80 protein-coding genes and 2 tRNA genes are annotated in these 80,798 nt (G+C 68.2%); 49 read left to right on the top strand and 33 right to left on the bottom strand.

The genetic code is table 11. The annotated features are described in order from the left end of the window. From CKO31_RS11370 to CKO31_RS11385, 4 genes are all read left to right on the top strand, one after another. A partial coding sequence (locus CKO31_RS11370; protein ID WP_207147997.1) for a hypothetical protein occupies window positions 1-498 on the top strand: 498 nt, incomplete at its 5' end. Between the two features lie 132 nt (window positions 499-630). Beyond that, on the top strand, window positions 631-1,764 hold the full coding sequence (locus CKO31_RS27505) for a sensor domain-containing diguanylate cyclase (RefSeq protein WP_200237264.1): 1,134 nt from the start codon (window positions 631-633) through the stop codon (window positions 1,762-1,764). After that, window positions 1,724-3,109, top strand: coding sequence for a glycine betaine ABC transporter substrate-binding protein (locus CKO31_RS11380; RefSeq protein ID WP_274607738.1), 1,386 nt, complete (start codon window positions 1,724-1,726; stop codon window positions 3,107-3,109). Before CKO31_RS27505 ends, CKO31_RS11380 begins: the two co-directional genes overlap by 41 nt. A gap of 326 nt (window positions 3,110-3,435) precedes the next feature. After that, window positions 3,436-6,225 carry a mechanosensitive ion channel domain-containing protein gene (locus CKO31_RS11385; protein WP_200237268.1) on the top strand — a complete coding sequence of 930 codons (2,790 nt, stop codon included), beginning with the start codon at window positions 3,436-3,438 and terminating at the stop codon, window positions 6,223-6,225. A gap of 27 nt (window positions 6,226-6,252) precedes the next feature. On the opposite strand, the gene CKO31_RS11390 is transcribed toward CKO31_RS11385, so the two are convergent. After that, the gene (locus CKO31_RS11390; RefSeq protein ID WP_200237271.1) at window positions 6,253-7,296 is read right to left on the bottom strand and encodes a DUF481 domain-containing protein; all 1,044 of its coding nucleotides are present in this window, start codon (window positions 7,294-7,296) and stop codon (window positions 6,253-6,255) included. Window positions 7,297-7,508: 212 nt separating this feature from the next. Between CKO31_RS11390 and CKO31_RS11395 the strand changes: the two genes are divergently transcribed. Both CKO31_RS11395 and CKO31_RS11400 read left to right on the top strand, forming a co-directional pair. After that, a complete protein-coding gene (locus CKO31_RS11395; protein ID WP_200237273.1) occupies window positions 7,509-7,751 on the top strand; it encodes an antitoxin in 243 nt (80 codons plus the stop codon). A 5-nt stretch (window positions 7,752-7,756) separates the two neighbouring features. Next, a complete protein-coding gene (locus tag CKO31_RS11400) occupies window positions 7,757-8,191 on the top strand; it encodes a type II toxin-antitoxin system VapC family toxin (protein ID WP_322789128.1) in 435 nt (144 codons plus the stop codon). Window positions 8,192-8,672: 481 nt separating this feature from the next. Here the strand turns inward: CKO31_RS11400 and CKO31_RS11405 are convergent, their stop codons facing one another. Continuing rightward, window positions 8,673-9,167: an anthrone oxygenase family protein gene (locus CKO31_RS11405; RefSeq protein ID WP_200237277.1), complete on the bottom strand. Its 495-nt coding sequence runs from the start codon at window positions 9,165-9,167 to the stop codon at window positions 8,673-8,675. A gap of 91 nt (window positions 9,168-9,258) precedes the next feature. Next, the gene (locus CKO31_RS11410) at window positions 9,259-10,113 is read right to left on the bottom strand and encodes an NmrA family NAD(P)-binding protein (protein ID WP_200237279.1); all 855 of its coding nucleotides are present in this window, start codon (window positions 10,111-10,113) and stop codon (window positions 9,259-9,261) included. Between the two features lie 136 nt (window positions 10,114-10,249). On the opposite strand from CKO31_RS11410, the gene CKO31_RS11415 reads away from it, so the two are divergent. The 8 genes from CKO31_RS11415 (at window position 10,250) to CKO31_RS11450 (ending at window position 15,526) form a co-directional block, all read left to right on the top strand. Continuing rightward, window positions 10,250-11,269, top strand: a complete 1,020-nt coding sequence (locus CKO31_RS11415) for an AraC family transcriptional regulator (RefSeq protein WP_200237281.1) — start codon at window positions 10,250-10,252, stop codon at window positions 11,267-11,269. 362 nt (window positions 11,270-11,631) lie between these two features. Further along, window positions 11,632-11,958: a JAB domain-containing protein gene (locus tag CKO31_RS11420; protein ID WP_200237283.1), complete on the top strand. Its 327-nt coding sequence runs from the start codon at window positions 11,632-11,634 to the stop codon at window positions 11,956-11,958. A gap of 25 nt (window positions 11,959-11,983) precedes the next feature. Beyond that, window positions 11,984-12,745 carry an ATP-dependent nuclease gene (locus CKO31_RS27510; protein WP_200237285.1) on the top strand — a complete coding sequence of 254 codons (762 nt, stop codon included), beginning with the start codon at window positions 11,984-11,986 and terminating at the stop codon, window positions 12,743-12,745. Between the two features lie 113 nt (window positions 12,746-12,858). Next, entirely contained in the window at window positions 12,859-13,203 is a 345-nt protein-coding gene (locus CKO31_RS11430; RefSeq protein WP_200237287.1) for a UPF0175 family protein, read from the top strand. Next, the gene (locus CKO31_RS11435; RefSeq protein ID WP_200237289.1) at window positions 13,185-13,673 is read left to right on the top strand and encodes a PIN domain-containing protein; all 489 of its coding nucleotides are present in this window, start codon (window positions 13,185-13,187) and stop codon (window positions 13,671-13,673) included. The genes CKO31_RS11430 and CKO31_RS11435 overlap by 19 nt, the downstream gene beginning before the upstream one ends. Before the next feature lie 103 nt (window positions 13,674-13,776). After that, complete coding sequence (locus CKO31_RS11440) at window positions 13,777-14,145, top strand: hypothetical protein (RefSeq protein WP_200237291.1); 369 nt, start codon at window positions 13,777-13,779, stop codon at window positions 14,143-14,145. Between the two features lie 311 nt (window positions 14,146-14,456). Next, the gene (locus CKO31_RS11445; RefSeq protein ID WP_200237293.1) at window positions 14,457-14,858 is read left to right on the top strand and encodes an H-NS histone family protein; all 402 of its coding nucleotides are present in this window, start codon (window positions 14,457-14,459) and stop codon (window positions 14,856-14,858) included. 50 nt (window positions 14,859-14,908) lie between these two features. After that, window positions 14,909-15,526, top strand: coding sequence for a phosphoribosyltransferase (locus CKO31_RS11450; protein WP_200237295.1), 618 nt, complete (start codon window positions 14,909-14,911; stop codon window positions 15,524-15,526). Between the two features lie 210 nt (window positions 15,527-15,736). On the opposite strand, the gene CKO31_RS11455 is transcribed toward CKO31_RS11450, so the two are convergent. Continuing rightward, entirely contained in the window at window positions 15,737-16,117 is a 381-nt protein-coding gene (locus CKO31_RS11455) for a hypothetical protein (protein ID WP_200237297.1), read from the bottom strand. 46 nt (window positions 16,118-16,163) lie between these two features. Next, entirely contained in the window at window positions 16,164-16,415 is a 252-nt protein-coding gene (locus CKO31_RS11460; protein ID WP_200237300.1) for a hypothetical protein, read from the bottom strand. A gap of 172 nt (window positions 16,416-16,587) precedes the next feature. On the opposite strand from CKO31_RS11460, the gene CKO31_RS27650 reads away from it, so the two are divergent. Further along, complete coding sequence (locus CKO31_RS27650; RefSeq protein ID WP_200237302.1) at window positions 16,588-17,094, top strand: DNA methyltransferase; 507 nt, start codon at window positions 16,588-16,590, stop codon at window positions 17,092-17,094. A gap of 16 nt (window positions 17,095-17,110) precedes the next feature. Here CKO31_RS27650 and CKO31_RS11470 read toward each other — a convergent pair whose 3' ends face one another. The 3 genes from CKO31_RS11470 to queC form a co-directional block, all read right to left on the bottom strand. Continuing rightward, window positions 17,111-17,437 carry a hypothetical protein gene (locus tag CKO31_RS11470; RefSeq protein WP_200237305.1) on the bottom strand — a complete coding sequence of 109 codons (327 nt, stop codon included), beginning with the start codon at window positions 17,435-17,437 and terminating at the stop codon, window positions 17,111-17,113. A 70-nt stretch (window positions 17,438-17,507) separates the two neighbouring features. Further along, window positions 17,508-17,583: transfer RNA gene (locus CKO31_RS11475), tRNA-Lys, on the bottom strand. A 142-nt stretch (window positions 17,584-17,725) separates the two neighbouring features. After that, complete coding sequence (gene queC / locus CKO31_RS11480) at window positions 17,726-18,409, bottom strand: 7-cyano-7-deazaguanine synthase QueC (RefSeq protein WP_200237307.1); 684 nt, start codon at window positions 18,407-18,409, stop codon at window positions 17,726-17,728. A 608-nt stretch (window positions 18,410-19,017) separates the two neighbouring features. On the opposite strand from queC, the gene CKO31_RS11485 reads away from it, so the two are divergent. Together CKO31_RS11485 and CKO31_RS11490 are read left to right on the top strand one after the other, a co-directional pair. Next, entirely contained in the window at window positions 19,018-20,331 is a 1,314-nt protein-coding gene (locus CKO31_RS11485; RefSeq protein WP_200237310.1) for a GGDEF domain-containing protein, read from the top strand. 208 nt (window positions 20,332-20,539) lie between these two features. Continuing rightward, the gene (locus CKO31_RS11490) at window positions 20,540-21,403 is read left to right on the top strand and encodes a hypothetical protein (protein WP_200237313.1); all 864 of its coding nucleotides are present in this window, start codon (window positions 20,540-20,542) and stop codon (window positions 21,401-21,403) included. Between the two features lie 246 nt (window positions 21,404-21,649). Here CKO31_RS11490 and CKO31_RS11495 read toward each other — a convergent pair whose 3' ends face one another. Further along, window positions 21,650-22,663: a class 1 fructose-bisphosphatase gene (locus CKO31_RS11495; protein WP_200237316.1), complete on the bottom strand. Its 1,014-nt coding sequence runs from the start codon at window positions 22,661-22,663 to the stop codon at window positions 21,650-21,652. Window positions 22,664-22,936: 273 nt separating this feature from the next. On the opposite strand from CKO31_RS11495, the gene CKO31_RS11500 reads away from it, so the two are divergent. Next, entirely contained in the window at window positions 22,937-24,943 is a 2,007-nt protein-coding gene (locus CKO31_RS11500) for an acetoacetate--CoA ligase (protein WP_200237318.1), read from the top strand. 186 nt (window positions 24,944-25,129) lie between these two features. On the opposite strand, the gene rlmB is transcribed toward CKO31_RS11500, so the two are convergent. Together rlmB and rnr are read right to left on the bottom strand one after the other, a co-directional pair. Then, a complete protein-coding gene (gene rlmB, locus CKO31_RS11505) occupies window positions 25,130-25,897 on the bottom strand; it encodes a 23S rRNA (guanosine(2251)-2'-O)-methyltransferase RlmB (RefSeq protein ID WP_322789129.1) in 768 nt (255 codons plus the stop codon). A 298-nt stretch (window positions 25,898-26,195) separates the two neighbouring features. Then, entirely contained in the window at window positions 26,196-28,472 is a 2,277-nt protein-coding gene (gene rnr / locus CKO31_RS11510) for a ribonuclease R (RefSeq protein WP_200237323.1), read from the bottom strand. A gap of 116 nt (window positions 28,473-28,588) precedes the next feature. Between rnr and CKO31_RS11515 the strand changes: the two genes are divergently transcribed. Further along, window positions 28,589-28,675, top strand: a tRNA-Leu gene (locus tag CKO31_RS11515). A gap of 117 nt (window positions 28,676-28,792) precedes the next feature. Here CKO31_RS11515 and CKO31_RS11520 read toward each other — a convergent pair. The 9 genes from CKO31_RS11520 to CKO31_RS11560 all read right to left on the bottom strand — a co-directional run bounded on the left by CKO31_RS11520 (window position 28,793) and on the right by CKO31_RS11560 (window position 40,028). Beyond that, the gene (locus CKO31_RS11520) at window positions 28,793-29,020 is read right to left on the bottom strand and encodes a hypothetical protein (RefSeq protein ID WP_200237325.1); all 228 of its coding nucleotides are present in this window, start codon (window positions 29,018-29,020) and stop codon (window positions 28,793-28,795) included. A 92-nt stretch (window positions 29,021-29,112) separates the two neighbouring features. After that, window positions 29,113-30,060: a bile acid:sodium symporter family protein gene (locus tag CKO31_RS11525; RefSeq protein ID WP_200237328.1), complete on the bottom strand. Its 948-nt coding sequence runs from the start codon at window positions 30,058-30,060 to the stop codon at window positions 29,113-29,115. Window positions 30,061-30,113: 53 nt separating this feature from the next. After that, window positions 30,114-30,386: a hypothetical protein gene (locus CKO31_RS11530; protein WP_200237330.1), complete on the bottom strand. Its 273-nt coding sequence runs from the start codon at window positions 30,384-30,386 to the stop codon at window positions 30,114-30,116. Between the two features lie 137 nt (window positions 30,387-30,523). After that, window positions 30,524-32,800, bottom strand: coding sequence for a L,D-transpeptidase scaffold domain-containing protein (locus tag CKO31_RS11535; RefSeq protein WP_200237333.1), 2,277 nt, complete (start codon window positions 32,798-32,800; stop codon window positions 30,524-30,526). A gap of 342 nt (window positions 32,801-33,142) precedes the next feature. Beyond that, window positions 33,143-34,636 carry a SpoVR family protein gene (locus CKO31_RS11540; protein ID WP_200237336.1) on the bottom strand — a complete coding sequence of 498 codons (1,494 nt, stop codon included), beginning with the start codon at window positions 34,634-34,636 and terminating at the stop codon, window positions 33,143-33,145. Between the two features lie 118 nt (window positions 34,637-34,754). Then, on the bottom strand, window positions 34,755-36,026 hold the full coding sequence (locus CKO31_RS11545) for a YeaH/YhbH family protein (RefSeq protein WP_200237338.1): 1,272 nt from the start codon (window positions 36,024-36,026) through the stop codon (window positions 34,755-34,757). 142 nt (window positions 36,027-36,168) lie between these two features. Continuing rightward, on the bottom strand, window positions 36,169-38,091 hold the full coding sequence (locus tag CKO31_RS11550) for a PrkA family serine protein kinase (protein ID WP_200237340.1): 1,923 nt from the start codon (window positions 38,089-38,091) through the stop codon (window positions 36,169-36,171). Between the two features lie 286 nt (window positions 38,092-38,377). Then, window positions 38,378-39,739, bottom strand: a complete 1,362-nt coding sequence (locus CKO31_RS11555) for an APC family permease (protein ID WP_200237342.1) — start codon at window positions 39,737-39,739, stop codon at window positions 38,378-38,380. Window positions 39,740-39,776: 37 nt separating this feature from the next. Further along, entirely contained in the window at window positions 39,777-40,028 is a 252-nt protein-coding gene (locus tag CKO31_RS11560; RefSeq protein ID WP_200237345.1) for a hypothetical protein, read from the bottom strand. Window positions 40,029-40,327: 299 nt separating this feature from the next. Here CKO31_RS11560 and CKO31_RS11565 point away from each other — a divergent pair, with 299 nt between their 5' ends. Continuing rightward, the gene (locus tag CKO31_RS11565; protein ID WP_200237347.1) at window positions 40,328-40,783 is read left to right on the top strand and encodes a molybdenum cofactor biosynthesis protein MoaE; all 456 of its coding nucleotides are present in this window, start codon (window positions 40,328-40,330) and stop codon (window positions 40,781-40,783) included. Window positions 40,784-40,849: 66 nt separating this feature from the next. On the opposite strand, the gene msrQ is transcribed toward CKO31_RS11565, so the two are convergent. The 5 genes from msrQ to galE all read right to left on the bottom strand — a co-directional run bounded on the left by msrQ (window position 40,850) and on the right by galE (window position 46,475). Continuing rightward, window positions 40,850-41,455, bottom strand: a complete 606-nt coding sequence (msrQ, locus tag CKO31_RS11570) for a protein-methionine-sulfoxide reductase heme-binding subunit MsrQ (protein ID WP_322789130.1) — start codon at window positions 41,453-41,455, stop codon at window positions 40,850-40,852. A 606-nt stretch (window positions 41,456-42,061) separates the two neighbouring features. Continuing rightward, window positions 42,062-43,024, bottom strand: a complete 963-nt coding sequence (msrP, locus tag CKO31_RS11575; protein WP_200237352.1) for a protein-methionine-sulfoxide reductase catalytic subunit MsrP — start codon at window positions 43,022-43,024, stop codon at window positions 42,062-42,064. 156 nt (window positions 43,025-43,180) lie between these two features. Then, window positions 43,181-44,284 carry a glycosyltransferase family 4 protein gene (locus CKO31_RS11580; RefSeq protein WP_306341730.1) on the bottom strand — a complete coding sequence of 368 codons (1,104 nt, stop codon included), beginning with the start codon at window positions 44,282-44,284 and terminating at the stop codon, window positions 43,181-43,183. After that, a complete protein-coding gene (locus CKO31_RS11585; protein ID WP_200237357.1) occupies window positions 44,281-45,468 on the bottom strand; it encodes a glycosyltransferase in 1,188 nt (395 codons plus the stop codon). Before CKO31_RS11585 ends, CKO31_RS11580 begins: the two co-directional genes overlap by 4 nt. After that, window positions 45,465-46,475 carry a UDP-glucose 4-epimerase GalE gene (gene galE / locus CKO31_RS11590; protein WP_200237360.1) on the bottom strand — a complete coding sequence of 337 codons (1,011 nt, stop codon included), beginning with the start codon at window positions 46,473-46,475 and terminating at the stop codon, window positions 45,465-45,467. The genes CKO31_RS11585 and galE overlap by 4 nt, the downstream gene beginning before the upstream one ends. 238 nt (window positions 46,476-46,713) lie before the next feature. Between galE and CKO31_RS11595 the strand changes: the two genes are divergently transcribed. The 3 genes from CKO31_RS11595 to CKO31_RS11605 are packed head-to-tail and all read left to right on the top strand — an operon-like array spanning window position 46,714 to window position 48,489. Further along, the gene (locus CKO31_RS11595) at window positions 46,714-47,967 is read left to right on the top strand and encodes a potassium/proton antiporter (protein ID WP_242475308.1); all 1,254 of its coding nucleotides are present in this window, start codon (window positions 46,714-46,716) and stop codon (window positions 47,965-47,967) included. A gap of 35 nt (window positions 47,968-48,002) precedes the next feature. Then, window positions 48,003-48,239, top strand: a complete 237-nt coding sequence (locus CKO31_RS11600; RefSeq protein ID WP_200237363.1) for a BrnT family toxin — start codon at window positions 48,003-48,005, stop codon at window positions 48,237-48,239. Continuing rightward, window positions 48,229-48,489, top strand: a complete 261-nt coding sequence (locus tag CKO31_RS11605; protein ID WP_200237365.1) for a BrnA antitoxin family protein — start codon at window positions 48,229-48,231, stop codon at window positions 48,487-48,489. The genes CKO31_RS11600 and CKO31_RS11605 overlap by 11 nt, the downstream gene beginning before the upstream one ends. A gap of 69 nt (window positions 48,490-48,558) precedes the next feature. Here CKO31_RS11605 and CKO31_RS11610 read toward each other — a convergent pair whose 3' ends face one another. Continuing rightward, window positions 48,559-48,930 (bottom strand): hypothetical protein, encoded by a 372-nt coding sequence (locus CKO31_RS11610; protein ID WP_200237368.1) that lies wholly within the window; start codon window positions 48,928-48,930, stop codon window positions 48,559-48,561. Between the two features lie 435 nt (window positions 48,931-49,365). Between CKO31_RS11610 and CKO31_RS11615 the strand changes: the two genes are divergently transcribed. From CKO31_RS11615 to CKO31_RS11675, 13 genes are all read left to right on the top strand, one after another. After that, a complete protein-coding gene (locus tag CKO31_RS11615) occupies window positions 49,366-49,617 on the top strand; it encodes a ribbon-helix-helix protein, CopG family (protein ID WP_200237371.1) in 252 nt (83 codons plus the stop codon). Between the two features lie 298 nt (window positions 49,618-49,915). Further along, window positions 49,916-50,335 carry a sensor histidine kinase gene (locus CKO31_RS11620; RefSeq protein ID WP_200237374.1) on the top strand — a complete coding sequence of 140 codons (420 nt, stop codon included), beginning with the start codon at window positions 49,916-49,918 and terminating at the stop codon, window positions 50,333-50,335. Further along, on the top strand, window positions 50,332-51,069 hold the full coding sequence (locus CKO31_RS11625; RefSeq protein ID WP_200237376.1) for a response regulator: 738 nt from the start codon (window positions 50,332-50,334) through the stop codon (window positions 51,067-51,069). Before CKO31_RS11620 ends, CKO31_RS11625 begins: the two co-directional genes overlap by 4 nt. Window positions 51,070-51,121: 52 nt before the next feature. After that, window positions 51,122-51,685: a nucleotidyltransferase gene (locus tag CKO31_RS11630; protein ID WP_200237379.1), complete on the top strand. Its 564-nt coding sequence runs from the start codon at window positions 51,122-51,124 to the stop codon at window positions 51,683-51,685. Further along, complete coding sequence (locus CKO31_RS11635) at window positions 51,663-51,869, top strand: hypothetical protein (protein ID WP_200237382.1); 207 nt, start codon at window positions 51,663-51,665, stop codon at window positions 51,867-51,869. Before CKO31_RS11630 ends, CKO31_RS11635 begins: the two co-directional genes overlap by 23 nt. A 51-nt stretch (window positions 51,870-51,920) precedes the next feature. Then, window positions 51,921-52,676, top strand: a complete 756-nt coding sequence (locus tag CKO31_RS11640; protein WP_200237385.1) for a hypothetical protein — start codon at window positions 51,921-51,923, stop codon at window positions 52,674-52,676. Between the two features lie 346 nt (window positions 52,677-53,022). Then, window positions 53,023-53,622, top strand: a complete 600-nt coding sequence (locus CKO31_RS11645; RefSeq protein WP_200237388.1) for an HD domain-containing protein — start codon at window positions 53,023-53,025, stop codon at window positions 53,620-53,622. A gap of 192 nt (window positions 53,623-53,814) precedes the next feature. After that, window positions 53,815-54,159, top strand: coding sequence for a helix-turn-helix domain-containing protein (locus CKO31_RS11650; protein WP_200237389.1), 345 nt, complete (start codon window positions 53,815-53,817; stop codon window positions 54,157-54,159). 90 nt (window positions 54,160-54,249) lie between these two features. After that, complete coding sequence (locus tag CKO31_RS11655) at window positions 54,250-54,819, top strand: LemA family protein (protein WP_200237391.1); 570 nt, start codon at window positions 54,250-54,252, stop codon at window positions 54,817-54,819. Between the two features lie 36 nt (window positions 54,820-54,855). Beyond that, a complete protein-coding gene (locus CKO31_RS11660; protein WP_200237393.1) occupies window positions 54,856-55,788 on the top strand; it encodes a hypothetical protein in 933 nt (310 codons plus the stop codon). A gap of 56 nt (window positions 55,789-55,844) precedes the next feature. After that, on the top strand, window positions 55,845-56,774 hold the full coding sequence (locus CKO31_RS11665) for a restriction endonuclease (protein WP_200237395.1): 930 nt from the start codon (window positions 55,845-55,847) through the stop codon (window positions 56,772-56,774). 162 nt (window positions 56,775-56,936) lie between these two features. Next, the gene (locus tag CKO31_RS11670) at window positions 56,937-57,422 is read left to right on the top strand and encodes a (2Fe-2S)-binding protein (protein ID WP_200237398.1); all 486 of its coding nucleotides are present in this window, start codon (window positions 56,937-56,939) and stop codon (window positions 57,420-57,422) included. Next, the gene (locus CKO31_RS11675) at window positions 57,419-59,770 is read left to right on the top strand and encodes a xanthine dehydrogenase family protein molybdopterin-binding subunit (RefSeq protein WP_200237400.1); all 2,352 of its coding nucleotides are present in this window, start codon (window positions 57,419-57,421) and stop codon (window positions 59,768-59,770) included. Before CKO31_RS11670 ends, CKO31_RS11675 begins: the two co-directional genes overlap by 4 nt. 90 nt (window positions 59,771-59,860) lie before the next feature. Here CKO31_RS11675 and CKO31_RS11680 read toward each other — a convergent pair whose 3' ends face one another. Next, window positions 59,861-60,673 carry an RNA methyltransferase gene (locus CKO31_RS11680; protein ID WP_242475309.1) on the bottom strand — a complete coding sequence of 271 codons (813 nt, stop codon included), beginning with the start codon at window positions 60,671-60,673 and terminating at the stop codon, window positions 59,861-59,863. A gap of 164 nt (window positions 60,674-60,837) precedes the next feature. Next, window positions 60,838-61,065: a hypothetical protein gene (locus CKO31_RS11685; protein WP_200237403.1), complete on the bottom strand. Its 228-nt coding sequence runs from the start codon at window positions 61,063-61,065 to the stop codon at window positions 60,838-60,840. Between the two features lie 184 nt (window positions 61,066-61,249). Here CKO31_RS11685 and CKO31_RS11690 point away from each other — a divergent pair, with 184 nt between their 5' ends. From CKO31_RS11690 to CKO31_RS11715, 6 genes are all read left to right on the top strand, one after another. Then, entirely contained in the window at window positions 61,250-62,068 is an 819-nt protein-coding gene (locus tag CKO31_RS11690; protein WP_200237405.1) for an inositol monophosphatase family protein, read from the top strand. Window positions 62,069-62,079: 11 nt separating this feature from the next. Beyond that, a complete protein-coding gene (locus CKO31_RS11695; protein WP_242475310.1) occupies window positions 62,080-63,903 on the top strand; it encodes a 2-oxoacid:acceptor oxidoreductase subunit alpha in 1,824 nt (607 codons plus the stop codon). Continuing rightward, window positions 63,900-64,787, top strand: coding sequence for a thiamine pyrophosphate-dependent enzyme (locus CKO31_RS11700; RefSeq protein ID WP_200237408.1), 888 nt, complete (start codon window positions 63,900-63,902; stop codon window positions 64,785-64,787). The genes CKO31_RS11695 and CKO31_RS11700 overlap by 4 nt, the downstream gene beginning before the upstream one ends. Next, the gene (locus CKO31_RS11705) at window positions 64,784-65,320 is read left to right on the top strand and encodes a ferritin-like domain-containing protein (RefSeq protein WP_200237411.1); all 537 of its coding nucleotides are present in this window, start codon (window positions 64,784-64,786) and stop codon (window positions 65,318-65,320) included. The genes CKO31_RS11700 and CKO31_RS11705 overlap by 4 nt, the downstream gene beginning before the upstream one ends. Window positions 65,321-65,528: 208 nt before the next feature. Then, window positions 65,529-66,164 carry a ParA family partition ATPase gene (parA, locus tag CKO31_RS11710; protein ID WP_200237414.1) on the top strand — a complete coding sequence of 212 codons (636 nt, stop codon included), beginning with the start codon at window positions 65,529-65,531 and terminating at the stop codon, window positions 66,162-66,164. Beyond that, a complete protein-coding gene (locus CKO31_RS11715) occupies window positions 66,157-66,558 on the top strand; it encodes a hypothetical protein (RefSeq protein ID WP_200237416.1) in 402 nt (133 codons plus the stop codon). Before parA ends, CKO31_RS11715 begins: the two co-directional genes overlap by 8 nt. Before the next feature lie 8 nt (window positions 66,559-66,566). On the opposite strand, the gene CKO31_RS11720 is transcribed toward CKO31_RS11715, so the two are convergent. Both CKO31_RS11720 and CKO31_RS11725 read right to left on the bottom strand, forming a co-directional pair. Next, complete coding sequence (locus CKO31_RS11720; protein ID WP_200237419.1) at window positions 66,567-67,730, bottom strand: alpha-hydroxy acid oxidase; 1,164 nt, start codon at window positions 67,728-67,730, stop codon at window positions 66,567-66,569. A 43-nt stretch (window positions 67,731-67,773) separates the two neighbouring features. Then, on the bottom strand, window positions 67,774-69,618 hold the full coding sequence (locus tag CKO31_RS11725; protein WP_200237421.1) for an asparagine synthetase B family protein: 1,845 nt from the start codon (window positions 69,616-69,618) through the stop codon (window positions 67,774-67,776). Between the two features lie 431 nt (window positions 69,619-70,049). Here CKO31_RS11725 and CKO31_RS11730 point away from each other — a divergent pair, with 431 nt between their 5' ends. The 4 genes from CKO31_RS11730 (at window position 70,050) to CKO31_RS11745 (ending at window position 73,266) form a co-directional block, all read left to right on the top strand. Beyond that, entirely contained in the window at window positions 70,050-70,631 is a 582-nt protein-coding gene (locus CKO31_RS11730; RefSeq protein ID WP_200237424.1) for a Tll0287-like domain-containing protein, read from the top strand. A 96-nt stretch (window positions 70,632-70,727) separates the two neighbouring features. Beyond that, window positions 70,728-71,306, top strand: coding sequence for a hypothetical protein (locus CKO31_RS11735; protein ID WP_200237426.1), 579 nt, complete (start codon window positions 70,728-70,730; stop codon window positions 71,304-71,306). 146 nt (window positions 71,307-71,452) lie between these two features. After that, complete coding sequence (locus tag CKO31_RS11740; RefSeq protein WP_200237429.1) at window positions 71,453-72,688, top strand: protoporphyrinogen/coproporphyrinogen oxidase; 1,236 nt, start codon at window positions 71,453-71,455, stop codon at window positions 72,686-72,688. 38 nt (window positions 72,689-72,726) lie between these two features. Next, a complete protein-coding gene (locus CKO31_RS11745) occupies window positions 72,727-73,266 on the top strand; it encodes a 2OG-Fe(II) oxygenase family protein (protein WP_200237432.1) in 540 nt (179 codons plus the stop codon). 150 nt (window positions 73,267-73,416) lie between these two features. On the opposite strand, the gene CKO31_RS11750 is transcribed toward CKO31_RS11745, so the two are convergent. Further along, window positions 73,417-73,827: a hypothetical protein gene (locus CKO31_RS11750; protein WP_200237434.1), complete on the bottom strand. Its 411-nt coding sequence runs from the start codon at window positions 73,825-73,827 to the stop codon at window positions 73,417-73,419. Between the two features lie 269 nt (window positions 73,828-74,096). Between CKO31_RS11750 and CKO31_RS11755 the strand changes: the two genes are divergently transcribed. Beyond that, window positions 74,097-74,753, top strand: coding sequence for an ankyrin repeat domain-containing protein (locus CKO31_RS11755; protein ID WP_200237437.1), 657 nt, complete (start codon window positions 74,097-74,099; stop codon window positions 74,751-74,753). Between the two features lie 801 nt (window positions 74,754-75,554). Here the strand turns inward: CKO31_RS11755 and CKO31_RS11760 are convergent. Continuing rightward, entirely contained in the window at window positions 75,555-76,085 is a 531-nt protein-coding gene (locus CKO31_RS11760; protein ID WP_200237440.1) for an REP-associated tyrosine transposase, read from the bottom strand. Between the two features lie 399 nt (window positions 76,086-76,484). On the opposite strand from CKO31_RS11760, the gene CKO31_RS11765 reads away from it, so the two are divergent. After that, a complete protein-coding gene (locus tag CKO31_RS11765) occupies window positions 76,485-78,320 on the top strand; it encodes a cation:proton antiporter (protein WP_200237443.1) in 1,836 nt (611 codons plus the stop codon). Between the two features lie 339 nt (window positions 78,321-78,659). Here the strand turns inward: CKO31_RS11765 and CKO31_RS11770 are convergent, their stop codons facing one another. Further along, a complete protein-coding gene (locus CKO31_RS11770; RefSeq protein ID WP_200237446.1) occupies window positions 78,660-79,547 on the bottom strand; it encodes a CPBP family intramembrane glutamic endopeptidase in 888 nt (295 codons plus the stop codon). A 297-nt stretch (window positions 79,548-79,844) separates the two neighbouring features. Here CKO31_RS11770 and CKO31_RS11775 point away from each other — a divergent pair, with 297 nt between their 5' ends. Then, on the top strand, window positions 79,845-80,750 hold the full coding sequence (locus tag CKO31_RS11775) for a TOBE domain-containing protein (protein ID WP_200237449.1): 906 nt from the start codon (window positions 79,845-79,847) through the stop codon (window positions 80,748-80,750). The last annotated feature ends 48 nt before the right edge of the window (window positions 80,751-80,798 follow it).

Consider the following 80,798-nt stretch of genomic DNA (forward strand, 5'->3'; position numbering starts at 1 on the left):
GACGCCTTCGATTGGGTGTTGGCGTATCGGGAGATCCTGCCGGAGTGGGCGCAGACCATCGCCGTGTCCAAGACCGTGCAGACGGTGCTGAAAACCCAAGGCCTCTCGCGCGCAGCACCGGCGCAGGCTCGGGCGGAACTCGCCGCGCTGGAACCGCTCGCGGCCCCGGTGGCCGACTTCAGCACGCGCCTGCTGGAGCAGGTCGAGCAGGAAGCGGCCAAGCTGCCCGCAGGCGCCACCTGGCTGGCCTCCTCGGACATCATCGAATCCGTCTTCGGCCACTACAAGACCTTCACCGCCCGTGGCCCGCTCAAGGAGGTCGGTCGACTGGTGCTGCTGATCCCGGCCTTCCTCTCGGACTTGAGCGCTGCGACCATCCACGATGCGATGACCTCGGTGCGCGGCATCGACGTCGAGCAGTGGGTCGAGAACAACATCGGGCTTTCCATGCTCGCGCGACGGCGGCGGGCCTTCAGGCCTGACACGAAAACTGCATGAACGGATTGGGCGTCAGACACGGTAAAGTGAACAACCTACCCCGAGGCCCATGCCGATCTGAGCCAACGGCTCGAGCAACGCTACAAGACCTTTCCCCATGCCATTATCTATGGCGCCTTCGATCGCGCGTGCGTGGTCACACATGGCAACGCCAGGCTCGGTTTCGACGCCAGCGAGCGCGAATACTGTCAGCGGCTGCAGGCCGATCCCGAGCTCGATAGCCTGGTGACGCGTGGCTTTCGCGCCAATGTCGGCCCGGTGAATGTGACCCATGCACGCGCCCTACGGGATGAAGACGGGCGCTTTCTCGGCATGGTCGCCATTGCCCTGGATCTCGAGTTCTTCAGTCAATGGTTGGCCCGCGTGGGCACGGGTCGCGTCGATTCCCTGGCGATCGAGGACGACCAACAGATGCTGCTGGCGCGCTACCCGCCGTTCCCGCAGGCGATCGGGCAACTGTTCGACGACCCAAACATGAATGACTTCTTCGCCTCCGACGAACGGTTTCGGGTCCACCCCCCCGCGCGCTCTCCGCTGGACCAGAAACACCGCTACTGGGGCACACGGAAGGTCGAGGGGACCCCCTATACGATCATCCTCGGCATCGATCGCGCCAACTGGTTGGCGGACTGGTATCGTCTGGCCTGGCTGGCGGTGTCGGGCTGGACCCTGATCATGGTGCTGGGGTTTATTGCGCTGCGTAACTACCTGCGTTTGCTCGAAGGGCGCAGCGCGTTGCAGCAGCAGGCGCGCACGGACCCCTTGACCGGGATCGCCAACCGTTCCTACTTCACCGCGCTGGCGGAACGCGAGATCGCCCGGGCGCAGCGCACTCAGGGCTGGATCGCGTTGCTGTTGCTCGATGTCGATCGCTTCAAGACCATCAATGATACCCATGGTCACCATGTCGGCGATCGCGCCCTCAAGACCTTTGCCGCCTGCTGCAGCCGTGTCACCCGCGCAGAGGACGTCGTTGGCCGCTGGGGCGGTGATGAGTTCGTCGTGCTTATCAGCCAAGATCAAACAGCGGCGCTTGGCCTCGCCGAACGCCTGCTGAAGGAGATCCGGACGGCCAAGGTCCTCAACGATCAGGGCGAGCCTCTGAGCCTGAATGCCAGTATTGGACTCGCCTGCTCGCGCGCCGATCACTCCCTGGACTTGGAGGCCTTGCTGCATCAGGCCGATCTGGCCATGCTGAAGATGAAGCGAAGCGGGCGCGGACGGATTGGAACCCCGCCAGCATCAGGCGCCGACCCGGCCGATTAAACTGCCACACGAGCAACCCGTCGCCGAGATGGTCGCGGAGATGACCGAGCCCCGGGGCATTCCAGTCATGCGCCGCATCGGCCTTGGCTCGACCCGGCTGACGCTCGAAGCGCTCAAGCGCGGCGAGATCGATCTCTACCCCGAATACACGGGCACTGGGTCGGCGATGCTCGAACTTGCGCCAACCCCCGACGCAGAGAGCGCCATGCCCCTGGTGCGCGAGCGGTTTGCGCCCTTGGGGCTGTCTTGGAGTGACGCGCTCGGTTTTGACAACGGCTATGGATTGGCGATGCTGCGCGAGCGCGCGGATCTACTCGACATCTCCTCCTACTCCGACCTCGCGCAGCACTCAGCTCGCCTTCGGCTTGGCGTCGACAACGAGTTCCGCCCCCGCCCCATTGATGGGTTACAGCCCTTGCTGCGACGCTACGGTATGACCTTTGCCGAGATCGCAGAGGTGCCTGTTGTCGATCGCGGCGAGCTTTTCGAGCAGGTGCTCGACGGTCGCATCGATGTCGTGCTGGTCCATGAGACCGATGGCCAGATCGATGCGTTCGACCTGCTGTTGCTCGACGATGATCTCGGCTTCTTCCCGACCTATGATGCCGCGCTGCTCTATCGCGATGCAGCCACCACTGCCCATCCCGCCTTGAGCGGCGTGCTCGATCAGCTCGCCGGCGCGCTGAGCATCGAGCAGATACGCGCTCTGAGCCGACGCGTCAGCCTGCGCGGTGAAGACCCGCGCCAAGTCGCGCTCGACGAGCTGGTCCGCTTCGCGCTGATAGATGGCGAGGCCACCGAGCCCAAGCGCCAAGCCTTGGAGCTCGCTGTGTCGCTCTCGGCCAACGCCGATGGTGAGGCGAGCAAGGTGCTGCGCGCGCTGCGGCGTTCATTTCCGGCCCGCAACGTGCAACTGCTGCGCTCACCCGATCCGCTCGGCGCCGTCGAGCAGGGCAGCGCGCATCTGGCGCTGGTCAGCGCACCGGCCTTTTTCGCGCCCGGCGGGGTCGATCCGGAAACCGGCCCGCCACCACTGCGGCCGGGCGTCGAAGCCGTCGCCTTGGTCGGAACCAGCTATCTACAAGCCTTCGCCCTTGACGCCGAGATCAGCCGGCTCGAACAAGCCTCGTTCATCGCGACCGGCCCAGAGGGCTCAAGCGGCTATCGCGCCGCGCAATCCATTATCGACGGCCTCGGGCTCTCCTCCGAGTTGTTGCCAGTGGAGGGCGATACGCCTGACGCCTTGGCCGAGGCACTGGTCGAGAGCGCGGCTGACGCCACTATCCTGATGCAGCCATCGGCATTTCTACCGCGCTCGCCCTGCTTGAGCGTAGCTTACCGCTGATCGCGATTGACAACTGGAGCCAAGGCAACAACCGCATCGTGTTTCCCTACCTGCAGCCGGCGCGATTAACCCCCGCAGATTACGCGCCCTTCTTCTCCGGTATCGTCGATGACGGGTTGGCGACATCCAGGTTCCCCGCGCCGAGCGAGACGTTGGTGACGCAACTGCTGATTGCCGGACCCGCACCGATAGGCACCACGGGTGTCGGCAACCAAGGCCCTGGCGCGACCTTCATCCCTAAATTGAGCAGTTGACACCATCGATCCTTGCGAGAACGGCATCGAAGCACCCGTCGAACCCAGACTGTAACCAAAGGATCGACCGTTATGCGATTTCCTATCATTTCTGTTCGCTTCTTGTCTTTGCTTCTGTTCCTGTCCTTCTTCATTTCCCTCTCCCTATCGGCTTCCGCGCAATCGAACACCGACACGGCCGCGTCCGACGCCGACCCCATCGAAGGCACGGCGAGCACCGAAGGACCGCAGGCGACACCGGAAGCGATGCGGCCGGAGCAGGACGCAGACCGCTTGACCTTCGACCCGGCGGACATCGGGCTGCCCGCCCTGCCCCGCCCGATGATGTCGGCCGAGGACTTCAGCCAGACGGTGACATTGATCGACAGCCGACTGGCCGACCTGGAGGCGGAGGCGGAGCGGGCCGATGCCGCGGACGACGGCCCAAGGGAGGGACTGGCCGACGGCCTGGATGAAGACCCGGATGCGGAACGGGCCGGCGCGGATGCGGGAAAGGCCCCGGCGGACGAGGCCGCGCGCACCGGGCGCATCGAACGACTGCGCTCGCTGCGGGCCACCGTGCAGCGTCGCGCACTGCTGAAGCAGCGCCTGGGCAGGCTCGAGGACGACCTGGCCGAACACCGCGAACAGCTCACCGCCATCGAGCAGAACGACGACGACGCGGACTCCGCGAAGGGCCTCGGCATCGAGCCACCCTACACCGTCTCCCAGCTCGACCGGCAACAGGCCGAACTGGGCCTGACGGAGGCCGCCGAGGCGGTGGCCGAGACCCGGCTGGAGACGGCCACACGGCGTCTGAGCGCGAGCGAGAAGGCACTTGCGGCGGCCGTCCGCGCAAGGCGCGCGGCCCGTGATCGCCTCACCGCCGCCAGCGATGAGGGGCGCCCCGAGGCCGAGCGCGAGGCGCTGGCACAGTCCCTGGAGCTCGCCAGACTGCAAGAGTTGCTCGCACGTCAACAAGCGGCCGCCGCCGAGGACGCGCTGACCCTGGCGCGCCAGGAGGACCGGCTCTCAGAGGCCCGGCAGGAGCTGTTGCAAGCCCGTGTGGAGTTCCTGGAATCGCGTGCCCAGCTGTCGCCGGAGATGCTCGAGCAGCGCTTGGAGGAGCTCGATGACGCCGAGCGGCGCATGCGCGATCAGATCGACACCCTGCTCGGCCAGGCCGGCGAGACCGAATCCGCCCTCTTCCAGGCCCAGCGCCGTCTGGCCGACGCGCGGCAGAACAGGGCTGACGACGCGGGCCCAGAGACCGGCCCAGAGACGGATAGGGCCGCGCTGGCGGAATGGGTGGCCGCTCGCCAGAGCGAGCTCGACGCCATCAACTCCGCGGTGGACTCACTGACCGTGGCCATCGCGGACATCGACCAGATGCGACGGCGCTGGCAGCAGCGCTTCGAACTGATGCAGTCGCCCGACACCGAGCATGCGGCCGAGCAGCTACGCGAGATCATCAACGCGGCGACGACGGCGCGTGCCGGCAAGGACGAGATCGAGGGCCGCCTCAACGCACTGCGCACCATGCAGCTGACCCAGGCGCGACGACTGCGCGAACCCGACCTCGGCCAAGACCTGCGCGAGGCCCTGGAGGCACGCACCGCGGCCCAGGAGCTCGCGGAACGCCATGGGCGTGAGCTGCTGGAGACCCGGGACGCGCTGATCGCCCTGCTGGTCAGCATGCGGCATCAACTCCAGCAGCACGTGGACAACGAGCCGCTCAGCCTGCAGCTGCTCGAGGCCCAGGAGGCCCTGGTCGATTGGTGGGACGCCGAGCTGATCGTCATCAACGACCAGAGCATCACCGCCGGCGAGCTGGTGACCGCGCTGGCCATGTTCGCCCTCGTGCTCATCGTGGTGCCGTTGATCCGGCTCGGCGCGGGCCGCGCCTTGCGGCGACGCAGGGTAAAGGACCGCAACACGCAGGCGGGCGATCTGCGCCTGGTGCTGTCGGCCATCGCCGGCAACACCAGCCAGCTCTTCGTGCTGATCGCGGCCTTCTACGTGGCCATGGTCTTCTCCGGGCTGGCGAGCCCGACAGTGCGCAGTTGGCTCTGGACGGCGCTGGTCATCGCCTTCTATGCCCAACTCGGGCTCTGGGCCAACGCCGCCATGGTCGACTACTTCAACCGTCGGCGCACCCGCCAGGAGATGCGCGACCCCTCGACGGTGACCGGCTATGGCGTGCTGATGTTCTTCATCCGCATCGGCATCTGGATCAGCGTGCTGGTCTCTTTGCTGACCTACTTCGAGTATCCGGTCGCCGGGCTCATCGGCGCCCTCGGCGTCGGCAGCTTGGCCGTGGCCTTTGCGGTGCAGAACATCCTCGGCGACGTCTTCAGCTCCATGGCCATCATCCTCGACAAGCCGTTCCGGGTCGGGGATTTCATCAAGGCCGGCGACACCCTCGGCACGATCGAGCTGATCGGGGTCAAGACCACCCGCATCCGCAGCCTGTCCGGTGAGCAGGTGGTGATCTCCAACAGCGACCTGCTCAACAGCCGTGTCCACAACTTCAAGCACTTCTCGGAGCGCCGAATCACCTTCGGCATCCGCGTCGTCTACTGGACGTCGCCGGAACAGATCGAGCACATCCCGCAGATGATCCGCAAGGCCATCGAGCGCCAACCGCGAACCCGCTTCGACCGTGCCCACTTCGCGCGGCTCGGCGAGTCCTCCCTGGAGTTCGATGTCGTCTACTACGTGCTGACCCCGGACTATGGCGTCTACATGGACATCCAGCAGGCCGTGAACCGCGAGCTGCATCGCCGTTTCCAGGAGTCCGGCATCGCGTTCGCCTACCCGACCCAGGCGGTCATCGTCCATGGCGGCCCGCATCCAATCCAAGCCTGGGCGGATGCCCGCTAGGGCCATCCGCCACCGCGGTCGCGGGGGTCACCACTGGTAGCCCATCTTCAGGCGCAGGGTCTCGTCGGTGGTCTTGGCCCCCTCGGCGGGGCTGCTGTCGTAGTCGACCTCGTACTCGATGCTGCTGACGAAGCCACCGACCAGCGGAATCCGCAGGCCAGCCCATGAATTCCAGATATCCAGGCTGTCCCCGCTGATCGTGGTGAAGCCCATGCCGTTGAGGTACAGCTGGACGCGATCGCCGAGGAGGTCCTGCTCATAGTCCATGAACAGGCCGGGCCCCCAGTGGTCGAGGTCGTTTTGGTCGTAGTAGTCCTCGCGGATGTGCACGGGACCTAGCTCGACGCTCAGCCGCGTATCCTCACTCTCCTGGAGTTGGTACCCGAGACCGGGTCCGATGATGGTGCGCAGGCGCAGGTCGGCGAAGCGGTCGTGCCGGAAGCGCAGCCAGACGGCGCCGTACCAGGCGGTGTGCGGCAAGCGGCGGATGTACTTGTTGCGCAGGCTCCACTGCTCGGTGGTCTTGGTCCCGCGTGTGGTGTCGTAGTCGAGTTGGCCGAAGCTCTCGAACTCGTCCCAGCGCCGTCGGTACGACAGATTGAAGTCCAGATCGAGCTCGGTGCTCGTGGAGTTGCCCCGGGAATCCTGCAAGCCGGCATTGACGGCACCCGAGAGCCGATGCCCCCGACCGAGCTCCCAGGGCTCCGGGTTGACCACCTCCACCCGCTCCGCCGCCACCGTCATCGGTGCGTCGGCGTCCGGTGCCTGGAGGCGTAACCGGCCCTGATCGCGCCTCATGGCCGCGACTTCGACCACCTTGTTATCTTCCAGCAGCACGGTGGCGGGCTCGTCCAGACGACACTCCCGAACCTCCTCCCAGTCGATGGACAGGGTCCCGGCGTAGTGGGTCTCGAGCTGCAGCTGACCATCCTCCTGCCTGAGCACGGTTCCCGTGAGCCGGTCTCCGTTGTGCAGGATAACCACATCGGCCGTGGCGGTGGCCGTGAGCAGGCCGAGGACGAGCCCAGGGGGCGCCAGCCGGACAGGGTGGCGCGAAAGGGTAAGCTTCATGGGTGGCCGGTCGGTCGTCGGATGGCTTCTATCGAAGTATCCGGATGCGCTGAACGCCCGCAAGCCCGATGGACTCGCGCGCCGGGCGGTTCCCTCAAGGCTTTCCGGCGCCCGGCGCATGTCGGGATGTCGCGCCCAAGGTCTCGCGCGACCCGACCATTTGGCCTATGCTTGGGCGTATGTCACGTTCTTCTCTTCAGGAGCGACCTCCTATGCAGCCTGAGCGTCATGTGCGCCTCTTTCGCAATGGCCGCAATCAGGCCTTGCGCATCCCGCGTGAGTTAGAGCTGGATGCCGACGAGGCAATTGTCCGCAAAGACGGCGACCGTTTGATCGTCGAACCGGTCCGGCGCCGACCCGATCTGGCCACGCTGCTCGCCGGATGGGAGCCACTCGACGAGGTCCTCCCCGACGTGGACGAAGGTCTGCCGCCACTGGACGACATCCGACTTTAGCGACCGTGACGAACGTCTTGGGCCTTCGCTACCTGCTCGACACCAATATCCTCTCCGCACTGATCCGCCAACCTCAAGGACCGGTGGCTGCCGCACTTGCCAGGCGCGGCTACGGTACAGTTTGCACCAGCATAGTCGTGGCCGCCGAGCTGCGCTTCGGTGCCCGCAAGCTCGGCTCCAAGGCATTGACCGACAAGGTCGATGACCTTTTGGCCTCGCTACCGGTCCTCTCCCTCGACGCCGGGACCGATCACACCTACGCCGAGATCCGACTTCAGCTGGAGCAAGCCGGCACGCCCATCGGTCCCAACGACCTGTTGATCGCAGCTCATGCGTTGGAGTCCGGCCTCACCCTGGTTACCGACAACGCCGGGGAATTCGGTCGGGTCGCAGGACTACAGGTGGAAAACTGGCTGGACAGCCCGGAATCCACGCCGTGACGACTCGCTCTTGTAGGGACGGCACGTACGGGCGTACCGTATGCGGGACATCAGGGAGTTGTTATCCGCGGGCAAGACAGAGAACGATAGCTACCTCGGGGACGGGGAGCAATTCCGGCTTACCCCGCATCGCGCACGTTGCGGGTAGGACCAGGACCTTCTGCAATGGGTCGCGTACTGCCTCCGAGCGTCAGCTGGAGTAGCGACCGCAATCCGTCACACAACTGACTGCCGGACGTGGACCACTGATCGGCAGGATTCGGCCACAAGCAGCCCCTCAAGAGCAGCGCTGACAGCCGCCAAACGACCGATCGATTATTGGGCAATCTGGGAAACAGGGTATTTATGTTCGCGATACCCTCGGATGGCCTTACCGCAAAAGAACGAAGAGCGCGCACCCAGGAGACGAATCGGAATATCGAGAAAGGCAGCTCCGCGCCAGTGAATGCCCGAGCGTCCCCAGAGAGCCGGGCGAGTCAGGTTAAAGCCACAGCAAGACGAACATCAATGCCACACTGACCAGGGATGCGATGACTGTTCTGATCGCGTTCCATCTGACCCAGCGGGCTTCGAAGTCGCGCCGGGCTGATGCCAGTGCATCGTCATCCATTGCGTCGGCATCCAGCTTTTGGAGCGCGTTGTTCAGGGGCACATTGATCCTGAACGTGGGCACCTGGACGCCAACGACGTAGATGAGCGCGCTGGCGACAAGGAAAACCCGCTCGATGCCGTCAAGTTGCAGGGCGCCCATCACCGCCGACAGCAGCAGAGCCACAGTAGAGCCTATCCAGACCAGGCCGAAGGCGGGCTGGCCGGCCTGGATGACGCCGTCGATCACCTGAAACCCTCGGATAAATGCTTGATCCTCCAGCTTTCCGAGCCCGGGCATCACCACTATCGTGAAGGCCAAGGCGAAACCCGCTGTTAAAGCACAGAGTAAGGTCGCCAGAATCAAGGCAAGTTCCAGTACACTCATGATGCACTTTCCGATTCGATGTGGTTTGAAGTTGCGGAGACGTTCGCGCTTTGCGCGGTTGCAACACCTGCACCTGTATCACGACACGCTCTCACGCCGCGGCCTTCCAGATCTCGGTTGCGGCGATCTCTCTGGCGTAGTCAGCAAAGTCCTTGGGCTCCCGACCGAGGGCACGCTGCACACCGTCTGTCAGGTAGGCATTGCGCCCGTCTAGCACGGTCGCGAACAAATAGTCGAGCATCCACAGGACATCCTGGGGGGCACCGGCGTCGGCGACGCCTTGCACAAAGGCATCGTGCGTTACCGGCCTGTACTGGATTGTCCGGCCGGTCGCTTGCGAGAGTTCTGCCGCGACCTCGGCCAGGGTCAGTAGCCGTGGCCCTGTCACTTCATAGAGCTCGCCGGCGTGACCTGGCTGGGTCAACGCAACGACCGCGACTGCTGCAATATCATCGACATCAACAAAGGGCTCCGGCGTTGATACGTCGGGCAGGGTGATCTGCCCGGCCTGCACCATGTCGATAAACGCCCCTTCCGAGAAGTTCTGGTTGAACCAGCTCGCGCGAACGATGGTCCAGTCGATGCCGCTGTGCTGGATAATCGCCTCGCAGGCCTGGGCTTCCGCTTCGCCGCGACCCGATAGCAGTACCAGGTGCTTCACATCAGCCGATCGTGCCCGGCGGACCAGTTCGCTGATCGTGTCGGTCGCGCCAGGCATCGCCAGATCGGGTGCATAGTTGATGTAGATCTTGGTTACGCCCTCGAGACATTCGTCCCAGTTCGCGGCGTTGTTCCAGTCAAAGGCGGGCGAAGCCGATCGCGAGCCCGGCCGCACGGGGACGCCCAGGGTCTTCAGTGATGAGACGATACGGCGACCTGTTTTGCCGGTGGCGCCCAGGACGAGGACGAGGTCATTGCTGTTGGCGATGTTGGTTTGCGTGGTCATGTGGTTGCTCCCAGAGGTTGGTGAACGTGCGAGCACATGATCGTGCGCCAGCGGGTTTCCTTCTTTGCCGGTGCTGCCAACGTTTTGGCCAAGTGCGCCAGGACTAACCTGTGGTCTACGTTGTCCGGGGTTTCGAATGAGCCAGCTCACCTCGCTCTATGTCTATAAGGTCGTCGGCCAGGCGAGCCCCGGCGTTGACACCGCGGACCTTGTCAGACAGCTTGGCCTTGACCCGGAGGGTCCGATCGATCCGGCCCGCATGGTGTCGTCGGCTGCGTACTACGACTTCTTTGCCGCACTGGCCGACCGAGATCCCAATGGTCTCGCGCTCCCGCTCCGTATCGGTGCGGCCATGCGCAGCGACGAGTACGGCGCCTTTGGTCTCGCCTGGAAATCGGCGCCGACGCTGCGTGGCTCCTTCGCGAGATCAGAGCGGTATGGCCATGTTCTTGGAGCCGCAGAGACCTACTCGCTTGAGAGCACCGCCGACGGTTTGTTCTTTAACCTTGAAAAGGCTGGCGATGGCCGGACGGGCATGCTGCTGTCGAACGAAGCCAGCCTGTCGGCCGTCGACACGATCAGCAGAGAGGTGAGCACAAGGGCCTTCGTGCCTCTGGCGGTCCATTTCAAGCATGCACCGAGAGGCGATGTCTCTGTTTATGAAGCACATTTCGGCTGTCCGGTTCACTTTGAATCCGGGCGCGATGCGCTCTTGGTCAGTGAGGCGAGTATCGATGCGCCAAATCGACTCGGTGACGAGACGATCGCTCGATTTTTTGATCGCCATCTCGCGCAGCAACTGGCGTCGCTCACACAAGAGCGTCACCTCGAGTTTCGGGTACGGCGCGCCGTTGCGACTGTACTCAGTGAAGGGGTGCCCACGGTTTCGTCCGTCGCCTCGGAGCTCGCGATGAGTGCCCGAACGCTGCAGCGGCGGCTCTCTGAGCAGGGGCATTCGTTTCAGACTGTGATCGACATGGCGCGAAAGGACCTTGCCCAACAGTTGCTCGCTGAAACTGACTACAGTCTTGCCGAAGTCGCCTTCCTGACGGGTTTCGCCGAACAAAGCGGCTTCACAAGGGCTTTCAAGCGCTGGGCAGGCCAGACGCCCCGCTCCTATCGATTGGGTGCCCGCACGCCTCCCGCGGGGACCTGAAGCCTGAGGAGTATCCGGCGGCCGAGATCTCCAAGGATGTGTCGAGCGAGCCAGGGGTACTTCAAGGCTGCAGAACCAATCGCCTGGTCGAAAAAAACTCAGCTCGTCGCGATGGGTGCGAACTGAACGGGCGTTGACGCGGGACTGTCCGCCGCGGAAGTGTTCAGCACCATGGCGCACTGATGACTCTCATCAACGCTCCACGGCGGGAACGCTGAATTCCGCCCCGCCGCCGTTCGGCTCGGGTTGAGGTTAGCGTTATGGCCGGTTTGGGTCGTTTGCGGGTACCACTCCGTGGCCCGCGAACGCCCGCTTCTTACGCTTGACCGGACGTTCACACCTTCCTACACCAATATCACCCGGTGCCGAGCGCCATCTCCGAACAATCGGGCACAGACACGGAATCCACCAAGTGCTTCCTGCGCCTGCGCTTCGCGCGCGCACCGCACGAGATCTTTGCCTGCGCCTATCTCGACACCCGCAACCGTTTGATCGAGCTGGCCGAGCTGTTCCGCGGCACCATCGACGGCTGCTCGGTCCACCCGCGCGTGGTTGCGCAGCACGCGCTCACGGTGGGCGCAGGCGCCTGCATCCTGGTACACAACCATCCCAGCGGCGACCCGACGCCCAGTATGGCGGACATCCGCATCACGCAGCGGATCAAACCTGCACGTGCCCCAGTCGGATAAGCTCGCCCACCCGCCGAGCACAGCCGTGAGCGTTCAAGCCGCCGCCACCCCGGCGCCGGGCCACGCACCGCCTAGGGTTCAGGGCTGCGGTGCCGAGCACCAGCTTGCCCTGCTGGAGCAGCGCATCGAGGGCGAGCTGGCCGGCTGGGGCGTGCGGGTGGGCATCGAGGTCACGCCGCCCGAAATCGAGCGCCTGTTCGAATCCGGCACCAGTCTGCATGTGGATGACGGCACGCGGACGACGGCCGAGCGCAAGAAGCGCTTCCAGATGGCCCAGTGGGTCAACCCGGACCGGGCCGAGATGTTCTTCGCGCGGTGCGTGGTCTTCGTCGAGGGCGAGACGGAGCCGGTGCTGATCCCGTTCCTGGCGGACAAGCTCGGCCGTCTGGATCCCGAGGTATCCGTCATCGACTGTGGCTCGAAGCACAATCTGCCGCTGTACGTTGCCATCGCGGAAGCCTTTCGGATCCCGCATGTGGTGATACATGACGATGACCCCCTGCCCGACCCGATCCCGGACGACTGCCCGGACGACAGGCGCAAGGCCAACCAACGGACCTTCGACATCAACGCGACCATCGCCGACGCGGTGAAGGCGCCGGTGGGACGGGTCTGCGTGCTCGGGCCTGATCTGGAGAAGGCGGCGGGCGTCGCGAAGTCGCAAGGAGACAAGAAGGGCAAAGCGCTGGCCGCGCTGGACCACTTCGAAGGTATCGACGTGCCGGGCCTGCCGCAGTGCATGGTGGACGTCGTCGAGCACGCCTACGGGAGCTGGGGCGAAGAGTAACGACGCATTACCGGCAGGAAACGGGGCGATGACGGTGACCGCGAGGGCCTTCCGCAAGCCGGATCGGCGGGTGCTACACTGTTACCCATGTTTTCTTCCCATCAGACATAGGCATGCAGACCGTCAACGTCAGCGGGCTCAAGAACAACCCCAGCGAGGCGCTGCGCAAGGCCCGCGAGGACCTGGTGCTGGTGCTCAATCGCGATCAGCCGGACGCGCTGATGGTCGGCGTGGAGCTGGCCGGCGTGCTGGACGCCAAAGGCGTGCGTCCGGCCTTGGCGACGGCCCTGTTTCGCGATGGTCACCTCTCCTTGGCCCGTGGTGCGCATCTGGCCGGGATGCCGGTCGGCGACTTTGCCACGCACCTGTCCCGACTCGGTATTCCGGTGATCGACCTCGGCGCCGACGAGGTGGAGCGCGACCTCGACGACCTGGATGCATGGCTCGCCTCGTCCTGACGGACGCCAGCCCGTTGATCGGCCTGTCACGCGTCGACGGCCTCGGCTGGCTCGAGTCGTTGTTCGGTGTAGTCTGGCTGCCGCCACGGGTGCGCGATGAGGTGCTGCCGGGCCTCGGTCGCGACGACGAGCGGATGATCGCGGCGGGACTGAACGCAGGCTGGCTGAAGGTGCACACGGAGGTGCCGACGGCGCCGCCGCTGCCGGACCTCGACGAGGGCGAGGCAGCCTGCATCCGCATCGCCGTGGCGCAGCCAGAGCCCTGTCTGCTGCTGATGGACGAGCGCACCGGCCGGGCCATCGCCGCCGAGCACGGCCTGCGGGTGGCTGGCACCGCTGCGGTCATCGGCCTGGCGCGTCAGCGCGGCCTGATCCCGTCGGCGCGTGAGGTGTTCGTCAGGCTGCATGCATCCGATTTCCGTCTCGCACCGACCGTCATCAAGGCCGTGTTGCGGCGGGTTGGTGAGTGATGTCAATCCCGCCCGATGGGGCGCTTCACCTTGTCGTCGCGGCAGAGGGTTTCACCGCGGAGACGCGGCGAGCGTAGACCAGAGACACGACGAGGGTTTGCCCATGGGCTTGTTCCTGCGGCTGCTGGAGGACGAGGACAAGGGCGCGGCGCTGCTGGAGATGGTGCGCGCGGTGGCGGCCGGCGAGCCGGATCGGCGGGTGTTCGAGGTCCCGCCGGCGTCGTTCGAGCAGGTGCCGGGGGCGCCGTTTGCGTATTGGGTGGGTGAGAGTACGCGCCGCCTTTTTGTCACCCTCCCGCCTTTCGAAAGCTCCGGTCGTAATGTTGCTGGGGGTATGAAGTCTGGGGAAGATCAAGGATTTCTCAGGCTCTGGTGGGAAATCTCATTGCAGGGTAAGCGATATAGACCTTTCGCGAAAGGCGGGCGTACTCGCCATTCTACGCAGAGATTCATCTCGCTATCCATTGGCTGAACGGAGGCGAGCAAAGTCGAGCATTTTACCGGGCCCATAAGGATGTTAAGGGCGGGATAATCCGCAATCCGGAGTTCTACTTTCGTCCAGGGCTTACTTAGCCGCGTCGCACCCAAGGCGGTCTCGGCGCATTAGGTGACTGTGGCGTCAGACGCGAACCTGCGCGCAGTGACCTCACGACGACGACGTCGACCGTCGCAACAGCGCATCGAGCACACAGTCTTCGCAGGGGCGTCATCGGCGGAATGGCTGTTCGTCGAACGCTTGCGCGAGCTGTGCCATGTCAGCAATCACCATTGAGGAGATCAACAATGTCGAAGAGCCAAACCTCTGACCCGCAGTCCGTTGAAGAGATCCAGGCCCAGCTCGCACAGCTCGAAGCCAACGAAAATGCCCTGCGCGAGGCGTTGCGCGCGCAACAGGCCGCCGAGCTCGCCGCCTTCATCGACGAGCTTCGCGAGCAGATCCGCGCCCGCGGCTATGGCTTGGATGACGTTGTGGCCCAGTTGAGCAAGAGTCGTCGGGGACGGTCCGCAAAACGTGCCGCGGGTGACGTGACGCGCTATGTAGATCCGGAGAATCCGGCGCAGAGCTACTCACGCGGTCCACTGCCGACGTGGCTGCGTGAGAAAATGGAAGCCGCCGGCTACGACCCGGCAGACAAAGCGCAACGGGACGAGTTCAAGGCGTCCCACCTGCAATTGGCGGCGTGATCGGGTCGCTTGACCACTGGCAACATCACCGGAGTCTTCCGTCTCACAACATGCCCGCGAAGCTGCGCTGCGAGCTGGTGTCGCACGAGACGGTCTACGATCTGGCCTGGACCGTGGCCGGCAAGGTGCGGGCCTCGGGGTTCGCGCCGGACCTGGTGATCGCCATCTCCCGCGGCGGCTTCACCCCCGCGCGCGTGCTCTGCGACGTGCTCGGCATCTTCAACCTGACGAGCATCCGCGCGGTGCATTACCGCGGGCCCGCCGACAGGGAGCCGGTGGCCACGGTCAAGTATCCGGTGTGCATTCCGGTGCCAGGGCAGCGCCTGCTGGTGGTGGACGATGTCAACGACACCGGCGACACCCTGCAGGCCGCCCGCGCGCACCTGGAGGCCCTTGGCCCTGCCGAGGTGCGTATGGCCGTGCTGCACGAAAAGGCCGGCTCGCCCGTGCGCGCCGAATACGCGGGCGGGGTAATCGATGAATGGCGCTGGCTCATCTACCCCTGGGCGGTGGTGGAGGACGTAGGAGGTTTCCTGAGCCGGATGGATCCGCCGCCGATCAGCACCCCAGAGGCGAAGGAACGTCTGCGCGCGGACTACGGGTTGGATGTTCCAGAATCGCTGCTGGATCGCCTTCTGGCACTCGCCGCAGCGAAGGGGCGCGTCTGAGGCTTATATGCATTCAGGCCAAGTTTGCGCGCGCCGCCGGAAACGCGCTTCTATCCTCCTCTAACGGAGCCGGGACTCTGGCCCAGGGAAGGCGTCGCGCAGCGTCTGCGCGACGCCGACCCAGCCCCATCGTCATACGTCTACGCAGGTACCCCTCCCACCGGTGCCAGCAGTCGCACGCACGCCAGCGCTACAGCATGGCTCGCAAGCTCAGTGGATGCGCTCGTGGGAGAAGCGATCCCGGTTCTTCCAGTACGGGCAGTGCGGGCACGATTCGCCTTGCGGGTAGTCGATGCCTTCCTCGTGGGGACAGCCGAGGAGCGCCTCCGCCATCGCCACGCTCTTGGCGCCGTGCTCCTCGATGAATGCCAAGACCTCCCCGAGGATCTGCTCCGACGTTCTTGCCTCACCGTCGGTAAACCACTTGCGCATCGGGTCGGGATCGGCGTCCTCATGCTCGATGATGCTGCACACGACTTTCGAGGCCCTGGTATTGTCCGGCCCATAGAACGCAATCGTGGCCACGGGATACCCTTTATGGCCTTTCCGCACGCGCTTGTTGAGCGCCTTCTTGTACTTGCCTTGCGACATATTTGGTTCTGCTCCGCGTCTGCTGGTAGCGGCGTGACCGCCACCGCTAGCCTAAGCCGCGCCGCCGCAGACTCCACAGGATCATCGCCAGGTTCGCGGTATCGACCTCCTCCCCTTCAGCCGCCGGCGCCCGCGTGACCAGCATCTCCAGTATCCGCTCGTACTGCGCCGGATCGTCCCAGCCGCGGTAGCCCTTCAGCGCCTGCTCGCGCAGGCGCGCCTTCATCTCCCCGGAAAACTCGTCGACCGCCGCATTCAGGCGGTCGATCTCTGCTTGCGTCGCAGCGTCGATCGTCATCGCGCACCTCCTTCCCTTTTTTCGCCACGCTTCCCCTGCTCTGTCAAGCCAACAGATCTATCCTAGCTGTCAAGCGGCCGTTCGCCGCCTCAGTCGCTGCCCGGACCCGAACGCGCCGCAGTCGGCCCCCGACACCGCGACCCCGAGCACCCGGCGCCGGCCCTCGGCATCCGTGGCCCGGAACGCGGCGAGCAGCCGCGCCTCGCCAGAAGCAGGGACCCCGAGCGATAGGAGCATCCACAGGGCACTGACCGGAACGCAGCCGGGAGCCAGCCGATCCCCGGCCACGCTCCGAATTGGGGCAACCCAAGCTAACGCGGGTCCGCCGCACCTCCGAACAGAATCCGACGCACCTGATGATCGAAGTCAAACCGCGCCGCCTTGCGCTCGTCCGCAGGCAGTTGCAAACCCCATCCACCGCAACCGCCGCTCGGTTTGGTCCATTTCAACCAAGCCCTACAGCGGTGCCCACTTCGCCGTGTTCCTGCCAGAGCTGATCGAACCATGCATCCTTGTATCAACACAGCGTGGAGAAACTGTTTTTGACCCTTTCTTCGGGTCCGGCGCGACGGGGGAGGTCGCGCAGCGCCTTGGGCGGCGCTGGATCGGCTGCGAACTGAATCAAGAATACGCGGAACTGCAAAAACAGCGCACAGCACAAACAGGCTTGGATCTATAGCTTGCGCGAGGCGTAACTATCGGCGATACCTGTCAGACAAGTCGCGGATATATTCACGGACCTTCCGCTGCCCGTCCTCGTTCAGGTCGTAGTACAGAACGTCATCGTCCGTGGCAAACAGAGCAAACAAAGGAACACTGAGGCCAGCCGCCACGTGGGCGATGGATTCGGCACTGTACTGGTTTTGTTGCTCCAGCCGAGACAGGCTGGCTTTTGAGTAGGTGCGTCCGGTGGCCCGGCGGATTGCGGCAATGAGGTCGCCCAGGGTCCACTTCCGCTGCTGCCGGAACTGCCAAACGTTGAGTCCAGGCGGATCTGTCGGGCGTTTAGAGGTTTTGGGCATGCCGCGTCCCTTTCGCGCCCCCCAAAAACAACAACTGACATTACAAAAGCTATATAAGTTGTTGATTTTATGGTGCGCCCTGATGGACTCGAACCATCGACCACCTGATTAAAAGTCAGATGCTCTACCAACTGAGCTAAGGGCGCTTGGTGCTGGAAGTGCGTGGTGGGGCCGTGTCGCTGAGCCCTGCGCACAAACGCGAATTATAGCTTGGTTGGCCAGGGTATGGGAAGCAGCGGCAGGGGTAGTCTTGTGTACGGCCCTGCCTCTGCAACCGGGGCGGCTCGGTCAGACGTAGCGGGTGGGGTCCGGCAGGCCAGCGGCGCGGAAGCCTTCGGCGCGCAGCCGGCAGGAGTCGCAGCGCCCGCAGCCGCGGCCCCGGTCGTCCGCTTGGTAGCAGGAGACGGTGAGGCTGTAGTCGACGCCGAGGTCGGTGCCGCGACGGATGATCTCGGCCTTGCTGAGGTCGATCAAAGGGGCGTCGATGCTCGGGGCTCGGCCTTCGACGCCGGCCTTGGTGGCGACCCGGGCGAGCTGCTGGAAGGCGTCGATGAAGGCGGGTCGGCAGTCGGGATAGCCGGAGTAGTCGAGGGCGTTGACGCCGACCACGATGCGGCCGGCGTCGGCGACCTCGGCAAGCCCCAGGGCGAGGGCCAGCAGCAGGGTGTTGCGCGCCGGGACATAGGTGACCGGGATGCCGTCGGTGGGCGTCTCCGGCACGGCGATGCCCGCGTCCGTGAGCGCCGAGCCGCCGATGGGCCGCAGGTCGAGCGGCACGATGGTGTGGGCGGCGGCACCGAGCTGATACGCGACGGCGCGGGCGGCGTCGAGCTCGGCCCGGTGGCGCTGGCCGTAGTCGATGCTGAGGGCGTGGCAGCGCAATCCCTCGGCACGGGCCATGGCGAGGGCAGTGGCGGAATCGAGGCCGCCGGAGAGCAGCACGACAGCGGTTTGGGCATCGGGAGTGGACATGCGTGCGACCTCTGCGGCACCGGGAACACGGGCGCCGGCGCTCCCGCCAGGGGCAAAGCATGAAGCACGCCCGCGCGCGGCGCCCACGCCACATCGCTCGCGCCGGCGCGAGCTCCTCGGCAGTCTAACGGCCGCGCCGACGCCGGCAAACCGCGAGCGTCCGCGGGCCTTTTGCGTGCTGCGCCGGGCCTGGTTATTATGTGTACGGGCGATACTCGAGCCATGGCGAGCGGGTGATCGCCGTCGCCCGTACACGCCGCCCGCCCGACCCGGTCGGCTCCGGGACGCAGGTCTCATCTTACGCCAGCGCTTTGGCCACGTACCGCCATACCGCCGGAAAACCCGCTAGGCTAAGGACAAGGGCCTCGGCGGGCTCGAACCGACCGCAGGCCGCACTGCGCCAGCATGCTGTGCGCACACATAACGATCCATCTCGACGCACATGCACGCTTCCGTCGGCCCCATCCTCGGCGAGCTTAAGCAAACGGAGACCGCGGGCGCGGCGGTCGGGCAGGGCCGCCACCCCGGCCATAGTTGCAGGTCCGGCCCCGGCACTGACCCAGCGGGATGGCCGCAGCGCGCAGGGTAAATAGACCATCGCCGGGCGCATGTATCCCTTCTCCGTCATCGACCCGGGCACGCTGATGCTGACCGCCGTCGGCGTGTTTCTGGTGACCGGGCTGTTCATGTCGCTGGCGCACCGTATCCGCCATGAGCGGGCCTACGCCTGGCTGGCGGCCGGCAATCTGGCCTTTGCCCTGGGCTGGTCGCTGGCGCTCGCGGAGAACGTCATCGGTGTCAGCTGGGTGACGGTGCCGCTGTCCAACATCTTCCTGCTGCTGCTGCCGGTGATGCTGATCTGTGCGTCACTGGCCTTCCTGCGCCTGCCCGGCATCGGCTTGGCGCTGATCGTCGCCTCGCCCATCGTCTTGACGCTGTACTTCGTGCTGGCCGAGACCATGCGCCACGCCATCATCCCGGGCGCCCTCACCTCCAGCCTGAACGGCGCCATGTACCTGGGCACGGCCTGGATCTTCAGCCGCTACTGCTATCCCCGCGGCAGCGTGGCTCAGACCATCATCGGGGCCAATATGCTCATCGGCGCGGTTTTCATCGCGCGCACCGGCGTATTGCTGCTCGCAAGCGTCGCGCCGAACCGGGTGCCGCCGGTGTTCCTGGAGCAGTTGGTCTACGCGGCCCTCTTGGTAAACCTGGTCTGCGCATTGGCCCAGGCGCTGTGCTTTCCGCTGCTCGACTTCATGCGGGCGGAAACGGAGCATTCCCGCGTCAGCCGCCGGCTCAGCAACCTCGCCGACCGCGACGCGCTCACCGGAAGCTACAATCGCCGCGCCTTCACGGTGCGGCTCGAAGTGGAGCTCCAGTTCCACAAGCCGAACCGCCTGCCGCTCAGCGTCATATTGCTGGACATCGACCACCTCACCGCCATCAACGACAGCTACGGCCGCGGCGCCGGGGATGCGGCGCTGGTGGCGTTGGCAGAGATCGTCGAGTCCTGCTCCCGCGGCAACGACACCTTTGCGCGCTTCGGTGACGACGAGTTCGCGCTGCTGTTGCCGGAGACGGCCATCGGCCAAGCCTCGGCCACCGCAGAGTCCATCCGCGCCGCCGTCGCCCATCTGGACCGCGGCGGGCAGCCGGATATAGCCGTGCCCATGACCTGCTCTGCGGGTGTCGCCACCCTGAGCCACCGCGTCGATACCCAGGCGACGCTGCTCGCGAACGCGGATCTCGCGCTATGCGAGGCAAAGCGCAGCGGGGGCGACAGCGTGTACCCGCCGCCGAGCGCGGGCGAGCCGCCGCAGGGGGCAGAGCCATCCGATGCAGATGACTCGGACCACGGCGGTTCGGACCTGAGCCTGGCGGCGGCGCTGCTGGACCCGACCGGCAACGGAGAAGACTGAGGCCGGGCCGGCCGAGCCGAGCCGAGCCGAGCCGAGCCGAGCCGAGCCGAGCGACGAAATCGAGACCGACAATCCACGACTCGACCACACGGCCAGCCAACTGGGTCGCATTCACCGCGACGAGGAGTGGATACAATCGGGACGACGCGGCGCGCCCTTGGCCGCCGACCCCCAGCCATCGAGCGCACGCAAAGCAGCAGGGATCACTATGCCCAGAGCCAGCTTCATATCCTATGCGATCATCATGCGCCTGCTCACCATGTCCATCGTCTGGCTCGCGCTGCTGGTGTGGGTCCTCAACGCCTACCGGGTCGGGTGCGTCACCAGCATCGCGGTTCTCCTGCTGATAACGGCTGCCGTGTTCGTCGCCGGCAGCGAGCGCTCCCACATGCATAGCCGCGCGCTGTTCAACGAGACGGTACGGCACGACGGTCGCTTGTTGCGTTTGGTCTATAACGGCCTGCTCATCAATCTGCGGGATCTGGCGGTCGCTGTGCTGCTGGGGGTGGTGCTGGTGACGAGCGCCCTCACGTTGGCGCCGCGGCAGTGGTCCTTGCTGTTCGTTGACCTACTGTTGCTCACACTCTTGATTCCGCGCATCGCCCGCCTGCTGGGCACCGAGGTGCGCCCGCCCTTTCGCTATGCCATGGCACGGCAATGGGCCGTCTGGATCAGCCTGCTGCTATTGTGGATCGAGGGCATGATGTCGCTGCTGTTCTATCCGCCCACCGATTACACCGGCATGCGCTGGCAGGAGGTGGTGACCTACAACCTCGTCGTACCGGATGCGGCCTGCGGCATCATCGAGACGGCCGCCACCGTCTTCGTCAGCGGCCAGGCCATCGCCATCTGGGCAGTGCAGAACGGTGCCCGCGTGGCCAATGACCCGACCCAATCCGTGATGCTCTGGGTGGGCTACGCAACCCTCGTCGGCTTCACCTTCCTCACCGCACTGGCGTACAGCCGCGCCCTCATCGGCGTCATGGGGCGGCCCTGGGAGCTGTGGGGGAAGGCCGCGCCGTCTGCCCAAGGCGGACCCGCGGCCGCCGACGGCTCGACGCCGGGCCTGTAATCCTGAACGTCAGCAGCAGCGGCAGCAGAGTAAGGCCGCGCGTCGGTCTGTGGTTGAGGGTCTGCCGGGTGGTGAGCGTGGGGGCAGGTCAGTCGGGGTAGCGCGGGGGCAGCTTCGGCGGCGGTTGGCGCGAGTGCTTTTCCGGGGACCTGTAACCGCCTGGCGGCGGGGCCGGCGAGACGCTGGCTATCCCAGTTGCCGGCGGGACGCCGGCGCTCCCGGGCGCCGACGCTGCCGCGGACAATGTCAGTCCTCGGCGTGGTAGCCCTGGATACGCTCCACCTCGTTGCGGGAGCCCAGGATGACGGGCACGCGTTGGTGCAGCTCCTGGGGCTGCATGTCCATGATGCGCTCGCGGCCGGTGATGGAGCCGCCACCGGCCTGCTCGACGATGAAGCTCATGGGGTTGGCCTCGTAGAGCAGGCGCAGCTTGCCGCCCTGGCCCTTAGCGGCCATCTTCGAGTCCATCGGATACATGAACACACCGCCGCGGGTGAGTATGCGGTGCACCTCGGCGACCATGGACGCGATCCAGCGCATGTTGAAGTCCCGCTCCCGCGGGCCCTCCTTGCCGGCCAGGCACTCATCGACATAGCGCTTCACCGGCGCCTCCCAGAAGCGGCCGTTGGAGGCGTTGATGGCGAACTCCGAGGTGTCCGCCGGAATGGTCATGCTCGGATGGGTCAGGATGAACTCGCCGATGTTCTGATCCAGCGTGAAGCCATTCACGCCCTTGCCAGTGGTCAGCACCATCATGGTGGACGGGCCGTAGAGGGCGTAGCCCGCGGCCACCTGCTGGGTGCCGGCCTGCAGGAAGTCCCGCACCGTGGGCCGGTCCACGCCGCCCGGACAGCGCAGGATGCTGAAGATGGTGCCGACGGAAACATTGACGTCGATGTTCGAGGAGCCGTCCAGCGGGTCGAAGGTGATCAGATACTTGCCGCGCGGATACTGGTCCGGGATCTGATAGACATCGTCCATCTCCTCGGAGGCCATGGCCGCGAGGTGGCCCGCCCACTCGTTGCACTGGATGAACATCTCGTTGGAGAGCACGTCCAGCTTCTTCTGGGTCTCGCCCTGGACGTTCTCGCTGCCGGCGGTGCCGAGCGCACCCACCAGCGCGCCGTGGTTCACCTGGTTGCTGATCATCTTGCAGGCGGTGACGATGTCGTTCAGCAGCGCCGTGAACTCACCGGTGGCGCCGGGCGCCTTGTGCTGCTCTTCGCTGATGAACTGCGTAATGGTGGTACCGTGATCCATGGGGGTCGAACCTCGTTGCTTGGAAAGTGACTTGGGGAATTGACTCGGGGGATTGACGGGGTGATGGCCCGGGGCGACGACCCAGGACAGGTTGGCGGCTGCCGCGGGAACGGGGAGCGGCGGCCGCCGGGCGACAGAAACTGCGTGACGCCCCAGTATAAGGGCGCACTCCCGTGCATTCGACGCGGATTCACACTGGATGCAGCCGCGCCCGCCGGCAACGGCCCCCTGCGGTATCCTCCACGGCCCGGTTGCGCAAACCCAGACCCGCCCATGAGCCCGCCCGATTCCACCCAGCCGCCCATCTGGTCCCCCTCTCCCGAGCGCGTGGACGCGAGCCGCATGGCCGCCTTCATCGCCGCCGCCGAGGGCGCCACCGGCCACCGCTTCCCGGACTACGCCGCGCTGCACCGCTGGTCCGTGCTGGACCCGGAAGGCTTTTGGGCCTTGTTGTGGCAGTTCCTGGACCTGCACGCCAGCACGCCGTGGCACCAGGTGGTGGAGCACCCCGAGCGCATGCCGGGCGCTTCCTGGCTTCCGGGGGCTCGGCTCAACTTCGGCGAGCACCTGCTGCGCCACGCCGACACCCGCGGCGATGATATCGCCATCGTCTTCCGCGGCGAGAACGGCGAGCGCCAGACCCTGACCTTCGGCGAGCTGCGCGCCCAGGTCGGTGCGCTGGCCGCCTGGCTGCGCGCGGCGGGGGTCGGCGCAGGCGAGCGCGTCGCCGCCATCCTGCCGAACCGCCCCGAGGCCATCGTCGGCATGCTGGCGGCGGCGAGCATCGGCGCGGTGTGGTCGTCGGCGTCACCGGATTTCGGCGTCGACGGCGTCCTCGATCGCTTCGGGCAGATCACGCCCAAGGTGCTCATCGGCATCGACGGCTATCACTACGGCGGCAAGCGCATCGACGTGGGCGAGCGCCTGGCGCAAATCGCCGCGCGGCTGCCGTCGCTGGAGCAGTTGGTGCTGGTGCCCTGGCTCGCGCCGGACGCGCCGGACGCGCCGGCCCCGAGCACCCGGCCAGCCACTGGGCCGAGCGAGCCCTCCGCGCAGTCGTGGCCGGACCTCATCGACGCGCATCGCGGCGCGGCCCCGGTCTTCGAGCCGCTGCCCTTCGATCATCCCCTCTACATTCTGTTTTCGTCCGGTACCACCGGCAAGCCCAAGTGCATCGTCCACGGCGCCGGCGGCACCCTGATCCAGCACCTGAAGGAGCTGGCCCTGCACACGGATTTGGGCGCCGCCGACCGGCTCTGCTACTTCACCACCTGCGGCTGGATGATGTGGAACTGGATGGCGAGCGCCCTAGCGCTCGGCACCCGGCTGGTGCTCTTCGACGGCTCCCCCTTCCACCCGGGCCCCGAGGTGCTCTGGGACCTGGTGGCGGAGGAAGGCGTCACGGCCTTCGGCACCAGCGCCAAGTACCTCGCGGCGCTGGAGAAGGCCGGTGCCGAGCCGGCGCGCACCCACGACCTTTCGGCGCTGCGCACGCTGCTGTCCACCGGCTCGCCGCTGGCACCCGAATCCTTCGACTATGTCTACCGGGCCGTGAAGGACGACCTGCTGCTCGCCTCCATCTCCGGCGGCACAGACATCGTCTCCTGCTTCGCGCTGGGGAACCCGATGCTGCCGGTCTACCGCGGCGAGCTCCAGTGCCGCGGGCTCGGGCTCGCCGTCGAGGTCTTCGACGATGCCGGCAGCCCGGTGGTCGGCGAGCGCGGCGAGCTGGTGTGCACCCAGCCCTTCCCCTGCATGCCCGTGGGCTTCTGGAACGACCCGGACGGCGCCCGCTACCGCGCGGCCTACTTCGAGCGCTTCCCTGGTATCTGGACCCATGGCGATTTCGCCGAGCTGACGCCCCGCGGCGGACTGGTCATCCACGGCCGCTCCGATGCGGTGCTGAATCCGGGCGGCGTGCGCATCGGCACCGCCGAGCTCTACCGCGTGGTGGAGGCCATGGACGAGGTCTTGGAGGCCATCGCCGTGGGTCAGGACTGGCAGGGGGATCAGCGCATCCTGCTGTTCGTCGTGCTGCGCCCGGACCTGACGCTGGACGATGCCCTCACGGACGCCATCCGCCGGCGCATCCGCGCGCAGCTGAGCCCGCGCCATGTGCCGGCCGAAGTCCGCCAGGTGGCCGCCATCCCGCGCACCCGCAGCGGCAAGATCGTCGAGCTGGCGGTGGCCGACGTCATCCACGGCCGCGAGGTCAAGAACCGCGAGGTCCTGGCCAACCCGGAGGCACTGGACGCCTTCGCCGCCTTCAGCTGGGCGTGATCGCCGGGGCCACCCGTAAGCTGGTGGACTGCGCTTCGCTTGTCCACCCTACGCCCTGCGCCTGCCCGAGTGGTTGGAGTGGTGATCGAGGCTTCTTCTCGCTCCGCGTGTGCGTGGTGGTCAAATCCGCGGGCCGGAATGACGGCAATGACAATACGGAAGCCAAGAGCACAAGGTACACCGCGCCTAGACGCGGTCCCCGCCACGCTGGCGCAGCGCCTCGTACAGGCAGACACCGGCGGCCACGGAGACGTTGAGGCTCTCCACCCGCCCGCGCATCGGAATGCGCATGAGCACATCACAGTGCTCCCGGGTGAGTCGCCGCAGGCCACTGCCCTCACCGCCCAGCACCAGGCCCAGGGGGCCGGTCAGAGCCGTTGCGTAGAGGCTCGCCGGGACGTCCTCCGCGGTGCCCATGAGCCAAACGCCGGCGGCCTTCAGCTGCGCCAGCGACCGGGCCAGGTTGGTTACCTGAATGAAAGGCACGGACTCCGCCGCGCCGCTCGCGACCTTGACGGCCGCCGGCGTCAGACCGGCGGCCTTGTCCTTGGGGGCGATGACGGCGTCGGCACCTGCGGCGTCGGCGCTGCGCAGGCAAGCGCCCAGGTTGTGCGGGTCGGTGACACCGTCCAGGATCAGCAGCAGCGGCGGATGATCCAAGCCGCCCAGCAGCGCATCCAGGTCCTGCACCGGGCGCGCGGCAGGCCCGCTCACCCAGGCGATGACGCCCTGGTGGTTGGCACCGCCGGCGGCGGTGTCCAGCGCATCGCGGTCGAGCTGGCGCACGTGCACACCGGCCTTGCGAGCCAGACCCGCCAGCTCGGCGAGGCGCTGGTCGCGGCGGCGGCGGTCCAGCCACAGCTCGGCGACCTGCCCGGCGCCGAGCTTGAGGGCACTGCGGGCGCTGTTGATGCCGACGGTGGGGCTCGCGCCGCTGGGCTGGGTCGGACTCACGGCTCGGACGCACTCACGACTGGGATTGGGCGAGGATTGCATGCCGCCGCTCGTGCCCGGGCTCGGGCGTGGGGCAGGGCGACACTGGATGGCCTGACAGACCAGGCGGTGACCGCAGGCGCGGCGTCGGGCTTCGTGCCTCAGCCCGGCCTACGGCGCCAGGGCGGGCCGAGCTGGCAGGCCTGACAACCAGGCGGTGACCGCGGGCGCTGCGTTGGGCTTCGTGCCTCAGCTCGACCGTCGGTGCTTGGCGCTCACGCGTGCGGCGGCTGGGGCGCTGCGCCGGCTGCGCTGCGGCTCAGGAGGCCGGCGCCTTGCGCTTGCGCCGCGAGGGCCGCGAGCGCTTCTTACCGGCGCCCTTGGCAGCCTGCTTCTCGGACTGTTGCGCAGACTGGGCCAGCACGAAGTCGATCTTGCGCTCGTCCAGATTCACGGCCGCCACCTGCACCCGCAGCCGGTCGCCGAGGCGATAGACCTGGCCCGTGCGCTCGCCGGTCAGGCGGTGGCCGACGGGGTCGAAGTGGTAGTAGTCGTTGTCGAGCGCGGTGATGTGTACCAGGCCGTCGATGTAGATCTCGTCCAGCTCCACGAAGATGCCAAAGCCCTGGACGCTGGTGATGGTGCCGTCGAATTCCTCGCCGAGCTTATCGCGCATGTACTCGCACTTGAGCCAGCTCTCGGCGTCGCGGGTGGCGTCGTCGGCGCGGCGCTCGGTGCCGGAGCAGACGTCGGCGATCTGCTGCAGCTCGGGCTTGGAGTAATCCAGGTCCGCCGCGGTACCGCCGGCCAGGATGTGCTTGATGACACGATGGACGATGAGGTCCGGGTAACGGCGGATGGGCGAGGTGAAATGGGTGTAGGCGTCGTAGGCGAGGCCGAAGTGGCCGACATTGTCCGAGCTGTACATGGCCTGCCGCATGGACCTGAGCAGCACGGTTTGGATCAGGTGCGCATCCGGGCGGCCCTTCACCGAGTCCAGCAGGGTCGCATAGTCCTGCGCCGTGGGCTTGTTGCCGCCGGGTAGATTCAGGCCCAGCTCGCCCAGGAACTCCCGCAGGTCCGAGAGCTTTTCTTCGTTCGGGGTCTCGTGGATGCGGTAGAGCGCCGGCATCTTCTTGCGCTCGAAGAGCCGGGCCGCGGCCACGTTGGCGGCCAGCATGCACTCCTCGATAATGCGGTGGGCGTCGTTGCGCCGCACCGGCTCGATGCGTGCGATGCGCCGGGACTCGTTGAAGACGAACTTGGTCTCGGTGGTGTCGAAGTCGATGGCGCCGCGCTTGGCGCGCGCGCCGTGCAGCGCCTCGAACAGTGCATGCAGCTCGTGCAGGTGGGGCAGGACGGCCTCGAATTGCTCCGCGAGCGCCGCGTCGGTCTCGTCCAGCATGGCCGCGACCTGGTCATAGGTGAGCCGGGCGTGGGAGCGCATCACCGCCTCGAAGAAGCGTGAGCGCGTCACCCGGCCCTCGCGGTTCACATAGAGCTCGCAGGCCATGCAGAGCCGGTCCACGTCCGGATTGATGGAGCAGAGCCCGTTGGACAGTACCTCCGGCAGCATGGGTACGACCCGGTCCGGGAAGTACACCGAGTTGCCGCGCTTCAGCGCCTCCTGATCCAGTGCCCTATCCGGCGTCACATAGGACGACACATCGGCGATGCACACCAGCAGCTTCCAGCCCTTGGGCTTGCGCTCGCAGTAGACGGCGTCGTCGAAGTCGCGGGCGTCGGCGCCGTCGATGGTGACCAGCGGTAGCTCGCGCAGGTCGGTGCGCCCGGCTTTGGCGGCCTCCGGCACCTCCTCGCCGAGGGTCGCGATCTCGGCGGTGACGGCCTCCGGCCACTCCACCGGCAGGTCGTGGGCGCGGATGGCGATGTCCGTCTCCATGCCCGGGCCCATGTGGTCGCCCACCACCTCCAGGATGCGGCCGATGGGGGGCGTGCGCTTGGTGGGCTGGTCGGTGATCTCGGCGACCACGATCTGGCCCTGCTGCGCCTCCATGAGGCGGTCGCTCGGGATGATGATGTCGTGGGTCATGCGCTTGTTGTCCGGCACCACTAGACCGACCCCGCTTTCGGAGTACAAGCGGCCGACGACACTGGTGGTGCTGCGCTCCAGGATCTCGACGACCGAGCCCTCAAGACGCCCGCGGCGGTCGCGGCCGGTAACCCTGGCCACCACGCGATCACCGTGGAAGACGGTGCGCATCTCCTTCGGATATAGATAGAGGTCGTCGCCGCCCTCGTCCGGCTTGACGAAGCCGAAGCCGTCCGGGTGGGCGATGATGCGCCCGGCGACCAGGTCCCGTTTGTTGACCAGGCAATATGCCTCACGACGGTTGCGCACCAGCTGTCCGTCGCGGACCATGGCCCCGAGCCGGCGGTCGAGTGCCGTGAGGTCCTCCTCGTCTTTCAGACCCAGGGCGTCGGCCACCTCCTGGAAGCCCATGGGTGCCCCGTGCTGGGTGAGCGTCTCGAGGATGTACTCGCGACTGGGGATGGGGTTTTCGTACTTCTTGGCCTCGCGCTGGCGATGCGGGTCCTGCCCCTTCGCCGACTGGGCCGATTTGCGTCGTGCCACGTGATCTCCGCCGCTTTCCTTAAAACGGCTTAGTGTAGCGTTGACAGGGGGTTCCTGTCTCACTATCATTCCGAGGCTTCGCGGGCGGCGTTCATCAGTTCGCTCGCGCGCCCCCGGCCGAGGTGGCGGAATTGGTAGACGCGCATGGTTCAGGTCCATGTCTGGGAAACCAGGTGGAGGTTCAAGTCCTCTCCTCGGCACCACACTCCGGCGAAGGGCCGCTCCCGGGCCCCCAAGCAGAAACAAGCAGTAGAAACAAAAAACGCTGCCCTCAAGGCAGCGTTTTTTGTTTGTCTCTCATGGCTTCGAGCCGCTCGCGCCTACGCCTCATCACGGCGGATCAACGAAAGATCTGGGGGGTTGCTCGAGCGCTTAGCGGCGCTCGCGCGGCTGCGCGGGAGAGTCCCCCGGCGCAGCGCCTCGTCATGCTTCACGGTGAGACGCTGCCGGCGCATGCGCTGCACGGCACGCAGCTGCCAGATGCAGAACGCGATCGCCGAGCCCCAGAACAACAGGATCTGCAGGCTCTTGAAAGTACTGTAATCCATCGCTTTTGCCTCGCTATTGGTGCCGGCGGCGCCGGCTCGGGTGCAATAATCTAGGCAAAAAACGCGGGCACAAACCGGTAAAGCATGAGGAATCAGCGCCTGTCCGCGGCTGCCACCGCCGGCAGCGGGCGGCGCGACCACAATGCCGCCAGCGCCGAGCCCGAGAGGTTGTGCCAAATGGAGAAGAGCGCCCCTGGGATGGCGGCGGCGGCAGAGAAGTACTGCACCGCCAACGCCCCCGCGAGACCCGAGTTCTGCATGCCCACCTCGATGGCCAGGGTCCGCGCACTGCGCAGGTCCCGTGTCACGAGCAAGCCGAGGCCGTAGCCCGCCGTCAGGCCAACGGCGTTATGCAGCACAACGGCGAGAACGATAAGCCAGCCAGCGGCGGCGATGTTATCCAGGTTCAGCGCCACGATGATGGCGATGATCAGCACGATGGCCGCCATGGACAGCAGCGGGAAGACGTCTTTCACCGGCGCCAGGCGCGCACCGAGCCAGGTGTTCACGGCCACCCCGAGCATCACCGGCAGCAGCACGATCTTGGCCACCGACAGCAGCATGTCCCATACCGGCACCGGCACCTGCTGCCCCACGTAGAGCCAGGTCAGTAGCGGCGTGGCGACGACGGCGAGCAGCGTGGAGGCCGCCGTCAAGGTAATGGACAGAGCGACATCGCCGCGGGCGAGGTAGCACACCACGTTCGAGGCCGTGCCGCCCGGGCTCGCTCCCACCAATACTAGCCCGGCGATCAGGGCCGCGGGCAAGCCCAGCGCCGTGCCGATGACCCAGGCGGCCAGGGGCATGACGCCGAACTGAAGCGCCATGCCGAGCCCCACCTGCTGCGGCCGCTGCCAGACGGCCGCGAACTGACGCCAAGTCAGCGTCACCCCCATGCCGAACATCACGACGCCCAGCAGCGGCACGATGGCGGGCTTCAGCGGCGCGAGCCAGTCCGGGCGCAGATAGGCGAGCACCGACCCCAGCAGGGCCCATAGCGGGAACAGGGTCGTGGCGGTGGCTCCGGTGCGGATGGGCATGCGGCGGCGCTGATCTGATACGGCTCGGCAGGGGCGCCATTATGCGGTCTCCGTCAGGCGCCAGCGACCAGCCGGCGGCGCGCGGCGGGCACACCGGTCGCGCCCGGCTGACGCCGCGGCCGCGGTGTGCGCCGCCGGACACGGTGTACCCTGCGCGGCCGAGCACGCCGGGGTCGGCGCACCAGGAGCATAGAGAAGGACTCGACGGCGACGCTCGCCACACCAAGGGCGGCGTAGAGGAGGCTGAGGCCAAGCATCAGTAGCAGCAGATCGATCACGGGCAGCATGGTGCGCTCCAACGGCGTTGTGGGCTGTGGGAGCAGCATGCGCCCATCGGTGGCTCATGCCGCGAGCCCGCGGCGACCATGCAGGACCACGCGCCGCCGAGTCGGCAAGCGCATCTGCCAGCCGCCCGGCGCGGATCAGGGCTAGGCCGGGCGGCGGCCGGCGCCAGCGGCGGCGCTCAGTCGGCGCGCAGAACGGGGAAGGAGAGCTCGTCGGCGATGCGCGGCACGGCCAGAGAGGAGGCGTCTTGGTCTTGCGCGGGGACAGACGGCCGGCGCTGGTCGCTGCGGCCGGGCGGCGGGATGCGCAGCGCGGGCACATGCTCCCAGGGGTCCAGGCGCGCGCGCTCCGGGCGCGGCGCCGCTGCCGAAGGGGCCCGCCGGAGCAAGGGCCGTTCGTCCACGATCCTGTCCACGAAACGGCCCGCCCCATCCAGCCGCAGCGTCGCCGCCGCGTTGTGCCCGCCCTGCCAGCTTGGCGCTGGATCAACCGCGGCTGACCTTGATGACGACCTCGGCGCTGACACCACCGCAGTGGCCGGACTCGCCGCGTCGGCTGGGTGTGCAGACTCGGGCTTGCGGTCCGCCGCGGCAGCGGCGGGCGCCGAGGGCCCGGTGTCTGCCGGTGAGGCGCTCGAGGTTTCTGCCGTGTCGTCGGCCGACAAGGCCGGCTCTGCGGAGCCGGCGGCATCCGCATCAGCGGTGACGGTCTCACCGACGGCGCTCGTATGGATTGCGACCGGCTCCGGATTCGGCTCGGAGGCTGGCTCAGATGCTGGCTGGGAGTCTGACTGGGGGGCTGGCTGGGGTGCGGGCTCGGGCTCTGCGAAGGCGATGCGCTCGGCACCGCTCACCGGCTCGTCGAGCATCGCCAACAGCCGCTGATCGCGGTCATAGATATCGCGGCGGAAGCCCACTCGGCCCGCGGCATCCGCCTTGGCGGTGAGGTAGTAGAGGAGCACGGGCAGGTGCTCGTCCAGATGCACCCAACGGGTGCTGCCGCGGCGCACCACGCGGTCTATATTCGACCTGTTCCACGCCGGCTCGTCCAGCACCTGCTCGGCGAGGGTGAGCGGGTCATGGACGCGCACACAGCCGTGGCTGTAGGTGCGCCGGGAGCGCTTGAAGAGGTAGCGCGACGGGGTGTCGTGCAGGTAGATGGCATGGCCGTTCGGGAACATGAACTTGACCCGGCCGAGGGCGTTGCGCGGCCCGGGCTCCTGCACCAGGTAGTACTGACCGCCGCTTCGCACCCGCTTGTAGCCGTCGGGCACCCCCTTGAACGTCTTCTTCTCGATGGAGCGCGGCACGGTCCAGGTCGGATTGAACACTAGGTATTCCATCTCGTCGCGGAACATGGGCGTCTGGTCGTCGACGGTGCCGATGATGCCACGGGTGCGCCAGGCTTCTTCATGATCGCGCACTAGATACAGCTCGAAGGCGGCCAAGTCCACGAATAGATAGTCGGCAGGCAGGTCGTCATAGAGCCAGCGCATGCGCTCCAGATTGGCGCGGATGGTCAGCAGGCGCTCGTCGAGGGGCACGTTCAGCGCGCGCAGGGTGTTGGGCCCGACGATGCCGTCGGCGGCGAGCCCGGAGCGTTGCTGAAAGCCTTTGACGGCCTCGGCCAAGTCCTCGTCATAGACCTCGGGCACCGCGGCGACGCCGAGGTCGAGTCCATCGATGACTTCAAGATGCTCGCGGATCAGGGGCACCCGCGGGTCCTGTGCGCCCACCCGCAGATTCGGGCCGCCGGGGATGTCGTCCCAGCCGCCGCGGTCGGCGATGGCGAGGTAGCGCCGATAGCCCTTCTTGAGATTCCGGTAAAAGGCCGGGCTCGGCAGCATGGCTGTCAGCTCCTCCGCCATGCCGGGCGTCGCCAGCGCCTGCGCCAGGTCCGCCTTGAGTCGCTCGGCGTCCGCCGGCTCCACGAAGGTCCAATCGGGGTTCACATGCCGCGGATTGTGCTTGCCGAAGCGAAAATGGTGCACGTAGCGCAGTAGCGCATCGCAGAGCAGCAGTTCGGCGCTGGTCCGACGCTTCGCATCCCGCGCCGCCAGCGCGTCGGTCGCGAGCACCGTCTCGATGGCCTCGGCATGAAAGTCGCTCGGCAGGAAGCCGTCGGCGCGGCTCTGCCGGGCAAGTGCCAGCATGGTGCGGGCGCGGCGGCCGTCCCAGGCGGGCCGGTAGTCCCGCTCGGCATAAAACTCGGCGAGCAGTCGCGGCGAATAGAACTCGATATCGCGGCCCGCGAGCGCGACTGTGGGCGCCTCGGCGGATGCGTCGTCGGTGCCAAGGAAAGGCGACAGTGTTGTAGCCAGGTCGGCTGCCGCGGCGCCCGTCGCCAGCAGCAGACAGAGTCCGATTGCCCCGGCCCGCGCGAGCGCCAGCAGCGGGCGCGCCGCGACGATGCCGGCTGCGGGTGGATCTTTGGCAAGAGCGCGGACGACTGGCATAGCCGAAAACCTCGGTGCTGGGCGCGGCTGCTTTGAGAGCGAACCCGAGCTGCAACAGATAGATAGCGGCACTATACCGAAGCTAGGTGAGAACCGCAGCTTGGCACGCGCCGAGGGCTTGCTCACGACTGCGTCCTCCCCTAGGCAATCGCTGCGTAGCCAGGGCTTCCAGCCCTAATTGTGTCACGCCAGGGTGGCCTGACTACGCAGGCAGCAGTCTCAGGTGCTCGGAGCCATGATCAAGTCGCACGCCAAGCTTGCCGGCGGCCGACCGCGCGAGCGCGGAGCTAGCCGAGCCGCCACCCTATCGAGCGCGCCGGAGGGGTGCCGGTCACCAGGCGCTCAGGCCTCGCTCAGCAGCTGCACCCGCCCCTCTTCATCCACGGCCTCCAGTCGCACATCGAACCCCCAGAGCCGGCGAATATGCAGCAGCATCTCGTCCAGGGTGTCTCCGAGCGGGCGACGGTTGTGGCGAAAATGGCGCAGGGTCATGGAGCGATCGCCGCGCAGGTCGACGTCGTAGACCTGGATGTTGGGCTCGCGGTTGCCGAGGTTGTACTGCTCGGCCAGCGCTTGGCGCAGCTGGCGATAGCCGATTTCTTCGTGGATCGCGGTGATCTCCAGGGTGTCCTCGCGGTCGTCATCGCGTACCTGGAAGAGGTGGAAGTCGCGCATCAGCTTGGGCGAGAGATATTGCGCGATGAAGCTCTCATCCTTGAAGTTGCGCATGGCGAAGTCGAGCACCTTGAGCCAGTCGCCGCCGGCGATGTCCGGGAACCAGTAGCGGTCCTCGTCGGTGGGCTCCTCGCAGATGCGCCGAATGTCGCGCATCATCGCAAAGCCCAGCGCATAGGGGTTGATGCCCGAATAATAGGGGGAGTCGAAATCCGGCTGATAAACGACGTTGGTGTGCGATTGCAGCACTTCCATCATGAAGCCGTCGGTTACCATGCCCTGGTCGTAGAGACGATTCAGCAGAGTGTAATGCCAGAAGGTCGCCCAGCCTTCGTTCATGACCTGGGTCTGGCGCTGCGGGTAGAAATATTGACCGACCTTGCGCACGATGCGCACCACCTCACGCTGCCAGGGCTCCAGCAGGGGTGCATTCTTCTCGATGAAATAGAGCAGGTTCTCTTGGGGCTCTTCCGGAAAGCGCTGCTCGCGCTGGCCGCCGCCGCCGCCCGCCTGCTCCCCCGGCAGCGTCCGCCAGAGGTCGTTCACTTGCGACTGGAGGTAGGCCTCGCGCTCCGCCTGCCGGCGCTTTTCTTCGGACAACGACAACGGCGACGGCCGCTTGTAGCGATCCACGCCGTAATTCATCAATGCATGACAGGAGTCCAGCAGCAGTTCGACCTCTTCCTGGCCGTAGCGCTCCTCGCACTCAGCGATGTAATTACGCGCGAAGACCAGATAGTCGATGATGGCGTCGGCGCTCGTCCAGGTGCGGAAGAGATAATTGCCCTTGAAGAAGCTGTTGTGGCCGTAGCTCGCGTGTGCGATCACCAGCGCCTGCATCGGCAGGGTGTTCTCCTCCATGAGGTAGGCGATGCAAGGGTCGGAGTTGATGACGATCTCGTACGCCAGCCCCATCTGCCCGCGGCGGTAGGTCTGCTCGGTGGAGACGAACTGCTTGCCGAAGGACCAGTGGTGGTAGTTGATGGGCAGGCCGACGCTGGAGTAGGCGTCGATCATCTGCTCCGAGGAGATCACTTCCACCTGGTTGGCATAGGTGTCCAGGCCGAACTCGTCATGGGCGATGCGCGCGATCTCTTTGTCGAAGCGCTTCAGGAGCGGGAAGCTCCATTCGGACGAGTCGGAGATGAGTTTGTCTGGCATGGGTACTCGCGCTGATCCGGGCGTCACTGAATTCCGGGCTCAGAGCCCATTGTTAGGCATTCAGTACGGAGTACGAAGTACGGGGACGGTGGCTCGCGTACTCCGTACTCCGTACTCGCTACGCTTCTTGCCGCTTGAAGAGCTCGCGGAACACGGGGTAAATGTCGTCCGCGCCGCCGATCTCTTCCATGGCAAAGTGGGAATGCATCGCCTTCACGTCCTGATAGGCGTACCAGAGACTCTGGTGCTGGCGCGGCGTGATTTCCACGTAGGCGTAGTAGCGCATCAGCGGCATGAGCCGATTGATGAGCAAGTCGCGGCAGATGGCGGAGTCCGAGTCCCAGTTGTCGCCGTCCGACGCCTGCGCAGCATAGATGTTCCAGCTGCCGGAGTCGTAGCGCTCCGTGATGACCTCGTGAGCCAGGTTCAGGGCGCTTGAGACCACGGTGCCGCCGGTCTCGCGGGAGTAGAAGAACTCCTGCTCGTCCACTTCCTGGGCGATGGTGTGGTGGCGGATGAAGACGACGTCGATCTGGTCGTAGTTCCGCTGCAGAAAGAGATACAGCAGGATGAAGAAGCGCTTGGCCAGGTTCTTGCGCACCTGGTCCATGGAGCCGGAGACGTCCATCAGGCAGAGCATCACCGCCTTGCTGGTGGGCTCCGGCTGCTTGGTGAAGGACTGGTAGCGCAGGTCGAAGGTATCGATGAAGGGCAGCGCCGCGAGCCGCGTCTTGAGGCGGTCGATCTGCTCGCGCAGCGCCACCACCCGGGCGTCGTCCTCCGGCACGCCCTCGGCGAGGAGCTGCTCGACTTCTTCTTCCAAGGCGCGGATGCGCCCGCGGTGCGGCGCGCCCAGCGCCGTGCGCCGGGCGATGGCACCCTTGAGTGAGCGCACGACATCGATATTGCTGGGCGCGCCCTCGGTGGTGTACCCGGCACGCACGGTCTTGAATTCCGTGGTGCCCATGAGCTGGTTGCGCACCAGATTGGGCAGCTCAAGGTCGTCGAACAGCAGGTCCAGGAATTCCTCCCGCGAGAGCTCGAAGACGAAGTCGTCCTCGCCCTTGCCGCCGCGGCCGGCCCGCCCCTGCCCGGAGCCCGATCCGGAGCCGCCCTCGGGGCGCTGCACCCGGTCGCCGGCCTCGAACTCCTTGTTGCCGGGGTGGATCATGTCCCGGGTGCCGCCCTGGCCATGGTGGAAAATGGGCTCGGAGATGTCCTTGGATGGGATGCCCACCTGCTCACCGCCATCGATGTCGGTGATGCTGCGGCGGTTGACCGCATCCGACACGGCCCGCTTGAGCTGGCTCTTGTAACGCTTCAAGAACCGCTGCCGATTGACGGTGCTCTTGTTCTTGGCGTTGAGACGTCGGTCGATGAAGTGGGACATAAAATTCGGTGGCTCGCGTTGCACTGGCTGGGTCGAAGTGATCCGCTCCCCTGAAGAGGCCGCATGTCCAGACACCCAAGGGCCGCGGGCTGGGGGCTAAGGCGCGGCGCGGTCTTCCTCAGCCCTCAGCCTTCGCTGCTTCCTATTGCGACTTCCGCACGCGCAAGTACCACTCCGACAGCAACCGTACCTGCTTAGGCGTATAGCCCTTCTCGACCATACGCTCGACGAACTGCTCGTGCTTCTTCTTGTCGTCCGCCGAGGCCTTGGCGTTGAAGGAGATCACCGGCAGCAGCTCCTCGGTGTTCGAGAACATTTTCTTCTCGATCACGACGCGCAGCTTCTCATAGCTGGTCCAGCGCGGGTTGGCGCCGTTGTTGTTGGCGCGGGCCCGCAGCACGAAGTTGACGATCTCGTTGCGGAAGTCCTTGGGATTGGAGATCCCCGCGGGCTTCTCGATCTTCTCCAGCTCCTCGTTGAGCGCGCCGCGGTTCATCATCTCGCCGGTGTCCGGATCGCGGTACTCCTGGTCCTGGATCCAGTAGTCGGCGTAGGTGACATAGCGGTCGAAGATGTTCTGGCCGTATTCGGCGTAGGACTCCAGATATGCCGTCTGCAGCTCCTTGCCGATGAACTCCGCATAGCGGGGCGCGAGGTACTGCTTGAGGAAGCCCACGTAGCGATCCTGCACCTCCGGCGGCAGATGCTCGCGCACGATCTGGCGCTCCAGCACGTACAGCAGATGGACCGGGTTCGCGGCCACCTCAGTGTGGTCGAAGTTGAATACCTGGGAGAGGATCTTGAACGCGAACCGCGTCGAGATCCCGGACATGCCCTCGTCGACGCCGGCGTAGTCGCGGTACTCCTGCACCGACTTGGCCTTGGGGTCCGTGTCTTTGAGGTTCTCGCCGTCGTAAACGCGCATCTTGGAGAAGATGCTGGAGTTCTCCGGCTCCTTCAGGCGCGTCAGCACCGAGAACTGCGACATCATCTCCAGCGTGCCCGGGGCACAGGGCGCCTGGTTCAGGGAGCTGTGGCGCAGCAGCTTGTCGTAGATCTGCTTTTCTTCCGTGACCCGCAGGCAGTACGGCACCTTGACGATGAAGACGCGGTCGAGGAAGGCCTCGTTGTTCTTGTTGTTACGGAAGGACTGCCACTCGGACTCGTTGCTGTGTGCCAGGATGATGCCCTGGAAGGGCAGTGCCGAGAGGCCCTCGGTGGCGTTGTAGTTGCCTTCCTGCGTGGCCGTCAGCAGCGGATGCAGCACCTTGATGGGCGCCTTGAACATCTCGACGAATTCCATCAGGCCCTGGTTGGCGCGGCACAGGGCCCCGGAGTAGCTGTAGGCGTCGGCGTCGTTCTGGGCATAGTGCTCCAGCTGGCGGATATCGACCTTGCCCACCAGGGAGGAGATGTCCTGGTTGTTCTCGTCGCCCGGCTCGGTCTTGGCGACGGCCACCTGCTCTAGGATGCTCGGGTACAGCTTCACCACCCGGAACTTGGTGATGTCGCCGTTGTACTCCTGCAGGCGCTTGACGGCCCAGGGCGACATGATGGTGCGCAGACACCGGGGCGGAATGCCATAGTCCTCTTCGAGGATGGGCCCATCTTCCTCCGGCGAGAACAGGCTGAGCGGCGATTCGAACACCGGCGAGTCCTTGATGGCGTAGAAGGGCACCTTCTCCATCAGCTCCTTCAGCTTCTCGGCCAGCGAGGACTTGCCGCCGCCGACGGGGCCGAGCAGGTAGAGAATCTGCTTGCGCTCCTCCAGGCCCTGGGCGGCGTGCTTGAGATAGGACACCAGCTGCTCGATCGCGTCCTCCATACCGAAGAAGTCCGCAAACGCCGGGTAGCGCTTGATGACCTTGTTCTGAAAGATGCGGCTCTGGCGCGCATCGTTGTGGGTGTCTATCAGCTCGGGCTCGCCGATCGCCGCAAGCAGACGCTCCGCCGCACCGGCATAGGCCATCGGATCGTTTTTACACAGATCCAGGTACTCCTGCAGGCTCATGTCCTCTTCGCGAGAGGACTCGTAGCGGGCCTGGTAGCGCTCGAAGATCGACATTCAGCACACCTCGTTTCGGTTGTCTGTCCGGACGCGAGCGGCGGGCGATCCGGCGTGGCATATCGCTTTAAGATTGCAACGCCGAGGGCGAACTGCAAGGTCCGCGCCAAGCAAGGACCGTCGTCGTCACCCGCAACCGGCGGGATTCGTCCCTCCGCAGCATGCCACTTTTGAGTGCGGTGCGCGCGCACCCGCGCATCCCATAGAGTGCACTGCGGCAGGGAGCGGCGCGACGGGCGCCTCGTGTTCGGGAACTTTGCGCTTAGACAGGTCCCCTCGCAAGGGTTCAATTCCCTGCTCGGGGTGGCCTTGTAGACCGCCGGTCGGCGCCCGCTCCCGCCCCTCGCCTCGTGTGGCGCTCGAGCCACCACCAGCAAGCCCCCAAGGCACACAGGCCGACCAATACGGGCGCCGGATTGCTCCAGGCCACCACCAGCAGCGCTGCCGCCGTGAGGCAAAGATAGACCAGCGGCGGCCAGGGATACCAGGGGATGCGAAAGGGCCGCGGCAGCGTCGGCTCCCGGTGCCGCAGCCGCAGGGCACCGAGTACGGTCAGCAGCGACGAGAGCATCAGGGTAAACCCCGCGAAGGCCAGCACGGCGCCGAACGTGCCGGTGAGAATGAGCACCAATGCCAGCACCAGCGACAACAGCACCGCCCTTGTTGGTGCACCGCGGCGGTTGCGCGCACCGAAAATGCCCAGTGCGGGGCTGTCTTCCGCCATGGCTTCGAACACGCGCGGCCCCGCCAGCAGCATGGCACTGATGGTAGAGAGCAATAAAAGCGCCAGCATGGCACTGATCAGCCGCCCGCCGCCCTCGCCGAACAGCCAGCGCGCCGAGAGCGCGCCCACCTCCACGGTGCCGGCCAGCTCGTCCAACGGCACGCTGCGCAGAAACACCCAGTTCAATAGCAGGTACAACAGTGTCACCAGGGCCGTGCCCAGCAGCAGGGCCCGCGGCACCAGGCGCTGCGGCGATTGCACTTCCGCGGCCACGTAGGTCGCGGCATTCCAGCCCGAATAGGCGTAGGAGACATACACCAGCGACAGGGCGAACGCCGGCGAGAAGACGGCCGCGGCGGTGCCGGCGTCAGGCAGCGGCGTCAGGGCGCCGGGCGCCGCCGGCAGCAATAGACCCGCGGCGCAAAAGAGCAGGATGGCCACGATCTTGAGCAGCGTCATCAGCACCTGGAAACCGGTGCCGAGCCTGACGTCGAAGGCGTGGAGGGCCGCGATCACGACCACCGCCACGGCCGCGGTGGGTGTCGGGGCCACCGGCACCACGGTCGCCGCGTACTGACCGAAGGCCATGGCCGCCAGCGCCACGGGTGCGGCGAAGCCCACGGTGGTGGAGATCCAGCCCGCGATGAGCCCGACGGCGGGGCTGAAGCTCCGGCGCAGATAAACGTATTCGCCCCCCGAGCGCGGCAGCGCTGCCGCCAGCTCGGCATAGACCAGAGCGCCGCAGGCGGCCACCAAGCCGCCCAGCAGCCACAGCAGCAGTAAGGCGGCGCCGTTATGCACGCCTTGGGCTTGCAGGCCGAGGGTCGTGAACACGCCCGTGCCGATCATATTGGCCACCACCAAAAGGGTGGCGGCACGCAGATCGAAGGTTTGGGGTGCGCGGCGCGCGGGCGCCACCCTCATGGCATGGCAGCCGACGCTGCGGCTGTGGGCGGCTGTCTCATTCCGGGTCCAGCACGCTGAAGCACAGCAGCGTCGCCACCAGCCCGAAAGTCAGCAGGCACCCCGTGCCGCCGCAGATCAACAGCAGCCCGGCCGCGATGAGCCAGATGATCAGACACGTACTCTGATTGGCCTTGTAGGCGCGCGTGGCTTTGCGCTCTTGGAACTCACGATAATCGGCGCGCCCTTCGCAGAGCCAGTCCAGGAAGCGGCGCGGCCAGTGCAGGGGAGAATGTCGCTGCGGAGCCATCGGCGGTCTCGTGCTCCAGCGTGATAGGGCGGCATAATCCGGCGGCGAGCCTGGGCTCGGCCAGCACGCCCACTCACCGGTATCGCCATTTGGTCGGAGCATGGCGGCGACGCAGCCGGCGGGCAAGGGTCGGCGAATGCGAATTAGACCGGCTCGTCCCCTGCGCGCCGAGCAGCGCCCGCACGCCGAAGCGATTCTGCCAGGACAGGTTGCCGGCAGGCGCTTGCAGCGCACCAGCCGAGCCCGTACCTTGCCCAGTACATCAAGCCAGCCGCTGGTCTCGCACCTGCTCGCCCGGCATGAGCTCCATCGACATCCGACTCGAGTCCGCGCCGTTCGATCCCTGGGCCCTACAGGCCGACCTCGCCGGCGACGCAGCCGCAGGGGCCCTCGCTGCCTTCGTCGGGCTCATGCGCGACCAAAACGCCGGCCGCCGCGTGCTGGCCATGACCCTGGAGCACTATCCGGGCATGACGGAATCGGCGTTGCGGCAGATCGCTGAAGAGGCCGCGGCGCGTTTCGGCTTGCAGGCCGTGCGCATCGTGCACCGGGTCGGCCGTGTCCTGCCAACCGAGCCCCTCGTTCTGGTCGCCGTCACCGCCGCCCACCGCGGTGAGGCCTTCCGCGGCTGCGAGCTGCTGATGGACTACCTCAAGACTCAAGCCCCCTTTTGGAAGAAAGAGGAAACCGACCAGGGCGAGCATTGGGTCGACGCCCGCGACAGCGACGACGCCGCCGCCGAGCGCTGGCGCTGAGCCGCCGGCGCGGGTGAGCAACCCAGCCCCGTAGGTCGGACTGAGGCACGAAGCCCGACGCCGCTGTCACCGCGCCGCCGACACACCGCGCCGACCCGAGCCCGCGAGCCGGCGCTCCCAGCCGCCCCAGGGCAGGCGCGCCGCCAGCAGTACCGCCAGCACGCCGGCGTAGATGGCGGGCTCGAGCAGATCCGCCTTCACCAGCCACAAATAGTGCAGCACCGCCAGCACGCCGATGGCGTAGACCAGGCGGTGCAGCCGTTTCCAGCGGGGGCCCAGACGCCGCAGCCAGCCCTTGGTGGAGGTCACCACCAGCGGCACCATCAGCACCAGGGCCGCAAAGCCGACGGTGATATACGGGCGCTTGGCGATGTCCGCGAAAATGGCCTGCCAGTCGAAGAACTGATCCAGCCACAGGTAGGTGATGAAGTGCAGCGCCGCGTAGAAGAAGGCATAGAGCCCGAGCATCCGCCGCAGCCGCACCATCCAGGTCCAGCCGGTGAGCCGGCGCAGCGGCGTCACCGCCAGCGTCGCCAGCAACAGCCGCAGAGCCCAGTCGCCGGTGTCGTGGGTAATGGCCTCCACCGGGTTCGGGCCGATGCTCCCGTCCAGTGTGCGCCAGACCAGGAGCACAAAGGGGAGCAGACAAGCGGCGAATAGGGCCGGCTTCACGAGCCGGATGATGCGGTCGGGGGTTGGACGGGAAACCATTGCGAGGGGAAGTGAGAAGTTTGAGGTGTGAAGTTAGAAGCGCGCAGTGCGGCGATGTGCGTCGATTTTGGCGCAGTGGGAGGCAGCCGCAAAGGAAGTGCGGGAGGTTAAGTGCGTGGTGCGCAGTGCGGGCGCGTGCGTCGCCGACCGCTGAGCCCGCGCTCTATGCTGCGTACCTTCGTACTGCGAGCTGCCGGGCCTTGATCATCACTCCGACCAAGTCGCGACAATGGCCGCAGGACGCAGAGCGCCTGCCGTTGCTCCCCACCCCGGAGAGACTGGGCGACTATTGCCTGCTGCCAGCCCCCACGCGCCTCAGCGTAGATCGGGCCGACGCAAGCTCGCGCGACAATTAGGCCGTTAGGGCAATCGCGGCGTCGGGCCACTGGATCATCCCGACCTCCGGCGATTGCTTTCCCAATTTCAGAGCGGTGTCACGACATGAACGCGCACGCCTGCCGCAGCGCCCCGTACTTCGTACTCCGTACTACCGACAGCGAGGCCCACACACGCAAGCTGTCGCCACGCACTGCGCACCACGCACCACGCACCACGCCCCCTCCCCAATCAGTAAAACTCCGCCAAATCCATCCCATCATACAAAGACGCCACCTGCTCGCCGTAGCCGTTGAACTTGAGCGTCGGGCGCTTGCGGGCGAACAGGCCCGCGCCGATCATCCGGTGGCTCTTCTGGCTCCAGCGCGGGTGGTCCACCTCCGGATTGACGTTGGCATAGAAGCCGTACTCGCTCGGCTGCATCATGTTCCAAGTCGCCGAGGGCTGATCCTCGGTGAAGCGGATGCGCACGATGGACTTGATGCTCTTGAAGCCGTACTTCCAGGGCACCACCAGCCGCAGCGGCGCGCCGTTCTGGTTGGGCAGGATCTCGCCGTAGAGGCCCGTCGCCAGGATGGTGAGCGGATGCATGGCCTCGTCCATGCGCAGCCCCTCGCGATAGGGCCAATCCATGATGCCGCGCCGCTGCCCCGGTAACATCTCGGGGTCATAGAGGGTCTCGAAGGCGACGTACTTGGCCTTCGAAGTCGGCTTGAAGCGCGTCAGCAGGTTCACCAGCGGGAAGCCGACCCAGGGCACCACCATAGCCCAGGCCTCCACGCAGCGCAGCCGGTAGATGCGCTCCTCCTGTGGGAAGTCGCGCAGGATATCCTCGATGCCGATGACACCGGGCGCCTCGCACTCGCCCTCCACCACCACCGGCCAAGGACGGGTCTCGAGCTGATCGGCGTTGCGCTTGGGGTCGCGCTTGTCGGTGCCTAGCTCGTAGAAGTTGTTGTAGCTGGTGATGTCCTCACGACCCGTGAGCGTCTCGTCGGTGGAGAGTCGGCTCGGGCGCACGTCCGGAATCGGCTCGCCGGCACGAACCGCGGGCGCCGAGAGCAGTGAGGCGCCGCCCAGCGCAGCACCGACGCCCGCTGCCGCCGCCGTTTGCAGGAATTCCCGCCGGCGCAAATACACCGAACGCGGCGTGATCTCCGAAGCCGGGATGTCGCTCGGTCGCTTGATCAGCATGGATGTGCCTCGTGACGTCTGAACCGTTTTTCAGACCGGACCACTGGGGCTTTGGTTTCACTGCAACTGCAAAACGCCCATGCATTCGCCGCCTCTTGCTCCGGGCGGGATGCCCGGCCTTGGTCGGCGGCTCCCGGGCCGGCGCAGACGCCGCGGTCAGCGAGCGAGGGACGCATAGACGCCCAGCAGCAGCTCCGCCGAGTGCGCCAGGCTGAAGTCACGCGCCAAGCGCTCGCGGCCGGCAGCACCGAGGGCGGCAGCGGCGGCGGGCTCGGTGATGAGCCGCTGCAGATGGCCGGTGAGTGCGGCGGTGTCGCCGGGTGCGAACAACAAGCCCTCCGCGCCGTCCACCAGCGCCTCCGGAATGGCGCCCACCCGGGTGGCCACCACGGGCAGCCCCACGGCCATGGCCTCCAGCATGGACATGGGCAGCCCCTCGTTGTAAGACGGCAGGCAGAAGCAGTGCGCCGCGGCGAGTTTTGCGTTCTTGGCCGCGCCGACGACAGGCCCAGGCACTTTCACGCCGTCAAGGCCCAGCTCCCGAGCGAGCGCCATAAGCGCTTCACGCCGGCCGGGCTCAGCCTCTGAGCCCAGCAGGTCAACCCTGACGGCCCGGTGTACGCGCAGCGCCGCCGTTGCTCGCAGAAGATCCTCCTGGCCCTTACCAGACTGGTAGTGGGCCAGACAGAGGATGCGGAACGGACCGTCATTCGGTGGCGTCGCTGGTTCGCGCACCGGAACACCATTCGGCACCACAACGATTCGTGCCGAATTGGCCCATGGCAAAAGGATCTCGCGCCACCCTGGGCTCAGGACCACGATCCGATGCGCCGCACTCAATAGACGACGTGCAAGCCAAGCACGCACACCAGTTAAGCTTTCCAGGAATCGGTGGAACTGCCCGCCGTGGATATGTAACACCGCCCGCCGTCCAAGTAGGCGTACAAGCACCAAGTCGGCGCCGTTGCGCCAAAAAGAAAACCACGAGCACGTATGAATATGCACCGCGGTCGGGCGCCATGTCAGGCACACACCGGCGAGTCGTCCAAGCAACCGCAGTTGCGCCGCGACGCCTTGCCACAGACTGCGGTCCGTCGCGGTGGTCTTAACATTGTTGATGACGCGCAGGGCGACACGGTCCGAGAGGGCGTGCGTCAGATTCTGCACCACGGTAGCCATGCCTCCAACGGGAGGCGGAAGCGGGCCAACCATCAGTACCCTGGGCCTAACTTCTCGATGCGGGGTGAGGGGGTCGCTCATTGCCGTCCGAGACTGGAGGATCCCCGAGTCGCGCCCACCGCCGCGTGACGGTAGAAGTCTGCGTAGCGCATCAACATGGCGTCTAGCGAAAAGATCTGCTCAGCGCGCATGCGCGCAGCTGCGCCCAGCGTTGCACGCTCGCCATCGTTGCGCACCAGCCGACCGATGACCCCGGCGAGGGCATCCAGGTCATCGGCTGGACACAGCAGGCCGCTGTGGCCGTGATCCACCAGCTCCGGGTTGCCGCCCACCGCATGGGCGACCACCGGCAGACCGCTCGCCATGGCTTCCAGGATGGCATTGCTCATGCCCTCCAGCTGGCTCGGCAGTACGAACAGGTCCGCCGCCGCCAAGTAGCGGGGCACCTGGTCGCTCCCGCCCGGCAATTGAACACGCCCGTCCAGGCCGAGATCGTGGATGCGCGCCTCCAGCGCCGCCCGCTCACGCCCCTCGCCCAGCCACAGGAAGCGCACCTGCCGCGGCGTGCCCGCCAGCACCTGCGCCGCCGCCTCCAACAGATGCGCATGGCCCTTCACGGGCGTGAGGCTGGCCACGGTGAGGATCACAAGCTCGTTGGGCGCGAAGCCCAGCGCGGCGCGCAGCGCGTCGCGCTGCGCACTGGGGGCGAAGCGCCGGCAGTCGACGCCGTTGTAGAGGACCTCGAAGCGACCCGGAGGGATGCCGGCGAGACGCGCGAAGCGCTCCGCCGAGTCGCGGCAGACGGCGAAGAGCTGGTCCGTCGCCAGTGACAAGCCGCGGCTCGCCAGCCGCCGGCGCCGGGGAAACCAGTGGCCGTCGGCGAAGCCGTGGAACGACCAAACCAGGGTGCTGCGGCAGGCGGCGAGCCGATGCGCCAGCACCGTATCCGGCCAGGTGTTCCAGTTGCGGCAGTGGATCACCTGCGGACGGGTGCGGCGGATCACCCGCGCCAAGCGCAGCGCCAGCGTGAGGTCGTGGCGGCGGCGGCCCAGCACGTCGACGGGGACCTGCGGGGCTACGCGATCGGCCATCTCGCCGCGGCGGTCCAGGCAGACGACGCTTTGCTGGAACTGCCCGGCCGGCAGGCCGTTCAACAGGTTGACGACGCCGTTCTCGAGTCCACCCCGCGGCAGACCGTGCACGACTTGGAGGACCTTCACCGGCGCGGCGTCGGCGAGGCGCGCGGCATCCGTCAGCACGTTCATGCGTAGCCGTTCGGGTTCTCGCGCTGCCAGCGCCAGTGGTCCGTCACCATGGCATCGATCCCGAGCTCGGCACGCCAGCCGAGCTCCGCGGCGGCCAATTCGGGGTCGGCATAGCAGGCGGCGATGTCGCCGCAGCGGCGGGCCACGACACGGTAGGGAATCTCGCGCTCGGCGGCGCCCGCAAAGGCCCGCAGCACCTCCAAGACGCTATAGCCGCGCCCGGTGCCGAGATTGTAGGTGACCACGCCCGGCCCCGCCGTCAGCCGCTCCAGGGCGGCGAGGTGTCCGCGGGCGAGGTCCACGACGTGGATGTAGTCGCGCACCCCGGTACCGTCCGGCGTGTCGTAGTCGTCGCCGAAGACCTTGAGCTCCGGCAGCTTGCCCACGGCGACCTGGGCGATGAAGGGCATCAGGTTGTTCGGGATGCCGTTGGGGTCCTCGCCGATGCGCCCGCTCGCATGCGCGCCCACCGGGTTGAAGTAGCGCAGCAGCGCGATGTCCCAGGCGGCGTCGGCGGCGTGCAGGTCACGCAGGATCTCCTCGATCATCAGCTTGGTGCGGCCGTAGGGGTTCGTGGCCGCCAGCGGGAAGTCCTCGCGGATGGGCACCGAGGCCGGGTCGCCATAGACCGTCGCCGACGAGCTGAACACCAGTCGCTTGACGCCGGCGGCGGCCATCGCCTGGCACAGACAGACCGTGCCATGGACGTTGTTGTCGTAGTAGTCGAGCGGGATCTGCGTGGACTCGCCGACGGCCTTGAGCCCGGCGAAATGGATCACGGCATCGAATGCGAAATCGCCGAACAGCGCCGCCAGCGCCCTTGCATCGCGCAGATCCGCCTGCACCAAGGCGAGCGGCCGACCCGCCAAGGTCTGCACCCGCTCCAGCGCCGCCGGCTTGCTGTTATGCAGGTTGTCGACGACGACGACCTCGTGCCCGGCGGCGAGCAGCTCGACGCAGGTATGGCTGCCGATATAACCGGCGCCGCCGGTGACGAGGACACGCATAGAGAGAGCTCCGAGATAGGCCGTTGCCGCGCATTCTAGCGAAGTCCGGCCGCCCGTTGCGCGGACCACCGCCGGCATGCTGCGCCCTGTGCGGCCAGTGCCGGCCCAGCGCCCGCACTGAACATAACCACACGCGCCGGCCGCCGCCTCCCCAGCGCACACACTGACAGCAAGGCGCCGTGACGGTAAGCTGCGCGCGCCAATCGGTCCCCGTCAGCACTCGTTTCCCGCCTTCGATATGGTTGCCTCGTTGGATCTCTCCGTGGAGCTCGCCGTGCTGCTGGCGGCGACCGTGGTGCTCGCGAGCGTGCTCATCAGCCCGCTGGCGACCCGCCTCGGCGCGCCCATCCTGCTGTTGTTCCTCGGTGTCGGCATGCTGGTGGGGCAGGACGGCCCCGGCGGCTTCGCCTTCGACGACTTCGAGCTGGTCTACGACATCGGCAGCATCGCCCTCGCCGTCATTCTCTTCGCCGGCGGTCTCGGCACCCGGCTGACGGACATCCGCGTCTGCTGGGGCCCGGCGCTGCTCCTCGCGACCCTGGGTGTCGCCATCACCGCCGGCGTGGTTGGGCTCGCGGTCTGGGCCGCCGGCATGGCGCTCGCCGTCGCCCTGCTGCTGGGCGCGGTCATCGGCTCCACGGACGCCGCCGCCACCTTCCTGCTCCTGCAAGGGCGCGGCATCCGCCTGCGCGGGCGGGTCATGGAGACCATTGTCGTCGAGTCCGGTCTCAACGACCCGATGGCCATCTTCCTGACCCTCACCTTGGTGACCATCGTCGACGCCGGCGGCGGCACCGACACCCTCTCCCGGGCACTCGTCGGCAGCTTCGCGCAGCAGATCGGCATCGGTGCGGCGGCCGGCCTGCTCGGCGGGCTGCTGCTGGGCTGGATCGTGCAGCGCCTCGAGCTCGCCCGGGGCCTCTACGGCGTGCTGGCGTTGGCGGCGGCGCTGGCCCTGTTCGAGGGTACGCAGCTCGCCGGCGGCAGCGGCTACCTCGCCGTCTACCTCTGCGGCGTGCTCACCATGCACAGGCTGGACGGACGGCGCCGGGATGAGCTGGACATCACCCACGGCAGCCTCGCCTGGCTGAGCCAGATCCTGATGTTCCTGCTGCTCGGCATCCTGGTGACACCGAGCGAGCTTGCGGCGGAGACCTTGGCCGCCGCCGGCGTGGCCGCCGTGCTCATCTTCGTCGCCCGGCCCGTGGCCGTCGGCCTGTGCCTGCTGCCCTTTCGCTACACGCTGAAGGAGCGGCTCTTCATCGCCTGGGTGGGCCTGCGCGGCGCCGTGCCCATCTTCCTCGCCATCATTCCAGTGCTGAGCCCGGGTCCGGTGGCGACGGACTTCTTCAACATCGTCTTCCTGGTGGTCATCGCCTCCCTGGTGCTCCAGGGCTGGACCATCCCTTGGCTCGCGCGCCGCCTGGACCTGGAGGCGCCGCCCGACCTAGCCGCGGGCACCCCGGCGAACGCTGATCCCCTGCGGCCCTGAGCCGCAGCCCGTTGCTCGATAGCCGAGGCGGCACCATGAATCGACGCAAGCACGGCGTCGACCTGGAAGACGCCGCGCCGGTGCTCTTCGATCCCCGCGCGCTGGTGCGCGAGGACACAGACGCCAAAGGCGAACAGCGTTTCGTGGCCGTTGGCAGGGATGCGCTGGGACGCCTGTTGACGGTCGTTTACACCTATCGTCCGCCGGACACCGTTCGGCTGATCTCGGCTCGCCAAGCCACGAAGAGAGAGCAGCAAGCGTATGAAAACTGAATACGACATGAGCAACGCGCGTCGCGCGACAGAGATCGACCATCTGAACCGCCTGCGCGCCGGCAAGACCCGGATCACGATCATGCTCGACGACGAGGTCCTGGATGCCTTCCGCCAGCGTGCCGACGAGCAGGGCATCGGCTATCAGACACTCATTAACCTTGCCCTGCGCGAGCACCTGGCGCGCCGGCCGGTCGACGAGGAGGCGCTGCGCCGTATTCTGCGCGAGGAGCTGCATTCCGCGGCTTGAAGCGCGCGACGCGCCCGAATGACCGCTCAACCGCAATTCGGATGCGTGCCGCCCCAAAATGGGGACAGTCTACGCAATTACCCGCAGCCAAGCTGTCGTCTCGCCCTTGCCGAGGCAACAGGCAGCGGCCGGCAAACACCTCCTTCGCGCTCGCAGCGTCGCTTCCGCCCTCGCATCAAGCGTGCAATTAAGGTTACCGTCACCATAATTAGCGTCCGGTGCCTTGCCGAGCGCGCGGCCCAGGGCCGCCAGCGCAGCGTCCGCGGCGCCGTCCTGCAAGAGCAGCACCGCACGCAGCATGTCCGGCTCCCCGGCCTGCGGCGCCGCCGCCGCGGCCTCATCCAGCAACGCGGCGGCGTTGGGCACGTCGGTCAGCGCGTACAAGCCGAGGGACAGCACTGCGGCGGCCAGGGCCGTGCGGGATCTGGAGCTGATGGACATGGCTGGAACATCCGGTGCCAGCGCCGCGCGCCGATGCTGAGTGAGAAGACGGGGCAGTATGCCGGGCAGCGGCGTCCCGCCGCTGCCCGGCAGCCGGTCAACAAGGCCGCGGCCCCAGTACCTGCCCGCTGCGGACCACGACAACCGTCAGAACCTGGAGCGCGCTCTCCCCCCTGGACCACCGGCGGCCGCCACCCGGCCAAGCCGCCCGGCACTCCGCTGAGCCTGCACGCCGACAAACCCGAGAGGGTATGGGAGATCCGCAGCCCGGACAATCAGGAAACCTCGTCAGTCAATGCCTTACGCAATACCCCCAGGTGGATCCCGACCCCGCCGCGCCGGCAGCCCACGGACCGGTCGCGGAGCAACGGGTTGCTCAGCCGTGCGGTGGCGCCCCTACTCTGTCGTACGCAGTCGTAATACACCGAGGCGGCCATGACCATTTCCATCCGTCTGGATCAGGACACCGAGGACGCCCTAAGGCGCCACTTGGCCGCCGAGGGGATCCCCCTCTCGGCCTTCGTGCGCGAGGCAATCCGCGACAAGCTCGCGCGCACGGAGGAGCCGTCGACCCCGTACGCAACCGGCGCGTCGCTGTTCGAACGCTTTGCCAGTGGCGACCCGGATCGCAGCACCCGGCGCAAGGCGCTGATCCGCGAGCGCATCGATGCCAAGCATCGTCGTTGACAGCGGCCCGCTGATCGCGCCGAAAAAAGGGGTCAGAGCCGAATGGCGCTAACTTAAGCCAGTCCGCGATATGAATCAGACACTTACGTTGACTACGATACGACGATCCAAGCTCTCCTGCGGCACAAGCGGGCGGTCTTCGCATGTCGGACGGCCTGGAGCTGTTCGGGTTGCAGGCCAACCGCTTCGCTAAGTGACTGTTTTTATGAAGACGCCGCTTAAGTTAGTGCCATTCGGCGCTGACCCCTTTTCGCCGAGCGCATGGGCCAGCGCGGGGTGCATCCCCATCAGCTGGCGCATGTCTCCCGCAGATCAGCCGGTGGTGCTGTCGCGCGTGTTGTCGGTCACGCTGTTCCAATGCGCCCGCGAGCTGGTGTACAACCTGATCAAGCACGCCGACGCGAGCCAGGGCAGCATCGAGCTGGCCTGGGACGACGCCAGCGTCACACTGGTGGTCGCCGACGATGGGGTGGGTCTTGCGCGCTCGGCGCCGCCCGCCGACGGCGATGCGCCCGACTACCGGCACACCGACGGCACGGCGCCGCCGCAGCGCCCGCTGTCAGCGGTGGACAGCGTCGCGACCGGCGGCTTCGGCCTTTACAGTATCCGCGAGCGTGTCGCCCTGCTGGACGGCACCCTCAGCATCGACAGCGGCCCGCGCGGCACCCGGGCTCGCATCCTTTTGCCACGGCGCGCGGCCGCCGGGAGTTCAGCATGAGCCAAACCAGCATGGTCCGAAACGACCCGCCGGCCAATGCCGCCAGCCTTGACCGCCAGGCCGCGCCGACGCGCCCGCTGCGGCTGTTGCTGTGCGACGACCACGCCCTCTTCCGCGAGGGCCTGTCGGCGCTGCTGGAGCGCAGCGCGGAGCGGCAGGTGGTGGGCGAGGCCGCCACGGGGAGCGAGGCGGTGCGCCTCGCAGCGGAGTTCGCGCCGGACGTGGTGGTGCTGGACGTGGGGCTGCCGGACATCACCGGTGTCGATGCCGCATCCGCTATCCAAACCGCGGCACCGGGCTGCGCCGTGGTGGCGCTGTCCATGTATGCCGACGGTCACTACGTGAGGCGCATGCAGGAAGCCGGCGCCCTGGCCTATGTGCTGAAGAACGACGTCAGCGGTGAGTTGTTGCAGGCCATCGACGCCGCCACCCGCGGCGAGTGCTACCTGAGCCGCGCGCTGCGTGCGGGACCCGATCCCTTCAGTGAAGATGCGCAAGCAACGCCTCTCGGGCGCTGCCCGGAGATGGACCGCGAATTGCTTACGGCCCGCGAGCGCGAGGTGCTCTGCATGCTGGCGCGCGGCCAGCGGGCAAAGAACATCGCAGACGCGCTCGGCATCAGCGTCAAGACCGTCGAGACCTACCGCTCGCGCGTCATGCACAAGCTCCAAATCGACAACCTCCCGGGGCTGGTGCGCTTTGCGATTCGCGCCGGGCTGGTGACGGCGGAATGAGGCGGTGGACAGCGCCCTCATCGCAAGATTCGTATACCGTCCCGGTCTTTAGATGGACTTTCTCCAGGTCCTGCGCCAAGTCGGGCAGCGGCTCGAAGCGGCCAGGGTACGATTCGCGCTCATTGGCGGTTTCGCCATGGCCCTGCGGGGCGTGCAGCGCGCGACGGTGGACCTGGACTTCCTGCTGATGCTGGACGATCTGGAGCGGGCGGATGAGATCCTGCGCAGCGCCGGCTACAGCCGCGATTTTCACAGTGAGAACGTCTCCCACTATATCGGTGAGCCACCGGACCTGGGCCGCATCGACATCCTGCACGCCTTCCGCGGCCCGAGCCTCAGCATGCTCCGGCGCGCCGACCAAATCCCCGTCGCCGACGGGCTGACGCTGCCGGTGGCTCGGGTGGAGGACATCGTCGGGCTCAAGGTGCAGGCGGCGGTAAACGACCCGCAGCGCGCCGCCGCGGACTGGGCGGACATCAAATTGCTCGTGGAGGCCCGGGCAGCGCTCGGCCGGGCGCTGGACTGGGAGCTGATCAAGGACTATCTCCACATCTTCGGGCTCGACGCCGAGCTGCCGCGCATCGAGGGCTGGTATGGCAAGACTGACCGAGACTGACCGCGCGGCGTTGCGCGGGCTCACCGGGCGCGGCTTCGTCCAGTCCGCCGCCGAGCGCAGTCCGGCGGTGGTCGCGCAGACCATGGAGGCACGCGAGCGCTACTGCCGCTGGGCCACCGCCGCGGCCAAGTTCTTCAAGGGCGCGAAACCGGTCCGCTTCGTCGGCGACAACTGGCGTCTCTGAGCCCGGGTCTTACGCTGTCGCGTCACCACCTTTGAAATAAGAGCCCTCGCCATGCCCATCGCCGCCAAGCTGTTGCCGCTGCTGCTCATCGCCGTCGTCGCGGCAGCCACCGTGCGCGCGGGCGACATCCGCACCGAGCGAGTGCACTTCGCCCCCGGCGCCACCGGCGCGGTCATCGCCGGCAGCATCCAGGGCCGCGGGAGCATCGACTATCTGCTCGGCGCCCGCGCCGGGCAGACGCTGTCGGTGACCATGGACAGCGACAACACCGCCGCCTACTTCAACGTCATCCCGCCGGATGCGGAGAACGTTGCCGTCTACGCCGGCCACACCGGGCCGGAGCTGAACCGCTACGTGGGCACGCTGGACCTCGACGGCGACTGGAAGCTCCGCGTCTACCTCTACCGCGCCGCCGCCCGCCGCGGCGAGACCGCGGACTATCGGCTCCAGGTCGAGGTCGCCGGCGAGCCGGACCCCGGCACCGCCCGTGAGGCCAACGACTTCGGGCCCAGGGAGTGGGACGCCCGCGGCGACCTCGGCTGCGCCCGCGGCGGGCGGCCCATGCAGGCCGCTGCCTGCCCCTTCAAGGTCGTGCGCTATCGCATGGACGAGGGTGCGACCGTCTTCGTCATCCGGCCCGGCGCCGACGTGGCGCCCGGCGCGGCGCGCACTCTCTACCTGCACAACGGCGAGTGGTCCACGCCAGCCAGCGACGCGGTATCGGCGAGCCAGCACGGAGACCTCTGGACGGTGACCGTGGGCGAGGAGGTCTACGAAATCCCCGCGGCGGTGATCTCCGGGGGCTGACGGCGCGCCTGCGCACAGCGTCCGGTGTAGCGTCAGCCGGGCTGCCCGCGCCTGGCGCCGCGTCGGCAGCGGCATTGCGGCAGCGGCAGCAGCAGCGGCAGCGGCAGCGGCAGCGATCATCGTACTGTCCGTGCGCCTGGCTCGCGGCGGGTCGCGGCAGGGATGCCGCTCCCACGGCGGCGGGTCGCGGCAAGGATGCCGCTCCCACGGCAGCAATAGCTGGTCGGCGTTGTCATCGGGGCCGGCTTGGGGGGAGTATCGGCATCGATTACGCCACCCAAAAGCCCATCTCCGTGCGCTACCATTCCGCGCCGCACCAGTCAGCCCGCCGGCGGCCAGGAGTGCCATGCTCACCGAGCGCTTCCAAGACGCCCTCGTCTACGCCACAGAGCTCCACGCCACCCAGATCCGCAAGGGCAGCGGCGTGCCCTATGTCTCGCACCTGCTCGCGGTGGCGGGCCTGGTGCTGGAGGCCGGCGGCGACGAGGACGCCGCCATCGCGGCCCTGCTGCACGACGCCGCTGAGGACCAGGGCGGACTCGCGACCCTCGCCGAGATCCGCAGGCGCTACGGCGACCGGGTCGCGGACATCGTCGCCGCCTGCTCGGACACCTTCGAGCAGCCGAAGCCCCCATGGCACCAGCGCAAGCGCGCCTACATCGCCCACCTGCGCGAGGCGCCGGCGGACGTGCGGCTGGTGTCCTGCGCCGACAAGCTGCACAACGCCCGCAGCATCAGCAGCGATCACCGCCAGCTCGGCGACGCGATCTGGACCCGCTTCAACGCCGACCCCGAGGATATCCTCTGGTACTACCGCGAGGTCTCGGCCATCTTCTGCGAGCAGGGGCCCGAGGCCTTGGCAACGGAGCTGTCGCTGGTGGTGGAACAGCTGCACGCAGCGGTGACGGGTGCTTCTGCCCGGGTCTGCGCCGGCACTCCCGGCTGAGCAGCAACGGCCGACACGGTCCAGGCGCGGCCGGCCCCAGGTCGGGCGATGCCCAAAGGCAGCCGATATCTTGCGAACGCGCATCACACCAGCCCCTGCGAGTCCGCTAGGATGCGCGCGCCGCCCCCTACACCCCGCGGGGGCGGTCCTGCGCCCGCGCAGGGGCAACCAGAAAAGCGACCAGAAAGACCCATGACGAAAGCGGACCAGGCGCTGACTCGCGCCATCGGCCAGCGGCTCCGAGCCGCACGCGAGGCCCGCGGGCTGAGCCTCAGCCAGCTCGCGGACCTCACCGGCGGGCTCTACAGCAAGCCCAGAATCAGTAATTACGAACAGGGACTGCGACGCGTCACCATCGAGGGGGCCCAAGTCCTCTCCGAAGCCCTGGGCAACGTCTCGGTGGCGCACATCCTGTGCGTGGACGATCACTGCGCGGCCAGCCCCGAGGAGACCGGGCTGCTGGAAGGCTTCCGCGCACTGGCGGGCGACGATCAGCAACAGGTTTTGGACTGGGTCAAGGACAAATCCGGCACGTGACCAGCTTCGGGAAAGCTGCGGCATCGCACACCCCGGGCCGCGCACACGCGCTAGGATAGGGGCAGACTGTTCAAGCGACGCACCGCTGCCATGAACCTGACCCTCATCGTCATCCTCGCCGTCGTCGTCGTGCTGGCGCTGTACACGACGCTCATCTACAACAACCTGGTGCGGCTCAAGCACACGGTGGCCAAGGCCTGGTCCAACATCGATGTGGCGCTGAAGCAGCGCCACGACGAGCTGCCCAAGCTGGTGAACGTGTGCAAGCGCTACATGCGCCACGAGCAGGAGACCCTGACCCGCGTGGTGGCAGCCCGGGGCGAGGTGCTGGCGGCGCAGAACGCCGGCGACGTGCGCGACCTCGGCCGCGCCGAGACGGCCCTGCGCGCCGGGCTCGACCGCCTCTTCGCGCTGGCCGAGAGCTACCCCGACCTGAAGGCGGACCGCGGCTTCCAGCAGCTCTCTCAGCGCATCTCGCAGCTGGAAGACACCATCGCCGACCGCCGCGAGCTCTACAACGAGAGCGTCAACCTGAACAACGTGCGCATCGAGCAGTTTCCAGACGTCTTCGTCGCGCGCATGTTCGGCTTCCTGGCAGCAGACCTGCTGGAGTTCGAGGCCGCGCGCAAGGACGTGGACATCGCCAAGCTCTTCGCCTGAGCTGCCCCAAGGGCCGCCACCGACGCGCCGCCGCGCATGGACCTGTTTGCAGACGCCATCGCCACCGAAGACCCCGTCGGCTTCTGGCTGGGGGTGGCCATCGCCGCTGCCGCCGGCGCCTGGCTGGTGCACCGGGGCCTGCGCGCCTTCTGGGGCCTGCGCCTCATCGTCGACACACCCACCGCGCGCATCCGCTCGGCCCCGCAGGGCTATGTGGAGCTGCAAGGCTTGGCCGCACCGCTGCGCGAGCCGCTGCGGGCGCGGCTCACCGGCAAGCCCTGCGTTTGGTACCAGTGGCAGGTCGAGGAATACCAAAGCAGCAGCAGCGCCCGGCGCAGCGGCCGTTGGGTCACCCGAGACCGCGGCGACGCCGGGCGCCCCTTCCTGATCGACGACGGCACCGGCCAAGCCGAGGTGCTGCCGGCGAACGCTAGGCTGCACCTGCGCAGCCGCGATCGCTGGCAGGGGCCGCGTCCGGACCAGCCCGACCGCGGCCAGCAAAACCCCATTACCGCGTTCTTTCGGCGCCACCGCCGCTACCGCATGACCGAAGCGCGCGTCCACGACGGCGAGCCCGTCTACGTCCTCGGCGGCTTCGAGACCCCGCGCCGCGGGGTACGCGAGCGCGAGGCGCTCACCCGCACCCTGCTCGCGCGCTGGAAGCGCGACCCCGAGCGCATGCAGGCCTTCGACCGCGACGGTGACGGCGAGGTGGACCTCGCGGAATGGGACCGCGCCCGCGCCAAGGCGGCACGGCTCGCCGAGCGCGCCGAGGCCAAGCTGAGCGCCGACCCACCCAGGCCGCGCATCGTCGCCACCAGCGAGCCGACCCAACCCTTCCTGGTATCCACCGAGGACGAGGCCACCCTGCTCACCAAGCTCCGGCTCAGGGCCTTCGGCGGCACGGCCCTCGGCGCCTTGCTCGGCGTCGGTGCGGCGGCGGCCGTTCTAGCGCGACTCGGCGCATGAGGCTGTGACCAAGTCCCTCCCGACCGGTCCAAATCCAACAACAGCTGAGGCAGACTGTGGCGATCCCCAGCTTCGACAAGTTCATAGAGCCGTTGCTTCGTTTGTTGGCCGAACATCCGGATGGCATGAAAACCGGGGATGCTCAGAAAGCGCTGGCAGACCAGCTTGGTATCAGCGATGAACAACGGCGGCAATTGCTACCGAGCGGCGTGTACCCTGTCTACAAGAGTCGAATCGGGTGGGCCCATGACCGCTTGAAGCGAGCTGGCTTTTCGCAGAGCGAGCGGCGTGGCTTTTGGCGCCTCACCAACAGCGGCAGAGACTTTTCAAACCGAAATCCAACACTCGACCCAGAGACACTCAAGCACCTTGCTTATCCGGAGACACCTGGCCGGTTGTCTCAGATTGGAACCACGAACCATGGCACCCCAGAGATCGCAACCGAATGCCCCGAAAGGGACAGTACACCACCGGATGAACGGCTCTACCATGCGCTGACGGAAATTCGTCAGATCACGGCCTTGGATTTGCTCGATCGGATCTTTGAGCGCGAGCCCGAATTCTTCGAAACCCTGGTTTTACGGGTGCTGAAAGGCATGGGATACGGCGCAGACGAGCGCTCACTCGAGCACAGCGGTAGCCCTGGCGATGACGGCATTGATGGTGTCATTTCGCTTGATCGACTGGGACTCGATCAAGTTTATATACAGGCGAAGCGGTACGCCACCGAGCGACACATCAGCAAGGACGCCATTCACGGCTTCATCGGAGCGCTTCACCTGCAGGGCGCGGTCAAGGGGATTTTCATCACCACCAGCGGGTTTACTGCGGGCGCCAAAAAGGCCGCCGCGAGCGTGCGCGGCCTGAGCTTACGGCTGATTGATGGCGAAGAGCTGGCCGCGCTGATGATTGAGCACCAAGTCGGTGTGCGTCACGAACCGCTACCAGTCCCGAAGATCGACCTGGACTTCTGGGAGTCCGACTGAGACCCCCGGGCCCAGCGCAACAGGACCCAAGGCACCGCGGACCCGAAGTCCGGCGCGCAGACAGCCGAGCGCGCCCGCATCGGTCGCGGTCTGTTGTGCCGGCCGGTCTCCCGCCCAACCTCTTTGCATCGGCCGTTACGCGTCCCTCGGAGGCCCTGCCGTATGAAACCTGTCCCGATCGAGCTCACCGTCAACGGCAAAGGCCACAGCCTACAGCTGGAGCCGGACATGCCGCTGCTCTGGGTGCTGCGCGACGAGCTCGGCCTCACCGGCACCAAGTACGGCTGCGGTATCGGCCGCTGCGGCGCCTGCACGGTGTCTATGGACGGCGCGCCGGTGCGCAGCTGCTCGCTGCCGCTGAGCGCCGTCACCGGCGCCGTCACCACCATCGAAGGGCTCGGCACCACGGAGGCCCTACACCCGGTGCAACGGGCCTGGATCGACGCCCAGGTGGCCCAGTGTGGCTACTGCCAGTCCGGGCAGATCGTCGCCGCCGTCTGCCTGTTGCAGGAATATCCGGAGCCGACACCGGCGCAGGTCGACGCCGCCATGACCAACCTCTGCCGGTGCGGCACCTACGAGCGGGTGCGCATGGCCATCACCCGGGCGGCCGACGCGCTCAGGGCTGCGGAGGACGGCACGGCATGAGCGGCGGGCGCCGGGACAAAACGGGCAGCAGAACGGGCAGCAAGACGGGCAGGCTCACCCGCCGCGCCTTCCTGATCGGCTCGGTGGCGGTGGCCGGCGGGGTGGCGTTCGGTGTCTACCAGGCGCGCCAGCCCCATCCAAACCCGCTCGGCGGCGACCGGCCGGACCCCGCCGGCGCGGACGACGACCCCGCGGTGACCTTGAATCCCTACCTCGTCGTCGATACCGACGGCGTCGCCATCGTCACCCCGCGGGCGGAGATGGGCCAGGGGGTGCACACCACCCTCGCCGCGCTGGTGGCCGAAGAGCTGGACCTGCCCTGGGAGTCCGTGCGCACGCTGCACGGCCCGGCGGCGGCGGCCTATTTCAACGCGGCCGTGCTGGCAGCGGCAGTGCCCTACCCCAGCTGGGACCACGGCTGGCTCGCCGAGGGCCTGCGGGATGTCGCCGGCGTGGCCGGCAAGCTGCTCGGCATGCAGCTCACCGGCGGCTCCACCAGCACGGCGGACGCCTTCGTCAAGATGCGCAAGGCGGGCGCGGCGGCGCGGTCGGTGCTCGTGCAGGCCGCGGCGGCGCGCTGGGGGCGGGATGCGGCCTCGCTGCGCACCGACGGGGGCGCCGTCGTCGACCCCGGCAGCGGCGAGCGGCTGCCCTACACCACGCTCGCCGCGGACGCCGCCGCCATCGAGCCGCCCGCGGACCCGCCGCTCAAGCCGCGCTCGCAGTGGCGGCTGCTCGGGCGCAGCCTGCCGCGCGTGGACATGACCGCGAAGTGCACCGGCACGGCAGGCTTCGGCATCGACGTACAGCTGCCCGGCATGCGCTACGCGACGGTCCTCGCCAATCCCTACCCGGGCGGCATCCGCGGCGGCTTCGACGCCGGCAAGACCGAGGACATGCCCGGTGTGGTGCAGGTCGTCGATCTCGGACCCGAGCATGGGGATGCCCTGGCCGTGGTGGCCGACAACACCTGGCGGGCCTTCCAGGGCGCCGAAGCACTGAACATCGACTGGCGCCCGGCAGCGGATGTGACCGGCGACAGCGCGGCGATGCTGGACGTGATCGCGGCATCCATCGATACCCAGGCACCGGACGCCACGCCCCGCGACGACGGCGACGTGGAGCAGGCCCTGCGCATCGCCCGCGCCGAGGCCAAACCCATGGTCGAGGCCGAATACCGCGCCCCCTTCCTCGCCCACACGACGCTGGAGCCGCCGGCTGCGGTGGCACTGCGCGAGCCCGAGCGCCTCACCCTCTGGTGCGGTCACCAGGCGCCCACCCTGTTGCGGGACCTGGCCGCCGAGCAGGCGGGGCTGGACCCGGAGCAGGTGGACGTGCGGGTGCAGTTCCTCGGCGGCGGTTTCGGGCGGCGCGCGGAGGTGGACTTCGCGCTGCAGGCCGCGGCGGTGGCCGAGGCCATGCCCGGCACCCCCGTCAAGCTCACCTGGACCCGCGAGGAAGACGTCCGCCACGACCTCTACCGGCCCGCGGCCGTCGCTCGCTGCACCGGCGTGCCGGGCCGGGACGGGCTGCCGGAGACCGCCGTGTTGGAGATCGCCTCGCCGTCGGTGATGCGCTCCTTTGCGGGGCGCGCGGGTCTGCCGGCCATGGGCCCGGACAAGCTCATCACCGAAGGGGCGGCCATGCAGCCCTACCGCATCGCCAATTACCGCGTGGTGGGCTATGCGCCGAGCTCTCCCGTGCCGCTCGGCAACTGGCGCAGCGTCGGGGCCTCCTTCAACGGCTTCTTCCACGAGTGCTTCCTGGACGAGCTGGCCGCGGCCGGCGGGCAGGACCCGCTCGCGATGCGGCTCGCGCTCACCCGCGACTATCCCTTCGCGCAGGCGGTGCTGGAGACGATGCGCGAGCTCGCCGGTTGGGACAGGCCCCTGCCGACGGACGACGGGCGCCGGCGCGGGCGCGGGCTCGCCATGACCCACTCCTTCGGCAGCACCGTGGCGCAGGTGGTGGAGGTGAGCGACGGTACGGACGGCATCCGCGTGGAGCGGGTGCACTGCGTCGCCGACGTGGGCCTGGCGCTGGACCCGGCCATCATCGAGGCGCAGATGCAGTCCGGCATCGTCTACGGCCTCTCCGCCGCCATCATGGAAGAAATCACCTTCAAAGACGGCCGCGTCCAGCAGTCCAACTTCCACGACTACGACGCACTGCGGCTCGCGCAGACGCCGGAGATCCGGGTGCGCATCCTGCAATCCGGCGAGGCCCCCACCGGGGTCGGCGAGCCCGGCACGCCGCCGTCCAAGCCGGCGCTGGCCAATGCGGTCTTTGCCGCCACCGGCAAGCGCATCCGCGAGTATCCGCTCAACAAGCACGTCACCTTCGCGTGAGTCAGCGAGCGTAGGTCGGTGCCGACGCCAGGAGGCCCGACACAGCCAGCGGCGCGGACGTGTCGGGCTTCGCTGCCGCTCAGCGCCGACCTACGCGTCCGGAGCGCCGGCGCGTGGCTTGCCCGGGCGGCCGGCCGTCTTCGCGAGCACGCCGCGCAGGATGTTGAGCTCGGTGCGGTCCGGGCGGGCGCGATGGAAGAGCCGCCGCAGGCGCCGGGACAGGGTGCTGCATTGGCCTTCGTCGGCATAGCCGATGGCGGTCAGCGTGCGCATTAGGTGGGCGTGGAAGCCGTCCATCTCCTCGGCGGTGGCGAGATCCGGGCGGTCGTCGACGCCGGCGGGTGACACAGCCGTCGCCTCGGCCTCCGCCAGCAGGTGACGCCGGACCTCGTAGGCGAACACCTGCGCCGCGGCGGCGATGTTGAGCGAGCTGAAGTCCGGATTGGTGGGAATCCGCACCAGGTAGTGGCACAGCGCCAGCTCGTCGTTGGAGAGGCCCGTGCTCTCGCGCCCGAGCACCAGTGCCACGTCGCCGTGGGCCGCCTCCGCCACCAGCCGGGCGCCGCAGCCGGCGGCGTCCAGCTCCGGCCATTCCAAGGCCCGCGCCCGCGCGCTGGAGCCCACCACCAGCCGGCAGCCGGCCAGTGCCTCCGCGAGGTCGTCATGCACCGTCGCCGCCGCCAACAGATCGTCGGCGCCGGAGGCGCGGGCAACAGCATCGGCGTCGGCGAAGCGGGCACCGAGCTTGGGGCGCACCAGGGCCATGCGCGAGAGGCCCATGTTCTTCATGGCCCGCGCAGTGGCGCCGATGTTGCCGGAGAGGCTGGTCTCCACCAGCACGAAGCGGATGCGGGCCAGCCGCGCGGCGGCCGCCGCATCAGCCGGTGTTTGCTCGCTTGCCAATCGCGCCTCCTTCCAAAACCGAACAGGACGCGCACAGGTTAGGGCAAGGCGGCGTGCGCCGCGATCCGCTCATCGGCTGGACGCAGCGGCGGCTGGCCCAGTGGCGGCTGGGGCGCGGTTGCGCGGCGGTCGAGGCGGGGGCGCCTGCGGCCCGAAGGCGGGATTCAGGCCGGCTCGTGCAGATCGAGCCGCCGCTCGATGCGGTCCAGGCGGGCCTCGATCCGGTCCATGCGCTGGTGGGCGATGGCGTTGTCGCCGTGGAGCCCGGCCACCTGTGTCTCGAGCGAGGTCAGGCGCAGCTTGATAGTGTCTAGGTCTTCCGCCAGCTGATCGACGCGGCCGCGGATGTGGCGCAGGTGCTCCAGGATCAGGTTTTCGCCTTGCTCGGTCATCGTTTGGAACATTCAGTGCCGACAGGCAAAGGGTTACACGAAGTCGGCCGGTGCACAAGCCAATCTGGGCACGTCACGTCGACGCGCCTGCGCCGGTCCGTGACGGCCCAACTGCCTGACCGGGCGCAGGGGAAAGCGCATCAGCACCTTCTAATCCACCCGAGGCTTGCGCTATGGTGAAGGTATGTCACCGATGCTCAATATCGCCGTCCGCGCCGCGCGCGCCGCCGGGCGCATCACCATGCGCTTCTTCGAGCGTGCGGATGCGCTGAAGGTCCAGACCAAGAGCCGCAACGACTTCGTCTCCGAGGTGGACCGCGCCGCGGAAGCGGCCATCATCGAGATCCTGCGCGAGAAGTTCCCGGACCACGCCATCCTCGCCGAGGAGAGCGGCAGCCACGCCGCCGGCAAGGGTCGCGGGACAAGGGATGAATTCGAGTGGGTCATCGACCCGCTGGACGGCACCACCAATTACCTGCACGGCTTCCCGCAGTGGGCCATCTCCATTGGCCTGCGCCAGCGCGGGCGTATGCAGCTCGGCGTGGTCTACGACCCGCTGCACGAGGAGCTCTTCACCGCCGAGCGCGGCGGCGGCGCCCTGCTGAACGACCGCAAGATCCGCGTCACTCAACGCCGGGGCATGGACGGGGCGCTCATCGGCACCGGCATCCCCTTCAGCGACGAGACACAGCTGCGCACCTATCTGCCCATGCTGGAGGCCATCATCAAGGGCACCGCCGGCGTGCGCCGGCCGGGCTCGGCGGCGCTGGACTTCGCCTATGTCGCCGCCGGCCGCCTGGACGGCTTCTGGGAGCTGGGCCTGAAGCCCTGGGACTTCGCCGCCGGCGCCCTGCTGGTGACGGAGGCCGGCGGCATGGTGACCGACCTCGCGGGCAGCGAGCGCCACTTCGAGACCTGCAACGTGGTCGCCGGCGGCCACAAGGTCCACAAGGCCATGCTGCAGCGCCTGCGGCCCTTCCTCGGACCCGACCTGCCCGCCTGAGCGTCGGCGTCATGTCCGGCTCGCCAATGTCCGGCACCCCAAGGTCCGGCGCCCCAACGTCCGGCACCAGGCCCGACCCCGGCGACTCGCCGCCGCTCACCGTCGCCGTCACCGGTGCCGGCGGCAGCGGCGCCGTCACCGCCGGCCTGATCCTGCTCGAAGCCGTCGCCGCCGCCGGGCTCTTCGGCCTGCTCCGGCGCAGCGCCGGCCCGCAGATCCGCGGCGGCGAGTCGGCGGCGCTGCTGCGCTTCGGCCCGGCGCCGGTGCATTGTGCGGGCGACCGCTGCGATCTGCTCGCCGCGCTGGACTGGGCGAATCACGAGCGCTTCGCCGAGGAAATCCCGCTGGACGCCGACAGCCTGGTGCTGACGGACCCCGCCGCCGGCACGCCGCCGGCCGTTGTGGCCGCCGGCGACGCCGCGCTGCGGGAGATCGGCTTTGCCGACAGCGCCCGGGAGCGCGCGGGCGGGCGCCCCAACATGGTGGCCGTCGGCGCCGCAGGCGCCCTCGCCGGACTGCCGCTGGACGCCCTGCTGGACGGCGCCGCCCGCACCCTGGCCGGCAAGGGCGAGGCGGTGGTGGCTGCTGCCCGCGCGTGCATCCGCGCCGGTTTTGATCTGGCCGATCCGGCGGAGCGGCTGCGCAAGCCCGCATCAGCGCCCGCCGAGATACCGCAGCGCTGGCACATCAACGGCAACGAGGCCGCCGGGCTCGGTGCCCTGCGCGCCGGCGTGCGCTTCGTCGCCGCCTATCCCATCACCCCCGCCAGCGAGATGCTGGAGTGGCTGGCGCCGCGGCTGGAGCGCCTCGGCGGCACGCTGCTCCAGGCGGAGGACGAGCTGGCCTCGGTGAACATGATCATCGGCAGCGCCTTCGGCGGCGTGCCGGCGCTGACGGCCACCTCCGGGCCCGGCTTGAGCCTGATGCTGGAAGGGATCGGGCTGGCGGTGGCCAGCGAGACGCCCATCGTCGTCGTGGACGTGATGCGCGGCGGCCCGAGCACCGGCATCCCCACCAAGTCCGAGCAGTCGGACCTGAACGCCGCCCTGTACGGCCTGCACGGCGACGCCCCGCATCTGGTGCTGGCGGCGCTGGACATCGGCGACTGCGCGCACACCGTGGCCTGGGCGACCCGGCTGGCGTGGCAGTTGCAGACGGCGGCCATTGTGCTGTCGGACCAGTCCCTGGGGCAGTCGCGGATGGTGGGCGAGCCCGCACCAGTGGCCGAGGAGCCCCTCGCAGCACTGCAACACCCCACGGCCGCCGGGGACGCACCCTTTCGGCGCTATGCGGTCACCGCCGATGGCATATCCCCAATGTCGGTGCCCGGCGAGCCGGGCCTGGCCTACACCGCCGACGGGCTGGAGCACGACCCGACGGGCGCCCCCTCCAGCCGCGCCGCAGACCACGCCGACCAGCTCGACAAGCGCCGGCACAAGCTCCTCGCCCATGACTACGGCCCCCACTGGGCCGAGATCACCGAGCCCGCCGACCCGGATGCGGTGGCGCTGACCCTGCTCACCTTCGGCGCCTGCCGCGGCGCCGTGCTGGAGGCGGCCGCGCGTCTGCGCGCGGGCGGTCATGCGGTGCGCACCGTCGCCCTGCGGCTGCTGGCGCCTTTGCGGCGCCGGGCGCTCATGCATGCCCTCGGCGACACCCGCGTGCTGGTGGTGGAGCAGAGCCACGGCGCCCAGCTCTTCCACTACCTACACGCCGAGCAGGCCCTACCGGCCCACGCCCGCTCGCTGGCGCGGGCCGGACCGCTGCCGCTGCGCCCGGGGGAGATCGTCGACGCGGCGGCGGCACTCATCGACGCGCACCGAGGTGGCCCATGACCGCAGCGCACGGCAGGAGCACCGAGCAGCTCAAGGCGTCCATCCCGAGCCTGCGGGCGAAGGACTACAAGTCCGACGTCAAGCCCGTCTGGTGCCCCGGCTGCGGGCATTTCGGCGTGCTGGCGGCGCTGACCAAAACCCTGGCCTACCTGGAGCTGCCGCCGGAGCAGGTGGCCGTGGTGTCAGGCATCGGCTGCTCCTCGAGGCTGCCGGCGTATCTGGCGGTGCACGGCTTCCACGGCGTGCACGGCCGGGCGCTGCCGCTGGCCACCGGGCTCAAGGCGGCGCGCCCGGAGCTCACGGTCATCGCCGCCGGCGGCGACGGCGACGGCTTCTCCATCGGCGGCAATCACTTCCTGCACGCCTGCCGCCGCAACCAGGACCTGACTTACATCGTCATGGACAACGAGGTCTACGGCATGACCAAGGGCCAGGCCTCGCCCACCACCCAGCCCGACTGGTGCCGCAGCAAGCTCACCCCCCACGGCACCGGCATGCGCCGCTTCCAGCCCGCGGCCATCGCACTGGCCGCCGGCGCCAGCTTCATCGCCCGCGGCTTCGCCGGCGACCCGAACGGCCTGACGCGGCTGCTGGCGGCGGCCATCGAGCACCCCGGCTTCGCCTTCGTGCAGGTGCTGAGCCCCTGCCGCACCTTTCGGCCGGAGCAGCAGGAGTGGAAGCAGCTGGTGCACGCCTGTGAGCTTGGGCCCGCTCATGACGCCGCCCGGGCCGCAGAGCTGATCCAGCGCGACGACGGCCTGGGTCTCGGACTACTCTTCGAGCAGAAGATCCCCGTCTATGCGGCCGGCGTGGCCGCGGACGCCGCCGACACCCTGACGGCGGCCGAGCGGCTCGCCGCCATCGAAGCGGAGCACTGCCGATGAGCCCACCCGCCGCCGACAGCATCATCGAGTCCGTCGCCGAGCTCGTCGCGCACGCCCTGGAGCTGGAGTACGCCTCCCAGGCCCACTACGAGCAGCTCGCCGACAGCATGGCCGTCCACCACAACCCCGAGGTCGCGTCGCTGTTCCAACGGCTGGCGGCGCTGAGCGGCGAGCATGCCGCCGAGGTCGCCGCGCGCGCCGCCGACATGACCCTGCCGCGCATCCCGCCCTGGGCCTTCAAGTGGGAATGCCCGGACGCCCCGGAAGGCGCCGACTGCCTGGACCCGGACGTGAGCTATCGCATGACCACCGCCGAGGCCGTGGCGGTGGCCCTGCACAACGAGCGCCGCGGCCGTGCCTACTACCTGCACGTCGCCGCCAGCGCCACCGATGCCGAGGCACGCACCCTCGCCGCCGCCATGGCCACCGAGGAGGCCGAGCATGTGGCGCTGCTGGAGGCCATGCTGGTGGAAACCGGCGCACCCCAGCCGGCGGAGCCCGAGGACTTGGACCCCCCGCACATGCCGGCCTGACCTGTCGTCGGTCCGGTAGGTCGGGCTGATGACGCCAGGAAGCCCGACGCTCGCGCCGCATGCCGCCCACTGTCGGGCCCCCGCGATCACCCGATGTCCGGCAAAGCCGCTTGACGCTGCGGCGCCCCGGCGTATCCTCCGCGAAGGCAGCGACGAGGGAGACGAAAAGCCCCATGGCCACGCAGCAACCAAGGCCACACCGGACGCGATGAGCATCATCGCCGTCGTCGGCAACAAGGGCGGCACCGGCAAGACCACGCTGGCGCTGAACCTCGCCGCCGGGCTCGCCGCACGCGGCGAGACGGTGGTCATCGTCGATGCCGACCCGCAGCAGTCCGCCTACCAGTGGCGACTCACCGGCGCCGAGGACAACGGCCTGCCGGACGTGGTGGCCGCCGCCATGGGCCTGGCGAAGACCGTCCAGGCGCTGCGCGAAGCCAACGATTACGTCGTCATCGACTGTCCGCCGTCCATCAAGGCGCCGCAGTCGGAGCAAGCCCTGCGGCTGACCCAGCACGCACTGGTGCCGGTGCAGCCCTCGCCCATGGACCTCTGGGCCACCACGCACATCGCGAAGGTCATCGAGCAGCTGCGCCCGGACAATCCGGCGCTCAGGGCACTGATCGTCATGAGCCAGCTGGAGCCGCGCACGACCCTCTCCAGGCTCATGCCGGACGCCGCCCGTGAGCTGGACCTGCCCGTGGCCGCCGCCGGCATCCGCCGGCGCTCCATCCACCGCCATTGCGCACTGGAGGGCCGCAGCGTCTTCCAGGCCGGCAAGCGCGGCGCCGAGGCCGCCGCCGAGATCCACCAACTGCTGACGGAGCTCCTCGACCATGGCTGACAGCAACCGCACGGGCCAGCGCCTGCTCGACTCCATCCGCAAGGCCAAGGCCGGCGACGAGCCCGCCGCCGAGGCACCGCCGCCCGCCCCCGAGGCCAGCGCGGCGCCGCCTAAGCCAGAGACGACGCCGGAAACGCCGCCGCCGTCGGCACCCGCACGCAAGACCGCCGCCAAGAAGGCACCCGCACGCAAGACCACGGCGAAGAAGGCGCCTGCCAAAAAGGCACCAGCCAAGAAGGCGGCGGCAAGCCGAGGCACCCGAGCGCAGCGCGGCGCCACCACCGCGGCGCCCTACCCCATGTTCGCCACCCAGCGCCCGCAGCCCGCGGCCTACCCCGGCGCTCCGACGGAGGACGATCCCTACCGCAGCCCGGGGCGGGTCTGGCCGGACTGAGGGCCAGCTCAAGCCCACCGCGACGCGAAATCCGCCGGCAACAGCAGGTTGTCCCGGCCAAGGTCCGCCACGTCCCGCTCCCCGCAGAAGCCCATGGTGACGTCCAGCTCCTTGTGGATGATCTCGAGCGCGCGGGTGACGCCGGCCTCGCCCAGGGCGCCCAGGCCGTAGATGTAGGCACGGCCGATGTAGGTGCCGGTGGCGCCCAGCGCCAGGGCCTTGAGCACGTCCTGCCCGGAGCGGATGCCGCTGTCCAGGTGCACTTCCAACTCGTCGCCCACGGCGTCCAGGATGGCCGGGAGCATGCGGATGGCGCTGACGGCGCCGTCGAGCTGGCGACCGCCGTGATTGGAGACGACGATGGCATCGGCACCGGCATCGCGGGCGAGCCTGGCATCCTCCGGGTCCATGATGCCCTTCAGGATCAACGGCCCGTCCCACAGCTCGCGGATGCGCCGGACCTTGGCCCAGTCCAGGCTCGGGTCGAACTGCTCACCCACCCAGGCCATGAGGTTCGAGACGTCGCTGACACCGTCCACGTGACCGACGATGTTGCCGAAGCCGCGCCGGGGCGTGCGCAGCATGCCGAGCCCCCAGCGCCAGCGCAGCGCCAGGTCCGCGAGCACCGGCAGGCTGAGCTTGGGCGGTGCGGAGAGGCCGTTTTTGAGGTCCTTGTGGCGCTGGCCGATGACCTGAAGGTCCAGGGTCAGCACCAGCGCCGAGCACCCGGCCGCCGCCGCACGGGCGACGAGGCGCTCCATGAAGGCCTCGTCGCGCATGACATAGAGCTGAAACCAAAAGGGCTCGCGCACGGCGGCCGCCACGTCCTCGATGGAGCAAATGGACATGGTGGACAGGGTGAAGGGCACGCCGAAGCGCTCGGCGGCCCGCGCCGCCAGGATCTCGCCGTCGGCGTGCTGCATGCCGGTGAGCCCCACCGGCGCCAGCGCCACCGGCATGGCCACCGGCCGGCCCGCCATCCGGCTGGCGGTGCTGCGCTCGGCGATGTCCACGGCCACGCGCTGGCGCAGGCGGATGTCGGCGAAGTCCGTGGTGTTGTCGCGGAAGGTCTGCTCGGTCCAGCTGCCGGACTCGGCATAGTCGTAGAACATCCGCGGCACACGCCGGCGGTAGAGGCGCTTCAGGTCGGCGATGTCGGTGATGACGGGCATGGCGAGGGGGCCCCTGAGCAGTGACTGGCGAGATGGGCCGAGATCAGCTCCGATGGCTCTGGAGCCATTGCTCCAGCATCACCAGGACCCACAGCATGACGCCGTAGTAGGACGCATGCGCACTCTGGTGCTGGGAGCGGACCCAGTCGATATAGTCCGCCCGCACGATGCCGCGGCGCGCGAGGGTCGAGATGCTGTCCCCGGCGAGCTCGCGCAGCGGCGGGTACTCGCGCATCCACAGCCCCACCGGCAGGCCGAAGCCTTGCTTGCGCTTGGCGATGATCTCCGCCGGCAGGAAGTCGGCCAGGGCGCGCTTGAAGAACCACCGAAGCTGCGCGCGCTTGAGCTGCATGGTCGGCGGCACGGACGCCGCAAAGGCGAGCATGCGGTCGTCCAGCAACGGATAGCGCACGTCCACGCCGGCGAGCTGGCAAGCCTGATTCACCTTGCGCAGGTCGTTGTCGGCCAACGTGATCTTGAGATCCAGGTGCATCATCCGGTTGACAGCGGAGCGGCTCGCCGCACGGCCGTACACCTCGCGCAGATTGGCCAGCGGCGCACCGGTGTCCACGCGGGCGAGGAAGTCCGGCTCGAAGATCTGTGCCAGCGGCGTACGGTGCAGGAAGTTGTAGGTCTCGAAGCGGTCCGGCAGCGGGATCTCGGCCTGGGCGATGTAGCTTCGGGCCTTGCGCACCGGCGGCAGCAGCCCGAGCCCGGGCAGGTCCACCGCGCCGGCGAGTCCGCGGCGCAGCGCCCGCGGCAACCGGCCCCACTGCTCGAACAGCCACTGGTTGGCGTAGCGCTCGTTGCCGCCGAAGATCTCGTCGCCGCCGTCGCCGGCGAGCATCGCGTCCATGCCGTCGCTGCGGGCGAAGCGCGCACAGAGGTAGGCCGGCACGATGGAGGCGTTGCCAAAGGGCTCGTCGCAGAAGGCGGCGACTTGCGGCACCGCCTCCACCACGTCCTGGGCGCGGACGTAGTACTCCCGCGGCGTGGTGGCGAAGTGGCGCGCCGCGACGCGCGCGAACGCCATCTCGTCGTAGCCCTCGGCATCGAAGCCCATGGAATAGCTCGGCACCGGCTCGCCGCGCACCTGCCGCCAGGTGCCGGTGACGGTGGAGCTGTCCGTGCCGCCGCTCAGGAAGCAGCCGACGCGCCCGTCACCGGCGCCGGCATCTCCCACCACCTGCGGCAGCAGGCCGCGGAATTCGGCCTTGAGGTCATCGAAGCCGGACTGCGCCGCGCCCCGTTGCTCGGAACCGGCCTGACCGGACATGCCCGGACCGTCGCGGTAGGGCATACGCCAGTAGAAGCGCGCCTGTACGGGCGAGGCGGCGTCCACGCCGCCGAAGGTGATCACCTGCGCCGGCAGCAGCTTGGTGACGCCGGAGTAGATGGTCCCGGGGCTCGGGATCATATGGAAATACAAATACTCGAACAGGGCCTGGTCGCTGACGGCGAGCCCCGGTCCAGGCAGCGCCGTCAGGGCCTGAAGCCGAGTCGCGAAGCCGATGCAGCCCTCGCGGCGCAGCAGATACAGACTACGGGCGCCGGCGCGGTCTACGGCCAGCAGCAGGCGTCGGCGCCGGCGATCCAACAGCGCCAGCGCGAAGGGCCCATGCAGCGCTTCCAGCATTCGCTCGCCGTCGCGGCGCCAGCGGGCGGCGAGCTCGGCGGCGCTGGCCGCGCGGGTGTCCGAGACCAGTACGATGCAATCGTCGTCCTGGTGACAGCCGGCTGCCGCATCGCCACAGACACCGGCGTAGAAGTCAGACGCGCGCGCGTTGCAAGCGGCGTCGCAGCCGCTGCCGACGCGCATGTCAGCCAACACCGAATCCGCCGCTGCCGGCTCCGGCAATGCGCCGAACCATCCGAAAAGCCCCGTCATGGCACCCCCTGAATCGACTGCGCGGCGAGTATACGTGAGCGCTCGCCGTCAGCGCTGGGGAGACACCGATTCATTCGCCTTGGGTTACCAAAAACCGGACGGAGCCCGAAACCTGGTTTCCGGAGGCTTGCATTTTCCGCGACTTGCGTTGCTGCAAATGGCCGGGGGGCCTGCCTCCGCACGCGAGATGCTCATCAAGCGGCGTGTCCCGGGAGCGCAGCCCTGCCGTTGCGGTTTGCCATGGCACCGGCTGCGGCCCGACAGGCATAGTCCGGCGCCTTATGCGGTTGCAACTACCCCGCGCAGGCCAAACTTAGCCGCGCGACCGAAGGCGGGCAACAGGCCGCCGCCTGCGCTAACCTGACCCCAGCCCTGTGACCCCAGCCCTGTGACCCCAGCCCTGAATCCAGCCCCACCGGGAGATTGACACCATGAACAAGCCCCTGCTCGCCGGCTCCGCGCTGGCGCTCGCCGCCGCCGTCGGCACCACCTCGATGGTCGCCATGGCGACGACCCAGGAAGACGCAGACCAAGCCCAACAGCTCATCAAGGAGTTCGCCACCACGCTGCAGGGCGAGCTCAAGGGTGCCCTGAAGGAGGGCGGACCGGTCAATGCCGTGTCGGTATGCGAGGAGAAGGCACCAGCCATCGCCACCAACCTGTCCGAGCAGAGCGGCTGGGATGTGGGCCGCACCAGTCTCAAGACCCGCAATGCTGCGCGCAACACCCCGGACGAGTGGGAGCGCAACGTATTGGAGCAGTTCGAGTCCCGCAAGGCGAACGGCGAGTCGCCCAAGGGCATGAGCTATGCCTCGGTGGTCGACACCGACGACGGCAAGGTCTACCGCTACATGCAGGCCATCCCGACCCAGCAGGTGTGCCTCGCCTGCCACGGCAAGGATCTGCCGCCGGACTTGGTAGAAGCCATCGACAAAGCCTATCCTGAGGACGAGGCGCGCGGTTACTCCGTCGGCGACATCCGCGGCGCCTTCACGCTGTCAAAGCCGCTCTAGGCCGCTCTGACCGCCGCTCCCGCATCGGTGGTCGACCACGGGAGCGGCGGCCGGCTCGACGGCGGTCACCGCGATCGAGCCGCGCACGAGGGGCCTATGTCAGAGGATCGCTATAACATTGTCTTCTCGGGTGAGCTCGTCACCGGCGCCGATGCGGTGACCACGCGCGAGCGGCTCGGCAGTACCTTCCGCCTGAATGCCAGCCAGCTCGACAACCTGTTCAGCGGGCAGGCCGTCGTCGTCAAGCGCGACGTCGACCTGATGACGGCGACGCGCTTCCAGCAGGCCTTTCTCGCCGCGGGCGCCCGCGCCGCCATCGAGCTCGTCACCACCGCACCGCCGGCACAGGCGGACCCCGCAGCGCCAGGCGAGCCCGCCGACTTTCCGAAAACCGCAGCCGAGGCCGAGCCAGCGGCGGAGGACCCCGAGACACCAAAGCGGCTAGCGGCGAGCCCCGGGGCCACCCTGGCATTGGCGCCGCCCGGCACACCGCTGGATGAGCTCGACGACCGCGGCCCGACGCACCAGCCGGACACCAGCGCCCTGAGCCTGGTGCAAAGCCAGGACTGGGACCTGTCGGACTGCGCGCCCCCGCCGGCGGCGACGCCGGACTATGATCTCAGCGGGCTGGCACTCGCCCCCCTCGACGCCCGCCGCGGCGAGGACGCAGAATAATGGGCTGCCGGGCATCACCGCCGGGCGCGGCACCTCGGCCGCACGACTGACAGGCCGCGCCTTGCCAGATCCACACGTCAGCCCCAGCCGCATCCCCGCGGCGCCGCCCACAGCATCTCATTCCGCACGCCGTCTGGAATCCATCCATGAGTCAGCAACCCAGCCACATTGTCATCGGCGCCGGCATCAGCGGCCTGAGCGCCGCCCACTACGCCGCCCGCAGCGGCCAGGACGTCCGGGTGCTGGAGGCCGACGCCCGTGAGGGCGGCTGCATGCACACGCACGCCTTCCCGGAGCTCGGCGGTTATTGGGTGGAGGCCGGCAGCCACAGCTGCTTCAACAGCTACGGGAACCTGCTCGGCATCATGGAGCAGCTCGGCATCTTGGGGCGCGCCACGGCCAAGGCCAAGCAGAGCTACAAGCTCTGGCGAGAGGGCGAGCACAAGTCCATCCTCTCCGCCCTGCATCCCGTCGAGCTGGTGCGCTCCCTGCCCAAGCTCTTCGGCGCCGACAAGACCGGGGCCAGCGTGCGCGAGTACTACGGCAAGGGGCTCGGCGAGAAGAACTACCGCGACCTCTTCGGCCCCGCCTTCCGCTCCGTCATCTGCCAGCCGCCGGACGAGTTTCCAGCCGAGGCCCTGTTCCGCAAGAAGCCCCGGCGCAAGGACGTCCTGCGGAGCTTCACCATGCCCGAGGGCCTCAGCGAAATCCCGCAACGCATCGCCAGGACACCGGGGGTGACGCTCACCACCAACGCCATCGCAACGGCCATCGAGCGCGACGGCGAGGGCTTCGCGGTCACCTGTGCCGACGGCACCCGCCACCGCGCGGACTGGCTGACGCTGGCGGTGCCGCCGGACGTGGCCGCCACCCTGCTGACGGACAACGCGGCCGAGGCGGCGGCCATCATCGCCGGCATCGGCATGGCGGAGATCAACACGCAGCTGCTGGTGCTCGACAAGGCCGACCTCGGCGTCGATGCCCTCGCCGGCTTCATCAGCGTCGACGGCGCTTTTCTGTCGGCGGTCTCCCGAGACTTCCTGGAGCACCCGCAGCTGCGCGGCTTCGCCTTCCACTTCCCCGGCGATGCGCTGGACGAGCAGGCCCGCATCGAGGCCGCCTGCCGGGCGCTGAATGCGAGCCCCGAGCGCGTGCGCGCAGCCGCCTTCGTGCGCAACCGGCTGCCGGCGCTGCGCAAGGGCCATTTCGACCAAATCGCCGCGCTGGATCGGGCGCTTGCCGGCGGGCGCGTCGGCATCACCGGTAACTGGTTCCTAGGGGTCTCCATCGAAGACTGCGTGACCCGCAGCCGCAGCGAGCACGAGCGCCGCTTCGGCGCCCTGACGGAGACGCTCGAGGAGGCCCCCGCCGCGGCTGCCTAGCCGACGTGTCGGTGCGCTCATCCTAGAAGCACCCGCCCGTGAACATGGCGAAGGCGCCGCGGCAGATCGCGCCAATTTCGGCGCATTGGTATCCGGGCGCGGACGCCGTCAACGGCCCGCTGGCGGCGGCCTTCGAGACCCTGGGCGAGCAGGACTTCACCCACCGCAGCCATTTCATCGACGGGCGCTTCGAGAACCTCTACCTGAACCGCGGGCGGCTGCCCGGCTTGGCCGCGGTGCTCGACTTCGCGACAGGCGCCGCTGCCGAGCGCCTGGGCCCGGACTGCCCGGCGCTTCGCTGCGGCTTCTGGCTCAATGCCATGCACGCCAGCAGCAGCACCAGCCGCCACGACCATGCCGAGAACGACGAACTCCTGTCCGCTGTCTACTACGTCACGGCCCCCGCCGACAGTGGTGACATCTGCTTCGCGGACGGGCCCTTCCAGACCCGCGTGACACCCGAGCCCGGCCTGCTGCTGCTGTTCCCCCCGAGCCTGGGGCACTGGGTGGAGCCGCATCAGGGCACGGGGCTGCGCTTGTCGGTGGCTTGCAATCTGGGGCCGGCGGCGGAGGACTGAGCCGGCGGCCTGCGCCCAGAGGCGTCGACAGCAGGCGGCGGGGCGCGGGCCGAGCGGGATGCATACCGCCGGATGGGTCGAGACGCCGGTCGCTCCAAGGCCGTGGGGCCCGGGCACCGCAGCGAGCCCGAAGCCGCCCCGGCGACTCCCTCAGCGCCCCTCGCGGATGATGATGCGCTCCACCTCGGACACACGGATGCGCCGGCCGTCGAGGGTGCGGATGGTCTGATCCCCGACGTCCGTGCGCCTGGCCTCGAAGCGCTCTACGGCACCGGTGATGGGGTTCGAGACCTCCACGGTCACCACGTCCCGGGCCCGCTCCCAACCCTGGAGCAGCGCCAAGGCGCTGCCGACGATCATGGTCACCACCACCACGCCCGCGGCGGTCTGGATCAGGCTGCGGCGCGAGAACAAGCCGGCCCGGCCGCCGCTCGCCGCTGCGCGGGCACCGTCCGCGGTGTCGCCTCGCTCGCCGCGCTCGCCAGAGGAGTCCGCACGCTGGCGAATGACATAGAAGGCCAGCACGATGACGGCGGCGGTGAGGAGGAACTTCCCGAGCATGGGTATATGTCAGAGCCTGGGAGTCGCCGATGTGGGCCCGCGCCTTCCCTGCGCGGGAACGTCATCGGCTCGGATCATGGGCGGCAATGCCGCGGCAGCGGCCGCCGACGGGTACCGAGGTCACTTGCCGCCGGCGACGCCGGGCGCTACGGTGCCGGATGCCGCCGGGGCGACGCACTGTCGGCACCGAAGGCAGCAGGCGCGCGCACCGCTGGCACACGCGCCGGCCGCAGCGGCGCAATTCTGTAAGGAGTCTTTTCCCTAAAGTCATGCGAAGCATACTGAGCCTCGGCACCTTACTCGGCTGTCTGCTATTGCTGCAAGGCTGTGACGCCCCGCCGAAGCCGAGCGGCAACTTCCACCACGCTGTGCAGACCGCCGACCTGGTGCAGGTGAAGCGCCACCTGTACTGGAGCACCGACCCGAATCAGCGCGGCCCCGGCGGCCAGCCGCCGCTCAACATCGCCGTGGGCGACGGCAAGGTCGCCATCGCCAAGGAGCTCCTCAAGCACGGCGCCGACCCCATGGCCGAGGGACCGAACGGCGACACGGCCCTGATGACGGCACTCGCCCGCGGCCGGGTGCAGGCGGCCGAGCTGCTGCTGCAACGCGGCGCCGAGGACGACCCCAAGGCCCTGCTGTACCAGCTCATCAAGCGCGGCGCCCTGGACCGCGACACCCTAGACCTGCTGCTGGACCAGGGAGTGGCGCTCGGCAGCGTCGGCGCGGACGGCCGCACCCCGCTGGCGCTGGCCGTACAAACCGGCAGCGTCAACATCGCCAAGCTCCTGCTGGAGCGCGGCGCCCCGCTGGCCCCAACGGAGAAGCCCGACAAGGACGCCCCCCAACCCCAGGTACCCACCGCCGAAGACATCGGCGACCCCGTCATGGCGCAGCTGCTGCGCCGCTACGGCGTCATCGAGTAGCGACGCCCAAGATCGCACCCACGCCGCGTGTCGGGCCTCCTGCCGTCGGCACCGACCTACCCCGCCGTAGGTCGGCGCTGAGCGATAGCGAAGCCCGACACCGCACCAACGCCCCATGTCGGGCCTCCTGCCGTCGGCACCGACCTACCCCGCCGTAGGTCGGCGCTGAGCGATAGCGAAGCCCGACAGCGCGCCAACGCCGGGTGTCGGGCTCCCTGGCGTCGCCACCGACCTACCGCGCCGTAGGTCGGCGCTGAGCGATAGCGAAGCCCGACACCACCCCAACGCCGGATGTCGGGCCTCCTGGCGTCGGCACCGACCTACCTCACCCGTAGGTCGGCGCTGAGCGATAGCGAAGCCCGACACCACCCCAACGCCGGATGTCGGGCCTCCTGGCGTCGGCACCGACCTACCTCACCCGTAGGTCGGCGCTGAGCGATAGCGAAGCCCGACACCGCCCCACCGCCGCATGTCGGGCCTCCTGGCGTCGGCACCGACCTACCTCACCCGTAGGTCGGCGCTGAGCGATAGCGAAGCCCGACACCGCCCCACCGCCGCATGTCGGGCCTCCTGCCGTCGGCACCGACCTACCTCACCCGTAGGTCGGCGCTGAGCGATAGCGAAGCCCGACAGCGCGCCAACGCCGCGTGTCGGGCCTCCTCACGTCGGCACCGACCTACCCCGCCGTAGGTCGGCGCTGAGCGATAGCGAAGCCCGACACCGCTCCACTGCCGCATGTCGGGCCTCCCGGCGTCGGCGCCGACCTACGCGACAGCGAAGCCCGACAACAGGCATCGAGGCTCATCGCCGCTCGCCGAACTCGCCGGCAAAGTCCCCCACACATCCCCAATCCACCGGCAGGACACCGGCACGCAGGTATCTGTGGAACGACGAATACGGCCAATCCGAGGCCCGCGTCACGTAACCATGCTTGACGGGATTGAAGTGCACATAGTCCACATGGCGCTCGAGATCCAGATCATCGCGAATGGTGTGCTCCCAGAAGCGCTGCTGCCAGATGCCGCGCTCCCGCCTGGCTGCCCTGACGCCGGTGATGGACTCGACTTTCGGCAAGGCGCGGGAGAAGCCGCCCTTGATGAGGCTCCAGCGCGTGGAATAATCAACGTCGCCCGCCGGCAAGGCCCAGACCGCATGCAGGTGCTCCGGCAAGACCACCCAGGCGACGATCTCGAACGGGTGCGTCCGCTTGACGGTGCGCACGGACTCACGCAGTAGGTCAACGTAGTCCACCAGCAACCGTTGGCGGCGATCGGCCAGGTTGACCGTGAAGAAGTACGCCGCTCCAGGGAGGCGGGCACGGCGATATTGCATTGTGTTCCTCTGGCCCCTTTCGTGTGTCGTACAGTGTAAGCCATCGGCCTGCTACGAAGACAACGCCATGCCGTTGTCGGGCCTCCTGGCGTCGGCGCCGACCTACAACGCCCGTAGGTCGGCGCTGGGCGATAGCGAAGCCCGACAGCGCGCCAGCACCGGATGTCGGGCCTCCTGCCGTCGGCACCGACCTACCCCGCCGTGGGTCGGCGCTGAGCGATAGCGAAGCCCGACAGCGCGCCAACGCCGCATGTCGGGCCTCCTGCCGTCGGCACCGACCTACGCGATAGCGCAGCCCGACAGGGCCCACCAGCCAACCCTGCCGTACGCACATCCCGGCGGCGCTTCCGGTAACCTGCGCGCGTCCTGAAGCCACAGGCGCGTGCGCGCAAGCCATCGATGCATCACCTCACCGAGATCCTCGCCCTGCTGATGGTGATCGGCATCGGCGCCCAGTGGATCGCCTGGCGCTTCCATATTCCGGGCATCGTGCTGCTGAGCCTGACGGGGCTGTTGATCGGACCGGTGCTCGGCATCCTGCGCCCGAGCGAGGCCCTGGGCGACGCCTACCACCCGCTCATCAAGCTCGCGGTTGCGGCGATCCTGTTCGAGGGCGGACTGTCGCTGCGCTTTGCGGAGCTGAAGCAATCCGCGGCGGTGGTGTTCCGACTCACCACCATCGCCGTGGTGCTGTCGTTGAGCCTCACCGCCTGGGTCGCGCACAACATCGTCGGCATGGCTTGGCCGGTGGCACTGGTGTTCGGCGCCATCACCGTGGTCACGGGTCCAACAGTGATCCTGCCGCTGCTGCGCCAGGCCAAGCTCAAGGGCCGCCCGGCGTCGTTCCTGAAGTGGGAGGGCATCGTCAACGACCCCACTGGCGCCGTGCTGGTGGTCGTCATGTTCGACGTCACCGTCGGCGCCCATGCGGGCCATGTCGGCGAGACGCTCCAGCACTTGGGCGCCGGGGTCGGTGTGGCGCTGCTGCTCGGCGGCGTCGGTGGCTGGGCGCTGGGCCGCGCCTTCCTAGCCGGGTTGGTGCCGGAGTACCTGAAGGGCGCCGTCGCACTGGCGGCGGCCATCGGCGCCTATGCGCTCTCCAATCTGGTATTGGAAGAGGCCGGGCTCATTGCCGCCACCGTCATGGGCGTCGTGCTCGGCAACATGAACCTGCCGAGCATCGGCGAGATCCGCCGCTTCAAGGAGTATGTCGCGGTGCTGCTGGTCTCCGGCGTCTTCCTGTTGCTGACAGCGGACCTGGACCCGCACATCCTCGCCGCGCTGGACTGGCGCAGCGCGCTGCTCATCCTCGCCGTGGTCTTTCTGGTGCGCCCGGCGGTGGTGTGGCTGTCCACCATCGGCGCCGGCATGAGCTGGCAGGAGCGTACGCTGGTGGGCTGGATCGCGCCCCGCGGCGTGGTGGCCGCCGCCGTCGCCGGCGTCTTCGGGCCGTTGCTGGCGGAGCAGGGTCTCGCCGGGGCCGAGCTGCTGCTGCCGCTGGTGTTCGTGCTGATCTTCACCACCGTGGTGCTGCACGGCTTCACCCTCGGGCGGCTCGCGCGCAAGCTGGACCTGAGCGCCCGGCGCCACGGCGGGCTGATCATCGCCGGCGCCAGTGCCTGGAGCAATGGCCTGGCCGCGAAGCTGCACGAAGCGGATGTCCCCGTCATCGTCGCCGACAGCGCCTGGCATCGGCTGCGCTCCGCCCGCCAGGCCGGGGTGCCGGTGTACTTCGGCGACCTGCTCTCGGAGCACGCCGAGCATGCGCTGGAGCTCGGCGCCTTCGGCAGTCTGCTCGCCGCCACCAACAACGACGCCTACAACGCCCTGGCCTGCGCGCGCTTCGCCCCGGAGCTGGGGCGCCAGCAGATCTTCCAGCTCGCCGCCAACGACACCGCCGAGCCCTACAAACCCGCCCCGGAGCTGCGCGGGCGCACCGCCATGGGGCATGACGTGCAATTCGAGGACCTGCAGCAGCGCTGGTACCAGGGCTGGGGCTTTCGCGAAAGCGAGCTCACCGAGACCTTCGACGCCGAGGCCTTCCAGAGCGCCCTGCCGGAGGGTGCCGTGGCGGTGTTGGTGATCGGCCCCAACCATGCCATACGCCTGCTGGAGGCGGACAAGCCGCTGCGGGCCGAGGCGGGGGAGCGAGTCGTTTGGCTCGGACCCAAGGCCGATCAAGAGGCGCCGGAGCCGGCGGACCGGGCGGCGGATCGGCCGCGGCCGTTGGTTTGAGGTTGGTGAAGGGGGAAGGGGAAGTTTGAAATGCGGAGTACGGAGTACGGAGTACGGGGTACGGGTGCGCGGTGCGCGGTGCGTAGTGCGGGGTACGGTGTGCGGGGTGCGGGGTGCTGAGACGTCGCTGTTGTCGGGGAGACAGCGCAGATTTGTGGTATCCCGGTGGGGCCGGGAAAGGCGATGGTAATTGCCCGCCGCGGGTGAGCACGTTGCGACCGTTGCGTGATCTATCCGAGCCAGGTCAACACCGGCAGGCCCGTAGGTCGGCGCTGAGCGATAGCGAAGCCCGACAGCGCGCCAACGTCGGGTGTCGGGCCTCCTGGCGTCGGCGCCGACCTACGACAGTGATACGGCCTTGCGCTGCCAGAGGCCGCTGACACCCCAGTATGCCAAGGCGAGCGCGCCGATCCAGGCCGCCGCCAGCAGGCCGATGACGCCGTCGTAGTCGCCGGTGAGATAAGCGAAGGCGGCGGTCTCATTGCCGTCGGAGAGTCGGCGCGAGACCTGGATCACGAACACCCAGCCCGCGTGCAGGCCGATGCCCCAGGCGATGTGCCCGCTGCGCTCGCGCACCAGGGCCAGGAAGACGCCCACCAGGAAGAGCGCCAGCATGGAGTCCAGGTGGCGCCAGTCCGCGAGACCGGTAAAGACGCCCGCGAACATGGCCCAGCTGCCGGCCCAGTCGAAGGGCACGCCGGCGGGCAGGTCGTGCGGCTTCATGAAGTGCAGCAGCGCATAGAGCACCGCCGACCACACCACCGCGGCGCGGATGCCGCTGCGCCTGCGGATGGCACCATAGAGGGCGCCGCGGAAGAAGAGCTCTTCCAGCAGCCCGATGAGCAGTCCGCCCACCAGCGCCGCGACGGCCTTCTCCAGGACGTACCACACCAGGCCGTCGTCGGGCCGATCCGGCACGCGGACCTGCAGGGCCAGCAAGGCCCACACCAGCGCCGCCAGGATGGCCACACCCAGCACCCAGCCGAGCGCCACATCCAGCAGGAAGCGCCGGCGCGGCAGGCCGAAGCCCAGCGCCGCCTTGCTATCGAGCCGCAGCAGCTTCAGGAAGGGCCAGAGCCCGAGCAGGATGTACAGCTGTGCGAGGCGCCCCATCACCCGCCGCGGCGGCTCGTCGATGAGGCCCGTCTCCATGAGCGCCGGGGCGGTGGCCGCCGCCAGCAGCAGGCAGCAGAAGAGATAAGCGAAGAAGACGGCGGTGGTGCGCATGGGGTGAATTGTGAAGTTTGAAGGGTGAAGGGTGAAGGACGGGATTGAAGCAGCATGGTCCGGAGGACGGTCCGGCGCAGCCGGATGCAGCGTGGTGGAGCCAACCATCGGGATCTGCCATGCTTCGGGTGGGGTCGGCGCCCGCGGGCCTGGCGGCTCCATCTTCGGCCTCCGCGAGCAGGCTGGATCAACCGACCGGATGCAGGTCGTCCGCTCCACGCCTGCCCCGAAGGTGACTCCGCAAGGCGCATGCGCGCCGCTCATCATTTTCGCCGGTGACCAAGGCCGGCTGCGCCCATGTCCAAGCCGCGAAAGCCCCGACAGCCCAGCACGGCGCGCAGCGACGACGGCGCGGCCCCGGCCTCGACGCAGCGCCCCGAGCAACCGCCTTTCAACGTCGCGGGCCGCCTCTGGCTCAGCGTGGACGAGGTGGCCTTCCTCGGCGAGGAGCGCATTGCGCTGTTGGAGCAGATCGACCGGTGCGGCTCCATCACCCGGGCCGCCAAGGGCGCAGGCGTCAGCTACAAGGCCGCCTGGGATGCCGTGGACGCCATGAACAACCTGGCCCCGGCGCCGGTGGTAGCCACCGCCACCGGCGGGCGCGGCGGCGGCGGCGCCCGGCTCACCGACGCCGGCCGGCGGCTCATCGCCGCCTACCGCAGCATCGCCGCCGAGTACCAGCGCTTCCTGGCGGGCGTGAATGCCGCGCTGGGAGAGGCCGGCGGCATGCCGGGGAGCTCCGACAGCGCGCTCGAGCTGCTGCGGCGCTTGGCGCTGCGCACCAGCGCCCGCAACCAGTTCGTCGGGCGCATCACCGCCGTCACCGCCCGCACCGTGGATGCGGAGATCACGCTGGCGCTCGCCGGCGGCGAGCGGATCACCGCCAGCGTCACCAACGAGAGTGTCGAGCTGCTGGGCCTCAAGCCCGGCGGGCGCGTTTGGGCACTGGTGAAGGCCGTCGGCGTGGACGTGCTTGCGGCAGCACCCGCAGCCCCGCCGCCGCCGCGCAGCAACGCGCTGTGCGGGCGGGTGGAGCGCATCCTGCGGGGCGACGGGCCGGCGGAGGTGGTCATTGCGCTCGGCTCCGGCGTCACCGTCCGCGGCGTCACCACCGACGACCACCTCGCCGAGCTAGGCATCCGCGAGCAAGGCGAGGCCTGCGCGGTGTTCCCAGCCTCCAGCGTGATCATCGGCGTGGATTAACCAGCGCAAGGTTTCGCACAACAACCAAGTTAAGCCGCGCCCCAGCCC

Source organism: Thiohalocapsa halophila (assembly GCF_016583825.1).
GTDB lineage: Bacteria > Pseudomonadota > Gammaproteobacteria > Chromatiales > Chromatiaceae > Thiohalocapsa > Thiohalocapsa halophila.

Coding starts and splice junctions, on each gene's coding strand:
- CKO31_RS11385 (WP_200237268.1), top strand. CDS start 3,436: ATGCGATTTCCTATCATTTCTGTTCGCTTCTTGTCTTTGCTTCTGTTC.
- CKO31_RS11390 (WP_200237271.1), bottom strand. CDS start 7,296: ATGAAGCTTACCCTTTCGCGCCACCCTGTCCGGCTGGCGCCCCCTGGG.
- CKO31_RS11395 (WP_200237273.1), top strand. CDS start 7,509: ATGCAGCCTGAGCGTCATGTGCGCCTCTTTCGCAATGGCCGCAATCAG.
- CKO31_RS11405 (WP_200237277.1), bottom strand. CDS start 9,167: ATGAGTGTACTGGAACTTGCCTTGATTCTGGCGACCTTACTCTGTGCT.
- CKO31_RS11410 (WP_200237279.1), bottom strand. CDS start 10,113: ATGACCACGCAAACCAACATCGCCAACAGCAATGACCTCGTCCTCGTC.
- CKO31_RS11415 (WP_200237281.1), top strand. CDS start 10,250: ATGAGCCAGCTCACCTCGCTCTATGTCTATAAGGTCGTCGGCCAGGCG.
- CKO31_RS11430 (WP_200237287.1), top strand. CDS start 12,859: ATGCAGACCGTCAACGTCAGCGGGCTCAAGAACAACCCCAGCGAGGCG.
- CKO31_RS11435 (WP_200237289.1), top strand. CDS start 13,185: ATGGCTCGCCTCGTCCTGACGGACGCCAGCCCGTTGATCGGCCTGTCA.
- CKO31_RS11440 (WP_200237291.1), top strand. CDS start 13,777: ATGGGCTTGTTCCTGCGGCTGCTGGAGGACGAGGACAAGGGCGCGGCG.
- CKO31_RS11445 (WP_200237293.1), top strand. CDS start 14,457: ATGTCGAAGAGCCAAACCTCTGACCCGCAGTCCGTTGAAGAGATCCAG.
- CKO31_RS11450 (WP_200237295.1), top strand. CDS start 14,909: ATGCCCGCGAAGCTGCGCTGCGAGCTGGTGTCGCACGAGACGGTCTAC.
- CKO31_RS11455 (WP_200237297.1), bottom strand. CDS start 16,117: ATGTCGCAAGGCAAGTACAAGAAGGCGCTCAACAAGCGCGTGCGGAAA.
- CKO31_RS11460 (WP_200237300.1), bottom strand. CDS start 16,415: ATGACGATCGACGCTGCGACGCAAGCAGAGATCGACCGCCTGAATGCG.
- CKO31_RS11470 (WP_200237305.1), bottom strand. CDS start 17,437: ATGCCCAAAACCTCTAAACGCCCGACAGATCCGCCTGGACTCAACGTT.
- queC (WP_200237307.1), bottom strand. CDS start 18,409: ATGTCCACTCCCGATGCCCAAACCGCTGTCGTGCTGCTCTCCGGCGGC.
- CKO31_RS11485 (WP_200237310.1), top strand. CDS start 19,018: ATGTATCCCTTCTCCGTCATCGACCCGGGCACGCTGATGCTGACCGCC.
- CKO31_RS11490 (WP_200237313.1), top strand. CDS start 20,540: ATGCCCAGAGCCAGCTTCATATCCTATGCGATCATCATGCGCCTGCTC.
- CKO31_RS11495 (WP_200237316.1), bottom strand. CDS start 22,663: ATGGATCACGGTACCACCATTACGCAGTTCATCAGCGAAGAGCAGCAC.
- CKO31_RS11500 (WP_200237318.1), top strand. CDS start 22,937: ATGAGCCCGCCCGATTCCACCCAGCCGCCCATCTGGTCCCCCTCTCCC.
- CKO31_RS11520 (WP_200237325.1), bottom strand. CDS start 29,020: ATGGATTACAGTACTTTCAAGAGCCTGCAGATCCTGTTGTTCTGGGGC.
- CKO31_RS11525 (WP_200237328.1), bottom strand. CDS start 30,060: ATGCCCATCCGCACCGGAGCCACCGCCACGACCCTGTTCCCGCTATGG.
- CKO31_RS11530 (WP_200237330.1), bottom strand. CDS start 30,386: ATGCTGCTCCCACAGCCCACAACGCCGTTGGAGCGCACCATGCTGCCC.
- CKO31_RS11535 (WP_200237333.1), bottom strand. CDS start 32,800: ATGCCAGTCGTCCGCGCTCTTGCCAAAGATCCACCCGCAGCCGGCATC.
- CKO31_RS11540 (WP_200237336.1), bottom strand. CDS start 34,636: ATGCCAGACAAACTCATCTCCGACTCGTCCGAATGGAGCTTCCCGCTC.
- CKO31_RS11545 (WP_200237338.1), bottom strand. CDS start 36,026: ATGTCCCACTTCATCGACCGACGTCTCAACGCCAAGAACAAGAGCACC.
- CKO31_RS11550 (WP_200237340.1), bottom strand. CDS start 38,091: ATGTCGATCTTCGAGCGCTACCAGGCCCGCTACGAGTCCTCTCGCGAA.
- CKO31_RS11555 (WP_200237342.1), bottom strand. CDS start 39,739: ATGAGGGTGGCGCCCGCGCGCCGCGCACCCCAAACCTTCGATCTGCGT.
- CKO31_RS11560 (WP_200237345.1), bottom strand. CDS start 40,028: ATGGCTCCGCAGCGACATTCTCCCCTGCACTGGCCGCGCCGCTTCCTG.
- CKO31_RS11565 (WP_200237347.1), top strand. CDS start 40,328: ATGAGCTCCATCGACATCCGACTCGAGTCCGCGCCGTTCGATCCCTGG.
- msrP (WP_200237352.1), bottom strand. CDS start 43,024: ATGCTGATCAAGCGACCGAGCGACATCCCGGCTTCGGAGATCACGCCG.
- CKO31_RS11580 (WP_306341730.1), bottom strand. CDS start 44,284: ATGAGCGACCCCCTCACCCCGCATCGAGAAGTTAGGCCCAGGGTACTG.
- CKO31_RS11585 (WP_200237357.1), bottom strand. CDS start 45,468: ATGAACGTGCTGACGGATGCCGCGCGCCTCGCCGACGCCGCGCCGGTG.
- galE (WP_200237360.1), bottom strand. CDS start 46,475: ATGCGTGTCCTCGTCACCGGCGGCGCCGGTTATATCGGCAGCCATACC.
- CKO31_RS11595 (WP_242475308.1), top strand. CDS start 46,714: ATGGTTGCCTCGTTGGATCTCTCCGTGGAGCTCGCCGTGCTGCTGGCG.
- CKO31_RS11600 (WP_200237363.1), top strand. CDS start 48,003: ATGAATCGACGCAAGCACGGCGTCGACCTGGAAGACGCCGCGCCGGTG.
- CKO31_RS11605 (WP_200237365.1), top strand. CDS start 48,229: ATGAAAACTGAATACGACATGAGCAACGCGCGTCGCGCGACAGAGATC.
- CKO31_RS11610 (WP_200237368.1), bottom strand. CDS start 48,930: ATGTCCATCAGCTCCAGATCCCGCACGGCCCTGGCCGCCGCAGTGCTG.
- CKO31_RS11615 (WP_200237371.1), top strand. CDS start 49,366: ATGACCATTTCCATCCGTCTGGATCAGGACACCGAGGACGCCCTAAGG.
- CKO31_RS11620 (WP_200237374.1), top strand. CDS start 49,916: ATGTCTCCCGCAGATCAGCCGGTGGTGCTGTCGCGCGTGTTGTCGGTC.
- CKO31_RS11625 (WP_200237376.1), top strand. CDS start 50,332: ATGAGCCAAACCAGCATGGTCCGAAACGACCCGCCGGCCAATGCCGCC.
- CKO31_RS11630 (WP_200237379.1), top strand. CDS start 51,122: ATGGACTTTCTCCAGGTCCTGCGCCAAGTCGGGCAGCGGCTCGAAGCG.
- CKO31_RS11635 (WP_200237382.1), top strand. CDS start 51,663: ATGGCAAGACTGACCGAGACTGACCGCGCGGCGTTGCGCGGGCTCACC.
- CKO31_RS11640 (WP_200237385.1), top strand. CDS start 51,921: ATGCCCATCGCCGCCAAGCTGTTGCCGCTGCTGCTCATCGCCGTCGTC.
- CKO31_RS11645 (WP_200237388.1), top strand. CDS start 53,023: ATGCTCACCGAGCGCTTCCAAGACGCCCTCGTCTACGCCACAGAGCTC.
- CKO31_RS11650 (WP_200237389.1), top strand. CDS start 53,815: ATGACGAAAGCGGACCAGGCGCTGACTCGCGCCATCGGCCAGCGGCTC.
- CKO31_RS11655 (WP_200237391.1), top strand. CDS start 54,250: ATGAACCTGACCCTCATCGTCATCCTCGCCGTCGTCGTCGTGCTGGCG.
- CKO31_RS11660 (WP_200237393.1), top strand. CDS start 54,856: ATGGACCTGTTTGCAGACGCCATCGCCACCGAAGACCCCGTCGGCTTC.
- CKO31_RS11670 (WP_200237398.1), top strand. CDS start 56,937: ATGAAACCTGTCCCGATCGAGCTCACCGTCAACGGCAAAGGCCACAGC.
- CKO31_RS11675 (WP_200237400.1), top strand. CDS start 57,419: ATGAGCGGCGGGCGCCGGGACAAAACGGGCAGCAGAACGGGCAGCAAG.
- CKO31_RS11685 (WP_200237403.1), bottom strand. CDS start 61,065: ATGACCGAGCAAGGCGAAAACCTGATCCTGGAGCACCTGCGCCACATC.
- CKO31_RS11690 (WP_200237405.1), top strand. CDS start 61,250: ATGTCACCGATGCTCAATATCGCCGTCCGCGCCGCGCGCGCCGCCGGG.
- CKO31_RS11695 (WP_242475310.1), top strand. CDS start 62,080: ATGTCCGGCTCGCCAATGTCCGGCACCCCAAGGTCCGGCGCCCCAACG.
- CKO31_RS11700 (WP_200237408.1), top strand. CDS start 63,900: ATGACCGCAGCGCACGGCAGGAGCACCGAGCAGCTCAAGGCGTCCATC.
- CKO31_RS11705 (WP_200237411.1), top strand. CDS start 64,784: ATGAGCCCACCCGCCGCCGACAGCATCATCGAGTCCGTCGCCGAGCTC.
- parA (WP_200237414.1), top strand. CDS start 65,529: ATGAGCATCATCGCCGTCGTCGGCAACAAGGGCGGCACCGGCAAGACC.
- CKO31_RS11715 (WP_200237416.1), top strand. CDS start 66,157: ATGGCTGACAGCAACCGCACGGGCCAGCGCCTGCTCGACTCCATCCGC.
- CKO31_RS11720 (WP_200237419.1), bottom strand. CDS start 67,730: ATGCCCGTCATCACCGACATCGCCGACCTGAAGCGCCTCTACCGCCGG.
- CKO31_RS11725 (WP_200237421.1), bottom strand. CDS start 69,618: ATGACGGGGCTTTTCGGATGGTTCGGCGCATTGCCGGAGCCGGCAGCG.
- CKO31_RS11730 (WP_200237424.1), top strand. CDS start 70,050: ATGAACAAGCCCCTGCTCGCCGGCTCCGCGCTGGCGCTCGCCGCCGCC.
- CKO31_RS11735 (WP_200237426.1), top strand. CDS start 70,728: ATGTCAGAGGATCGCTATAACATTGTCTTCTCGGGTGAGCTCGTCACC.
- CKO31_RS11740 (WP_200237429.1), top strand. CDS start 71,453: ATGAGTCAGCAACCCAGCCACATTGTCATCGGCGCCGGCATCAGCGGC.
- CKO31_RS11750 (WP_200237434.1), bottom strand. CDS start 73,827: ATGCTCGGGAAGTTCCTCCTCACCGCCGCCGTCATCGTGCTGGCCTTC.
- CKO31_RS11755 (WP_200237437.1), top strand. CDS start 74,097: ATGCGAAGCATACTGAGCCTCGGCACCTTACTCGGCTGTCTGCTATTG.
- CKO31_RS11760 (WP_200237440.1), bottom strand. CDS start 76,085: ATGCAATATCGCCGTGCCCGCCTCCCTGGAGCGGCGTACTTCTTCACG.
- CKO31_RS11765 (WP_200237443.1), top strand. CDS start 76,485: ATGCATCACCTCACCGAGATCCTCGCCCTGCTGATGGTGATCGGCATC.
- CKO31_RS11770 (WP_200237446.1), bottom strand. CDS start 79,547: ATGCGCACCACCGCCGTCTTCTTCGCTTATCTCTTCTGCTGCCTGCTG.
- CKO31_RS11775 (WP_200237449.1), top strand. CDS start 79,845: ATGTCCAAGCCGCGAAAGCCCCGACAGCCCAGCACGGCGCGCAGCGAC.